Source organism: Roseomonas sp. HF4, assembly GCF_005222755.1.
Classification (GTDB): Bacteria; Pseudomonadota; Alphaproteobacteria; order Acetobacterales; family Acetobacteraceae; genus Neoroseomonas.
This window is the reverse complement of record NZ_STGD01000005.1, coordinates 56,095-167,762: the sequence shown is the minus strand read 5'-3', so window position 1 is coordinate 167,762 and position 111,668 is coordinate 56,095. Positions and strand designations below refer to the sequence as shown.

Annotated in this window: 100 protein-coding genes, 1 tRNA gene and 1 riboswitch (1 of these 102 running past the window's edge); of the genes, 49 read left to right on the top strand and 52 right to left on the bottom strand. The window is 72.2% G+C overall.

What is annotated here, in order from left to right:
* Nucleotides 1–682 carry the start of a VWA domain-containing protein gene (locus tag E8M80_RS10010; protein WP_170979316.1) on the bottom strand. 1,310 nt of this gene lie to the left of the window's left edge, so 682 of the gene's 1,992 nt are visible here — the first part of the coding sequence; it begins with the start codon at nt 680–682; its stop codon lies off the left edge, out of view.
* A gap of 97 nt (nt 683–779) precedes the next feature.
* Nucleotides 780–1,760 carry a tripartite tricarboxylate transporter substrate binding protein gene (locus E8M80_RS10005; RefSeq protein WP_137125542.1) on the bottom strand — a complete coding sequence of 327 codons (981 nt, stop codon included), beginning with the start codon at nt 1,758–1,760 and terminating at the stop codon, nt 780–782.
* Between the two features lie 194 nt (nt 1,761–1,954).
* Between E8M80_RS10005 and E8M80_RS10000 the strand changes: the two genes are divergently transcribed.
* Genes E8M80_RS10000 through E8M80_RS09990 form a run of 3 tightly spaced genes read left to right on the top strand, consistent with a single transcriptional unit; the run spans nt 1,955 to nt 4,866 of the window.
* The gene (locus tag E8M80_RS10000) at nt 1,955–2,518 is read left to right on the top strand and encodes a GbsR/MarR family transcriptional regulator (RefSeq protein ID WP_137125541.1); all 564 of its coding nucleotides are present in this window, start codon (nt 1,955–1,957) and stop codon (nt 2,516–2,518) included.
* A gap of 3 nt (nt 2,519–2,521) precedes the next feature.
* The gene (locus E8M80_RS09995; protein ID WP_137125540.1) at nt 2,522–3,856 is read left to right on the top strand and encodes a cytochrome ubiquinol oxidase subunit I; all 1,335 of its coding nucleotides are present in this window, start codon (nt 2,522–2,524) and stop codon (nt 3,854–3,856) included.
* Entirely contained in the window at nt 3,853–4,866 is a 1,014-nt protein-coding gene (locus E8M80_RS09990) for a cytochrome d ubiquinol oxidase subunit II (protein ID WP_137125539.1), read from the top strand. The genes E8M80_RS09995 and E8M80_RS09990 overlap by 4 nt, the downstream gene beginning before the upstream one ends.
* On the opposite strand, the gene E8M80_RS09985 is transcribed toward E8M80_RS09990, so the two are convergent.
* The 3 genes from E8M80_RS09985 to E8M80_RS09975 form a co-directional block, all read right to left on the bottom strand.
* Nucleotides 4,860–6,089, bottom strand: coding sequence for an MFS transporter (locus E8M80_RS09985; protein ID WP_137125538.1), 1,230 nt, complete (start codon nt 6,087–6,089; stop codon nt 4,860–4,862). The genes E8M80_RS09990 and E8M80_RS09985 overlap by 7 nt on opposite strands.
* 76 nt (nt 6,090–6,165) lie before the next feature.
* On the bottom strand, nt 6,166–6,573 hold the full coding sequence (locus E8M80_RS09980; RefSeq protein ID WP_170979315.1) for a cupin domain-containing protein: 408 nt from the start codon (nt 6,571–6,573) through the stop codon (nt 6,166–6,168).
* A gap of 170 nt (nt 6,574–6,743) precedes the next feature.
* The gene (locus E8M80_RS09975) at nt 6,744–7,664 is read right to left on the bottom strand and encodes a LysR substrate-binding domain-containing protein (RefSeq protein ID WP_137125536.1); all 921 of its coding nucleotides are present in this window, start codon (nt 7,662–7,664) and stop codon (nt 6,744–6,746) included.
* A 296-nt stretch (nt 7,665–7,960) separates the two neighbouring features.
* Here E8M80_RS09975 and katG point away from each other — a divergent pair, with 296 nt between their 5' ends.
* Entirely contained in the window at nt 7,961–10,171 is a 2,211-nt protein-coding gene (gene katG / locus E8M80_RS09970) for a catalase/peroxidase HPI (protein WP_137125535.1), read from the top strand.
* Between the two features lie 84 nt (nt 10,172–10,255).
* Here katG and rnhA read toward each other — a convergent pair whose 3' ends face one another.
* The 3 genes from rnhA to ispH all read right to left on the bottom strand — a co-directional run bounded on the left by rnhA (nt 10,256) and on the right by ispH (nt 12,775).
* Nucleotides 10,256–10,705, bottom strand: a complete 450-nt coding sequence (rnhA, locus tag E8M80_RS09965) for a ribonuclease HI (RefSeq protein ID WP_137125534.1) — start codon at nt 10,703–10,705, stop codon at nt 10,256–10,258.
* A gap of 142 nt (nt 10,706–10,847) precedes the next feature.
* Nucleotides 10,848–11,819 (bottom strand): homoserine kinase, encoded by a 972-nt coding sequence (locus tag E8M80_RS09960; protein ID WP_137125533.1) that lies wholly within the window; start codon nt 11,817–11,819, stop codon nt 10,848–10,850.
* Nucleotides 11,819–12,775, bottom strand: coding sequence for a 4-hydroxy-3-methylbut-2-enyl diphosphate reductase (ispH, locus tag E8M80_RS09955; RefSeq protein WP_137125532.1), 957 nt, complete (start codon nt 12,773–12,775; stop codon nt 11,819–11,821). Before ispH ends, E8M80_RS09960 begins: the two co-directional genes overlap by 1 nt.
* 105 nt (nt 12,776–12,880) lie before the next feature.
* Here ispH and E8M80_RS09950 point away from each other — a divergent pair, with 105 nt between their 5' ends.
* From E8M80_RS09950 to E8M80_RS09900, 11 genes are all read left to right on the top strand, one after another.
* Nucleotides 12,881–13,420 (top strand): hypothetical protein, encoded by a 540-nt coding sequence (locus E8M80_RS09950; protein ID WP_137125531.1) that lies wholly within the window; start codon nt 12,881–12,883, stop codon nt 13,418–13,420.
* Nucleotides 13,417–13,980, top strand: coding sequence for a histidine phosphatase family protein (locus E8M80_RS09945; protein WP_240789970.1), 564 nt, complete (start codon nt 13,417–13,419; stop codon nt 13,978–13,980). The genes E8M80_RS09950 and E8M80_RS09945 overlap by 4 nt, the downstream gene beginning before the upstream one ends.
* A 136-nt stretch (nt 13,981–14,116) precedes the next feature.
* Nucleotides 14,117–14,223, top strand: a riboswitch (glycine riboswitch).
* A gap of 41 nt (nt 14,224–14,264) precedes the next feature.
* On the top strand, nt 14,265–15,374 hold the full coding sequence (gcvT, locus tag E8M80_RS09940) for a glycine cleavage system aminomethyltransferase GcvT (protein WP_137125530.1): 1,110 nt from the start codon (nt 14,265–14,267) through the stop codon (nt 15,372–15,374).
* 12 nt (nt 15,375–15,386) lie between these two features.
* A complete protein-coding gene (gene gcvH, locus E8M80_RS09935) occupies nt 15,387–15,764 on the top strand; it encodes a glycine cleavage system protein GcvH (RefSeq protein ID WP_137125529.1) in 378 nt (125 codons plus the stop codon).
* The gene (gcvP, locus tag E8M80_RS09930) at nt 15,761–18,661 is read left to right on the top strand and encodes an aminomethyl-transferring glycine dehydrogenase (RefSeq protein WP_137125528.1); all 2,901 of its coding nucleotides are present in this window, start codon (nt 15,761–15,763) and stop codon (nt 18,659–18,661) included. The genes gcvH and gcvP overlap by 4 nt, the downstream gene beginning before the upstream one ends.
* On the top strand, nt 18,658–19,218 hold the full coding sequence (locus E8M80_RS09925) for an NUDIX hydrolase (RefSeq protein WP_137125527.1): 561 nt from the start codon (nt 18,658–18,660) through the stop codon (nt 19,216–19,218). The genes gcvP and E8M80_RS09925 overlap by 4 nt, the downstream gene beginning before the upstream one ends.
* A 102-nt stretch (nt 19,219–19,320) precedes the next feature.
* Nucleotides 19,321–19,647, top strand: a complete 327-nt coding sequence (locus tag E8M80_RS09920; protein ID WP_137125526.1) for a cupin domain-containing protein — start codon at nt 19,321–19,323, stop codon at nt 19,645–19,647.
* Nucleotides 19,647–20,543, top strand: a complete 897-nt coding sequence (locus E8M80_RS09915) for a dienelactone hydrolase (protein ID WP_137125525.1) — start codon at nt 19,647–19,649, stop codon at nt 20,541–20,543. Before E8M80_RS09920 ends, E8M80_RS09915 begins: the two co-directional genes overlap by 1 nt.
* Nucleotides 20,540–20,989 (top strand): GNAT family N-acetyltransferase, encoded by a 450-nt coding sequence (locus E8M80_RS09910; RefSeq protein WP_137125524.1) that lies wholly within the window; start codon nt 20,540–20,542, stop codon nt 20,987–20,989. The genes E8M80_RS09915 and E8M80_RS09910 overlap by 4 nt, the downstream gene beginning before the upstream one ends.
* On the top strand, nt 20,986–22,308 hold the full coding sequence (locus tag E8M80_RS09905; protein ID WP_137125523.1) for an MmgE/PrpD family protein: 1,323 nt from the start codon (nt 20,986–20,988) through the stop codon (nt 22,306–22,308). Before E8M80_RS09910 ends, E8M80_RS09905 begins: the two co-directional genes overlap by 4 nt.
* 28 nt (nt 22,309–22,336) lie before the next feature.
* On the top strand, nt 22,337–23,314 hold the full coding sequence (locus tag E8M80_RS09900; protein WP_170979314.1) for a tripartite tricarboxylate transporter substrate binding protein: 978 nt from the start codon (nt 22,337–22,339) through the stop codon (nt 23,312–23,314).
* Nucleotides 23,315–23,386: 72 nt separating this feature from the next.
* On the opposite strand, the gene lipB is transcribed toward E8M80_RS09900, so the two are convergent.
* Entirely contained in the window at nt 23,387–24,049 is a 663-nt protein-coding gene (gene lipB, locus E8M80_RS09895) for a lipoyl(octanoyl) transferase LipB (protein WP_137125521.1), read from the bottom strand.
* 30 nt (nt 24,050–24,079) lie between these two features.
* On the opposite strand from lipB, the gene E8M80_RS09890 reads away from it, so the two are divergent.
* A tRNA-Leu gene (locus E8M80_RS09890) sits at nt 24,080–24,165 on the top strand.
* Nucleotides 24,166–24,297: 132 nt separating this feature from the next.
* Here the strand turns inward: E8M80_RS09890 and E8M80_RS09885 are convergent.
* The 4 genes from E8M80_RS09885 to E8M80_RS25885 form a co-directional block, all read right to left on the bottom strand.
* Nucleotides 24,298–25,044, bottom strand: a complete 747-nt coding sequence (locus E8M80_RS09885; protein WP_137125520.1) for a hemerythrin domain-containing protein — start codon at nt 25,042–25,044, stop codon at nt 24,298–24,300.
* A 295-nt stretch (nt 25,045–25,339) separates the two neighbouring features.
* Complete coding sequence (locus E8M80_RS09880) at nt 25,340–26,002, bottom strand: hypothetical protein (protein WP_206035604.1); 663 nt, start codon at nt 26,000–26,002, stop codon at nt 25,340–25,342.
* A gap of 27 nt (nt 26,003–26,029) precedes the next feature.
* A complete protein-coding gene (locus tag E8M80_RS09875) occupies nt 26,030–26,545 on the bottom strand; it encodes a cytochrome c (protein WP_137125519.1) in 516 nt (171 codons plus the stop codon).
* A 146-nt stretch (nt 26,546–26,691) separates the two neighbouring features.
* A complete protein-coding gene (locus E8M80_RS25885) occupies nt 26,692–28,128 on the bottom strand; it encodes a hypothetical protein (RefSeq protein WP_170979313.1) in 1,437 nt (478 codons plus the stop codon).
* 169 nt (nt 28,129–28,297) lie between these two features.
* Between E8M80_RS25885 and E8M80_RS09865 the strand changes: the two genes are divergently transcribed.
* Nucleotides 28,298–30,571 carry a phosphate acyltransferase gene (locus E8M80_RS09865; RefSeq protein ID WP_137125517.1) on the top strand — a complete coding sequence of 758 codons (2,274 nt, stop codon included), beginning with the start codon at nt 28,298–28,300 and terminating at the stop codon, nt 30,569–30,571.
* Between the two features lie 125 nt (nt 30,572–30,696).
* Here E8M80_RS09865 and E8M80_RS09860 read toward each other — a convergent pair whose 3' ends face one another.
* The 8 genes from E8M80_RS09860 to carA form a co-directional block, all read right to left on the bottom strand.
* Nucleotides 30,697–31,935: a threonine ammonia-lyase gene (locus E8M80_RS09860; RefSeq protein ID WP_240789969.1), complete on the bottom strand. Its 1,239-nt coding sequence runs from the start codon at nt 31,933–31,935 to the stop codon at nt 30,697–30,699.
* A gap of 11 nt (nt 31,936–31,946) precedes the next feature.
* On the bottom strand, nt 31,947–32,420 hold the full coding sequence (gene greA, locus E8M80_RS09855; RefSeq protein WP_137125516.1) for a transcription elongation factor GreA: 474 nt from the start codon (nt 32,418–32,420) through the stop codon (nt 31,947–31,949).
* Nucleotides 32,421–32,533: 113 nt separating this feature from the next.
* Nucleotides 32,534–35,779 (bottom strand): carbamoyl-phosphate synthase large subunit, encoded by a 3,246-nt coding sequence (carB, locus tag E8M80_RS09850; protein WP_137125515.1) that lies wholly within the window; start codon nt 35,777–35,779, stop codon nt 32,534–32,536.
* A 3-nt stretch (nt 35,780–35,782) separates the two neighbouring features.
* A complete protein-coding gene (locus E8M80_RS09845) occupies nt 35,783–36,085 on the bottom strand; it encodes a hypothetical protein (RefSeq protein WP_137125514.1) in 303 nt (100 codons plus the stop codon).
* On the bottom strand, nt 36,082–36,345 hold the full coding sequence (locus tag E8M80_RS09840) for a hypothetical protein (RefSeq protein WP_137125513.1): 264 nt from the start codon (nt 36,343–36,345) through the stop codon (nt 36,082–36,084). The genes E8M80_RS09845 and E8M80_RS09840 overlap by 4 nt, the downstream gene beginning before the upstream one ends.
* On the bottom strand, nt 36,342–36,974 hold the full coding sequence (locus tag E8M80_RS09835; RefSeq protein ID WP_137125512.1) for a LysE family translocator: 633 nt from the start codon (nt 36,972–36,974) through the stop codon (nt 36,342–36,344). The genes E8M80_RS09840 and E8M80_RS09835 overlap by 4 nt, the downstream gene beginning before the upstream one ends.
* Nucleotides 36,974–37,732: an SDR family NAD(P)-dependent oxidoreductase gene (locus E8M80_RS09830; protein WP_137125511.1), complete on the bottom strand. Its 759-nt coding sequence runs from the start codon at nt 37,730–37,732 to the stop codon at nt 36,974–36,976. Before E8M80_RS09830 ends, E8M80_RS09835 begins: the two co-directional genes overlap by 1 nt.
* A 28-nt stretch (nt 37,733–37,760) precedes the next feature.
* Nucleotides 37,761–39,140: a glutamine-hydrolyzing carbamoyl-phosphate synthase small subunit gene (gene carA / locus E8M80_RS09825; protein WP_137125510.1), complete on the bottom strand. Its 1,380-nt coding sequence runs from the start codon at nt 39,138–39,140 to the stop codon at nt 37,761–37,763.
* A gap of 117 nt (nt 39,141–39,257) precedes the next feature.
* Between carA and E8M80_RS09820 the strand changes: the two genes are divergently transcribed.
* Nucleotides 39,258–39,710, top strand: coding sequence for a GatB/YqeY domain-containing protein (locus E8M80_RS09820; protein ID WP_137125509.1), 453 nt, complete (start codon nt 39,258–39,260; stop codon nt 39,708–39,710).
* 3 nt (nt 39,711–39,713) lie between these two features.
* Here E8M80_RS09820 and E8M80_RS09815 read toward each other — a convergent pair whose 3' ends face one another.
* Nucleotides 39,714–40,175, bottom strand: coding sequence for a MarR family winged helix-turn-helix transcriptional regulator (locus E8M80_RS09815; RefSeq protein ID WP_206035603.1), 462 nt, complete (start codon nt 40,173–40,175; stop codon nt 39,714–39,716).
* A 122-nt stretch (nt 40,176–40,297) separates the two neighbouring features.
* Between E8M80_RS09815 and E8M80_RS09810 the strand changes: the two genes are divergently transcribed.
* Genes E8M80_RS09810 through aliA form a run of 4 tightly spaced genes read left to right on the top strand, consistent with a single transcriptional unit; the run spans nt 40,298 to nt 44,658 of the window.
* Nucleotides 40,298–41,056 carry an SDR family oxidoreductase gene (locus E8M80_RS09810; protein WP_137125507.1) on the top strand — a complete coding sequence of 253 codons (759 nt, stop codon included), beginning with the start codon at nt 40,298–40,300 and terminating at the stop codon, nt 41,054–41,056.
* Nucleotides 41,057–41,067: 11 nt separating this feature from the next.
* Nucleotides 41,068–41,850, top strand: coding sequence for a 2-ketocyclohexanecarboxyl-CoA hydrolase (gene badI / locus E8M80_RS09805; protein WP_137125506.1), 783 nt, complete (start codon nt 41,068–41,070; stop codon nt 41,848–41,850).
* Nucleotides 41,847–43,013 carry a cyclohexanecarboxyl-CoA dehydrogenase gene (aliB, locus tag E8M80_RS09800; protein ID WP_137125505.1) on the top strand — a complete coding sequence of 389 codons (1,167 nt, stop codon included), beginning with the start codon at nt 41,847–41,849 and terminating at the stop codon, nt 43,011–43,013. Before badI ends, aliB begins: the two co-directional genes overlap by 4 nt.
* A 19-nt stretch (nt 43,014–43,032) precedes the next feature.
* Nucleotides 43,033–44,658: a cyclohexanecarboxylate-CoA ligase gene (gene aliA / locus E8M80_RS09795; protein WP_137125504.1), complete on the top strand. Its 1,626-nt coding sequence runs from the start codon at nt 43,033–43,035 to the stop codon at nt 44,656–44,658.
* A 15-nt stretch (nt 44,659–44,673) separates the two neighbouring features.
* Here aliA and E8M80_RS09790 read toward each other — a convergent pair whose 3' ends face one another.
* The gene (locus E8M80_RS09790; protein ID WP_137125503.1) at nt 44,674–44,892 is read right to left on the bottom strand and encodes a DUF3126 family protein; all 219 of its coding nucleotides are present in this window, start codon (nt 44,890–44,892) and stop codon (nt 44,674–44,676) included.
* A gap of 94 nt (nt 44,893–44,986) precedes the next feature.
* Between E8M80_RS09790 and dnaG the strand changes: the two genes are divergently transcribed.
* From dnaG to E8M80_RS09775, 3 genes are all read left to right on the top strand, one after another.
* The gene (gene dnaG / locus E8M80_RS09785; protein ID WP_137125502.1) at nt 44,987–46,855 is read left to right on the top strand and encodes a DNA primase; all 1,869 of its coding nucleotides are present in this window, start codon (nt 44,987–44,989) and stop codon (nt 46,853–46,855) included.
* A gap of 71 nt (nt 46,856–46,926) precedes the next feature.
* Nucleotides 46,927–48,849, top strand: coding sequence for an RNA polymerase sigma factor RpoD (gene rpoD, locus E8M80_RS09780; RefSeq protein WP_137125501.1), 1,923 nt, complete (start codon nt 46,927–46,929; stop codon nt 48,847–48,849).
* A gap of 58 nt (nt 48,850–48,907) precedes the next feature.
* Nucleotides 48,908–49,483 carry a GNAT family N-acetyltransferase gene (locus E8M80_RS09775; protein ID WP_137125500.1) on the top strand — a complete coding sequence of 192 codons (576 nt, stop codon included), beginning with the start codon at nt 48,908–48,910 and terminating at the stop codon, nt 49,481–49,483.
* A gap of 16 nt (nt 49,484–49,499) precedes the next feature.
* On the opposite strand, the gene E8M80_RS09770 is transcribed toward E8M80_RS09775, so the two are convergent.
* The 5 genes from E8M80_RS09770 to E8M80_RS09750 form a co-directional block, all read right to left on the bottom strand.
* Nucleotides 49,500–52,436 carry a CHAT domain-containing tetratricopeptide repeat protein gene (locus E8M80_RS09770; protein ID WP_137125499.1) on the bottom strand — a complete coding sequence of 979 codons (2,937 nt, stop codon included), beginning with the start codon at nt 52,434–52,436 and terminating at the stop codon, nt 49,500–49,502.
* Nucleotides 52,436–56,353 (bottom strand): filamentous hemagglutinin N-terminal domain-containing protein, encoded by a 3,918-nt coding sequence (locus E8M80_RS09765; RefSeq protein ID WP_137125498.1) that lies wholly within the window; start codon nt 56,351–56,353, stop codon nt 52,436–52,438. The genes E8M80_RS09770 and E8M80_RS09765 overlap by 1 nt, the downstream gene beginning before the upstream one ends.
* 12 nt (nt 56,354–56,365) lie before the next feature.
* The gene (locus tag E8M80_RS09760) at nt 56,366–58,096 is read right to left on the bottom strand and encodes a ShlB/FhaC/HecB family hemolysin secretion/activation protein (protein ID WP_170979312.1); all 1,731 of its coding nucleotides are present in this window, start codon (nt 58,094–58,096) and stop codon (nt 56,366–56,368) included.
* 130 nt (nt 58,097–58,226) lie between these two features.
* Entirely contained in the window at nt 58,227–59,144 is a 918-nt protein-coding gene (locus E8M80_RS09755; protein ID WP_137125496.1) for an SMP-30/gluconolactonase/LRE family protein, read from the bottom strand.
* Between the two features lie 4 nt (nt 59,145–59,148).
* Nucleotides 59,149–60,117 (bottom strand): tripartite tricarboxylate transporter substrate binding protein, encoded by a 969-nt coding sequence (locus E8M80_RS09750; RefSeq protein WP_240789968.1) that lies wholly within the window; start codon nt 60,115–60,117, stop codon nt 59,149–59,151.
* Between the two features lie 100 nt (nt 60,118–60,217).
* Here E8M80_RS09750 and E8M80_RS09745 point away from each other — a divergent pair, with 100 nt between their 5' ends.
* From E8M80_RS09745 to E8M80_RS09735, 3 genes are read left to right on the top strand one after another with little or no spacing between them, the layout of a single operon-like run.
* Nucleotides 60,218–61,837, top strand: a complete 1,620-nt coding sequence (locus tag E8M80_RS09745) for a thiamine pyrophosphate-binding protein (protein ID WP_170979311.1) — start codon at nt 60,218–60,220, stop codon at nt 61,835–61,837.
* Between the two features lie 7 nt (nt 61,838–61,844).
* Nucleotides 61,845–63,467, top strand: a complete 1,623-nt coding sequence (locus tag E8M80_RS09740; protein WP_137125493.1) for a hydantoinase B/oxoprolinase family protein — start codon at nt 61,845–61,847, stop codon at nt 63,465–63,467.
* Nucleotides 63,464–65,554, top strand: a complete 2,091-nt coding sequence (locus E8M80_RS09735) for a hydantoinase/oxoprolinase family protein (RefSeq protein WP_137125492.1) — start codon at nt 63,464–63,466, stop codon at nt 65,552–65,554. The genes E8M80_RS09740 and E8M80_RS09735 overlap by 4 nt, the downstream gene beginning before the upstream one ends.
* Before the next feature lie 86 nt (nt 65,555–65,640).
* On the opposite strand, the gene E8M80_RS09730 is transcribed toward E8M80_RS09735, so the two are convergent.
* Together E8M80_RS09730 and E8M80_RS09725 are read right to left on the bottom strand one after the other, a co-directional pair.
* Complete coding sequence (locus E8M80_RS09730) at nt 65,641–66,345, bottom strand: hypothetical protein (RefSeq protein WP_137125491.1); 705 nt, start codon at nt 66,343–66,345, stop codon at nt 65,641–65,643.
* A complete protein-coding gene (locus E8M80_RS09725; protein WP_137125490.1) occupies nt 66,342–67,733 on the bottom strand; it encodes an amidase in 1,392 nt (463 codons plus the stop codon). Before E8M80_RS09725 ends, E8M80_RS09730 begins: the two co-directional genes overlap by 4 nt.
* A gap of 168 nt (nt 67,734–67,901) precedes the next feature.
* Here E8M80_RS09725 and E8M80_RS09720 point away from each other — a divergent pair, with 168 nt between their 5' ends.
* From E8M80_RS09720 to E8M80_RS09700, 5 genes are all read left to right on the top strand, one after another.
* The gene (locus E8M80_RS09720) at nt 67,902–69,698 is read left to right on the top strand and encodes a peptide ABC transporter substrate-binding protein (protein ID WP_137125489.1); all 1,797 of its coding nucleotides are present in this window, start codon (nt 67,902–67,904) and stop codon (nt 69,696–69,698) included.
* 7 nt (nt 69,699–69,705) lie between these two features.
* Nucleotides 69,706–70,665, top strand: coding sequence for an ABC transporter permease (locus E8M80_RS09715; RefSeq protein WP_137125488.1), 960 nt, complete (start codon nt 69,706–69,708; stop codon nt 70,663–70,665).
* A complete protein-coding gene (locus tag E8M80_RS09710; protein ID WP_137125487.1) occupies nt 70,631–71,563 on the top strand; it encodes an ABC transporter permease in 933 nt (310 codons plus the stop codon). Before E8M80_RS09715 ends, E8M80_RS09710 begins: the two co-directional genes overlap by 35 nt.
* Nucleotides 71,564–71,631: 68 nt before the next feature.
* On the top strand, nt 71,632–72,543 hold the full coding sequence (locus E8M80_RS09705; protein ID WP_137125687.1) for an ABC transporter ATP-binding protein: 912 nt from the start codon (nt 71,632–71,634) through the stop codon (nt 72,541–72,543).
* 20 nt (nt 72,544–72,563) lie between these two features.
* Nucleotides 72,564–73,538, top strand: a complete 975-nt coding sequence (locus E8M80_RS09700) for an ABC transporter ATP-binding protein (RefSeq protein ID WP_137125686.1) — start codon at nt 72,564–72,566, stop codon at nt 73,536–73,538.
* Between the two features lie 138 nt (nt 73,539–73,676).
* Here E8M80_RS09700 and E8M80_RS09695 read toward each other — a convergent pair whose 3' ends face one another.
* Nucleotides 73,677–74,294: a YeeE/YedE thiosulfate transporter family protein gene (locus tag E8M80_RS09695; protein ID WP_170979310.1), complete on the bottom strand. Its 618-nt coding sequence runs from the start codon at nt 74,292–74,294 to the stop codon at nt 73,677–73,679.
* 16 nt (nt 74,295–74,310) lie between these two features.
* Nucleotides 74,311–74,829: a YeeE/YedE thiosulfate transporter family protein gene (locus tag E8M80_RS09690; protein ID WP_137125486.1), complete on the bottom strand. Its 519-nt coding sequence runs from the start codon at nt 74,827–74,829 to the stop codon at nt 74,311–74,313.
* Between the two features lie 123 nt (nt 74,830–74,952).
* Between E8M80_RS09690 and E8M80_RS09685 the strand changes: the two genes are divergently transcribed.
* Genes E8M80_RS09685 through ppk2 form a run of 3 tightly spaced genes read left to right on the top strand, consistent with a single transcriptional unit; the run spans nt 74,953 to nt 78,162 of the window.
* A complete protein-coding gene (locus E8M80_RS09685) occupies nt 74,953–76,383 on the top strand; it encodes a deoxyribodipyrimidine photo-lyase (RefSeq protein ID WP_137125485.1) in 1,431 nt (476 codons plus the stop codon).
* On the top strand, nt 76,380–77,159 hold the full coding sequence (locus E8M80_RS09680) for a metallophosphoesterase (protein ID WP_240789967.1): 780 nt from the start codon (nt 76,380–76,382) through the stop codon (nt 77,157–77,159). Before E8M80_RS09685 ends, E8M80_RS09680 begins: the two co-directional genes overlap by 4 nt.
* A 37-nt stretch (nt 77,160–77,196) precedes the next feature.
* Entirely contained in the window at nt 77,197–78,162 is a 966-nt protein-coding gene (gene ppk2, locus E8M80_RS09675) for a polyphosphate kinase 2 (RefSeq protein WP_137125484.1), read from the top strand.
* 27 nt (nt 78,163–78,189) lie between these two features.
* Here the strand turns inward: ppk2 and E8M80_RS09670 are convergent, their stop codons facing one another.
* Both E8M80_RS09670 and E8M80_RS09665 read right to left on the bottom strand, forming a co-directional pair.
* The gene (locus tag E8M80_RS09670; RefSeq protein ID WP_137125483.1) at nt 78,190–78,657 is read right to left on the bottom strand and encodes a DUF3237 domain-containing protein; all 468 of its coding nucleotides are present in this window, start codon (nt 78,655–78,657) and stop codon (nt 78,190–78,192) included.
* Nucleotides 78,658–78,701: 44 nt separating this feature from the next.
* Nucleotides 78,702–79,118, bottom strand: a complete 417-nt coding sequence (locus tag E8M80_RS09665; protein ID WP_240789966.1) for a rhodanese-like domain-containing protein — start codon at nt 79,116–79,118, stop codon at nt 78,702–78,704.
* Between the two features lie 131 nt (nt 79,119–79,249).
* Here E8M80_RS09665 and E8M80_RS09660 point away from each other — a divergent pair, with 131 nt between their 5' ends.
* The 5 genes from E8M80_RS09660 (at nt 79,250) to E8M80_RS09640 (ending at nt 87,015) form a co-directional block, all read left to right on the top strand.
* Nucleotides 79,250–79,882, top strand: coding sequence for a TetR/AcrR family transcriptional regulator (locus E8M80_RS09660; RefSeq protein WP_137125481.1), 633 nt, complete (start codon nt 79,250–79,252; stop codon nt 79,880–79,882).
* A 65-nt stretch (nt 79,883–79,947) separates the two neighbouring features.
* Nucleotides 79,948–81,030, top strand: a complete 1,083-nt coding sequence (locus E8M80_RS09655) for an efflux RND transporter periplasmic adaptor subunit (RefSeq protein ID WP_137125480.1) — start codon at nt 79,948–79,950, stop codon at nt 81,028–81,030.
* Between the two features lie 12 nt (nt 81,031–81,042).
* Nucleotides 81,043–84,114, top strand: coding sequence for an efflux RND transporter permease subunit (locus E8M80_RS09650; RefSeq protein ID WP_137125479.1), 3,072 nt, complete (start codon nt 81,043–81,045; stop codon nt 84,112–84,114).
* A gap of 6 nt (nt 84,115–84,120) precedes the next feature.
* A complete protein-coding gene (locus E8M80_RS09645; RefSeq protein WP_137125478.1) occupies nt 84,121–85,308 on the top strand; it encodes an MFS transporter in 1,188 nt (395 codons plus the stop codon).
* A 90-nt stretch (nt 85,309–85,398) separates the two neighbouring features.
* Nucleotides 85,399–87,015 carry a long-chain-fatty-acid--CoA ligase gene (locus tag E8M80_RS09640; RefSeq protein WP_240789965.1) on the top strand — a complete coding sequence of 539 codons (1,617 nt, stop codon included), beginning with the start codon at nt 85,399–85,401 and terminating at the stop codon, nt 87,013–87,015.
* A 63-nt stretch (nt 87,016–87,078) separates the two neighbouring features.
* Here E8M80_RS09640 and E8M80_RS09635 read toward each other — a convergent pair whose 3' ends face one another.
* Nucleotides 87,079–87,909: a sulfite exporter TauE/SafE family protein gene (locus E8M80_RS09635; protein ID WP_137125476.1), complete on the bottom strand. Its 831-nt coding sequence runs from the start codon at nt 87,907–87,909 to the stop codon at nt 87,079–87,081.
* A gap of 74 nt (nt 87,910–87,983) precedes the next feature.
* Between E8M80_RS09635 and E8M80_RS09630 the strand changes: the two genes are divergently transcribed.
* Complete coding sequence (locus E8M80_RS09630) at nt 87,984–88,745, top strand: sulfite exporter TauE/SafE family protein (RefSeq protein ID WP_137125475.1); 762 nt, start codon at nt 87,984–87,986, stop codon at nt 88,743–88,745.
* Nucleotides 88,742–89,449 (top strand): aspartate/glutamate racemase family protein, encoded by a 708-nt coding sequence (locus E8M80_RS09625; protein WP_137125474.1) that lies wholly within the window; start codon nt 88,742–88,744, stop codon nt 89,447–89,449. Before E8M80_RS09630 ends, E8M80_RS09625 begins: the two co-directional genes overlap by 4 nt.
* A gap of 129 nt (nt 89,450–89,578) precedes the next feature.
* Here the strand turns inward: E8M80_RS09625 and E8M80_RS09620 are convergent, their stop codons facing one another.
* The 6 genes from E8M80_RS09620 to E8M80_RS09595 form a co-directional block, all read right to left on the bottom strand.
* Nucleotides 89,579–90,271 carry an Mbeg1-like protein gene (locus E8M80_RS09620; RefSeq protein ID WP_137125473.1) on the bottom strand — a complete coding sequence of 231 codons (693 nt, stop codon included), beginning with the start codon at nt 90,269–90,271 and terminating at the stop codon, nt 89,579–89,581.
* Nucleotides 90,272–90,397: 126 nt separating this feature from the next.
* On the bottom strand, nt 90,398–90,637 hold the full coding sequence (locus E8M80_RS09615) for a hypothetical protein (protein WP_137125472.1): 240 nt from the start codon (nt 90,635–90,637) through the stop codon (nt 90,398–90,400).
* Between the two features lie 92 nt (nt 90,638–90,729).
* Complete coding sequence (locus tag E8M80_RS09610; RefSeq protein WP_137125471.1) at nt 90,730–91,803, bottom strand: tartrate dehydrogenase; 1,074 nt, start codon at nt 91,801–91,803, stop codon at nt 90,730–90,732.
* A gap of 242 nt (nt 91,804–92,045) precedes the next feature.
* Nucleotides 92,046–92,693, bottom strand: coding sequence for a hypothetical protein (locus tag E8M80_RS09605; protein WP_137125470.1), 648 nt, complete (start codon nt 92,691–92,693; stop codon nt 92,046–92,048).
* Nucleotides 92,690–93,883 carry a glycolate oxidase subunit GlcE gene (gene glcE, locus E8M80_RS09600; protein WP_137125469.1) on the bottom strand — a complete coding sequence of 398 codons (1,194 nt, stop codon included), beginning with the start codon at nt 93,881–93,883 and terminating at the stop codon, nt 92,690–92,692. The genes E8M80_RS09605 and glcE overlap by 4 nt, the downstream gene beginning before the upstream one ends.
* Nucleotides 93,880–95,325, bottom strand: coding sequence for an FAD-linked oxidase C-terminal domain-containing protein (locus E8M80_RS09595; protein WP_137125468.1), 1,446 nt, complete (start codon nt 95,323–95,325; stop codon nt 93,880–93,882). The genes glcE and E8M80_RS09595 overlap by 4 nt, the downstream gene beginning before the upstream one ends.
* 116 nt (nt 95,326–95,441) lie before the next feature.
* Here E8M80_RS09595 and E8M80_RS09590 point away from each other — a divergent pair, with 116 nt between their 5' ends.
* Entirely contained in the window at nt 95,442–95,828 is a 387-nt protein-coding gene (locus E8M80_RS09590; RefSeq protein ID WP_137125467.1) for a hypothetical protein, read from the top strand.
* Nucleotides 95,829–95,892: 64 nt separating this feature from the next.
* On the opposite strand, the gene ykgO is transcribed toward E8M80_RS09590, so the two are convergent.
* From ykgO to E8M80_RS09555, 7 genes are all read right to left on the bottom strand, one after another.
* The gene (gene ykgO, locus E8M80_RS09585; RefSeq protein WP_137125466.1) at nt 95,893–96,018 is read right to left on the bottom strand and encodes a type B 50S ribosomal protein L36; all 126 of its coding nucleotides are present in this window, start codon (nt 96,016–96,018) and stop codon (nt 95,893–95,895) included.
* 46 nt (nt 96,019–96,064) lie between these two features.
* Nucleotides 96,065–97,162 (bottom strand): glycosyltransferase family A protein, encoded by a 1,098-nt coding sequence (locus E8M80_RS09580; RefSeq protein ID WP_170979309.1) that lies wholly within the window; start codon nt 97,160–97,162, stop codon nt 96,065–96,067.
* A complete protein-coding gene (locus E8M80_RS09575) occupies nt 97,159–97,734 on the bottom strand; it encodes a dTDP-4-dehydrorhamnose 3,5-epimerase family protein (protein ID WP_137125464.1) in 576 nt (191 codons plus the stop codon). The genes E8M80_RS09580 and E8M80_RS09575 overlap by 4 nt, the downstream gene beginning before the upstream one ends.
* A gap of 14 nt (nt 97,735–97,748) precedes the next feature.
* A complete protein-coding gene (acdA, locus tag E8M80_RS09570; RefSeq protein WP_137125463.1) occupies nt 97,749–98,975 on the bottom strand; it encodes a 3-sulfinopropanoyl-CoA desulfinase in 1,227 nt (408 codons plus the stop codon).
* A 4-nt stretch (nt 98,976–98,979) separates the two neighbouring features.
* The gene (locus tag E8M80_RS09565) at nt 98,980–99,672 is read right to left on the bottom strand and encodes a DUF533 domain-containing protein (RefSeq protein WP_137125462.1); all 693 of its coding nucleotides are present in this window, start codon (nt 99,670–99,672) and stop codon (nt 98,980–98,982) included.
* Nucleotides 99,673–99,773: 101 nt separating this feature from the next.
* Nucleotides 99,774–100,673, bottom strand: a complete 900-nt coding sequence (locus E8M80_RS09560; protein ID WP_137125461.1) for a hydrogen peroxide-inducible genes activator — start codon at nt 100,671–100,673, stop codon at nt 99,774–99,776.
* A 109-nt stretch (nt 100,674–100,782) separates the two neighbouring features.
* The gene (locus tag E8M80_RS09555; RefSeq protein WP_170979308.1) at nt 100,783–101,535 is read right to left on the bottom strand and encodes a Crp/Fnr family transcriptional regulator; all 753 of its coding nucleotides are present in this window, start codon (nt 101,533–101,535) and stop codon (nt 100,783–100,785) included.
* Nucleotides 101,536–101,766: 231 nt separating this feature from the next.
* Here E8M80_RS09555 and E8M80_RS09550 point away from each other — a divergent pair, with 231 nt between their 5' ends.
* Together E8M80_RS09550 and E8M80_RS09545 are read left to right on the top strand one after the other, a co-directional pair.
* Nucleotides 101,767–102,528 (top strand): SDR family NAD(P)-dependent oxidoreductase, encoded by a 762-nt coding sequence (locus E8M80_RS09550; RefSeq protein WP_137125459.1) that lies wholly within the window; start codon nt 101,767–101,769, stop codon nt 102,526–102,528.
* Nucleotides 102,529–102,533: 5 nt separating this feature from the next.
* On the top strand, nt 102,534–104,135 hold the full coding sequence (locus tag E8M80_RS09545; RefSeq protein ID WP_137125458.1) for an MBL fold metallo-hydrolase RNA specificity domain-containing protein: 1,602 nt from the start codon (nt 102,534–102,536) through the stop codon (nt 104,133–104,135).
* 38 nt (nt 104,136–104,173) lie between these two features.
* On the opposite strand, the gene gltA is transcribed toward E8M80_RS09545, so the two are convergent.
* The 4 genes from gltA to E8M80_RS09525 form a co-directional block, all read right to left on the bottom strand.
* On the bottom strand, nt 104,174–105,481 hold the full coding sequence (gene gltA, locus E8M80_RS09540) for a citrate synthase (protein ID WP_137125457.1): 1,308 nt from the start codon (nt 105,479–105,481) through the stop codon (nt 104,174–104,176).
* Between the two features lie 124 nt (nt 105,482–105,605).
* A complete protein-coding gene (locus E8M80_RS09535; protein WP_137125456.1) occupies nt 105,606–106,163 on the bottom strand; it encodes a thermonuclease family protein in 558 nt (185 codons plus the stop codon).
* Nucleotides 106,164–106,265: 102 nt separating this feature from the next.
* On the bottom strand, nt 106,266–107,840 hold the full coding sequence (locus tag E8M80_RS09530) for a CHAD domain-containing protein (protein ID WP_137125455.1): 1,575 nt from the start codon (nt 107,838–107,840) through the stop codon (nt 106,266–106,268).
* The gene (locus E8M80_RS09525) at nt 107,837–108,370 is read right to left on the bottom strand and encodes a histidine phosphatase family protein (protein WP_137125454.1); all 534 of its coding nucleotides are present in this window, start codon (nt 108,368–108,370) and stop codon (nt 107,837–107,839) included. Before E8M80_RS09525 ends, E8M80_RS09530 begins: the two co-directional genes overlap by 4 nt.
* Before the next feature lie 215 nt (nt 108,371–108,585).
* Between E8M80_RS09525 and E8M80_RS09520 the strand changes: the two genes are divergently transcribed.
* Genes E8M80_RS09520 through E8M80_RS09510 form a run of 3 tightly spaced genes read left to right on the top strand, consistent with a single transcriptional unit; the run spans nt 108,586 to nt 111,641 of the window.
* Nucleotides 108,586–109,299 carry a DUF6134 family protein gene (locus E8M80_RS09520; RefSeq protein ID WP_137125453.1) on the top strand — a complete coding sequence of 238 codons (714 nt, stop codon included), beginning with the start codon at nt 108,586–108,588 and terminating at the stop codon, nt 109,297–109,299.
* Nucleotides 109,296–110,828: a cryptochrome/photolyase family protein gene (locus tag E8M80_RS09515; protein ID WP_137125452.1), complete on the top strand. Its 1,533-nt coding sequence runs from the start codon at nt 109,296–109,298 to the stop codon at nt 110,826–110,828. Before E8M80_RS09520 ends, E8M80_RS09515 begins: the two co-directional genes overlap by 4 nt.
* Nucleotides 110,829–110,879: 51 nt before the next feature.
* A complete protein-coding gene (locus E8M80_RS09510) occupies nt 110,880–111,641 on the top strand; it encodes a creatininase family protein (RefSeq protein WP_137125451.1) in 762 nt (253 codons plus the stop codon).
* Nucleotides 111,642–111,668 lie beyond the last annotated feature (27 nt).

Below are 111,668 nucleotides of genomic sequence, written 5' to 3'. Positions count from 1 at the left end.
CCTGCGTCGCGCGCAGGCCAGTGGTGCGGGGCGGCGTGGCCGGCGGCGGGGCGGGGCGCGCCTGCGCCGTGCGGCTCAGCGCATCGGCCAGTTCCGCCGCATTGCCGGCGGCGACGAACATCCCGCCCGTGCGTTCCGCGATGCAGGCGACGCGCGCGCGTTCCTGCGGGCTGCGCAGGTCGAAGCCCACGACATGGGCGGTGAAGCCGGCATTGGCGGCTTCCAGCTCCGCGGCGAGCGCGCAGGGGTCGCCGCCGCAGGTCTCGATGCCGTCGGTCACCAGGATGATGGTGCCGCCGCGTTCCTGCACACGGAGCGCGCGCGCCGCCTCCCGCACGCTTTCGGTCAGCGGCGTGCGGCCGCGCGCGGTCATGCGCCCGAGCGTCTCGCCGATTGCGGCCTCGTCGACCGGGCCGGGCGGGCGCAGCAACTCGATGTCGCGGCAATCGCCCGCGCGGCGGTGGCCATAGGCCATCAGGCCGACGCGGCTGCCGGCCGGGAAGCGGGAGAACATGCCGCGCACGGCGCCGCGCGCGATGTCGAGCTTCGTCTCGTCCCCGATCCGCCCCCACATCGATCCCGACATGTCGAGGATGACGATGGTCTCGGGCGGCGTCTGCGCCCGGGCGGGCGGGGCGCCGAGGGCGGCGAGCAGTATCGCGGGCAGCAGCAGGCAGCGCATGGGCCGGGGTGTCTCCGATGACGAAGGGCCGCCCATCCGGGCGGCCCTGCGGAGACTAACAGCGATCGGTCCGGCGCCGGAACCGCGCCGGATCACATCACTGCGGCTCGACCCCCGAACTGCGGACGAGTTCGCGCCAGGTCTGGCGCTGGCTCTGCATCATCGCGGCGAATTCCGCGGGCGTGGAGGCGAAGGGCACGTTGCCGTTGGCCTCCAGCCGCCGGAGCATCGTGGCGTCGCGCAGCCCCGCATTGATGGCCGCGTTCATGCGCGCCACGATCGGCTCCGGCATGCCCTTCGGCCCCATGACGGCCGAGAAGGAGGGCAGGTCGTAGTTCGGGACCCCCTGTTCCTGCACCGTCGGCATGTCGGGCGCGAGCGGCCACCGCGTCGCGTTGGTCACGCCGAGTGCACGGATCTGCCCCGCGCGGATCGAGCCGATCACGCCGGAATAGCTGTCGAACACCACCTGGATGTTGCCCGCGATGAGGTCGGCCAGCGCCGGCGCCGCGCCGCGATAGGGCACATGCGCCATGTCGGTGCCCGTGCGCATCATGAACAGCACGCCCAGCATGTGGTTGGCCCCGCCCGCGCCGGCCGAGCCGAAGTTGAGCTTGCCCGGATTGGCCTTCAGGTGCGCCACCAGTTCCTGGATGTTGCGCGCGGGGACCGAGGGGTGGACGCAGACCACCGCGGTGCCGGTCGCGAAGGTCGCGACGGCGGTGAAGTCGTCGACGCCGTCATAGCCGGCGTTGCGGAACAGCAGCGGCGCGCCGAGATGCGACGACGGCGAGGCCATCATGACCGTGTAGCCATCCGGCGCCGCCTGCGCGACATGCAGCGTGCCGACCGTCCCGCCCGCGCCCGAGCGGTTGTCGACCACGCAGGGCACACCGAGCGCGGCGCCCAGGATTTCCGCCTGCAGCCGCCCGGCGATGTCGGACGCGCCGCCCGGCGGGTAGGGGACGACGAGGCGGATGGCGCGGCTCGGCCAGGCCGCCTGCGCGACGGCAGGGCGGGCGAGGCCGGCGGCGCCGAGGCCGGCGGCGAGGGTGGGCAGGGCGCGGCGGCGGATCATGCGGGTCTCCCGGAGGCGGATGCCGCGCGGCGGCGGCCGGCGGCGGGCGCAGCATGGCGCGGCGCCACGATATTCGGAAGCACGTTCCATGCCGGACGGGCGTGGTCCGTGCCACGTGGATCGCCGGCCGGAGGGCTTGATCCAGATCAAGTCGCGCCATAGATTTCAGAAAATTCTGAAACGACGGTCTATCCATGAACCTCCCGCCGCTCGTCCAGTCCTTCGTGCTCCATTTCGGCGAAATGGGGTCGCGCTGGGGCATCAACCGCACCGTGGGGCAGATCTACGCGCTGCTCTATGTCTCGCCGCGGCCGCTCTGCGCGGACGACATCGTCGATGCGCTCGGCGTGTCGCGCTCCAACGTCTCGATGGGGCTGCGCGAATTGCAGGCGTGGAACCTCGTGCTGCTGCGCCACATCCCGGACGACCGGCGCGACCATTTCACGACGCCCGAGGATGTCTGGCAGATCCTGCGCGTGCTGGCCGAGGAGCGGAAGAAGCGCGAGGTCGACCCGACGCTCTCGGTGCTGCGCGAACTGCTCATGCAGAAGCCCGGCAGCGAGGTCGAGCAGCACGCCCAGGCCCGCATGGCCGAGATGCACGGCCTGATCGAGCGCCTGACCACCTGGTACGAGGACGTGAAGCGGCTCGAGACGGACCGCCTGACCGCGCTGCTGGCGCTCGGCGCGCGCGTCACCAAGTTGCTCGATGCGAAGGACAAGGTCGTGGGCCTGGTCCGCCGCAAGAAGGAAGCCTGACCCATGGACGCGCTCATTCTTGCCCGCATCCAGTTCGCGGCGAACATCTCCTTCCACATCCTGTTCCCGACCATCACCATCGCGCTCGGCTGGGTGCTGCTGTTCTTCAAGCTCCGCTTCAACGCGACGGGCGACGAGAAGTGGATGGAGGCCTACCGCTTCTGGGTGAAGGTCTTCGCGCTGTCCTTCGCGCTCGGTGTCGTGTCGGGCATCACCATGTCCTTCCAGTTCGGGACGAACTGGCCGGGCTTCATGGAGCGCGTGGGCAACATCGCGGGCCCGTTGCTGGCCTATGAGGTGCTGACCGCGTTCTTCCTGGAAGCGACCTTCCTCGGCATCATGCTGTTCGGCTGGAAGCGGGTGCCGGGCTGGGTGCATACCGGCGCGACCTTCCTGGTCGCCTTCGGCACCACCATGAGCGCCTTCTGGATCCTGGTGCTGAATTCCTGGATGCACACGCCCCAGGGCTTCGAGATGCGCGACGGCGTGGCGCATGCAACCGACTGGTTCGCGATCGTCTTCAACCCGTCCATGCCCTATCGGCTGGCGCACATGCTGATGGCCTCCGCGCTGACGGTCGCCTTCCTGCTGGCGGGCATGTCCGCCTGGCGCTGGCTGCGCGGGGACCGCGCGCCATCGGTCATGGCGGTGCTGCGCACGGGTGTCGTGATGGCGGCGGTGGGTGCGCCGACGCAGCTGCTGCTCGGCGACATGCACGGGCTCAACACGCTCGAGCACCAGCCGGCCAAGGTCGCGGCCATGGAGGGCAACTGGGAGACGCGCGGGCACGTGCCCCTGCTGCTGTTCGCCATCCCGGACGAGGCGGCGCGCGGGAACCGCTTCGAGATCGGCATCCCCTCCGGCGCCAGCCTGATCCTGCGCCACAGCGCAGCGGGCGAGGTGCCCGGGCTCAACGACTTCCGCGGCGAGCACCCGCCGGTGGCGCCGGTCTTCTATGCCTTCCGCGTCATGGTCGGCACCGGGATGCTGATGATCGCCTTCGGCCTCGGCGGCGCCGTCCTGCTCTGGCGGCGCGGGAGCCTGCCGCGGTTCGTGATGTGGGGGCTGGTCGCCATGACCTTCTCCGGCTGGGTCGCGACGCTTGCCGGCTGGTACGTCACCGAGATCGGCCGCCAGCCATGGCTCGTCACCGGCGTGCTGACCACGGCGCAGGCGGCCGGGCCGGTGCCTGCCGCCAGCATCGGCGCGACACTCGCGATGTACCTCGTGCTCTATGCGCTGCTGCTCGTGGCCTATGTCGGGACGCTCTATCGCCTGGCGGCGAAGGGACGGATGGCGCCGGATGCGGCGCCCGGGCTGAAGGGCGTGCCGGCATGACTCCCTTCCTGCCGCCCGAATGGCTGCCCGTGGTCTTCGCGGGGCTGATGGCGCTGTCCATCCTCCTGTATGTGGTGCTGGACGGGTTCGACCTCGGCGTCGGCATCCTGCTGCCGCGAATGCAGGCGGAAGCCGACCGCGACCGCATGATCGCGGCGATCGGCCCCTTCTGGGATGCGAACGAGACCTGGCTCGTGCTCGGCGTGGGCCTGCTGCTCGTAGCCTTCCCGGCGGCGCATGGCCTGATCCTGACCGAGCTCTACCTGGCCGTCGCGGTCATGCTGGTCGGCCTGACGCTGCGCGGCGTCGCCTTCGAGTTCCGCGCCAAGGCGCAGGACCTCAGGCAGAAGCGCCGCTGGGATCATGCCTTCGTCGCGGGCTCCCTGGTCTCGGCGCTGTCGCAGGGCTGGATGCTCGGGCGCTACGTGCTGGGCTTCGCGGAAGGCTGGGCGGCGACGGGCTTCGCCGCCATGGCCGCGGTCGGGCTCGCCATCGCCTATGCCTTCATCGGCGCCGCCTGGCTGATCTGGCGGACAGAGGGGGAATTGCAACGTGCGGCCATTGGCTGGGCGCGGGCGGCGATCTGGCCGATGGGGATCGGCATCCTGTTGGTCTCGGCCGTCACGCCGCTCGTCAGCCCGCGCATCTTCGAGCGCTGGTTCGCCTTCCCCGAGGTGTTCCTGCTGGCGCCGTTGCCGATCGTGACCGCGGCGCTGCTGCTCGGCATCGCCAGCCTGCTGCGCCACATGCCGCTGCCGAACGACGCGCTCCGCCGGGTGCCCTTCTGGGGCGCCGTCGCGCTGTTCGCGCTGTTCTTCGCGGGGCTGGCCTGGTCGTTCTTCCCCTATGTGGTGCCCGAGCGCCTGACCATCTGGCAGTCGGCCAGCGCGCCGGAGAGCCTCTCGCTCATCCTGGCCGGTGCGATCTTCGTGCTGCCCGTCATCCTTGCCTACACCGTGCTGGCCTGGCGCATCTTCGGCGGCAAGGCGCGCGACCTGACCTACTACTGAACCGCGGCCTCGGCCCGCTCGCGCCCGACAAGGGCGCCGAGCAGGCCGAGCTGCACGATGTTGACCGCAATCCCCACCCACCACGCGGCGGCATAGAAGCCGACCGCGTCGTAGATCGCGCCGGCCAGCCAGGCGCCCGAGGCCATGCCCGACAGGCCGACGAGGAACAGCGCCGGCACGCGCCACGCTGCCTCCGCGGCCGGGAAATGCGTGCGGATCGCCATGACATAGGCCGGGATGATGCCGCTGAAGCCGAGCCCGTAGGCGGCGGCCGCGAAGAACAGCCCGGCCTCGTCCTGCGTCACCAGGAAGCCCGCCATGCCCACGACCTGCGCCGCCGAGCCCGCCAGCGCGGTGCTGAGCCCGCCGATCCGGTCCGACAGCCAGCCCCAGAACTGCCGCGCGACGAAGGCCGAGAGCAGCAGGACCGAGAGCATCATCGCCCCGCGCGACGCCGCGATGCCGAGGTCGGCGCAGAAGGCCACGAGATGCGCCGCCGGCATCGCCATCGGGATGCAGCAGAGGAAGTTGCAGGCCGCGATGGCGCCGAGCGCGACGTTGGGCCGCATGCCGAGCACACGCCCGCCGGCCCCGGTGCGGATCGCCGCCGGGCCGCGCAGCGGCGCGGGCGCCGGGCGCAGCACCAGCGCGGCCAGCGTCACGATGATGGCCGCGGCGACGGCGCCATAGGCCAGCATCGTCGCCTGCCAGCCGAAGCCGCGGATCGCGCGCTCGAACAGGAAGGGCCAGAGGAAGCCCGCGATGTACTGCCCGGAGGAGACGAGGGCGAGCGCCGTGCCGCGCCGCCTGTCGAACCAGAGCGAGACATAGGCGACCATCGGCGCAAACAGCGCCCCGTTGCCGAACAGCCCGACGCCGAGCCCGATCCCCGCGAGCAGCGACCAGGCCTGCCCGAGCGAGGCGAGCGCGAGCCCAGAGAAGATCGCCGCGCCGCCGAGGATGGCGACCGCGCGCTGCCCGACGCGCGCCGCCAGCAGCCCGCAGATCACGCCCCCGATGCCCGAGCCGAGGTAGGCCAGCGACGTCGCGAGGGAGGGCAGCGACCGCCCGCCGCCCAGGCTCTCGGCGATCGGCGCGAGGCCGATGACGACGGTCAGCGGCGCGCCGGCGGCCAGCGCAAGCATCGTCACGGCGGTGACGGCGACCACCCAGGAGGTGCGCGTCTCGATGCTCTCCGCACCCTGGCCCTGTCCGTCCGTCACGCGCGTCCCCGCCGCATCGCGCCGAGGTTACGCCGGATCGCGCGCATGGGAAGGCCGGGGCAGCCCGGCCGCCCGGTCAGTGCAGCGGGTCGAGGAACGGCGTGCCCGGTTCCGCCACGTAGAAGATGACGACGCGCATCGGCTCGGTGGCGCTGCGGTTGTAGCCAGTCATCCGCAGGTTGGGCGGCTCGAGCATCGATTCACCGGCCCGCACCGTGACGGGTGCCCGGCCGTCCATCTCGAGCGTGAAGGCGCCCTCGAGGATGTAGACGGCGACAGGGAAGCGATGCGTGTGGAACACGGTGGCTTGGCCAGGCGCGATCGTCGCGGTCAGGATCGAGACCTGCTGGCGTTCGCCGCGGGGCATCCCTTCCACGGTCTCCTGCAGCAGGAGGTTCGGACGCGCCGGCGGCCCCTGTGCCAGCACGGGCGCGTTGACCATGAGCGCCGCCACCGCGACGCCGAGGATGTGGACGATGCGCATTGGTCTGCCTTCCGATCGAGAAGGCGCCAAGCCTATGCACCCCGCGCGGCGCACTGCCATGCAATTCGGCCCGGGCGCTGCGAATTCACGGCTGCCCGCGAAGGCTGCGCGCGAACCGCGCCCGATGCGGAACGAGTCTGCGCCGCCGAGCCATCCGATCGGACGCCGCCCTAGGATGCGCGCGCGCCACTGCGCGGACGCAGCGCCTCGGCCGAGCGGCGGACCACCTCCGAGACCTGCAGCAACTGTGTGCCGAGCGGACTGGTGCGGCGCCAGACCATGCCGATCCGGCGCGAGGGCCGCGGCGCCGGGAAGCGGGAGACCGAGACGGCGGCCGAGCGCGTCTCGACCGCGACCGCCATGTCCGGGATCAGCGTGACGCCGATGCCGGCGCCCACCATCTGCACCAGCGTGGACAACGAGCTGGCGTCGAGCAGCTCGCGCGTCGAGGACGCCTCCATCCGGCAGAAGGACAGCGCCTGGTCGCGGAAGCAGTGCCCTTCCTCAAGCAGGAGAAGCCGCATCTCGCGCAGCCGCTCGACGCTCGGCACGGGCTTGCCGGCTTCCGTGCCTGGCCGGACGAGGACGAACTCCTCCTCGAACAGCGCCACTTCCTCGAGCGAGGGCTCGGAGACCGGCAGGGCTAGGATGGCGGTGTCGAGCCGGCCGTCCGCGAGGTCGCGGATCAGCCGCGGCGTCAGCGTCTCCCGCACATGGATGTCGAGCCCGGGGTGGCGCTGCGCCAGGTCGCCGATGATGGTCGGCAGCAGGTAGGGGGCCACGGTCGGTATGACGCCGATCCTGAGCCGCCCGGTCAGATGGCCGCGCGCGGCGCGCGCCAGTTCGTCCAGCTCGTCCACGGATCTGAGGATGTCGCGGGCGCGGAGCGTGAATTCCTCGCCGAAGCCGGTCAGCGCGACCCCCCGCGGCCCGCGTTCGAAGAGCGCGGCGCCGAGTTGCTCCTCGAGGTCCTTGACCTGCATCGACAGCGCGGGCTGCGAGATGGCGCAGGCTTCCGCCGCCCGCCCGAAATGGCCGTGGCGGGCCAGGGCGGCGACATAGCGGAGCTGCCTGAGCGTCAGGTTTATCATAAGCTCACCTGATCGTAGCAATCAGGAGATCGATCTTAAACTAATGGTCCGGATTTGGTAGGGTGCCGTGAAGCAAGACCCGCCGAGTCACCGGGTGCGGCCGGCGATCACGCCCCGTGGCGTGCGCGCGGCCAGCGGGTGGCATGGCTCCGCCTCGGCGATTTTGCTACAGGACGGCGGTCTTGAACGCGCACGGCAGCATTGGCGCCCTTCTCGGCGCCGGGCTGTCCGACAAACCGGATCCGGCGGCGAGTCGCCGGCCACGTCAGTGAACTTAGCCAGGAACGGAGAGCAAGATGGACGGAAACACTGGTGCCGGCGCCGGGAAGTGCCCGGTGATGCACGGCACGCCCACGGCGGCCCGCTTCTCCACCCGGTCGAACAAGGACTGGTGGCCGAATGCGCTCAACCTGCGCATCCTCGCCCAGCATTCCGCCAGGTCGAACCCGATGGGCCCGGCCTTCAACTATGCCGAGGAGTTCAAGAAGCTCGACCTCGCGGCGCTGAAGAAGGACGTCATCGCGCTGATGACGGTGAGCCAGGACTGGTGGCCGGCCGACTACGGGCATTACGGCCCGTTCTTCATCCGCATGGCCTGGCACGCCGCCGGCACCTACCGCACGGCGGATGGCCGCGGCGGCGCGGGCAACGGCGCCCATCGCTTCGCGCCCGAGAATTCCTGGCCGGACAACGCGAATCTCGACAAGGCGCGGCGCCTGCTGTGGCCGATCAAGCAGAAGTACGGCAACAAGATCTCCTGGGCCGACCTGTTCGTCTTCACCGGCAACTGCGCGATCGAATCCATGGGGCTGAAGCCCTTCGGCTTCGGCGGCGGCCGCGTCGACATCTGGGAGCCGGAGGAGGACATCTACTGGGGCACCGAGGACACCTGGCTCGGCGACGCGCGCTACACGGGCGACCGTCATCTCGAGAACCCGCTCGCCGCCGTGCAGATGGGCCTCATCTACGTCAATCCCGAGGGACCGAACGGCAACCCCGACCCGCTCGCCTCGGCCCGCGACATCCGTGAGACCTTCGCGCGCATGGCGATGAACGACGAGGAGACCGTCGCGCTGACCGCCGGCGGCCACACCTTCGGCAAGTGCCACGGCGCGGGTGACGCGACGCTGGTCGGCCGGGAGCCGGAAGGCGCGTCGATGGAGCAGATGGGCCTCGGCTGGCTCAGCAGCTTCCGCAGCGGCAAGGGCGTCGATGCCATCACCTCCGGCATCGAGGGTGCCTGGACGCCGACGCCGACCAAGTGGGACAACGCCTACTTCGACATGCTGCTCGGCTTCGACTGGAAGCTGACGAAGTCGCCGGCCGGCGCGCAGCAGTGGATCCCGACCGACCCGGCCGCGGCGACGCTGGTGCCCGACGCGCATGATCCGACGAAGCGCCACGCGCCGATCATGACGACGGCCGACATGGCCATGAAGATGGACCCCGAGTACCGCAAGATCTCGGAGCGCTTCCACAAGAACCCGAAGCAGTTCGCCGACGCCTTCGCGCGCGCATGGTTCAAGCTGACCCACCGCGACATGGGGCCGAAGGTCCGCTACCTCGGCTCGATGGTCCCGAAGGAGGACCTGATCTGGCAGGACCCCGTCCCGCCGGTGACGCACAAGCTGATCGGCAAGGCCGAGGCGAAGGCGCTGAAGGCGCAGATCCTCGCCTCGGGCCTGACCGTCGCGCAGCTCGTGCAGACGGCCTGGGCCTCGGCCTCGACCTTCCGGGGCTCGGACAAGCGGGGCGGTGCCAATGGCGCGCGCATCCGCCTCGCGCCCATGAAGGACTGGGAGGTGAACCAGCCCGCGCAGCTCTCGAAGGTGCTGGCGAAGCTCGAGAAGGTGCGCAAGGAGTTCAACGCGTCGGCCACCGGCGGCAAGCAGATCTCGCTGGCCGACATCATCGTGCTGGGCGGCTGCGCGGCGGTCGAGGCCGCGGCGAAGGCGGCCGGGCACAAGATCGAGGTGCCCTTCGCGCCGGGCCGCACCGACGCGACCGCCAAGCAGACGGATGCCGCGTCCTTCGCCCCGCTCGAGCCCGAGGCGGACGGGTTCCGCAACTACCGCCGCGCCCGCTTCACGGTCTCGGCCGAGGAGCAGCTGGTGGACCGCGCGCAGCTGCTGACGTTGACGGCGCCGGAGATGACGGTGCTGGTCGGCGGGCTGCGGGTGCTCGGCGCCAACCATGCGGGCTCGCCGCACGGCGTCTTCACGAAGCAGCCGGGCAGGCTGACGAACGACTTCTTCGTGAACCTGCTCGACATGGGCACGGCCTGGTCGCCGGCCGACGAGACGGCCGAGGAGTTCAACGGCCGCGACCGCGCCACCGGCGCCGTGAAGTGGACGGGAACGCGCGTCGACCTGGTGTTCGGGTCGAACTCCGTGCTGCGTTCGCTGTCGGAGGTCTACGCCCAGGCCGACAGCCAGGCGAAGTTCGTGGCCGACTTCGTGGCCGCCTGGACCAAGGTGATGAACCTGGACCGCTTCGACCTCGCCTGAGCGAGGCAACTGTGCCCGGGCGCGGCGTGATTGACGCCGCGCCCGGGTGCGAGCTTTCCGTGCCGCGCCGGTCGCCGGGCCGGCTCAGCCCGCCGCCGCGTCCCGCGCCGCCGTCGCCAGCGCATCGGCCCGTTCGTTCATCGGGTCCCCCGCATGGCCGCGCACCCAGCGCCATTCCACCTCATGCGGCTTCGCGGCCGCCAGCAGCCTTTGCCAAAGGTCGAGGTTCTTCACCGGCTCCTTCGCCGCGTTGCGCCAGTTGCTGCGCACCCAGCCATGGATCCAGCGGCTGATGCCGTTGCGCACGTATTCGCTGTCGGTGTGCAGCGCGACGCGGCAGGGTTTCTTCAGCGCCTCCAGCGCCATGATCGCCGCGGTCAGCTCCATGCGGTTGTTGGTGGTCTCGGGCTCGCCGCCCGTCAGTTCGCGCTCGTGCTCGCCGAAGCGCAGGATCGCGGCCCAGCCGCCCGGGCCCGGATTCGGCTTGCAGCCGCCGTCGGTCCAGATCTCCACCAGGGGGCGCGGGTCGGTCATGAGGGCGGGGGGAAGGGAGCTTCCCCCCGAACCGCCCAACCTTCTTTGTCATTTGGCGTAGGCCCCGCGAGGCCGCGCGCCAGGTGCCAAAGAAGGGATGGGGGTCGGGGGAGGTTCTCCTCCCCCGCGCGATTTCCTCGCCTCACAGCCCCAGCCCCTCGCCCTGCGCGAAGAACCGCAGCTTCCGCAGGTATTCCAGCGGATCCTTGCGCGTGACCAGCGCCCCTGCCGGCGTGTGCGTCCAGTCGAACAGTCGCGTCAGCAGGAAGCGCAGCGCCGCGCCGCGGCAGAGCACCGGCAGCGCCGCGTGCTCGGCCGCGCCCATGGGCCGCACCGCGTCGTAGCCGGCGACCAGCGCCCGTGCCTTGGTCGCGTTGAAGGAGAAGTCCGGCTCGAAGCACCACGCGTTCAGGCAGATCGCGACGTCGTAGGCCAGCAGCTCCGTGCAGGCGAAGTAGAAGTCGATCAGCCCCGAGACGCGCGGCTTGCCGTCCGCGCCCGGCAGGAAGAAGACGTTGTCGGGAAAAAGGTCGGCGTGGATGTGCCCGCGCGGCAGCGCGCCCGGCGCCGGCCAGGCGGCCAGGATGCCGACCAGCGCCGCATCGAGTTCCGCGACCAGGCCCGGCTGCACCTCGTCCCCCCGCGCGCGGCAGCCATCGAGCAGCGGCGCCCAGCCTGCGGGGCCGAGCGCGTTCGACCGTTCGGGCGCGAAGCCTTCCCCCGCCCGGTGCATCTCGGCCAGCGCGCGGCCGAGCGGCGCGCAATGCTCGGGCCGCACCCGGCGCGGCCAGACGCCGGGCAGGAAGGTCACGATCGCCGCCGGTCGCCCGGCGAGGCTGCGCAACGCCTGCCCGTCCCGCGCATGGACGGGCGTCGGGCAGGCCAAGCCGCGCGCGGCCATGTGGTCCATGAGGCCGAGGAAATACGGCAGCTCCGCCGGATCGACGCGCTTCTCATACAGCGTGAGGATGAAATCCCCGGCCTCGGTCTTCAGCGCATAGTTGGAATTCTCGACCCCCTCGGCGATGCCGCGGAAGGCGAGCAGCTCGCCGAGCGCGTAGTCCGACAGGAAGGCGCGCAGCGCCTCGTCCGAAACTTCGGTGTAGACCGCCATCAGGCGACGGCGCGCATGCGCGGCGCGCGGAAGACGATGTCCTCGACCGCGACCACCACTTCCTCCGTCGTGATGTCGAAGCGGTCCCGCAGCCGGTCCAGCACTTCCTGCACCAGCACCTCGGGCGCCGATGCGCCGGCCGTGATGCCGAGCGTCGCGCAGCCTTCCGCGAGGGCGGGGTCGAGTTCGGCGCCGCGCTGCACCATCACGGCGCGCGGCGCGCCCGCGCGCTCGGCCACTTCGCGCAGCCGCACGGAATTGGAGGAATTGGGCGCGCCCACCACGACGACGATGTCGCTCCGTGCCGCCACGGCCTTCACCGCCGCCTGGCGGTTGGTGGTCGCGTAGCAGATGTCCTCCTTCGCGGGGCCCTCGATGCCGGGGAAGCGCTCGCGCAGGATGGCGACGATCCCTGCCGTGTCGTCGACGGACAGCGTCGTCTGCGTCGTGTAGGCGAGCGGCACGCCCGGCGGCGGCGCGACGCGGCGGGCGGCCGCGGCATCCTCGACCAGCGTCATGGCGCCGTCCGGCACCTGGCCCATGGTGCCGACGACCTCCGGGTGGCCCTCGTGGCCGATCAGCAGCAGGTGGCGTCCGCGCGCATGGTGGCGCTCGGACTCGCGGTGCACCTTGCTGACGAGCGGGCAGGTGGCGTCGAGGAAGTACATCTCCCGCCGCTGCGCCGCCGCGGGCACCGATTTCGGCACGCCATGGGCGGAGAACACGACCGGCTGGCCGTCGTCCGGAATCTCGTCCAGCTCCTCGACGAAGACGGCGCCCTGGCGTTCCAGCCCCTCGACGACGAAGCGGTTGTGCACGATCTCGTGGCGGACGTAGACCGGCGGGCCGTGGCGCTTCAGCGCCTCCTCCACGATCCTGATGGCGCGGTCGACGCCGGCGCAGAAGCCGCGCGGGCCGGCGAGAAGGACATGGAGGCGGGGCTTCTGGACGGTCATGGTCTTGCGGTCCGGGGTCTGGGGGCAGGTTGCGGCCTGTCCCGGGCGGGCCGCACACTATAGACGGGGCGCCTGGGGTCAAAGGGGGACGGAACCGTGGGTTTCATGTGGCGCAGGACGATCGTGGGGCTGGCCGGCGCGGCGGTGCTGGCGGGCTGTGGCGGCAGCGGCATCTCCGCCCGCAATGCACCGGCGCCCTGCCCGCGCGTGACGGTGCTGGCCGACGGCGCCGACCTCACGCTGTTCCGCCCGGGCGGCGGGCAGGACCTGATCGACGTGACCTTCGATGCCCGGCTGATCGGCTTCAACGCCCGGTGCGACTACACGCGCCGGCGCGAAGGCGTGGCGGTGGCGATCTCGGCGGTCTTCGAGGTCGAGCGCGGGCCGGCCGGCGCCGGCCGCCAGGTCGTGCTGCCCTGGTTCGTGGCCGTGACGGATGCGACCGACAGCCAGATCATCGACCGCCAGGAATTCAGGACACCCATCGACTTCGCGTCCAACGTCAATCGCACCCGGGTCGAGAGCCGCCCGCTGACGCTGACCTTCGGCGCCGACGAGCGACTCGTCGAGAACCACAATGTCCGCGTGTCCTTCCAGCTGACGCCGGAGCAACTGGCGCTGAACCGGCGCCGCGGGCCGCGGTGAGCCGCCAGGGCCTGTTCGTCGCGCATCCCGAGGTCGTCATCGATCCTGTCGTGCCGGTGCCGCGCTGGCACCTCGCGGAGGAAGGGATCGCGCGCATGCGGCGGCTTGCCGCGAGCATCGGGCCGCCCGCCGCGGTCTGGGCGAGCGACGAGACCAAGGCGATCGAGGCCGCCGGCATCCTGGCCGCGCGCTTCGGCCTGCCGGTCCACGTCCATCCGGGCCTGGCGGAAATGGACCGCAGCAGCACCGGCTATCGGCCGAAGGCCGAATTCGAGCGGCTCGCCGACGCCTTCTTCGCGCGCCCGGCCGAGAGCATCGCGGGCTGGGAGCGCGCCATCGACGCTCAGGCGCGCGTCCTTGCGGCGGCAAGCGACATCCTGGCCGGCCACGGGCCGGGGGACCTCGTCCTCGTCGGGCATGGCGGGACCGGCACGCTACTGATGTGCGCGCTCGCCGGCCTTCCGATCGACCGCGCGCATGACGTGCCGGCGGCCGGCTGCGCCTGGCGCATGGCGCTCGACCCGCCGCGCGTGGTGGAGGCCTGGCGGCGCATCGATTGATGGACGTTGCGCCGGCGCGTCCGATCCGTCATGAAGGCGCACCCCGTAGATCCCGCGCGGGAGAGAGGGGCGGCAACGCCCCCGCCGAAGGCGCAACCGGCCCCCGGAAACGCTCAGGCAGACAGGGCCGCGCGGGGAAGGGGCCTCTGGAAAGCCCGTGGCACGCTTGCCACGGCACCGACGGAGTAAGGCGAGGAGATACCGCCCGCCGAATCTCTCAGGTCATCGGACAGAGGGGGGCCACGGAACTGAACCCCAATCGCCGCATCGCGGCGGGAGGCACCGTGGCCGATTCGACCGAACAGCTCCTCGACACGCCGCTGGCGTCGCTCCACCGCGAGCTGGGCGGCCGCATGGTGCCCTTCGCGGGCTACGCCATGCCGGTGCAGTACCCCGCCGGCATCATGCAGGAGCACCTGCACTGCCGGGCCGCTGCCGCGCTGTTCGATGTCTCGCACATGGGCCAGGCGGAACTGGTCGGCGAAGGCGCCGCCGCCGCGCTGGAGCGCGTGACGCCGGCCGATGTGCAGATCCTCAAGCCCGGCCGCCAGAAATACGGCCTGCTGACCATGGCCGAGGGCGGCATCCTCGACGACTTCATGGTCGCCAACATGGGCGACCGGCTGTTCCTGGTGGTCAACGCCAGCCGCAAGCATGTGGATCTGCCCTATATCGAATCGGTTCTGCCCGCGGGCGTTTCGCTGCGCCCGCTGCCGGACCGCGCGCTGATCGCGCTACAGGGCCCGCAGGCGGTGGCCGCCATCGCGACGCTGGCACCGGGCATCGCCGCCCTGTCCTTCATGGGGGTCGGCGCCTTCACCATCGCGGGCGTGCCGGCCCTGGTCTCGCGGTCCGGCTACACGGGCGAGGACGGCGTGGAGGTCTCGGTCCCGGCGGACCAGGCCGAGGCATTCGCCCGCGCGTTGCTGGCGCTGCCCGGCGTCGCGCCGGCGGGCCTCGGCGCGCGCGATTCGCTCCGCCTCGAAGCGGGCCTCTGCCTCTACGGCAACGACATCGACGAGACGACGAGCCCGGTCGAGGCCACGCTCACCTGGACCATCGGCAAGCGCCGCCGCATGGAATGGAACTTCCCCGGCGCCGAACGCGTGCGCGAGGAACTCGCGAGCGGCACGACGCGCCTGCGCGTCGGGATCCGCCCCGAAGGCCGCCAGCCCGCGCGCGGCCACACCCCGGTCCACGCCCCCGGCGGTGCCGCGATCGGGGAGGTCACGTCCGGCGGCTTCGGCCCCTCGATCAACGGCCCGGTCGCCATGGGCTACGTCGCGCGCGACCATGCCGCGGACGGCACCGCCCTCGACCTGATGGTGCGCGGCAAGGCGGTCCCCGCCCGCGTCGCCCCCATGCCCTTCGTCCCCCACCGCTACGCCCGCTGAGGACCAGATCCCATGAGTGAGACGAAATTCACCAAGGACCATGAATGGGTGCGGCTCGACGGCGGCGTCGCCACCGTCGGCATCACCGACCATGCGCAGACCGCGCTGGGCGACGTGGTCTTCGTGGACCTGCCGGAGGTCGGCCGCGAGGTCGCCGCCGGCGAGGCGGTCGCGGTGGTCGAAAGCGTGAAGGCGGCGTCCGACGTCTATGCCCCGATCGCCGGGCGCATCGTCGAGGTGAATGGCGCGCTGGCCGACAATCCCGGCGCGATCAACGCCGCCCCCACCAGCGATGGCTGGTTCTTCCGCATCGAGGCCGCCGATGCGGAGGAGGTCGCGGCGCTGATGGACGAGGCCGCCTACGCGGCCTACGTGGACAGCCTGGCATGAGCGCGCTCGAGGAGATCCGCGCGCTGGAGGCGGGCGACGCCTTCGCGCCGCGCCACATCGCGCCGAGCGAGGCCGAGATCGCCGCGATGCTGAAGGCCGTGGGCGCGCCGAGCCTTGAGGCACTGAGCGAGAAGACCGTGCCGGCCGCGATCCTCGGCATGGACCTCTCGGCGCTGCCGCCGGCCGCGACCGAGCAGGAGGTGCTGGCGGAGCTGCGCGACCTCGCCGCCAGGAACCGCGCCGACGTCAAGTCGCTGATCGGCCTGGGCTACCACGGCACGCACACGCCGCCGGTCGTCCTGCGCAACGTGCTCGAGAACCCGGGCTGGTACACGGCCTATACGCCCTACCAGGCCGAGATCGCGCAGGGGCGCCTCGAGGCGCTCGTGAACTTCCAGACCATGGTCTGCGACTTGGCGGGGCTGCCGGTCGCGAATGCCTCCCTGCTCGACGAGGGGACGGCGGTCGCCGAGGCGATGCACCTGGCGCACGCCGCGACGCGCGAGAAGTCGCACCTGCTGGTCGCGGCCGACGACCTGCACCCGCAGTCCAAGGCGGTGCTCGCCTCCCGCGCCGCGCCGCTCGGCATCGAGGTGCGCTTCGTGGCGCCGGCAGCGATCGTCGCCGAGGTCACGGCCGCCAAGCCCTTCGCCCTCGTGCTGCAATATCCCGGCACGACCGGCGAAGTGCGCGACCTGACCGCCGAGATCGCCGCGGTGCAGGCGGGCGGCGGCCTCGCCATCGTGGCCGCCGACCCGCTCAGCCTCTGCCTGCTGAAGCCGCCCGGGGAGATGGGCGCCGACGTGGTCGTGGGCTCCACGCAGCGCTTCGGCGTGCCGATGGGCTATGGCGGGCCGCATGCCGCCTACATGGCGGTGAAGGACGCGCACAAGCGGCTGATGCCGGGGCGCCTGGTGGGCGTGTCGGTGGATGCGGCGGGTGCGCCGGCCATGCGGCTCGCGCTGCAGACGCGCGAGCAGCACATCCGGCGCGAGAAGGCGACGTCGAACATCTGCACTGCGCAGGTGCTGCTGGCCGTGATGGCCGGCATGTACGCGGTGTGGCACGGGCCGGAGGGGCTGAAGCGGATCGCCCGGCGCGTGAACCTGATGGCGCGCGTCGTGGCCGACGCCGCGCGCTCGGCGGGCTTCGCGGTGCGGCACGATGCCTTCTTCGACACCGTCGCCGTCGAGGCCGGGCCCAGGGCCGATGCGCTGGTGGCCGCGGCGCTCCGGCGCGGCTTCAACCTCGCGCGGCATGATTCGGGCGTGGTCGGCATCGCGCTGGACGAGACCGTGACGCGCGCCGACCTGGCCCTGCTGGCGCAGGCGCTGGCCGAGGTCGGCGGCGCGCCGGCCGGCCTCGACGCGGCGCAGGGCGGCATCCCCGCCGCGCTGGCACGGACCAGCGCCTTCTGCACCGCCGCGGTCTTCCAGGCGCATCATTCCGAGCACGGGATGCTGCGCTATCTGAAGTCGCTGGAGGACAAGGACGTCGCGCTGAACCGCAGCATGATCCCGCTCGGGTCCTGCACCATGAAGCTGAACGCGACGGCCGAGATGATCCCGGTGACCCTGCCCGGCTTCGGCGGCATCCACCCCTTCGCGCCCGCCGATCAGGCCGCGGGCTACCGGGTGATGATCGACCGGCTGGCGGAATGGCTCTGCCGCATCACGGGCTTCGCGGCCGTCTCGCTGCAGCCCAATGCCGGCAGCCAGGGGGAGTATGCGGGGCTGCTCGCGATCCGCGGCTGGCACCTGAGCCGTGGCGACGCGCATCGCGACATCTGCCTGATCCCGTCCTCCGCGCATGGCACCAACCCCGCCTCGGCGGTGATGGCGGGGATGAAGGTGGTCGTCGTCGGCTGCGACCGCGACGGCAACGTGGACGTCGCGGACCTCAGGGCGAAGGTCGAGCAGCACGGGGCGAACCTCGCCGCGCTGATGGTCACCTACCCCTCGACGCACGGCGTGTTCGAGGCCGCGATCCGCGAGATCTGCGCCCTGATCCACGAGAAGGGCGGCAAGGTCTACATGGACGGCGCCAACATGAACGCGCAGGTCGGGCTGACCAGCCCGGCTTCGATCGGTGCCGATGTCTGCCACCTGAACCTGCACAAGACCTTCTGCATCCCGCATGGCGGCGGCGGGCCGGGCGTGGGGCCGATCGGCGTGACGGCGGACCTCGCGCCGTTCCTGCCGGGCCATCCGCTGGTCGATTGCGGCGGGACGAAGGACATCGTGGTGAGCGCGGCGCCCTGGGGCTCGGCCTCCATCCTGCCGATCTCCTACGCCTACATCCGCATGATGGGCGCCGAGGGGCTGACGCGCGCGACGCAGGTCGCGATCCTGTCGGCCAACTACCTCGCGAAGCGGCTGGAGGCGCATTTCCCGGTGCTCTATCGCGGCATGAACGGGATGGTCGCGCATGAGTGCATCCTCGACTGCCGCGGCTTCCAGCAGGGCGGCGGCGTGATGGTCGAGGACATCGCCAAGCGCCTGCAGGACTACGGCTTCCACGCGCCGACCATGTCCTGGCCGGTCGCCGGCACGCTGATGGTGGAACCCACCGAGAGCGAGCCCAAGGCGGAACTCGACCGCTTCGTCGACGCCATGGTCGCGATCCGCGCCGAGATCCGCGCCGTCGAGCAGGGCCGCATGGACAAGGCCGACAACCCGCTGAAGAACGCGCCGCACACCGCGGCCGAGATCGCGGCGGAGACCTGGACGCACCCCTACACGCGCGAGGAGGCGGCCTTCCCGCTGCCCTTCGTCAAGGCGCGGAAGTACTGGCCGCCCGTGAAGCGCGTGGACAACGTGTATGGCGACCGCAACCTGGTGTGTTCCTGCGCGCCGCTCGAGGCCTATGCGCAGGCGCACCAGATCGCGGCCGAATGACCGCGCTCAAGCCGTGGACCGTGACCGCCAGCCGCATCGTGCTGGCGGATCGCTGGATCAGGGTTCGCGCCGATTCCTGCGTCGCCGCCACGGGCGACGTGGTGGACCCGTTCTACGTGCTGGAATACCGCGACTGGGTGCATGTCGTGGCGCTGACCGACGACGACCGGCTGGTGATGAACCGCCAGTACCGCCATGCGGCCGGGGAGGTGCATCTCGAACTCCCCGGCGGCGTGATGGAAGCCGATGATGCCGACCCCGTCACCGCCGGGCGCCGCGAATTCCTCGAGGAGACGGGTCATGGCGGGCGGGAGTTCCGCCATGTCGCCAGCCTGCGCCCCAACCCCGCGACCCACACGAACCGGGTGCACACCGTCCTTGCCCTGGGTGCCGCGTCGGTCGGCCTGCAATCCTTCGACAACGGAGAGGAGATCGCGGTCGAGCTCATTCCCGTGGCCGAGGTGCTGCGCCTGGTCCGCGAGGGCGAGGTGCAGCAATCCACCCACGTCGCCTCCCTGCTGCTGGCGCTCGCCGCTGCCGGCCGCGTGACCTTCTGAAGTTTCGGGTTCCAAGGGCCTTTCGGCCCTTGGCGGGGGAGTTCGAGGGGCGGCGCCCCCTCGCTGTTGCCCGAGGCGCCCCGCGCGCGCAGCATCGCCGCCATGCCCCGCTTCGTCTTCCCCGCCGCAGAGGCCGCCGCAGCGCCGAACGAGCCCGGCCGCGCCTCTGCCCGCATCTTCGGCCATGGCAGCTTCGAGGCCCGCTGGTACGCCCCGCGCGGCACCGACCCCCAGGCGCCGCACACGCGCGACGAGGCCTATGTCGTCGTGCGCGGACAGGGCACCTTCTTCTGCGCCGGGGAACGCGCGCCCTTCGTCCCCGGCGACATGATCTGGGTGCCGGCCGGGGCCGAGCACCGCTTCGAGGATTTCTCCGACGACCTCGCCGTCTGGGTCGTCTTCTACGGCCCCGAGGGCGGGGAGGGGTGATGCTGCGCGCGTTCCTGCTGGCGGCGGCGCTGATCGCCACGCCGGCCGCCGCGCAGACACCCGTCACGGTTGCCGGCACACCGGCGCTGGAGGGGCGGCTTTGGCTGCCGCCGAGCGACGGCCGCGTGCCCTTCGTGCTGCTGCTGCACGGCGCGGGCGGCGGCTGGGCCGACCACGCGCCGCTTGCTGCGGCGCTGGCCGGCGCCGGCATCGCCGCCGCCGCCTTCACGCAGGTGGCCGACCGCGCCGCGCCGAACGCCTTCGCCCGCATGGCGGTCCGCGCGCGCGACGCCGGGCGCGTGCTTGACCACCTGGTCGCCGCCGAGCCCCGGATCGACGCGGCGCGGATCGGTGTCTTCGGCTATTCGGCCGGCGCGACCGCGGCGCTGCTGCTGGCGGGCGGGCGGGCCGACCCGGCGCGCTGGCCGGCGCTGTGTGCGGCGGCGCCGGAGGAGCGGCTCTGCGCCTCCCCCTTCGGCCAGGCGGCGCTGGCGGCGGCGCGGGACGGGGCCGGGCCCTTCGGCGCCGCCGATGCGCGCATCCGCGCCGCGATCCTGGCGGCGCCGGCGCTGGGCTTCCTGTTCGCGCCGGACGGGCTCGCCCCCGTGCCGCCCGCCACCGCCATCCGCATCTGGCGCGCGGGCGCCGACACCGTGCTGGCCGAGCCGCACCACGCCGAGGCCATCGCGCCCCTGCTGCCCGGCCGGCCGGTGCCGCAGGTCGTGGAGGGCGCCGGGCACTGGGTCTTCCTGCCGCCCTGCGACGCCGAGCGCCACGCGGCGCTGCCCTTCCTCTGCGCCGATCCGCCGGGGCAGGACCGCGCGGCCTTCCTCGCGGCCTTCCACGCCGACGCGATCGCCTTCTTCTCCGCCGCCCTCGCCGGGACCCCGCCATGACCGACACGATTCGCATCCTGCCCACGGCACCGCACCACCGCGCCGCCTGGGACCGCCTCTATGCCGGCTACGCCGAGTTCTACCGCGTCACGCAGACGCCCGAGATGCGGGACCGCGTGTGGTCCTGGCTGCACGACCCCGGGCACGAGGTGAAAGGCCTGGTCGCGGAACTCGACGGCACGCCGGTCGGCATTGCGCATTACCGGCCCTTCGCACGGCCGCTCTCGGCCAGCACCGGCTGTTTCCTCGACGACATCTTCGTCGACCCCGCCGCGCGCGGGCGGCGCGTGGCGGACGCGCTGATCCTGCACCTCGGCGCCATGGCAAAGGACCGCGGCTGGTCGGTGGTCCGCTGGATCACGGCCGACGACAACTACCGCGGCCGCGGCGTCTACGACCGGCTGGCGAAGCGGACCACGTGGATCACCTACGACCACACGCCATGATGCAGTTCGAGGAGGCGATCGCCGCCGCCTGGGATGGCCCGCCGCCGGGCAGCGCGGCCGCCGCGCAGGCACGGCTGCTGCTGGCGGACAGCCTCGGCTGCATGCTCGCCGGGCTCGGGCATGCGCGCCCGCGCGGCTTCGGCGCTGCCCTCGGTGCGACGATGCCGGGCGGCATCCGCTTGCCCGGCGTCGCGCAGCCCCTGTCGCAGGCCGGCGCCGCCGCGCTGCTCGCCGCCGCCATGTGCTGGGACGAGGCGAATGAGGGCCTGGCCCGCGCGCATGGCCGGCCGGGGCTCGCGGTCGCGCCGCTCTGCATCGCGGCGCTGGCGGAAGGGCGCGCGACGGTGGGGGAGGCGCTGGCGGCCTTCGTCCTCGGCTACGAGGTGGCGGCGCGGGCGGGCATCGCCTGGCGCATCCGGCCGGGGATGCATGTGGACGGGTCCTGGCACGCGCTCGGCGCCGCCGCCGCCGCCGTGCGGCTGGCCGGGGGCGACGCGGCGGCGGCGGCGCGGGCGGTGCGGCTCGTTGGCTGCCAGGTGCCCTTCGCGATGTATGCGCCGATCGCGGCCGGCATGGACGGGCGCAACACCTACCCGGCCCATGCCGCGCTGCTCGGCACGCTGGCGGCGGCCGGCGCGCTGGCCGGCATGGACGCGCCGGCCGAGGGCTTCGCGGAGGCGCGGCGCAGCGCCCTCGGCCTGGACGCGCCGCCGCCGCCCGTCGCCCCGGACGCCTGGCTGGTCGAGGGGGCCTACATCAAGCCCTTCGCCGGCGTACGGCACGCCCACTACGCGGCCGCGGCGGCGCTGGCCCTGCTTCCGGCGGTGGCCGGGCGGCTCGGCGAGGTCGAGGCCGTCACGGTCACGACCTATGCCGAGGCTTTGCGCTACGCCGCGAACCGCGCCCCCGCATCGGCCATCTCCGCGCAGTTCAGCCTGTCCTGGGCGGTGGCGGCGGCCCTGGGGCAGGGCGACCTCGGCCCCGCGGCCTATTCGGATGCAGCGCTGGCCGATCCGGCGTTGCGGGCGCTCGAGGCCCGGATCCGGCTCGAGGAGGACGCTGCCCTGACCGCCGCCGGCCGCCGCGGCGCGGCGCTCGCGGTGACGCTCTCGGATGGCGCGCGGCTCGAGGCCCGTGCCGACGCCGTGCCCGGCGATCCCGGCCTGCCGATGACCGAGGCGGCGGTGCGCGCGAAGTTCCTGCGCTTCGCCGCCCAGGTGCTGGGGGAGGCGGCCGCGGCACGGGCGATGGCCGCGCTGCTCGATGCCGAGCAGGGCCACCGGCCAGCAGGGGGTGTCCTCGCCGCCGATGCGGCCTAGGCTCCTTTTTTGCCGGAGGAGACCTGCCATGACGACGATCAGCCGCCGCGCCACGCTCGCGGCCCTCGGTGCCGCAACCCTCGCCACGCCGCTGCGCGCCCAGGGGGCCTTTCCGTCGCGGCCCATCAAGGTGATCGTGCCCTTCGCCGCGGGCGGCACGACCGACATCCTGGCCCGGGCGGTGGGCGAGCGGCTCGCCGCGGCACTCGGCCAGCCCGTGGTGGTCGAGAACCGTGGCGGCGCCGGCGGCACCGTGGCGGGCGAGGCCTTCGCGCGCTCCGAGCCGGACGGGCACACGCTGCTGGTCGCGACCGCCTCGCTCATCTGCATCAACAAGGCGCTGTACCAGACGCTGCCCTTCGACCCGGACCGCGACTTCCTGCCGGTCGCCATGCTGGCGCAGCAGCCGAACGTGCTGGTCGTCAATCCGCGCCAGTTGCCGATGGCGACGCTGGCGGAGCTGATCGCGCATATCCGCGCCAATCCGGGGAAGGTGAACTACGCCTCCTCCGGCACCGGGTCGCAGCTGCACCTGACGGGCGCCATGTTCCAGGCGGCGGTAGGCGTCGAGATGACGCATGTGCCCTACCGCGGCAGCGCGCCGGCCATGACGGACCTGGTCGCGGGGACGGTGCCGATGATGTTCGACGGCCTCGGAACCGCGTTGCCGCAGGTCCGCGGTGGTGCCGTGCGCGCGCTCGGCGTCGCATCCGAGACGCCGAACGCGGCGCTGCCGGGCGTGCCGCCGATCTCCTCCGTGCTGCCGGGCTTCCGCTCGGTCAACTGGACGGGGCTGTTCGCGCTGCGCGGCACGCCCGAGCCCGTGCTGGCGCGCATCGACGCCGAGACGCGCAAGGCGCTGGCAAGCCCCGAGATCGCGGCCCTGTTCCAGAGCCGCGCCTTCGACCCGCTGCCGACGCCGCGCGCCGAACTCGGGGCCTTCGTGGCCGAGGAGAGCCGCCGCTGGCGGGAGGTCGTGCGCGCCTCGGGCGCCACGGCGAGCTGAGGCTCGGCTCCGGAATCAGAGTTTTCCAGAGCAGGACATCCGATCGGGCGATCCCGCCTGGTCGGATATGTTCTAGCCGAAGACCTCGCCCCAGGCCGATGCCAGCGCCGCGTCGGCCTCCTCCATGGTGGCGAGGATGCCTTGCGCGTGCAGGCTGGTCACGCCATGCGCGCTGATGCCGCAGGGCACGATGCCGCCGAAATGCGACAGGTCGGGATCGACGTTCAGCGCGACGCCGTGCCAGGTCACCCAGCGCGTCACGCGCACGCCGATGGCGGCGATCTTGTCCTCGCCGCCGGTCGCGCGGTTGGCGACCCAGAGGCCGACCCGCCCCTCCCGCCGCTCGGCTGTGACGTTGAAGCGGTCCAGCGCGCGTATCAGCCAGTCCTCGAGCCCGTGGACATAGGCGCGGACGTCGCGCGGCGGGACGCCGCCATGCGGGCGGTTGAGGTCGAGCATCACGTAGCCCGTCCGCTGCCCCGGCCCGTGATAGGTCCATTGCCCGCCGCGCCCGGCGGCGAAGACCGGGAAGCGGGCGTCGTGCAGGTCCTCGGGCCTGGCGGAGGTGCCGGCGGTGTAGGTGGGGTCGTGCTCGACGAGCCAGACGCGCTCGGCCGCCGTGCCGGCGCGGATGGCAGCGACGTGGTCCTCCATGGCCGAAAGCGCCTCGGCGTAGGGGGTTCGGCCCTCGGCGACGATCCATTCCAGGGGGTGTGTTGATGGCGGCGCGGTCATGGGGTATACGCCGCGCCCTCTACCCGGTTTGCGGTCGTGGCGGAATGGTAGACGCGCCAGCTTGAGGTGCTGGTAGGGGAAACCCTGTGGAAGTTCGAATCTTCTCGACCGCACCATTTTCCTGACGCTGAAGCGCTTCGCGACGGAAGCGCGCGTTCGGCGCGACACGGCCGCCTCCGCGAGCCTTGGTTGCGCGCCGTGCGCTCCCGGCCCGGGGTGATCCCGCGGGCCGCGAGGCGGCGGCGCCGTCAGGCAGCCAGCGCAAGGCGCTTCTGCAAGTCGCGCCAGTCGGCCGCGTCCAGGCTGTTCATGGCGGAACCCTCGATCATCGCCACCGCTGTGTCGTCCGGCGCCTTGGCCCGCGCGCCGATGAGGAAGGCGGCGCGTTCGGGCCGGCTCATCGCCGGCAGCATCAGCCGCAGGAAGGCCTGGGCGCGGGCCGGCGGGATGGCTGCCAGGATGCCGGCCTCGATCGCCTGCATCTCCTCATCCGTCAGCAGCGCCTGGAGCATCGGCTGCACCGCCTGCTCTTCCTCCGCCATGTGCTCGAAATCCTCCGCGACGAAGGTGCTGAAGCGCAGGTAGAGCCGGCGCCCGAGGGCCGGGCGCGCGTTGCCCGGTGTGGCGGCGATGGTCTCGATCATCAGCGCCAGGTCGGCGAAGGCAGCGTCATGCGCCTCGTGCTGGTGGCGCGGGCGGATCGCGCCCTCCGGCTGGCGGGCATCGAGCAGCCGGTGGATGTGCTCCTCCTCGTGCCGCAGGTGCGCCGCCGAGATCTCGAGTTGCGCGCGCATCGCATCGAGCAGCGCCGCGGTGCCCTCGGCATCCGTCCAGTCCTGCGCGCCGAGCCGCACCAGCAGCCCGGTCAGCGCCAGGCGCAGCCCCTTGTGGACCGGCCCGTACAGGTCGAAGGAAGCCGGGCGCCGCGGGGCGGGCGCCGGGCCGAATAGGTTGTCGCGGGTCGGCTTGAGCCGGTTGTCGTTGATCATCGGCATGTTTGTGTCTCCTTGGCATCCGTGCGGGTGCCCTCCGCCGTCCCCGCACCGCACGTCGCCGGGGGGCGGTCGTCTCCTGCCGTCGGCCTTGCGCAGGTGCTAGGCTTCGGGCTTCGCGCCCGCGCCGCTGAGTGCGGGACCCATCGGCGCATCCTGTGACGGCCCGCCGGCCGCCGGCCCGTCGGCATTGCCGCCGCGGTCGCGGAAGCGGATCGTCACAACCCACGGCGGCCGCATCCGCCCGCTGGCCGACAGGACCACGGGCACGCGGTGCGGCCGCAGGGTCGTTCGTCCCTCACCGCCCCGGGGCGGCCGTATGGGCATGCGCCACCAGCGGCGGCGGCTGCTCCATCTCGGCATAGGGATGACCGGCGCATCCCACGCCGGGGTTGGTGGCGTTGAACATTCCGGCCGGATTTTCCTTCCACAGCCAGACATGCAGGTCGTAGTGGTGCAGGGAGGCCGGCATCAGCGGCTCGTGCCCCGCCATCGGCCCGTCGAAGGGTCGCCCGAACAACGTCGGACGTTCGGCGACGCCGGTTGCCAGCGGGACGAACCACTCGGCCGCGACCAGCCGCAGGCTGCCGCGCGGATCCGGCTCGTACACCAGGATCTGCGGGCGCATCGGATCCACCGTGGGGCCCACCAGCGCGGGGTTGATGAAATGCACCCCCATGCCGCCGACCGGGTACTCCACGCAGCCGAGCGTCGAGAGATAGCCGTCGCGAATCGCCACGCGCGGGTCCTGGTACTTCGCGAGCGCATCGCGCACCGCGGCGAGCTCGGGCGGCAGGTCCGGCGCGCGGACCGGCGCCGAGGTGCGGTGCCGCGTGGCGTGCCCGCCATGCCCCAGCGCGGACGTGACCACGCTCCCGGCGAGCCCTGTCGCGAGAAGCGCCCCGAGCACGAGCATCCCCTTGCGGATGCCGCCACGCGCGGCGTTGTCTTTGTTGCTCATCATCCTCCTCCTTGGGTTGGGGCGCCTTCAGCGCCCGGGAACGACGACCGTCAGGTAAGGCATGGTCGGCGTCTCGCTCGCGCCGACGATGTGCGGGGTGGCGTTGCGCACCGGCGGCAGGTTGCGCAGGTAGCGCGCCAGCGCCCGCGCATCGGCGTCGTTCAGCGCGGCGTAGGAATGCCAGGGCATCACCGGCGCGAGCACACGCCCGTCGGGGCGCACGCCGGTGCGCACGGCGCGAACGATGTCCGCCTCGCTCCAGGCGCCGAGTCCGGTCTCGGGGTCCGGCGTCAGGTTGGGCGGGTAGACGACGCCGACCTCGGGGATGCCGAAGCCGATCTGCGATCCCGCGAGGTGCAGCCGCGGATCGGGCTGGCCGGCCAGCGCGCCGCCGGTGTGGCAGCCGCCGCAATCCATGATGCGCGCGAGGTATTCGCCGCGCGCGTCCCGGTCGGCGGGCGCCTGCTGCGCCAGGGCCGGCGCGGCGGCGAGGGAGGCGATCATGGCCGCGGCACGCAGGCCGCGTGAGGCGAGATGGGTCATGGTTGCGGTCCTCGATGCCCGGGCGACCTCGCCGCGGGATGACCGCACCCTGATCGACCGGCCTTTCCGGAGCCATCGCCGGAGCTTTCCGGAACTTTCCGGAATCCGTCCCGCCGGTGACCCGCGTCACATCGCCGCGCGGCGGATCACTCCGGGACGCCGGCCTTGACCAAGCCTTCGATGAACACGTCCGCATGCGCGAAGCCCGCGAGATTGCGGCGCAGGACGCCCACGCGGATCGGCGGGCCCATGCGGTTGCGCGCGACGATGCAGTCCTGCGCCTCCTCGATCAGGCCGAGATGGCCGCAGCAGGAGATCAGCGTGTTGTAGGGACCGAAGTATTCCGCGAAGCCGGCCACCGAGGCGCGCAGGTGCGGCAGCGCGTCCTCGAAGCGCCGGGCGCCGAGCAGGGCGAGCCCGTGGATCGCCGTGTAGATCCCCGCGAAGCTGTCCGTCGGGCTGAGGCGCAGCGCGAGGCCGGTCTGCGCGATGGCATCGTCGATCCGCGCGGCGCGCAGCAGCCCCCAGCCATACATCGTCCGGCCGAGCGCGAAGTTCGGGTTGAGGTCGAGCGCGGCGCGCAATTCGACCAGCCCCGCCTCGTGCTGCCGCACGGTGGACAGGCAGATGCCGTGCGTCATGCGCGCCCATGGTTCGGTCGGGTCCAGCGCGACCGCCTCCGCTGCCTGGCGCGCGGCGATGCGGTAGCCCTCGTCGTTGTCCGGCCACCAGTAGCAGAGCGCCGCCCACCAGGCCGACCAGGCGAGCAGCGCATGGGCGCGGGCATAGCCGGGCTCGAGCACGATCGCCGCGTCCAGCAACCGCCGCGCCTCCTCGTTGTGCCGGCGCCCGACCTTGGTGATCAGCCCCATGGCGCGCACTGCCAGGCCCCAGGCGGAGAGGTTCTCGGTCGGTCGCGCCGCGGCGCGAAAGCCTTCCTCGGCATACAGATGCGGCTCGATGGCGGCGACCACGTTGCGGGTGATCTCATCCTGAACGGCGAAGATGCCGGCCATCTCCCGGTCGTAACGCTCGGCCCAGATGTGGCGGCCGGAGCCTGCGTCGACCAGCTGGCCGGTCACGCGGATGTGCCCGCCGGCGAGGCGCACGCTGCCTTCCAGCACGTAGCGCACGCCCAGGTCCCGCGCGACCTCGCGCACGTCCACCGCGCGCCCCTTGTAGGTGAACGTCGAGTTGCGCGCGATCACGAACAGCCAGCGCAGCCGCGCGAGGTCGGTGATGATGTCCTCGGTTATGCCGTCCGCCAGCCAGTCCTGCCCGGCGGCCTCGCCCATGAAGGTGAAGGGCAGCACGGCGATGGAGGGCGCGGCATCCTCGGCCTCGGTCGCGGCGATGGTGCCGGGCGGCGCGTCCGGCAGCGCGGGGGACGCGGCCTGGTCGTGCAGCACCAGACCGGTGGTGGCCTCCACCACCGCCAGCGTGCGGTCGGAGAACAGGCCGACCAGCAGCTTGTCCACGGTCGATCGGCCGAGCCGCGCGCGATGTGCGAATTCATCCCGCGAGATGCGCTCGCGGGCCAGGTAGGTGCGAACGATGTCCGCGATCCGTCGCCTGTCGTCCATGTCCGGACGTTGCTGCTCCTGCCGTCCGCCCCGCGCCGCGCGAGGCCCTTGGCTTCCCGCTGCACGATAGGCCGGGGCAGGCGGACGGGGAACCAGTCCCGAACCGGCAAGGGTGGCCCTGCCGCCGCGAAGCGAAAGCCTCTAGGCTGGCAACTCGGAGGTGCCGTTCATGGATGATGATTTCCGCCGCGCCGCGCTCGACTATCACCGCCTTCCCCGCCCCGGGAAACTGGCGGTCGAGCCCACCAAGCGCATGGCGACGCAGCGTGACCTCGGCCTCGCCTATTCGCCGGGCGTCGCCGCCGCCTGCGAGGCGATCGCCGCCGACCCGGCCGCAGCCTACGACTACACCACGCGCGGCAACATGGTCGCCGTCATCACCAACGGCACCGCCGTGCTCGGCCTCGGCGCCATCGGCGCGCTCGCCTCCAAGCCCGTGATGGAGGGCAAGGCGGTGCTGTTCAAGAAGTTTGCCGGCATCGATTCCATCGACATCGAGGTGGACGAACGCGACCCCGCGAAGTTCATCGAAGTGGTCGCCGCGCTCGAGCCGTCCTTCGGCGCCATCAACCTCGAGGACATCAAGGCCCCGGAGTGCTTCGTCATCGAGCGCACGCTGCGGCAGCGGATGAAGATCCCGGTCTTCCACGACGACCAGCACGGCACCGCCATCATCGTCGCCGCCGCGGTGCGCAACGGGCTGCTGCTGCAGGGCAAGCGGATCGAGGATGTGCGCCTGGTCAACACGGGCGGCGGCGCCGCCGCGCTCGCCTGCCTCGACCTGCTGGTCTCGATGGGCCTGAAGCGCGAGAACGTGACCATCTGCGACATCGGCGGCGTGATCCACAGCGGGCGCGACGACCTCGACCCCTACAAGGCCGCCTGGGCGCGCGAGACCGAGGCGCGGACGCTGGAGGACGCGCTGCCCGGCGCCGATGTCTTCCTCGGCCTGTCGGCACCGCGGGTGCTCAAGCCCGAATGGCTGAAGCACCTGGCGCCGAAGCCGCTGGTCCTGGCGCTCGCGAACCCCGAGCCCGAGATCCTGCCCGAGGCTGTGCGCGCCGCGCGGCCGGACGCGATCGTCGCGACGGGCCGTACAGACTACCCGAACCAGGTCAACAACGTCCTCTGCTTCCCCTTCATCTTCCGCGGCGCGCTCGACGTCGGCGCCACCACGATCAACGAGGCGATGAAGATCGCCGCGGCGGATGCCATTGCGGCGCTGGCGCGCGTGGAGGCGAGCGAGGTCGTCGCCGCGGCCTATGGCGGCCAGGCGCCGGTCTTCGGTGCCGACTACATCATCCCCAAGCCCTTCGACCCGCGCCTGATCCTCGAGATCGCGCCGGCGGTCGCGCGCGCGGCGATGGACAGCGGCGTCGCCACGCGCCCGATCGCCGATTTCGCCGCCTATCGCCGCGAGCTCGAGCGCAACGTCTTCCGCTCCGGCAACCTGATGCGCCCTGTCTTTGAGGCGGCGCGCGCCCGCCCGCGCCGCGTCGCCTATGCGGAGGGCGAGGACGAGCGGACGCTGCGCGCCGTCCAGTCGGTCGTGGACGAGGGCATCGCCGAGCCGATCCTGGTCGGGCGGCGCGAGGTGATCGCGGCCAAGGTCGCCGCGCTTGGCCTGCGCATGGCGCTCGGCGAGAGCGTGCGCATCCTGGACCCGGCGGTCGATGCGGATGTCTTCGGCCCGCTGGCCGACCTTTATCGCCGCAAGGTCGGCCGGCGCGGCACGCCGCCCGACGCGGCGGCCAAGCGTGTGCAGACGCGCCCTGCCGTCGCCGCCGCCCTGCTGCTCGAGGCCGGCCACGCGGACGCCGCCATCTGCGGCGGCCTCGGCGACTGGATGGGTCAATGGACCCATGTGCTCGACATCATCGGCAAGCGTGATGATGCCGGGCGTGTCTATGCGCTGTCAGGCGTCGTCACGCGCGCGGGGGAGCACCTCTTCGTCGTCGACACGCATCTCTGCGTCGAGCCGACGCCCGCGCAGATCGCCGAGATGACGCTGCTGGCGGCCGAGCAGGTGCGCGCCTTCGGCCTGACGCCCAAGGTGGCGCTGCTGTCGCATTCATCTTTCGGCGCCAGCCACGCGCCCTCCGCGCGGCGGATGCGCCAGGCGCTCGCCCTGGTCCGGCAGGCCGACCCGGCCTTGGAAGTGGATGGGGAGATGCACGCAGACGCCGCGCTCATTCCCGCGATCCGTGCCCGCGCCGTGCCCGACAGCACGCTCGACGGGGCGGCGAACCTGCTGGTCATGCCGGGCATCGACGCCGCCAACATCGCCTTCAACCTGGTGAAGGCGGCGACCGACGGGCTGCAGCTCGGCCCGCTGCTGCTCGGCATGAACAAGCCGATCCACGTGCTGGTGCCGAGCGTGACCGCGCGCGGCATCCTCAACGTGACGGCGCTGGCGGTGGCGCAGGCGAACGCCGCGGCATGATGCGAACGGCACGAGGCGTCGACCCGTGCCGAGGCCGCGAATGCGGCCCGCCGGAAGCCCGGCGCCCGAGGGCAAGAGAAAATGCGAATACCACCGGTCGATGAACTCGACCGGGGGCATGAACCTCAGCCTCGCCGGACGACGTAGTCCCCGGCCTCGAGCGCGGCGATGATCGCGTCGCCCTGGGCGCCGTCGCGCACCTCCACCATCAGGTGCAGCTCCGTCGATTGCACGGTCGGCGCGCCGAACAGCTGCTGGTGCTTCACCTCGATCACGTTGCCGCCCATGTCCGAGATGCGCTTCGCGATGTCGGCGAGCACGCCCGGCCGGTCGGGGATATCGAAATGCAGCCTGAGGATGCGCCCGTCGCGCAGCAGCTGGCGCAGCAGCACGTTGGACAGGGCGCGGGCGTCGATGTTGCCGCCGCAGACCGTGGTGCCGACGACGCGGCCGCGGAACCGCTCCGGATAGGTCAGGATGGCGGCGAGCCCGGCCGCGCCGGCGCCCTCGGCCACCACCTTGGCGCCTTCGGCCAGCAGGGCGACCGCCTGTTCCACCGCACGTTCCGGCACCAACAGCACCTCGATGCCGAGGCGGCGGAGGATCGCGAGCGGCAATTCCCCCACGTCGCGCACGGCGATGCCTTCCGCGATGGTGGGGCCGCCGACCGAGACCGGCTGGCCCGCGAGCCGCTGCGCCATGGCCGGATAGCCCTCGACCTCGACGCCGAAGACCGGCAGGGCGGGGCGGAGCTCGGCCACCGCGCTGGCGATGCCGGCGCAAAGCCCGCCGCCGCCGACCGGGATCACGAGCGCTTCGATCTCCGGCGCGTCCTCCAGCATCTCGAGCACCATGGTGCCCTGGCCGGCTATGACGGCCGGATCGTCGTAGGGATGGATGAAGACCAGCCCTTCCCTCAGCGCCAGGTCGTGTGCATGGGCGGCGGCCTCGGCCAGCGTCTCCCCGTGCAGCACGACGCGGGCACCCCAGGATTCGGTCCGCACCACCTTCGTCGCCGGGGTGAATTTCGGCATGACGATGGTGGCCGCGACGCCGGCCAGCTGCGCGTGGCGCGCGACCGCCTGGGCGTGGTTGCCGGCCGACATGGCGACGACGTCGGCCGCCTTCTCGCGCGCCGTCAGCAGCGCGAGCCGGTTGGCCGCGCCGCGTTCCTTGAAGGCGCCGGTCGCCTGCAGGTTGTCGAGCTTGAGGAAGACCCGTGTGCCCGAGGCCCGGCTGACCGCGGGGCTGTCGATCGTCGGCGTGCGGAGCACCGCGCCGCCGATGCGACCCGCCGCGGCCCGGATGTCGGCGAGCGTGACGCTCGGCGCGGGCGTCCCCGCCTCCATGGCGCGCGGCGGCATGGTGGCGCCCCTCAGGCGAAGCGGACTGCGGTGATCTCGACCGAGCGGGCGCCGCCCGGGGCCGGAACCTCGACGCTGTCGCCGACCGTCTTGCCCATCAGCGCCTTGGCCAGCGGCGAGGTGACGGAGATCGACCCGTTCTTCATGTCAGCCTCGTACTGGCCGACGATGCGGTAGGTCTTCTCGTCCTCGCTCTCCTCATCGAGGATCGTGACATGGGCGCCGAACAGCACCTTGTCGCCGGCGAAGCGGGCGACGTCGATGACGTCGACTGCGGGGATGATGCTTTCCAGTTCCGCGATGCGGCCCTCGATGAAGGATTGCCGTTCCCGCGCGGCGTGGTATTCCGCGTTCTCGGAGAGGTCGCCATGCGCGCGCGCCTCGGCGATCGCCCGGATGATGGCCGGACGCTCCTCGCCCTTCAGCACCTTCAGCTCCTCTTCCAGACGCGCGAGACCCTCGGCGGTCATCGGGAACTTCTGCACGGCGAACCCTTCCCAGTAATGGCTTCGCCCCCCCGGCCCTCGGTCCGGTTCAGCCAGGCCTGGCGGTCGGTGGGGGGAAGACGCCACGGGGGCCGCAAGCGGCCCCCATGTGGTCAGAACGACGAAGTAAAATACGCCTGGAGGGGGGCCACATCAAGGGTTCCGGCCTTCAGCGCCGCGACGGCGTGCACCGCCGCCCGGGCCCCGGCGGCCGTCGTGTAGTGCGGGATGCCGTGCGTCAGCGCACTGCGGCGGATGTCGAAGCTGTCCGCCACCGACTGCCCGCCCCCGGTCGTATTGATGACCAGCTGGATGTCGCCGGACTTGATGGCGTCCACACAATGCGGCCGGCCTTCCAGCACCTTGTTGATGACCTGGACCTCGAGCCCAGCCTCCCGGATACGGGCCGCCGTGCCGCGGGTCGCGGCCAGCGCGAAGCCCATGTCGGTCAGGCGCCGCGCCAGCGTCACGGCGGCCGCCTTGTCGCTGTCCTTGACCGAGATGAAAGCCGTGCCGCCCTCCGGCAGCTTCACGCCCGCGCCGAGCTGGGACTTGAGGAAGGCCCTCTCGAAGGAAAGGTCGAGGCCCATCACCTCCCCGGTCGACTTCATCTCGGGCCCGAGGATGACGTCCACGTTCGGGAAGCGGTTGAAGGGGAAGACCGCCTCCTTCACCGCGACATGGCGGGAGACCGCGTCGTCGTCGAGGTTGAAGTCCGCGAGCCGGGCGCCGGCCATGACGCGCGCGCCGATCTTGGCGACCGCGACGCCCGTCGCCTTGGCCACGAAGGGCACGGTGCGCGACGCGCGCGGGTTCACCTCGAGCACGAAGATCTCCCCGTCCTTCACCGCATACTGCACGTTCATCAGGCCCTGGACCTTGAGCGCGCGGGCCATCGCTTCGGTCTCGGCCTTGAGCTCCGTCACGATCGCGGGGGGAAGCGAATAGGGCGGGAGGGAGCAGGCGCTGTCGCCCGAATGGATGCCGGCTTCCTCGATGTGCTCCATGACGCCGGCCACGTAGACGCGACCCTCCGCGTCGCAGATGCAGTCCACGTCCACCTCGATCGCGTCGGCCAGGTACTGGTCGATCAGGATCGGGTTCTCGCCCGAGACCTTCACCGCCTCGGCGCCGAAGCGGCGGAGCTGCTCGTCGTTGTGGGCGATCTCCATCGCCCGGCCGCCGAGCACGTAGGACGGGCGCACCACGACCGGGTAGCCGATGCGGTTGGCCTCCCGCACCGCCTCGTCCAGGGAGCGCGCGGTGCCGTTCTGCGGCTGCCTGAGGCCGAGCCCGCGCAGCAGGTGCTGGAAGCGCTCGCGGTCCTCGGCGATGTCGATCGCTTCCGCGCTGGTGCCGAGGATCGGGATGCCCGCCTTGTGCAGCGCCTGGCTGAGCTTGAGCGGCGTCTGCCCGCCATACTGCACGATGCAGCCGAGCACCTCGCCGCTTTCCTGTTCCTTGCGGATCAGCGCGATCACGTCCTCGGCGGTCAGCGGCTCGAAGTACAGGCGGTCGGAGGTGTCGTAGTCTGTCGATACCGTCTCGGGGTTGCAGTTGACCATGATGGTCTCGAAGCCGGCGTCGCGCAGCGCGTAGCAGGCGTGGACGCAGCAATAGTCGAACTCGATGCCCTGGCCGATGCGGTTCGGGCCACCGCCCAGGATGACCACCTTCTGCCGCGCGGTCGGCCGGGATTCGCACTCGGGCACGCCGAAGCCGCCTTCGTAGGTCGAGTACATGTAGGGCGTCTCGGATGCGAACTCGGCCGCGCAGGTGTCGATCCGCTTGTAGACCGGCTGCACGCCGAGGCGGCCGCGCAGCGCCGCGACCTCCGCCTCCTTCACCCCGGCGATGGCCGCGAGGCGCGTGTCGGAGAAGCCCAGCGCCTTCAGCCCGCGCATCGCATGCGCCGTCCGAGGCAGGCCCTTGGCGCGCAACTCGGCCTCGGCGGCGACGATCTTCTCGACCTCGCGCAGGAACCAGGGGTCGAACTTCGAAGCCTCGTGGATCTCCTCGAGCGACACGCCGGCGCGCATCGCCTGCGCCGCCATCAGCACGCGGTCGGGCCGCGGGGTTGCGAGCGCGGCGTGGAAGGCCTGCGCGGAACCATCGCCCGGCACCGGCACCTCATCCAGGCCGGACAGTCCGGTCTCCAGCCCGCGCAGCCCCTTCTGCAGGGCCTCGGCGAAGGACCGGCCGATCGCCATGGTCTCGCCCACCGACTTCATCGAGGTGGTGAGCGTGGACGGCGTGCCCGGGAACTTCTCGAAGGTGAAGCGCGGGATCTTGACCACCACGTAGTCGATGGTCGGCTCGAACGACGCCGGCGTGACCATGGTGATGTCGTTCTGCAATTCGTCGAGCGTGTAGCCGACGGCGAGCTTCGCCGCGACCTTCGCGATCGGGAAGCCCGTGGCCTTCGAGGCCAGCGCGGAGGACCGCGACACGCGCGGGTTCATCTCGATGATGACCATGCGGCCATCAGCCGGGTTGATGCCGAACTGCACGTTCGACCCGCCGGTATCGACGCCGATCTCGCGCAGGCACGCGATCGAGGCGTCGCGCATGCGCTGGTATTCCTTGTCGGTCAGCGTCAGCGCCGGCGCGATGGTCACGCTGTCGCCGGTGTGCACGCCCATCGCGTCGAGGTTCTCGATCGAGCAGATGATGATGCAGTTGTCCGCGCGGTCGCGGACCACCTCCATCTCGAATTCCTTCCAGCCGAGCACGCTTTCCTCGATCAGCACCTCAGTCGTCATTGAGGCGGCGAGGCCGGAGGCGACGATCTGGTCGAATTCCTCCCGGTTGTAGGCGATGCCGCCGCCGGTGCCGCCCAGCGTGAAGGACGGGCGGATGACGCAGGGCAGGCCGACCACCTTCAGCGCCTCCCAGGCCTCGGGCATGGTGTGGGCGATCTCGCTGCGCGGGCTCTCGATGCCGATCTTGGTCATGGCATTGCGGAACTTCTGGCGGTCCTCCGCCTTGTCGATCACCTCGGCCTTGGCGCCGATCAGCTCGCAGCCGTATTTCTCGAGGACGCCGGCCTCGGCCAGCTTCAGCGAGGTGTTGAGCGCGGTCTGCCCGCCCATGGTCGGCAGCAGCGCGTCGGGGCGCTCCTTGGCGATGATCTTCTCGACGATCTCGACGGTGATCGGCTCGATGTAGGTCGCGTCCGCGAGCCCCGGGTCGGTCATGATGGTGGCCGGGTTCGAGTTCACCAGGATGACGCGGTAGCCCTCGGCGCGCAGCGCCTTGCAGGCCTGGGCGCCGGAATAGTCGAACTCGCAGGCCTGGCCGATGACGATCGGGCCGGCGCCGATGATGAGGATGGACTTGATGTCGGTGCGCTTCGGCATGGGTCAGGCTTTCCGCGGAAGAAGAATGAGGATGAGGAAGGCGACCAGGGCCGCCGCCCCGCCCAGGATCAGCGCGCCGGCCATCGCCTCGTCGGCATAGCCCTGGCGCTCGAAGCCGAGCGCCCAGGTGCCGGCGGCCGCGACGGCCACGCCGAAGGCCGCGCAGCAGGCGACGAAGGGGCGCAGCGCGCGTGCCCCGGCAGCGAGCGGCGCCGTGGCGCGCCAGAACAGGACCACGGCCGGCAGCAGCGCGACCAGCGCCGCGAGCCCGCCATGCGCCATGGCATCGAGGCCGTAGAGCATCATCGCGCCCCGTCCGACTGGCGCCGCGCGCTGACCAGCAGCAGCGGCAGGATCAGCAGATGCGGGACGCCCCAGAAGGCGAGGGCGGGCAGCGCATGCTCGCCCGCCATGAGCGTCGTCGCGCCATGCACGGCGGCCGAGAGCGCGAAGGCCGCGAGCGCGGCCCGCACCGGTGGCAGCACCTTGCGCAGGCTGCCCGCGAGGACGAACAGCACCAGCCCGGAATAGGCCAGCGCAAAGAGGCCCATCGCGCCTTCGGTCACGACCGGCTCTCCGTCGCGAGCTTGACGGCGATGAGCGCCAGCGCCGCGCCGAGGATCCAGCGCTGCGCGGCCATCCAGGCCGGCCGCGTGCCGAGGAAGCGCGCGACGCCGGCCGCGCCCCACACCAGCGCGCCGTCGAACAGGATGGCGACGCCGATCTGCACCGCGCCCAGGATCGCGCCTTGCACGAAGATGCTGCCGAGGCCCGGGTCGATGAAGGGCGGCAGCACGGCCACGTAGAACAGCGCGACCTTGGGGTTCAGCGCCGCCGTCGCGAAGCCCACCGAGAACAGCCGCGCGGCCGGCTCCCGCGGCAGCGGGCGGGGGGAGAAGATCGGCTGGCCGCCTGGCCGCACGCATTGCCAGGCGAGGACCGCGAGGTAGGCGGCGCCGCCGAGGCGCAGCACGTCCCAGGCCAGCGGCACGGCGAACAACGCGGCGGTCAGCCCCGCCGCCGCGCAGATCATGATGACCAGCGAGCCCGCCTGGCAGCCGACCAGCGACACCATGCCCGCCCCCGTCCCCTGCGCCAGCGCGCGCGAGACGAGGTAGAGCATGTTCGGCCCCGGCGTCGCCGCCAGGCCGACGGACAGCGCGGCGAAGACCAGCAGCGTCTCGACGCTGGGCATCACCCGTGGACCGAGAACCCGCCATCCACCGGGATCGCCACCCCGGTGATGAACGCTGCCGCGTCGGAGGCGAGGAAGGCCGCGACGCCCTCGAAGTCGCGCGGGTCGCCCCAGCGCTTGATCGGGCTGCGCCGCAGCACGTCCTCGTGCAGGGTCGTCATGTCCTGCCGCGCCTTCTTCGTCAGGTCCGTGTCGATCCAGCCCGGCAGCACGACGTTCACGGTGATGCCGTCCTGCGCCCAGGCCACCGCCATCGACTTCGTCATCTGCACGACGCCGCCCTTCGACGCGCCATAGGCGGCATGGAAGGGCAGGCCGAAGATCGACAGCATCGAGCCGTTGTTGATGACCCGCCCGACGCCGCCCGCCTTCAGGTGCGGATGCGCCGCCTGGCTCGCGATCATGCCGGAGGTCAGGTTGGTGGCCAGCACCGTGTGCCAGTCCTCCATGCGCACCAGTTCCGGGCGGTTTCGGATGTTGGTGCCGGCGTTGTTCACCAGGATGTCGAGCCCGCCCATCCGTTCGGCCGCGGTCGTGACCATGGCGCGGATGGACGCCTCGTCGGTGACGTCCACCTCGATGCTGTAGGCGCGGGCGCCGAGCGCCGTCAGCTCGGCGACGGCGGCGGCGTTCTTGGCCGTGTTGCGCCCGGCCACCGTCACCGCCGCGCCAGCTTTCGCGAGGCCCCGCGCGAAGCCGAGGCCGATGCCGCCATTGCCGCCCGTGACGAGCGCCGCGCGCCCGGTGAGATCGAACATGCGCTTCCCCTTCCCTGGCGCCGTCCGCTCAGGCGCGGCCGGCTTTGTGCGCCTCGATCATTGCGACGAAGCGGCCGAACAGATAGTGGCTGTCGGAGGGGCCGGGGCTTGCCTCCGGGTGATACTGCACGCTGAAGGCCGGCCGGTCGGTCGCCGCGATCCCCTCGTTCGTGCCGTCGAACAACGAGACATGCGTCACCTTCGCATGCGCCGGCAGGGTCTTCGGATCGACCGCGAAGCCGTGGTTCTGGGACGTGATCTCCACCTTCCCGGTCTCGAGGTCCTTCACCGGCTGGTTGGCGCCGCGATGCCCGCGCGCGAGCTTGTAGGTCCTGGCCCCCAGCGCCAGCGAGAGCAGCTGGTGGCCCAGGCAGATGCCGAAAACCGGCAGCCGCGCCGCCAGCACGCCCTGGATCGCGGGGATGGCGTAGGCGCCGGTCGCGGCAGGGTCACCCGGGCCGTTCGACAGGAACACGCCGTCCGGCTTGTGCGCCAGGATCTCCTCGGCGGTCGTCGTCGCCGGCACGACCACCACGTCGCAGCCTGCCGAGGCCAGGCAGCGCAGGATGTTGCGTTTCGCGCCGTAGTCCACGGCGACGACCTTGTGCTTCGGCGCCGTCTGCCGGCCGAAGCCTTCGGGCCAGGCCCATTCCGTCTCGTCCCAGCTGTAGGTCTGGCGGCAGGAGACCTCCTTCGCCAGGTCCATGCCTTCGAGGCCCGGCCAGTCGGCCGCCTGCGCCTTCAGGGCGGGGATGTCGAAGCGCCCGTCCGCGCGGTGGCAGATCACGCCGTTCGGCGCGCCGCCATCGCGGATCCGGGCCGTCAGCGCCCGCGTGTCGACGCCCGCGAGGCCCGGGATGCCGTGCGAGACGAGCCAGGCATCGAGGTGCTTCGTCGACCGCCAGTTGGCCGGCTCGGTCACGTCCTGCTTGACGATCAGCCCGCGCGCGGCCGGCGTCAGGCTCTCGAGGTCCTCGGGGTTGGTGCCGACATTGCCGATATGGGGGAAGGTGAAGGTGATGACCTGCCCGGCGTAGGACGGGTCGGTCAGGGTTTCCTGGTAGCCCGTCATGCCGGTGTTGAAGCAGATCTCGCCCACCATGGCGGCCTCGGCGCCGAAGCCTCGGCCCCAGAAGACCGTCCCGTCGGCCAGCACCAGGCACCCGGTGGCGCCCTCCGGGGGGGTATCGGCAGAGGCCATGGGGGGCTCCGTCTTTGGGGTTTCGGGCGGCGCGCCTGGCAGGTCCGAGAGCGCGAGGCCGGTCGCGGCCAGGACTGCGGGCCAGTGCTTCGCCGGCACGGCGCGGGCCTGACGCCATTTGCGGATCGCCTCGGTGCCGACGCCGCAGCGCGTCGCCGCGGCCTCGGGGCCGCCGAGCAGGTCGATGATCTCTTCCACGGTGCGCATGGACGTCCTGATACCGGGAAGTGATTTCCCACCGCAAGACCAATCGCGGCGGCTGGGAAGTTTCCTCCCAGGCGTGGGGCGCGCTATATCGGCTACATCAGACCGAGGACCCCTGCCATGTCGCTCCGCGACCGACTGACGGATGACCTGAAGGCCGCGATGCGCGCCGGCGATGCCGCGCGCGTCTCCACGCTGCGCATGATCCAGGCGAAGCTGAAGGACACCGACATCGCCGCGCGGCCGGGCCCGCCGGTGGATGACGCCGCGATCATCGGCATGCTCCGCGGCATGGCGAAGTCGCGGGCCGAGAGCGTCGTGATGTACCGCCAGGGCGGGCGCGAGGAACTCGCGGCGAAGGAGGAAGCCGAGATCGCTGTGATCGAGGGCTTCCTGCCGCAGCAGATGGACGAGGCCGCGATGGAAGCCGCGGTCGCCGCCGCGGTGGCCGAGACCGGCGCCGCCTCGATCAAGGACATGGGCAAGGTGATGGCGGCGCTCCGCGCGAAGCACGCCGCGACGCTCGACATGGCCAAGGCCGGGCCGATGGTGAAGGCGCGCCTCGGCGGCTGAGGGTCAGGCGGGGGCGTCCGGCTCGGCCCCCTGCAGCGCGCCGAGCCCGTCGCGCAGGCGGTCGAGCAGCCGAAACAGCGTGACGCATTCCTCGGTCGAGAATCCGGCCAGCGCCGCATCGTAGTACTGGCGGATGCTGCCCAGCATCTCGGCCCAGGTGGCGGCGCCGTGCCGGGTCAGCCGCACATGCCGGAGCCGCCCGTCCGCGCCGGCGCTGCGCGCGCGCTCGACCAGCCCGGCCTTCTCGAGCCGGTCCAGCACGGCGGTCAGGTTCTGCCGGCTGACCATCAGGAAGCCGATCAACTCCTTGACCGTCATGCCGCGCTCGCGGGCCGCTGGCCGCGACAGCGCGCCCAGCACCGCCCATTGCTGCGTGGTCGCGCCGAAGCCGCTGACCGCGCGCGTGCCGGTCTTATGCATGAGGTTGGACGCCTGGTAGAGCCGCAGGAACAGGCGGTTCGCCATGTCGAACCTCGCCTTTTCGTCCTGTGCCCCGGCGGTCGTGGATTGATCCATCAATGCCTTGCCATTTTAATGTTGAATATAGCATACCATTGTCATATCAACGCCGCCAGTAAGGAGGCGACATGCGCGGTCTCAGGGACAGGGTGGTCATCGTCACGGGCGGCGCCGGCGGCATCGGCAGCGCAACCTGTCGTCGCTTCGCGGGGGAAGGCGCCCGCGTCGCGGTATTTGACATCGACGCCGCCGCCGCGGGGCGGCTCGCGGCGGAGATCGGCGACGCCGCCCGCGCCTTTGCCTGCGACATCACCGACCACGCCGCCACCGCCGCGGCCGTCGCGGCGGCAGAGGCCGCGCTCGGCCCGGTCCATGCGCTGGTGAACAATGCCGGCTGGGACATCTTCCGCCTGTTCAAGGACAGCACGCCCGAGGAATGGCGGAAGCTCATCGACATCAACCTGGTCGGCGCGCTCAACATGCACCACGCGGTGCTGCCGGGGATGTTGGCGCGGCGCGCCGGGCGGATCGTCAACATCGCTTCCGACGCCGCGCGCGTGGGCTCGTCCGGGGAAGCGGTCTACGCCGCCTGCAAGGCCGGGCTGCTCGGCTTTTCCAAGACCCTCGCGCGCGAACACGCACGGCACGGCATCACCGTGAACGTGGTCTGCCCCGGGCCGACCGACACCGCCCTGTTCGCCGGCTACAAGCAGGGCGCCGGCAATCCCGAGAAGCTGGACGAGGCCTTCCGCCGCGCCGTGCCCATGGGCCGCATCGGCACGCCCGACGACCTGCCCGGCGCGATCCTGTTCTTCGCCTCCGACGACGCCGCCTACATCACCGGCCAGGTGCTGAGCGTCTCCGGCGGCCTGACCATGGCCGGTTGAAGGAGCGACCCATGACCTACGAGGACATCCTGTTCACCGTCGAGGGCGGGGTCGCGACCATCGCGATCAACCGCCCCAAGGTGATGAATGCCTTTCGTGGCAAGACCTGCGAGGAGCTGATCCACGCCTTCAACAAGGCAGGCTGGGACAAGGCGGTGGGCGTGATCGTGCTGACCGGAACCGGCGACCGTGCCTTCTGCACCGGCGGCGACCAGTCGGCCCATGACGGCAACTACGACGGCCGCGGCATCATCGGCCTGCCGGTCGAGGAACTGCAGTCCATCATCCGCGAAGTGCCCAAGCCCGTGATCGCCCGCGTGCAGGGCTATGCGATCGGCGGCGGCAACGTGCTCGCCACCATCTGCGACCTCACCATCGCGTCCGAGAAGGCGCAGTTCGGCCAGGTGGGACCCAAGGTCGGCTCGGTCGATCCCGGCTTCGGCACCGCACTCCTCGCGCGCATCGTCGGCGAGAAGAAGGCGCGCGAGATCTGGTACCTCTGCCGCCGCTACACCGCGGCCGAGGCCATGGCCATGGGCCTCGTGAACTGCGTGGTCCCGCACGACCAGCTGGATGCGGAAGTGGCGAAATGGTGCGCCGAGATCCTGGAAAAGAGCCCGACCGCCATCGCCATCGCCAAGCGGTCCTTCAACGCCGACAGCGACAGCATCCGCGGCATCGGCGGCATGGGGATGCAGGCGCTGGCGATGTACTATGCCACCGAGGAAAGCCGCGAGGGCGTCCGCGCCTTCAACGAGAAGCGCAAGCCGGACTTCCGGAAGCACCAGAAGTGACGGGCACCCTCACGCCCGAGCAGCGCGAGATCCAGGAGGCGGCGCGCCGCTTCGCGCGCGATCGCATCGCGCCCGGCTACATGGCGCGGGAGAAGGCGGCGCGCGTTGACCGCGACCTGGTGCGGGAGATGGGCGCGCTCGGCCTGATCGGCGCCGACCTGCCGGAGGAGCATGGCGGGCTCGGCGCGCCTTCGGTCACGGCCGGCCTCGCGATCGAGGCGCTGGCCCATGCCGACATCAACGTCAGCTACATCCCGCTGCTCGCCTCGCTGAACGGGCAGATCATCGCGCGGCACGCCGCTCCGGCCCTCGCGGGCGAATGGATTCCGCGCATCGTCTCGGGGGAGGCGCTCACCTGCATCGCCCTGACCGAGCCGCGCGGCGGGTCGGATGCGGCCAACCTGCAGCTCTCGGCGCGGCGCGACGGCGGCGACTACGTGCTGAACGGGGAGAAGACCTCGATCAGCATGGCCGACCAGGCGGATGCCGCGGTGATCTTCGCGCGCACCGGCGCGGCGGACGCGGGGGCGCGCGGCGTCTCGGCCTTCCTCGTGCCCATGGACACCAAGGGCGTGGCCACCACGCGCTTCCGCGACCTCGGCAGCCATGCGATCGGGCGCGGCTCCATTTTCTTCGACGATGTCCGCATCCCGGCGGCGAACCGGCTCGCCGAGGAAGGCATGGGCTTCGTGCAGGTGATGCAGGGCTTCGACTATTCGCGCGCCCTGATCGGGCTGCAATGCTGCGCGGCGGCGCAGGCCTCGCTCGACGAATCCTGGGCCTATGTGCAGGGCCGCGAGGCCTTCGGCGCGCCGATCGCGCAGTACCAGGGCGTCACCTTCCCGCTGGCCGAGGGGGAAGGGCTGATCGCCGCCATACGTCAGCTCTGCTACCACGCGCTCCGCCTGCGCGACGAGGGCGCGCCGCACACCGCCGAGGCCGCCATGTGCAAGTGGCTCGGCCCCAAGACCGCGGTCGACGTCATCCACCAGTGCCTGCTGACGCACGGCCACTACGGCTGGTCGCTCGACATGCCGCACCAGCAGCGGCTGCGCGACGTCATGGGCCTCGAGATCGGCGACGGCACCGCGCAGATCATGAAGCTGATCGTCGCACGCGAACGGGCCGGCAAGGCCGCCGTGCAATACGCGACCCGCCGCTGAGCGGGCGAAGGGAGGACGCATGGACACGGATCGGGACCGGCTGGCCGCCCGGCGCGCGGCGATGCGCGCGGCCGGGCATTGGCGCGACGAGACGCTGCTCGACCACCTGGCGCGCGCGGTGGCGGGGCGCCCGGACCACACGGCCATCGTGGCCCGCCGGTCCGAGGGCGGGGCGGCGCGGCGGATCACCTATGGCGGGCTCGACCGGCTCTCGACGCTGGTCGCCATGTCGCTGCGTGAACGCGGCGTGGGGCGCGGCGACGTCGTCTCCTTCCAGCTGCCGAACTGGTGGGAATTCTCCGTCCTGCATCTCGCCTGCCTGAAGCTCGGCGCGGTCAGCAACCCGCTGATGGTGATCTTCCGCGAACGCGAGCTCGGCTTCATGCTGGCGCTGGCGGAAGCGAAGGTTCTGGTGGTGCCGGCCCGTTTCCGCGGCTTCGACTACCCGGCCATGGTCGCGAACGTCCGGGACCGCCTGCCGGCATTGCGTCATGTGGTCGTCGTCGGCGGGGAGGGCGCCGAGGGCTTCGACGCGCTGCTCGCGCCCGCGGGCGACTCGGCCGGCTTCGTGCCCGTGCCGCCCGGCCCGGACGACGTGATCCAGCTGCTCTACACCAGTGGGACCACGGGCGAGCCCAAGGGCGTGACGCACAGCTCGAACACCATGCTGTCTAACCTCGCCCCCTTCGCGGAGCGGCTGGGGCTTGGGGCGGGCGACGTGATCCACATGCCCTCGCCGCTCGCGCACCAGCTGGGCTTCATGTACGGCATCGTGCTGCCGGTCATGCTGGGCGGCACCGCGGTGCTGCAGGACATCTTCGCGGCGCCCGAGATGGCCCGGCAGATCCGCGACGAGGGCGCCACCTTCACCATGGGCGCGACCCCTTTCCTGAACGACCTGACCGAGCATGTCGCGCAGTCGGGCGAAGCCACGCCGAGCCTCAGGGTCTTCGTCTCGGCCGGCGCGCCCATCCCGCGCGCGCTGGTGGCCAAGGCGCGCCCGACGCTCGGCGCCGCCATCGTCTCCGCCTGGGGCATGTCGGAGAACGGCGCCGTCACGACCACGCGGCTCGACGACGCGGAGGAGAAGGCGACCACCACCGACGGCTGCCCCCTGCCGGGGATCGAGCTGCGCGTGGTCGACGCCGAGGGGCGCAATGTCCCGCCCGGTGAGCAGGGCAGCCTGCAGGTGCGCGGCTGCTCCAACTTCCTGGGCTACCTGAAGCGCCCGGAACTCGACCCGTCGGACCCCGACGGGTGGTTCGACACCGGAGACCTCGCGCGCATGGACGCCGAGGGCTACATCCGCATCGCCGGGCGATCGAAGGACATCATCATCCGCGGCGGGGAGAACATCCCCGTGGTCGAGGTCGAGGGCCTGCTGTTCCGGCATCCCGCGATCGCCGAGGTCGCCGTGGTGGGCTTCCCCGACGCGCGGCTCGGCGAACGAGCCTGCGCCTATGTGCGCCTGCGCGAAGGCGCCGCCCTGACGCTGGAGGAGATGGTCGCCTACCTCCAGGAGCAGCGGATGGCGCGGCAATACATGCCCGAGCGGCTCGAGATCGTGACGGAACTGCCGCGCACGCCGAGCGGCAAGATCCAGAAGTTCCGGCTGCGGGAGATGGCGCGGACGTCACCGGCCTAGCCCCCGCGGCCGGCGTCAGTTCGGAATCTCGAGGTCTTCGGACAACACCACGATCTGCACGGCGTAGGACACCTCGCCGTCCTCCGCGTCGCGGTGGATGGTGCCGATGAACTCGTCGCCCACCTTGAGCTCGGTGGAGCCGCCCTTGCGCTCGGGCGCCGTCACGGCGATGCGGTTGTTGCCGAAGAGGCGACGGAGATGCGCCTGCACGGCGGCGCGTTCGGCCGGGGTCATGGGGTTGTCCTCGTGTCTGGAATGGGGCGCTGGATAGCGGCGCGGCGCCGGGGGTGCAAATCCGGCGCGCCACGGGCAATCTGTGCAGCCCGCCATGGCCCTGCCCCCCGCCTTCCTGGACGAGCTCCGCGCCCGCACCCCGCTGCCCGGCCTCGTCGGGCGGAAGACGCGGCTGCTCAAATCGGGCCGGAACTGGAAGGGATGCTGCCCCTTCCACGGGGAGAAGACCCCCTCCTTCTACGTCTATGACGACCATTTCCACTGCTTCGGCTGCGGCGCGCACGGGGATGCCATCTCCTTCGTGATGCGCGCCGAGGGCGCGTCCTTCCCCGAGGCGATCGAGCGCCTCGCCGCCGAGGCGGGGATGGACGTGCCCAAGCCCTCCGCCCAGGAGGCGGCGCGGGAGCGCCGGGCGCGCGACCTCCATGCCGTCATGGCCGCGGCGGCCGAGGCCTATCACCGCCGCCTGTTCCTGCCCGAGGGGCGCCAGGCGCTCGACTACCTGCGGAACCGGGGCCTGACGGAGCGGACGATTCGCGATTTCGCGCTGGGCTGGGCCCCGGCCGGGCGGGGCGCCATCTCCGCCGACCTGAGGGGGGAGGACGTCACGGAGGACCAATTGGTCGAGGCCGGGCTGCTCCGCCCCGGGGAGGCCGGCGAACCGGCGCGGGATTTCTTCTACGCCCGTGTGATGTTCCCGATCCGCGACCGGCGCGGGCGCGTCATTGCCTTCGGCGGGCGCATCCTGGGCGACGGCCAGCCGAAATACGTCAACAGCCCCGAGACGCCGCTGTTCCGCAAGCGGATGGGCCTCTATGGCCTGGACCTGGCGCGGGAGGGCGCCTTCCGCGGCGCCCCGGTGCTGGCGGTCGAGGGCTACATGGACGTCATCGCGCTGCACCAGGCGGGCTTCGCGGGCGCGGTCGCGCCGCTCGGCACCGCGCTCACGCCCGAGCAGTTGCAGGAATTGTGGCGGCTCTCGCCCCGCCCGGTGCTCTGCTTCGACGGCGATGCCGCGGGCACGCGCGCCCTGCTGCGCGCCGCCGAGACCGCCCTGCCGCTGATGGAGGCCGAGCAGGGGATGGCCGCGATCCGCCTGCCCCAGGGCCAGGACCCGGACAGCCTGATCCGCGCCGGCGGCCGCATGGCCTTCGAGCACCTGCTGGCCGCGGCGCCCGACATCTTCGAGGTGATCTTCGACGTCTCCCGCGAGGGGCTCGACCTGCGCAGCCGCGAGGCGCAGGAGGGTTGGCAGCGGAAGCACGAGGCTTGGCTCGCCGCGATCGCCGACCGGCCGAAGCGCGCCTCGGTCGCCCGCCGCTTTGGCCAGCGCCGGCGCGACGTGCTGCGGGAGATCGAGGCGGCCGAGCGTCGCAAGGGCTTCCGGCGCGGCCCCCAGGCGGGGCGCGGCAGCATCGCGGCGGCGACGCCGCATTTGGTCAGCACGCGCCTGCCGGCGCCGCGCCCGGCCATCGCGCCGGCCCCGGTTCGGGCTGAACGCGCCCGCATGCTGCTGGCGATCCTGCTCCGCCACCCCTGGATCCTGCCGCAGGTGGAGGAGGCGATCGGGCTGCTCGACCTCCCCGATGGCCCCGCCGCGCAGCTTCGGGCCGCAATTCTCGCATGGCCCGATGGGCCTGAACGGGTTGACTCCAGGGGGTTGATCGCCCACCTCGCATCAAGCGGAGCAAAGGATGCTGTCGACTGGGCGCTCGCGCCTGCCGGCCTGCCCCTCGCGGCGCGGGCCGAGGCCCTGCCCGGGGAGGTCGAGGAAGGCTTCTGGCATTTCTTCCTGCGCCTGCGCGGCGAGGCGGAGTTGATCGAGGACCAGCAGGAGGCGCGGCGGATGCTCGCGGAAACCAACGATCCCGCGGCCCAGCGCCGCCTGATCCTGGTTTCGGAGGCACTGGACGCACTCCGCCGGGGGGAAGGCGCAGCCGGGGCAGCCGGCGACGCCGCATAGGGTAGAGGCAGTTTTTTCGGGCATCCGGCCACAATCGGATGCCCGAAACCGTTGGACGGAGCGGAGAGCGCATGGCGAGCAAGGCGGCGGCAGGGGCTGAGACGACCGAGACCCGGGACGAGCAGGTCGAGGGACTGCTGCTCGACACGCAGTCGGCGGCCGTCAAGAAGCTCATCGCCCGCGGCAAGGAGCGCGGCTACGTCACGGTCGACGAGCTGAACGCGGCCCTGCCGTCCGAGCAGGTCTCCTCCGAAATGATCGAGGACACCATGGCGATGCTGAGCGAGGCCGGCATCAACGTGGTCGAGAACGAGGAGACGGAGGACGGCGACGCCGTCGCCAAGCCCGCCGAAAAGAAGGATGGCGAGGAGGAGGAGGAGTCCGGCGGCAACGTCGACGAGGAAAGCCTCGGCCGCACCGACGACCCGGTCCGGATGTACCTGCGCGAGATGGGCAGCGTCGAGCTGCTCTCGCGTGAGGGCGAGATCGCCATCGCCAAGCGCATCGAGGCCGGGCGCGACATGATGATCGGCGGGCTCTGCGAGAGCCCGCTCACCTTCCAGGCCATCCTGCGCTGGCACGAGGCAGTGAAGTCGAGCCCGCCGCGGATGCTGCTGCGCGACGTGATCGACCTCGAAGCCACCCAGACCGCCGGCAACCCCGACGGCGCGCCCGCCGCCGCGGCCGAGGAGGAGTTCGAGGAAGGCGAGGAGGGCGAGGGCGTCGGCCTCTCCCTCTCGGCGCTCGAGGAAAAGCTGAAGCCCGACGTGCTCGCGACCTTCGAGCAGATCGAGGGTCTCTACGGCAAGCTCTCGAAGCTCTCGAACAAGCGGATGGAGGCCTATACCTCGGGCGAGGAACTGGCCGGCCGCGGCGAGAAGACCTACGAGAAGTCGCGCCGCGAGCTGATCGCGCTGGTCGAGCAGGTCCACCTGCACAACAACCGCATCGAGGAACTGGTCGACCAGCTCAAGGGCCTCAACCGCAAGCTGACGGTGCTCGAAGGCCAGGTGCTGCGACTGGCGGAGGCGCAGAAGGTCAAGCGCGAGGAATTCCTGCAGCATTGGCGCGGCAGCGAGCTCGACCCCGCCTGGCTCGATCGCGTCGGCGCCCTGCCCGGCAAGGGCTGGAAGGCCTTCGTCGCGAAGTCGAGCGAGGACGTCGAGGCGATCCGCTCCCGCATAAGCGAGGTTGCGAACGCGACCGGCCTGCCGGTCGCCGAGTTCAAGCGCGTCTATGCCACGGTCAGCCGCGGCGAGCGCGACATGACCCAGGCGAAGAAGGAGATGATCGAGGCCAACCTCCGCCTCGTGATCTCCATCGCCAAGAAATACACCAACCGCGGCCTGCAGTTCCTGGACCTGATCCAGGAGGGCAACATCGGCCTGATGAAGGCGGTCGACAAGTTCGAATACCGCCGCGGCTACAAGTTCTCCACCTACGCGACCTGGTGGATCCGCCAGGCCATCACGCGCTCCATCGCCGACCAGGCGCGGACCATCCGCATCCCGGTCCACATGATCGAGACGATCAACAAGCTGGTGCGCACCAGCCGGCAGATGCTGCACGAGATCGGCCGCGAGCCGCAGCCCGAGGAACTGGCCGAGAAGCTCGGCATGCCGCTCGAGAAGGTGCGCAAGGTCCTCAAGATCGCCAAGGAGCCGATCAGCCTCGAGACGCCGATCGGCGACGAGGAGGACAGCCACCTCGGCGACTTCATCGAGGACAAGAACGCGGTCATCCCGCTCGACGCCGCGATCCAGTCCAACCTGCGCGAGGCCACGACCCGCGTGCTGGCCTCGCTCACGCCGCGCGAGGAGCGCGTGCTGCGGATGCGCTTCGGCATCGGCATGAACACCGACCACACGCTGGAAGAAGTGGGCCAGCAGTTCAACGTCACACGCGAACGCATCCGCCAGATCGAGGCCAAGGCGCTGCGCAAGCTGAAGCACCCGTCGCGGTCGCGGAAGCTGCGGTCCTTCCTGGACAACTGACGATTGACCCGCCCCGCCCCGTCCCGCGAGACTGCGGATGGGTGGGAAGGGCAGGGCCATGGGCATCACGAGCGCCGATCCCGTGCAGCAGGTGACGGTCGACGTCACCTTCCTTCGCATGGACCGCCGCCCCGGCCACCCAGCGCCCCCGCTGCCCGGCGGCGTCCGCGTGGACCACGCGCTGCGGTGCTCGGTTCCCTTCTACCGCTACCTCTACGACACGGTGGGCGAGCCCTGGCTCTGGTGGATGCGGCGCACGGCCTCGGATGCCGAGCTCGCCGCGCTGCTCGCGATGCCGGCGGTCTCGATCCATGTGCTGGTCAAGGATGGCGAGCCCGCCGGCTTCTACGAACTCGACCGTCGCCACCCGCAGGTCGTGAACCTCGCCTATTTCGGGCTCATGCCCTGGGCCATCGGGACGGGCCTCGGCCGCGCCTTCCTGCGTCACGCCATCGATGCGGCCTGGGCGGCGGGGCGGCCGGCGGTCACCGTGAACACCTGCACCGCCGACCATCCGCGCGCCCTGCCCGCCTACGTCGCGGCGGGCTTCCAGCGGCTGCGGACGGTGCGCGAGGTCTGGCCTGTGCCGACGCGGCTCGGGCTCAAGATCCCGGCGCACCTGGCGCAGGGCTGAGGCCGGGCGCGGCGGTTCAGCCCGGCCCGCGCACGGCCCCCGGCCCCGGCCCGACCAGCCCGAAGGCCCCCCAGAGCGCGGGGTGCGAGGCGCCCGGCACGTTCCGCGCAAGGTCAAGCTGCGCCGCGCGTAGCGCCTCGGCCATGCCCTGCCCCTGCTGCCGGTTGCGCAGCGTATAGGCCACGATCCGCGTCGCCGCCGCGTCGTTGACATACCAGTGCGTGACCATCAGCGACCGCGCGCCCGCGTAGAAGAAGGCCCGCGCCAGCCCCGAGAGGCTCTCCCCCGACCCTTCGCCCACGCCCGAATTGCAGGCCGAGAGCACCACCGCATCGGCATCGAGCTCAAGGTCGAGCACGGTGCCCGCCGTCAGCAACGCACCGCGCGCGTCGCGGGCGCCGGGGGGCGCCGAGGCCACGATCGCCGCGTCCTGCAGGCAGGACAGCTCGCCCGGCAGCAGCCCGTGCGTCGCGAAATGCAGCACGCGCACGTCGCGGAGCGCGGTGCGCTGCACCGAGGCCGCGGTGAAGGCGGCCCCGAGCCGCTTGTCCTGCTGCGACGCCCCCATCAGCTGCGCCGAGGCCTGCAACTCGATCCCGGCGGTCGCCAGCGGCGGCAGCGCGGCCAGCAGCCGACCGCATTCCGCCGAGGCGAAGGTCCGCGCCGCCTGCGCTGCCGGCACCGGCACCGGCGCGCCGAAGCCGAACCAGGGCTGTGTCGCCCGCGATTCCCCCGCCCGCCGCAGCGCGACCAAACTGGACGGTGCGGGCACATGCGCCACCGGCAGGCGGGCCAGCAGGAAGGACAACCCCTCATGGCCCGTGGGCGCCGGGGGCGGGGCCTCGACCAGCACGCCGAAGGGCAGGGACAGCAACTGCCCGGTCGGCACGACGACAAGCCGTTGCGCGGCCGCCAGGGGCGCCGCGACATCCCCGAACAGGGCCTGGTGCAGCCGGTAGGCGGCGTCGGCGTCGAAGGGCTTCTGGCCGTTACCGTCCTCGAGGCTGGCGCGCAGCCGGCGCGAAAGCGCTTCCACCTCCGTCCCGCGCGCACCGATCCGGCCGGCGGCGATGGCGCCGTCCCGCAGCACGAAGGTCCAGCCGGGGGCGGCCGGAGGCAGGAAGATCGAGGCCAGCGCCTCCCCCGGGGCCAGGGCCGCCAGCACCTCGCCGGCGGGGGCGACGGATTGCAGCAGCTGCGCGAAGCCCGGTGCCGCCGCCTGCGCCGCCTGGTCGGCGTCGAGTTGCGCTTCCTGCGCTTCCGCGATCTCGGCGTCGAGCGCGGCGACATCGGGTCCGGCGCCGCGGCCGGCGGCCGCACTCGCCTCGTCCCGCGCGCGATAGAGCCCGGCCAGCCGCTGCCCGGCCGTCTCCCGCGCGCGGATCGCCTCGGCCGCCGCCGGGTTGCTGCGCGATTCCGTCAGCCGCGCCGCGGCACGCGCGATCTGCACCGCGGTAACGTCCCCCTGCGCGAGCTGCGCTGCCTCGAAGGCTTCGGCCAGCAGCGCCTGGGAACCGCCGGCGCTGCCGGCGAAAGCATCGACGCAGGGCGCGATGGCCCGCGCCGAGGTGCCTTCCCGCAATTCCCGCAGCACCGCGACCGCCTGCCGGCATATCCCGAGGATCGCGGCACGCCCTGTGCCGGCCTCGGCGCTTGCCTCGGCCTGGAGCAGCAGCGTGTCGGCAAAGGGGCGCGATCGCGGGACGCCGCGGGCGAAGCGGTCCGCCGAGCGGGCGAAATCCCCGGCGGCGCGGCGCGGGGCCCCGGCGCTCTCCGCCGCCGCCCCGCTCGTGCGTGCGAGCCGCGCCGCGATCAGGTCGGCGCCGAGCGCGCCCGGCGCCGCCGCGGCCAGCGCCTCGGCCTCGCGGGCGGCAGCCTCGGCTTCCTGGGTGCGGCCGGCGCTGCGCAGCAGGGCGGCGCGGTTCCGGCGGACCTCGACCGTGCCGACGATGGCGCGCGCGGCCAGCGGGTCGAAGGCCGCACCGCCCGCCTCGGCCGCGCGTCCGCCCGGCACGCCGAGGCCGGGCGGCAGGTCCCGGCCATAGAGCGCCTCCGCCCTTGCGAAGGCGGCGAGGCCGCGGTCGGCGCGCCCGCGATTGGCCTCGTGCAGGCCGCGATAATGTTCGAGCTGCGCGCGCGCCAGCGGGTCGGTCGCGCGCGCGGCGAGCGGCGCGGCGCGATCCAGGAGCTGCTCGGCCTCGGGGAAGCGCCCCTGGTTCGACAATTGCAGCGCGAGCCGCATCATCGGCGCGAAGGTGTCGGGCGCGCCGCCGCCGAGCAGGCGTTCCTGCGCCGTCAGCGCGCCGCGATAGGCGGTCTCGGCGGCGACGAAGCGTTCCGCCTGGTTGGCGTCGCGGCCGATCGTCATCAGCTGTTCGAAGCGGGCGATGTCGCCCGCGCCGAAGCTGTCGCGCGCCAGCCGTGCGGCCATCATGTCGAGGGCGGCGGAGGGCGGCAGCGCGCCCTCCGGCTGCGCGAGCCCTGCCAGGATGCCGATGGCGCGCTCGGCCGCGGGCAGGGCCGGCAGCACCCCTTCGGCCTGGAAGCCACGGCCGCCGGCGGCGGCCACCAGGGCGAAGGCCGGCCAGCCGCCCACGCGCCGGCGGCATTCCAGCAGCGCGGCCGGCTGCCCGCCCAGCACCGCGGTTGCGCGCGGCGCCTCGCAGGCGAGGCGGCTGTCGAGCGCGGTTGCGGCCTGGGCTGCGAGCGTCGGCACCGGCGCCGCCGGCACCTCGCGGATCCGGGCGCTGGGCGATTCCCAGGCGCCGCAATAGACCTCGGCGCCGCTGCCGCTGCGCAGCATCCGACAGTCCTCGCCGCGCGCGTTCTGGCCGATGGCGAAGGCGGCCGCGGCGGTTGCGGCCGAGCCGCCGGGGACATAGGCCTCGGGCGGCGGCGTCTCGCAGGCGGCGAGCGCCAGCAGCAGCAGCGCGGGGCGAAGGGGCGCGCGCATCAGTAGTCTCCCCCGCGGATGTCGGGCGGGGCGAGCTCGTTCTCCTCCGAGCGGTCGCGGCCGGGGCGAAGGCTGAGTTCCGGATCCGGCTGGCGCAGCCGCTCGACCGCGGCCAGCAGGTTCAGCGGGTCGAGCACGCCGGTCACCGCCTCCGGGTTGTTCGGCAGCGGCAGGGGGGTGGGTGGCACGGCGCAGGCCGCGACGCCGATCGGGCAGTCGTTGAAGGTGAAGTCGTCCGCCTGCGGCGGCGGGTCGGGCAGCAGTTCGCCCTGCACGGTCGCGCGCCGGCCGCGCGCGGCGGCGGGGCGGCCGGGCACGCCGGCCAGGGTGCCGAACAGCGTGGCGCCGCGGCCGCCCAAGACGGTGAGGCCGCGCGCGTCCAGCGTGCCACCGGCCGTCCCGTCCGGGCCGAGCGCGAGTTCCACGGCGGCGCCGCGCGCGTTGAGCCCGCCGAAGGCGATGCTGGGCGCCGAGACGTAGAGGACGTTCGAGGTGCGCGCCTCGCCAGCGAGGCTCGCCGCGGTCCGTGCCAGGACGATGATGTCGCCGGCTGCCGCGACGAGGCCGTTCACGGTGACGGTGGCGCCCGAGAGCAGCAGGTCCCCCGACGTCGCGATGGCCGAGAAGCCGTTCACGGCCACCCCGCCATCGGCGAGCAGCGTCGTCGCCGCCGCCGTCGCGGTGCCGTCCACCTGCAGCCCGCCGCCCAGCACCTGCACGAACAGCGTGCCGCCGGCCGAGACTGTCGTACCGCCGGGCACGCCCAGCAGCGGCGTCGTGGCGACCAGGCGGAAATCCCCGCTCGCCGTGAAGCCCGCCAGCGTCGCGAGGGCATTGCCGGGATTTGCCAGTGTGACCGACCCGCCGGCCGCGCCGGTCAGCGTACCGACGGCAAGGTCCGCGCCCGGGTCCTGCGCGATGCCGGCCAGGCTGCGCAGGTCGAGCGTGCCCGGCACGGCGAGCGGCGCGACGACGGTGATGCCGTTCGCCGTGGTGGCGAGCGTGCCGTCGAGCGTCGTGGCGCCGATGCGCAGCGTTTGCGACGTGATGGCGGCAAGGTCGGCGCTGGTGATCTCGAAGCCGGCGCCGAGCGGTTGCAGCACCGGCAGCGTGACGGCGGCCGGCGAGAAGGGGGCGATCTCGACCAGCGGCGCCGCGATGGCGCCGTTCGCGAGGTTCAGGCTGCCCACGCGGAAGGAGATGCGGTCGGTCGCGTCGAGGGTGGCGCTGTCATCCATCGTGAGCGCGCCCGCGGTGCGGATGCCGATGGCGCCCGCGCGCCCCTCGGATTCACTGCTCGGGCCGGTTCGCACCAGCAGGTCCGTGATCCCGTTGTCGAGCAGGAAGGTGCCGGCGACATCGAGGTCGACGAGCAGGTCGACGGCATTGGCCGCGCTGCCGAGCAGCGCATCCCCGCCCGAGATCACCTGTAGCCCGCCCGTCGTGATGCCGCCGCCCGACTGCACGATGCCGCCCTGGCCCGCCTGCAGCCCGACGAAGCCGTCGACGGCCGTGACATTGCCCGCCAGCGAGATCGCGCCCGGCAGCGCCGGGTCGAGGTTGGCGGAGCCGCCGCTGAACGCCGCGGCGGCGAGCAGCCCGATGATGCCCCCGCTCGGCCCATCGGCCGTGACGCTGCCCGCGGCCGTGACGGCCAGGTTGCCCGACGCGGCGAGCGAGACGAGCCCCAGCCCCTCGTTCGTCGTGGCGAGCACCGGCGCGGCGATGGTCAGGTCGCCGCCCTCCACCTGGATGCTGATCGTGGCGTTGCTGCCACCCGCCGAGGCGGTGACCGGCCCGGTCACGACGAGGCTGGCGAGGTTGCGGAGCGCGATGCCGTCCCCGGCGCCGATGCCGGCCACCGCCTGGATGGCGTTGTCGCCGAGAAGTTCAACCGTGCCCGGCGTCTCGACCACGAGTTCCGCTGCGGCGATGCGCGAGGGCGCCTGCTGCGTCACGCCGGGGGTCGGCGCCAGCGTCAGCCGGCCTCCGACCGTGACCTCCCCGGTCACCTGCAGCCGCTGGTCGGCCGCCTGGAAGTCGAAGATGTCGGTCCTGAGGAAAAGGCCGCCGCCAACATTCGATGCGCCGAGCGCGCCAATCTGGTTCGGGGTCGGCTCCAGCCCGGTGCCGGCGAAGTCGAAATTCGCTGTGCCCGGCGTGCGGACCTGCAGCAGTGCCGCGCGGATGAACTCGGTCTGGGAGATGCCGCCAGCGCCCGCCTGCAGGTCGAGCAGCCCGCCCGTCGAGGTGCCGGTGCCGCCGAGCGCGATGGCGTTGCCGGCGGAGATCGTGATGCCCGTGGCATCGGATAGCCCGCCATTGCCCTGCACCACCACATCGCCCGTCCGCGCGATCAGCGTCAGCCCCTGGAAGCCCGAGATGCTGTCGTTCACCTCGAGATTGCGGCCGGCATCGAGCGTCAGCGCCCCGCCGACCGTGTCGCCGGCGACCGGGGCGTTGACAAAGATGTCCCGCGACGCCTCCAGCCGTACGTCCCCGGTCAGGAACTCGATGGTCGAGGATCGCAGGAAGGCCTGGTCCGGCGGGTCGTCGGCGCCGAGCACGTTGCCCACGATGTTCGCCTCGGTCGTGCCGGGCGGCGGCGGCTCGGTCGGGCCGATGATGGTCAGGTCGATCGGGTCGATCAGGATCGTGCCCTGCGCGCCCGCCGGCGCGCCCGTGTCGATGCTGCCGAGCACGAGCAGCCCGCCCTGGCCCGAGACCTCGACGAAGCCGCCATCGCCCCCCTGCGGCCCGCCGCGCGCCGAGATGCGGCCACCATGCGCGGTATAGTCCTGCGAATTCACGATGACGGTGCCGCCGGTGCCGCGTTCCGTCGCATCGGCGCGGATCTCGGCGCCGGCTGCGATGCCGGTGCGCCGCGCAAGGCGCGGGGTGGCCGAACCGCGCAGCGTCGTGCCGATCGCGACCTCGCCGCCGCCCGCGGCACCCGAGGCGTCGATGCGTGCGCCGGCATCGACCAACACGCGGTCGGCCACCGCCTCGATCGTGCCGCCGCGCGTGCCGGCGGCGCGGCCCGCGGCGGTCACCTCGCCCTCGATCCGGATGGCGCCGCCCGTGCCCTGGATGGAAATGCGCCCCGTCCGGCCCGTCGCCGCGTCCGTGTCGGCCGAGATGCGCCCGCCCGCGCGAACGAGATCCTGCACGATGCCGTCCGCCGCCGCGGCGGTGATCTGGACCGTGCCGCCCTCGGCCGAGATCGTGCCGCTGTTCGTGACCAGCGCGACGCCGCCGCCCGGCGCCTGGCGCACCGCGCCCGTCACCTCGATGGAGAGCAGCCCGTCGCCGTGCAGGTCCACGACATGGGTCTCGCCGCCCGCCAGCGCCACCCGGCCGAGCCGCGCGGTGATGGTGCCGCGGTTCGCCACCTGCGGCGCCACCAGCGCGGCGAGCCCGGCATCGCGGATCGTGATGGTGCCGGCGTTCTCGATGCGCGCATCCGCGCGCCCGGCACGGTCGAAGATCATGCGCCCGGCGAGGAAGTTCTCGTTGCTGATGTCGGCCGAGGAGACGATCAGCCCCGCAGCCTCGACCTGCGCGCCCTGGCTGAACACCACGCCCGACTGGTTGACGATGGCAATCCGCCCGTTCGCCGTGATGCGGCCGGCGATGGTCGAGGGGTCGGGCGTCGTGACGCGGTTCAGCGTGATGGCGGAGGCGGAGGGCTGCTGGAACTGGACGTGGTGCCCGGAACCGACGTTGAAGCTGCGCCAGTCCACGATGCCGCGGCTCTGTGACTGCTGCACCTGGGTCGTCGCCGGGTCCTGCCGGATGGTGATGCCGCCGGCGACGACGCGGTCGAGCACCGGGGCCTGCGCCGCAAGCGGGCCGGGCAGCACGAGCGCCGTCCCGCAAAGCAGCGCGGCGCGGAAACGGAGGAGCATGGGGCTCATGGTGGCCTCCGGTCAGAGACGGAACAGCATGCGCCAGTAGAAGGCGTCTTCCTTCAACTCGTCGGCGAAGGCGCCGCCGGGCCGGCGCTCGAAGCGTCGCACGCCTTCGACCTGGAATTCTGCGTTCTGGGTCACGCCGAAGCGCGCGCCGAGCCCGGCCGAAGCGATGGTTCGGTCGGGGTCCTGCGACCGGTTCTCCCAGGTCTGACCCCAGTCGTAGAAGGTGTAGACGACCGGGTCGATGCGCACGGCGCGCCCGAAGACCGGCGTTTCCAGCGAAACCGACAACTGCAGCTCGACCGAGGCGGCGAGCGCGCTGTCCCCCGTCACCTCCCCCGCGTAGTAGCCGCGGCCGAGCCGTGCGCCGCCGAGGTAGTACTTTTCCGCCTGCGGCAGCACGTCGGACGACCACTGGCCCGCGAGCGTGCCCTGCAGCGCGAGCAGCGCGCCGTCCCAGGGCGCGAACAGCGACTGGGTGCGGCTCGCCTCGAAGGTGATCTTGGTGAAGTCGGTCTGCGCGCCCGCGCGGCTGAGGAAGGCGCTGCCGCTCTCGCTCGCGCCGAGGCCCGAGATGCCCTGGCTCAGCCGCAGCGAGAGAAGGTTCACAGCCGAGCGGTTGTCGCCGAGCAGCTGGTCGAACACCGCCCATTCGCCGCCCAGGCGGAACACGCGCAATTCATCGCGGCTCAGCACCTGGTCGCCGAGCGCGCCGCCCTCGAGCTTGATCTCGGTCTCGATCAGGTCGAAGGCCGCGGCGACCGTCAGCGTCTGCTGCCGCCGCCGGATCACGGGATAGGAGACCGCGATCCCGCCGACCGAGGTGGTGCCCTGGTAGCCGATGTCGCGCAGCGGTGAGGCCGGCCGGGAATCCCCCGTGCCGGCATAGATGCGCACGCGCGTGCCCGATCCGCCGACGAAGAATTCGGTCGAGGCCTGGCCGAAGAGCTGCGTGCGGCCATTGGCGTAGAACAGCGACAGCTCGGTCCGCTCGCCGAAGGACGTGAAGGAGTTGAACTGCACCGCGGCGAGCCCCTGCTCGGTGCCGGTCAGGCGGAAGCCGCGGTTGTCGGCGGTGACGTAGCCGCCGATCGCCTGGCGCGAGACCTGCGCGACCAGGCTGAGTGCGCCCGGCGCCGTGCCGGCCGGGCGGAGGATGGCGCGCATGGAGACGCCCGGGATGTCCTCGGCCAGCAGCAGCCAGCGTTCGAGTGTCGCCACATCCACCGGCCGGAGCCCGCGCAGGTGTTCGAGGAAGCGCAGCACCTGCGTCCCCGCAGGGCCGATGTCGCCGTCGAGGCGCACCTCGACGATCTCGGCCTCCCCCACCACCAGGCGGAGCAGCCCGTCGCGCTCGACCACCGCATCGACGGTGGTGAAGACGTAGCCGGCGTCGCGATAGAGCCCGAGGATGGCGACCCGTGCCTCCTCGATGCGCGACAGCGGCACGGCGGGGCCGGTCAGCGGGCCGGCGGCGGCTTCGAGACGGTCGCGCGGGAAGGCGGTGGCGCCCTCGATCGCGAGGCTGCGGATCGCGACGGGGCGCGCCAGGGCCGGGTCCTGCGAAGGCGCGGGCGCGGCGCCGCGCGGCGTGCCGGGGCCGACGCGGGGCGGCGCCTGCGGTGCGAGGTCGGGGACCGGCGTGCCCTGGCGCGGTACGACGGCGCCGGCCGGGCCCTGTGCGGTGCCCGGGGCGCTTCCGGCGGCCAGAAGCGCCACGATTGTGAAGCCAAGCCTGAGCCGCACCGGTGCTGCCCCCCCTGAAGCCCGGCGCGCCAAGCGGTGCCGGACACCCTCACCCTGAGGCGCACCATGGCACGTGCGGGCGGGGACGTCGACAAATGTCGAATGGCGCCAGCGATCTGCGGGCCGCGCCTCAGACGTGGGCGAAGAGCGGCGCGCCCGGCCTCTCCCAGCGCGTGCGGAGCACGGTGCCGGTCTCGCTCTCCGTGATGAAAAGGTCGCTGTTGTCTGGTCCGCCGAAGCAGACATTGGTGGTGCCGAGGCCGCGCGGGGACCGGATGCGCAGCAGCGGCTCCCCGAGCCGCGAGAAGATCCAGACCGTGCCCATCCCGGCATGCGCGACCGCGATGTTGCCGTCCACGTCCATCGCCATGCCGTCCGGCCCCGCGAGCCCGCCCGACATGGCGATGAAGCGGCCGACACGGATGACCCCGCCATCCTCCGTGATCGGCACGCGCCAGATCGCGTTGTCGCGCGTGGCCGCGACATACAGGGTATGGGCGTCGCCGGTCAGCACCAGGCCGTTCGGGCTTGGCACGTTGGACACCAGCGCATCGGCCTGCGCCGCGCCGGCGCGCAGCCGGTAGACCCGTCCCGCAGGGTCGTGCAGCCCGGTCTGGCCCTGGTCGGTGAAGAACAGGTCGCCGTTCATCGCGAAGGTGCAGTCGTTGACGCCGCGGAAGCCCTCCCGCCGCGCGCGCGGCACCAGCGGCGTCACCGCCCCGGTCTCGGGGTCGAGGCGCAGCAGCCCGCGCTTCGCATCCGTGATGGCGGCCCAGCCGTCGCGATGGAAGGCAAGGCCGTTCGGCTCGCCGTCATAGTCGGCGACGACGCGCCATTCGCCGGCCTGGCTCACGCGGAAGATGCGGCCGAAGACGATGTCCGTGAGCCAGAGGTCGCCGGCGCGGTCGAAGGACGGGCCCTCGAGGAAGGAATGCGGCGTCGCGCCGCCACGGCCATAGAGCCATTCGCTGCCCCGGCCGCGGATGCGGAGCGCCTCGGGCAGTTCCGCGTGGACCTCGGCGGTGACGGAGGGCGGTGCTGCGTACATGGCCCTATCCCAGCGTGATGTTGGCGTCGCGGATCAGCCGCGCGGCGCGTTCGCGCTGCGCGACGACGAAGGCGGCAAACTCCGCCGTGCTGCTGGCCACCGGCACGATGCCGATCTGCGCCATGCGCGCGCGGACATCCGGCTGCGCCAGGGCGAAGACCGCAGCCGCGTGCAGGCGCGCGACCGCCGCGGGCGGCGATCCCGCCACGGTCCAGAGCCCGTTCCATTCGTCGAAGTCGAAGCCCGCGTAGCCCTGTTCGGCGATGGTCGGCATGTCGGCCAGGGCGCCGATCCGTCGTGGCCCCGCGGCGCCGAGCCCGCGCAGCCGCCCGCCCTGCACGTGTGCCGTGGCGGCCGCGGCCGAGGCGAAGGCCATCGCGACATTGCCCGCAACCAGGTCCGTCATGGCGGGGCCGCCGCCGCGATAGGGGATGTGGATCACCTCGATCCCCGCGAGCCGCGCGAACTCCACCATCGCGAGATGCGCCCCGGTGCCGTTGCCGGAGGACGCGTAGGACAGCGTCCCCGGCCTCGCCCGGGCCGCGGCGACAAGGTCTGCCAGCGTGCGGTGGGGCGATGCGGCGGGCACCACCAGCATCTGCGGCTGCAGGGTGAGCTGCGTGATCGGCGCGAAGGCGGTCGTGTAGTCGAAGGGCAGGCCCTGCATCAGCGTCGGGTTCACCACATGACCCATGCTGTCGAGCAGCAGGGTGTGGCCGTCCTTCGGCGCGCGCGCCACCTCGGCCGCGCCGATCGATCCGCCCGCGCCGCCGCGGTTCTCGATCAGCACGTTCTGGCCGAGCTGCGCGATCAGGTGCGGTTGCAGCAGGCGTGCCACCGTGTCGGTGCCGCCGCCCGGCGGATAGGGCGGAATGAGGCGGATCGGCTGCGTCGGGAAGGCCTGCGCGCGGGCCGCGCGCGGCAGCATCGGCAAAAGCGCGGCGCCCAGCAGGGCGCGCCGTGGGGTCGCCATGGTCGTTCCTCCGTCGTTGCGCGAAAGGCTAGACCGGCAGGCGCGGCGCGTCACCCGGGGGCGGCTTCACGCGTGCGGCGGGCGGTGCGAAGATCGCGCCATGAACGATGCAGCGGCCGGCACGGCGTCGGCGACCTCCGACCTTGTGCTGCGCGCGCTGTCGCGCCGCGGCACGCGCCGGATCTGGGGCGTCCCCGGCGGCGGCTCCTCGCTCGACCTCATCCGCGGCTGCGATGCGGAGGGGATCCGCTTCGTGCTTTGCCGGCACGAAGGGTCGGCGGCGATGATGGCGGTGGCGGATGCCGAACTGACCGGCGCGCCGGGCGTGGTGTTGACGACCAAGGGGCCGGGCCTGTTCAACGCCGCGAACGGCGTCGCCTGCGCGACGCTCGAGCGCGCGCCGGTGGTTCTGGTGACGGATGGCTTCACCGAGGCACAGACGCGCTGGATCACGCACCAGGTCTTCGACCAGCAGCGCGCGACCGCCGCCTTCGTGAAGGGACATGCGCGCTGCGAGGATGGCGACGCGGCCGCGGCGTTCGAGGCGCTGCTCGACACGGCGCAGGCGCATCCGCGCGGCGCCGTGCATCTCGACCTCACCTCCGCCGCGGCGAAGCGCGTGGCGCAGGGCGCGCCGCGCGCGAAGGCGGCAGTGGCGCCGATGCCTGACCTAGGCGCGCTGCGCGCCGCTCTTGCAGGCGCGCGCCGCCCGGTCCTGGTGCTGGGGCTCGAGGCGACCGAAGCCGCGCCCGACCTCCGCATGCTGGCCGAGGCGTTGGGCTGCCCCGTGCTCGTTACCTACAAGGCCAAGGGCGTGCTGCCGGATGCGCATCCGCAGGTCGTCGGCATCTTCACCGGCGGCACTCTGGAGGCCGCCTGCGTGAACGAGGCCGACCTGATCCTGCTGGCCGGCGTCGATCCGGTGGAGTTCATCCTGCAGCCCTGGCGCTACCGCGCGCCCGTCGCCGAGATCGCCGCGCGGCCCTTCCCGGTGCACTACACGGCGCCGGCGGCTCGTGCCTATGGGCCGCTCGCGCGCATCGCCGCGGCGCTGGCCGATGGCGCCCCGCGCAGCGCCTGGACACCGGGCGAGATCGACGCGCATCGCGCGGCGATGCTGGGCGCGCTCGCCTGGCCGGCGGGCGGGCAGGGGGTGGCGCCGCCGCGCATCGTGCAACTGGCGGCCGAGGCCGCCGCGCGCGCCGGGCGCGACCCGCGCGCGAGCGTCGATGCCGGCGCGCACATGTTCTCGGCCACCGCCTTCTGGCCCTGTTCGCGGCCGCGCGACCTGCTGATCTCCAACGGCCTCGCCTCCATGGGCTTCGCCCTGCCGGCCGGGATCGCCGCCGCGCTGCACGACCCCGCGCGCGGCGCCGTGGCCTTCACGGGCGATGGCGGCCTCATGATGTGCCTGGCGGAACTCGCGACCGCGGCCGAGGTGGGCGCGCGTGTGGTGACCATCGTGTTGAACGACGGTGCGCTGTCGCTCATCGACATCAAGCAGCAGCAGCGGCAATTGCCGCCCGAGGGCGTGCGCTGGGCGCGGCCGGATTTCGCTGCCGTCGCGGAAGGGCTCGGCGCACGCGGTTTCCGCGCCCCTGACGAGGATGCTCTGCGCGCCGCGCTCGACGCCGCGTTTGCGACCGACGGGCCATCCCTGGTCGACGTCACGGTCGATCCGGCGGGCTACATGAAGCAACTCGAGGCAATGCGGGGCTGAGCGGGACATGGCGGATTTCACAGCGCTCCGGCTCGGCTCCGCCTGGCGGCGCATCGCGGGGCTGATGGACGAGGCGGCGCAGAACTTCGTCCGCACCTCCTTCTCCTCGGTCGTGCGCGACAACTGGGACATGGCGATCGGGCTGATGGACAGCGCGGGGCGGCAATTCGCGCAGTCCTCGCGCTCCGTCCCCTCCTTCGTCGGCACCATGCCGGTCACGCTCGGCCACATGCTGGCGCGCATCCCGCGCGAGAGCCTCAGGCCCGGCGACGTGCTGATCAGCAACGACGGCTACCTCGGCACCGGGCACCTCAACGACATCACGACCATCCGGCCGATCTTCCGCGACGGGCGCATCGCCGCCTGGATCGGCGGCACCTTCCATTCCACCGACATCGGCGGCGCCCCTTCGGTCGAGGCCCGCGATTCCTGGGAGGAAGGGCTGACCATCCCGGTCGCGCGCATCCTCAAGGCCGGAGTCGAGAACGAGGACGTCATCGCCTTCCTGGAGACCAATCTGCGCCAACCGGACGAGACACTGGGCGACATCCGCGCGCTGTTCGCCGTGTACGAGCAGGCTGAGGCCCGCCTCGCGCGCATCGTGGCGGAGGAAGGCATCGCCGACATAGACGACCTTGCCGCCGAGATCTTCGCGCGGTCCGAGCGCAGCATGCGCCAGGCGATCGCCGCCGTGCCGGATGGCGAGGTGACGGATGCCGTGACCTCCGACGGCTTCGAGCACCCGGTCACGATCCGCCTGCGGCTCGTGGTGAAAGGCGATGCGCTGACGCTCGACTTCACCGGCACCGACCCGCAGATCGCGCGGCCGGTGAACTCGCCGCTGAACTTCTCCCGTGCCTATTCGCACTACGCGGTGAAATGCGCCTTCGACCCCGAGACGCCGAACAACGACGGCTGCTTCCGCCCGATCTCGGTGATCGCGCCGGAAGGCTCGATCGTGAACCCCCGCCGGCCCGCGCCGGTCTGGGGGCGGCACCTGACGGGGCACTACCTGCCGATCCTTGTGCTCGCCGCGCTCGGCCGGCTGATCCCCGCCCGCGTGATCGCCGAGAGCGGCAGCCCGCTCTGGAACTGTTACTTCACCGGCGAACACGCGGACGGCCGCCGCTACGTCCGGATGTTCTTCATGAACGGTGGTCACGGCGCGCTGCCGATGCGCGACGGGCCGGCCTGCCTGTCCTTCCCGTCCAACGTCGCGACCCAGCCGGTCGAGCAGTTCGAGAACGCCGTGCCCATGCTGCTGACCGAAAAGCGCCTGATCCCGGATTCCGGCGGCGCGGGGCGGATGCGCGGCGGCCTTTCCCAGCGCCTGACCTTCGAGGCGACGGGGCCGAAGCCCGTCACCGTGACCTATCGGCACGAGCGCGTGCAGAACCCGCCGCGCGGCATCCTCGGCGGTCTGGCCGGGACCGGCGGGCGCGACCTGGTGAACGGCAAGCCGGTGCCCGCAAAGGCGCGCATCGTGCTCGCGCCCGGCGATCGCATCACCTTCGAGACGCCGGGCGGCGGCGGCATGGGACCACCCGCGGAGCGCGACCCCGCGGCGCTCGCGCGCGACATCGAGCAGGGTTACGTCACCGAGGCCGGCGCCAAGGCGTATCGCGCATGACCGCCGCACCCTTCCGCATCGGCGTCGACATCGGCGGCACCTTCACCGACTTCGTGCTGCTCGACAGCCGCGACGGGTCGCTGCGCAACGGCAAGCTGCTGACCACGCCGCATGCGCCGGAGGACGCGGTGCTGGCCGGCATCCGCGAACTGCTCGACGCGCACGGCATCGCGCCGGACCACGTTGCGCACGTCATCCACGGCACCACGCTGGTCGCCAATGCGCTCATCGAGCGCCGCGGCGTGCCGACGGCCCTGTTCACCACCGACGGCTTCCGCGACGTCGTCGAGATCGGCACGGAGCTCCGCCACGACACCTACGACCTCTTCATGCGCGTGCCCGAGCCGCTGGTGCCGCGCAGCCGCCGCATCGAGGTGCCGGAACGCATCCTGCCGGACGGCGCCATCCGCACGCCGCTGGACGAGGACGCGGCGCGGGAGGCGGCGCGCGCGCTGGCGGCCTCCGGCGTGCAGGCCGTCGCGGTCTGCTTCCTGCACGCCTTCCGCAACCCCGCCCATGAACGCCGCATGGGAGAGATCATCGCCGAGGAGGCGCCGGGCCTCACGCTCTGCCTCTCCTCCGACGTGGTGCCCGAGATCGGCGAGTACGAGCGCGCCTCGACCACCATCTGCAACGCCTATGTGCTGCCGGTGGCGCAGCGCTACCTGACGCGGCTGGCCGAGGGGCTGCGCGGCATCGGGTTGCGGGGGCCGCTCTACCTGATGCTGTCGGATGGCGGCACCGTCACCGCGAGCACCGCGGCCGCGCACCCGATCCGCCTGGTGCAGTCCGGCCCCGCTGGCGGGGTGCGCGCGACAGCGCTGCTCGGCGCGGCCTCGGGCGCCGGCGACGTGCTCTGCTTCGACATGGGCGGCACCACGGCCAAGGCCTGCCTGATCGAGGGCGGCGAACCGCTGCGCAGCCTCGACTTCGAGGTCGCGCGCGTCGACCGCTTCCGCAAGGGCAGCGGCCTGCCGCTCAAGGTGCCGGTGATCGAGATGATCGAGATCGGCGCCGGCGGCGGCTCGATCGCGCAGGTGGACCGGCTCGGGCTGATCCAGGTAGGGCCGGAAAGCGCCAGTTCCGACCCGGGCCCCGCCTGCTACGGCCTCGGTGGCACGCGGCCGACGGTGACGGATGCTGACCTCGTCCTTGGCTATCTCGGCGCCGGGTCTTTCCTCGGCGGCGACATGGCGCTCGATGTCGCGGCGGCCGAACGCGCGATCCGCGAGCACCTCGCCGAGCCGCTCGGCCTGTCCGTCATCGAGGCCGCCTGGGCCCTGCACGACACGGTCAACGGCAACATGGCGCAGGCCGCCGCGATCCATGCGCTGGAAAAGGCACGCCGCATCGAGGATTTCGCCATGGTGCCGATCGGCGGCGCCGGGCCGGTCCATGCGGCGCAGGTCTGCCGCAAGCTCGGCATCGGGCGGATGGTCGCGCCCGCCGGCGCGGGCGTCGCCTCCGCCTTTGGGTTCCTGGCCTCCCCGATCTCCTTCGCCTTCGTGCGCGGCTGGGTGGCGGCGCTCGCGACGATCGACTTCGATGCGCTGCGCGCGCTGCTTGGCGGCATGGAAGCGGAAGGCCGGCGCCTGGTGGCCGAGGCCGGTGTCGCGGCGGCGGAGGCGACCACCACGGTGATCGGCGCGCTGCGCTACGCCGGCCAGGGCTTCCAGGTCGAGGCGACGATTCCTGCCGCGGCGCTCGCCGCCAGCGACCGCGACGGCGTGCGCCGCGCCTTCGAGGCGGCCTATCTGCGGCAATACGGGCGCACGGAGCCGACGCTGCCGGTCGAATGCGTGTCCTGGCAGGTGATCGTGGCGGGACCCGTGCCGCGGCTCGACCTCGCGCGCGCCGCCGGTGGCGGCGCGGAGGGCGCGGCCAAGGGCACGCGGCCCGCGTATTTCGGTGGCTTCGTGGACACGCCGGTCGTGGACCGGGCACGGCTGCGCCCCGGGGACACGGTGTCCGGCCCGGCGCTGGTCGAGGAACGGGAATCAACGCTGGTGCTGCCACCGGGGACGGTGGCGGTGTGCGACGCGGCGCTGAACCTGGTGGTCACGTTGGAGCAGGGTCGGGGGGAGTGAGCTCCCCCCGGATCCCCCCTCCTTCTTTTCAGACCGGCGCCAGGTGACGAAAAAGCGAGGGGTGCGGGGGAGATTCTCCTCCCCCGCTACTTCAGAACCATCGCCCCCTGGTCCGGCGTCTCCGCCCAGGCGCGGAACGCCGCGGATGGCGTCACCCGTCCGTCCCGCATCAGCCGCAGCCAGGTCTCGGTCGCACGCACGAAGGGGTTCACGCCGCGCGGCCAGATGGCGAGGCTCATCGCCTCCGCGATCTCCACCTCCGGCACGCCTGCGGCATAGGCGCCCTCGATCTCGGCGGCCAGCGCCCAGCCCTGGTCGAGCGCCGTCTGCGCGCCCACGAGCGCGAGCCGCGCCGTGCCCTCCTGCAGCGGCCCGCGCAGCGCCATCGCGCCGTCCCGGTATTCCTGCGCGAAGCCGAGCCCCGGCAGGTGCTCCGCCCAGGCGCCGTCCAGCGTCGCGTAGCGCGCGGCGCCGGCCGCCCAGGCCGCCAAGCGGAATACGGCGGCGGCCTCGGCCTCGGTCCCGCCGGTCGTCATGAAGCGATGGAGGTGGTGCGTGCCGACGGGTTCCTCGCAGGCCGCGAGGATGCAGAGCCATACGACCTCCTTCGCATGCGGCGACAGGTGGTGGTCGTCCAGCGTCAGCGCTCGGTACATCGCCTCGTAGGCGGCGTGGAGGTCGGGCAGGGCGGCCGCCATGGCGCCGTGGTGCGGCAGCACGTAGCCGCCGCGCGCGGCGCGGATCGCCTCGAGGCGCGCGCGCAGCTCGGCCGCGGTCGGCGGGGCGGTCATGCGACGACGGGGTCGATGGTCTCGAGCATCCAGCGCGCGATCGCCGTGGCATGGGCGTCCATCTGCACCTGCGCCATCACCTGGATGCCCATCGGCAGGCCGCCGACGGCGCAGAGCGGGATCGTCACCGCCGGCGCCCCGATGCCGGAGGACGGCGTGTTGAACACCGCATCCCCGGTCGGACGCGGCTTCGGTGGCTGTCCCGGCACGTCGCCCGACCAGGCCGGCGCCGGGCCGGGGGAGGCGGGCGCGATCAGCGCATCGACGACGGGGGCGAGGGCGGCGTGCCGTGCGCGGACCTCCTCGCGGCGGAGCAGGTGCAGGCGGTAGTCCTCGGGCGTCATGCGCTCGGCCATGGCGAGCACGGCCTTGCTCCGGGCGCTGATGGCGTCCGGGTTCTGCGCGACCAGGTTGCGGAACAGCCAGTGGTTCTCCCAGCCCGTGATGGCGCTCGTCATGGCCTGCACGCCCATGAGCGACGCCTCGAAGGCCTCCAGCATCGGGTGCTCGGCGCGGCGCAGTACCGTGACGCCCTGGGCGCGCAGGCGCTCGACCACCTGCTCGAAGGCGGACCGGCTGGCGTCGTCGAGCGCGGCCCAGCCTTCCGTCTCCATGACGCCGAGCACCATGGGGCGGCGGGCCGACGGCGGCACCGGCGGGCCGGACAAGGGAGGGCGGCCGGGGTCGCCGCCAGCCCGCTTCCCGATCTCGATCGCGACCAGCCACATGTCCTCGATGCTGCCGGCATGGATGCCGGTGGTGCTCATGGAGGTCGCCTGGCGTTCGCCGCGGTTGATGCCGCCCTGGGTCGGCTTCAGCGCGACATTGCCGCAGTAGGATGACGGCCGGATCACCGAGCCGCCGACCTGCGTGCCGAGCGCGGCCGGCACCATGCGCGCCGCGACCGCGGCCGCCGAGCCGGAGGACGAGCCGCCCGGCGTACGCGTCTGGTCGAAGGGGTTGGTGGTCGGCCCGGGATGCGCGCCGCCGAGTTCGGTCGTGACGGTCTTGCCGAGGATGACCGCCCCTGCTTCGCGCAGCGCCCAGACCGCGGCGTTGTCGCGCTTCGGGAAATTCCCGCGATAGGCCGGGCAGCCCATCTGCGTCGGCATGTCACGCGTCTCGAGGAGGTCCTTGATGCCGACCGGCATGCCGTCGATCGGCGAGAGCGGTCGCCCGGCCGCCCAGCGTGCCGTGCTGGCATCGGCCGCGTCGCGCGCCGCGGCCTCGTTCAGCACGACCCAGGCGCGCACCACTGGTTCCCGTTCCGCAAGCGTCGCGAGGCAGCGCTCGAGGAAGGCGCGCGGCGTGTCGGTGCCCCCGGCGAAGGCGGTGGTCGCGAGCTGGAACCGGAGAGGATGGAAATCCCGAGGGGAGTATGCGGTCATCGTCTGCCCTGCCTGCTTCGGCGGCATTCAGCGGCGATCGCCGCGGCATGTCCAGGGCGCGGGGGATGCCCTGCCGACAAGAAGCCTCTGGCGCGGGGCCGGGCTTCCGGGCAGGCTGGCAGAGGTCAACGATCGAACGCCGAAAGGCGAAGACTGGGAGACATGGCAATGACCGAGGATGATCTGCGCGGCCTTCTGGCCCGCGTGAAGACCGGCCGGCTGTCGCGGCGCGGCTTCGTCAAGCGCATGGCGGCGGTGGGCTTCACCGCGCCCATGGCCACGCAGCTCCTGGCCATCGCAGGCGCCGCGCCGGCCGCGGCGCAATCCGTGCCGGCCTATGCGCCGACGCGGCGCGGCGGCGGCGGGCCGCTGAAGATCCTGTACTGGCAGGCCGCGACGCTGCTGAACCCGCATTTCGCCGTCGGCACCACCAACCAGGAAGCCAGCCGCGTCTTCTACGAGCCGCTGGCCGGCTGGGCCCAGGACGGCACGCTGCATCCGGTCCTGGCCGCCGAGATCCCCTCGATCGAGAATGGCGGCCTGCGCGCGGACGGCCGCTCCGTCACCTGGAAGCTCAAGCGCGGCGTGAAGTGGCACGACGGGCAGGACTTCACAGCCGACGACGTCATCTTCAACTGGGAATACAGCAAGAACCCCGCGACGGCCGCCGTCAGCATCGGCAGCTACCGCGACATCAACGTCGTCAAGGTGGACGACCATACGGTTCGGATCGAGTTCGAACAGCCGACGCCGTTCTGGGCCGACGCCTTCGTCGCCTCGCGCGGGATGATCATCCCGAAGCACCTGTTCAAGGACTATGTCGGCGCCAATGCGCGCGACGCGCCGGCCAATCTCCGGCCCGTCGGCACAGGCCCGTACCGGTTCGTCAGCTTCGCGCCGGGCGACTTGCTGCGCGGCGAGCTGAACCCGACCTACCACCTGGACAACCGGCCGCATTTCGACACGATCGAGATCAAGGGCGGCGGCGACGCTGTTTCGGCGGCGCGCGCGGTGCTGCAGACGGGCGACTTCGACTACGCCTGGAACATGCAGGTCGAGGACGCGATCCTGCAGCGCCTGGAAGCGGCCGGCCGCGGCAAGATCAACATCGTCGAGGGCGGCAGCGTCGAGTTCGTGCAACTCAACGCCACCGACCCGAACCGGGAAGTGGAGGGCGAACGCGCCCATATCAGCACGCAGCATCCAGCCTTCCGCGACCCCGCGGTGCGCGAGGCGATGGCGCTGCTGATCGACCGCAACGCGCTGCAGCAATTCATCTACGGCCGCGGCGGCCCGGCGACGGCGAACTTCCTCAACAATCCGCCGCGCTTCCGTTCGCCCAACACCAGCCACGAGTTCAACATCGCCAAGGCGAACGAGATCCTGGATCGCGCCGGCTGGCGGCGCGGGGGCGACGGCATCCGCGCCAAGGACGGCGTGCGGCTGAGCTTCGTCTACCAGACCTCCGTCAATGCGCCACGCCAGCGCACGCAGGCCATCTACAAGCAGTCGGCGCAGCGCGCGGGCATCAACCTTGACCTGAAGTCGGTGACGGCGTCGGTGTTCTTCTCGGCCGATGTCGCCAACCCGGACACCTACACCAAGTTCTTCGCCGACATGCAGATGTACACCACGACGATGCCGCAGGCGGACCCGCAGCTGTTCATGAACCAGTACGTGTCGTGGGAGATCTCAAAGAAGGAGAACAACTGGCAGGGCCGCAACATCGTCCGCTGGCAGAACGCGGAATACGACCGCATCTACCGCGAGGCGGAAAGCGAGCTCGACCCCGTGAAGCGTGCCGCGCTGTTCATCCGCATGAACGACCTGATCGTCGGCAGCAACCACGTCATCCCGCTCGTGCAGCGCCCGACGGTCAGCGCCAGCCTCAACACGCTCAAGCCTGTGCTGAGCGCCTGGGACAACACGCACTGGCTGCTCTCGGACTGGCACCGCCCGTCCTGACCGGCGCGTGACCCAGTACCTCGTCCGTCGCCTGCTCATCGCGATCCCGAGCCTGCTCGGGATCAGCGTGATCCTCTTCACGGTGCTCGCCCTCGCCCCGGGCGACCCGTTCGAGGAGCTGGCGACCAACCCGGCCATCCCGCCCGACGTGCGCGCGAGCCTTCGCGCCTCGCTCGGGATGGATGACCCGGTCTACATCCGCTATTGGTCGTGGCTCACCTCGATGCTGCGCGGCGAATGGGGGTATTCCTTCGTCAGCCGAATCCCCGTCGACCAGCTCATCCTGCAGCGGCTGCCGACCACGATTGCCGTGATCGGGGCGGCGCAGGTCGTGGCGCTGGTCATCGCCATCCCGGTCGGCGTCTTCGCGGCGACGCGGCCCTATTCGCTGTTCGACAAGGTCGCGAACACGCTCGCCTTCGTCGGCTTCTCGTTGCCCACCTTCTTCACGGGGCTGCTGCTGATCCTGCTGTTCTCGATCACCCTCGACTGGCTTCCCTTCGTCTACCGCACCGATCTCGAGGCCACGGGCTGGCGCTGGTGGTGGGAACAGTTCCGCCAGTCGGTGATGCCCGTGATGGTGCTCGGCATGTTCCAGGGGGCGGCGCTGGTGCGCTTCGTACGCTCGGCGGTGCTCGACGTCGTCCGGCTCGACCACGTGACGACGGCGCGCGCCAAGGGGCTGTCGGAATCGCACGTCACGATGAAGCATGTCGTGCGCAACGCCATGATCCCGGTGGTCACGCTGGTCGCTCTGCAGATGCCGATCGTCTTCGGCGGCGCGATCGTCACCGAGCAGATCTTCCGCGTGCCCGGCATCGGCAGCCTGCTGATCAGCGCCATCCTGGCCAACGACACGCCGGTCATCATGGCCGTGACCTTCGTCTTCGCCTGCCTCGTCATCCTCTTCAACCTGATCGCGGACCTTCTCTATGGCTGGCTCGACCCCCGCATCAGCTACCGCTAGCGCGGGGGCCGCGCCGCGGGTCGGGCCGTGGCAGGAAGCCTGGCGGCGCTTCCGCAAGCACCGGCTTGCGGTGGCGAGCCTGTTCATCCTGGGCTTCATCGTGCTGGCCGTGCTGGTCGGACCGTTCATCTGGCGCGTGCCGATCGACGAGATCGACTTCTCGGTCCAGCTGCAGGGGCCGTCTTGGGCGCATCCCATGGGGACCGACGACCTCGGCCAGGACGTGCTGGCCCGCGTGCTCTATGGCGGGCGCATCTCGCTCGCGGTCGGCTTCGCGGCGATGATGGTCGCGATCGTGGTGGGCGTGCTGGTCGGCGCGCTGGCCGGCATGGCGGGCGGGCGGCTCGACGCGGCGCTGATGTGGCTGACAGACCTGTTCCTGTCGTTGCCGGAACTGCCGCTGCTGCTGCTCATCATCTACCTGTTCCGCGACGCGCTGACGCAGGTGGTGGGGCCGGAGCTCGGCGTCTTCATCCTCATCGTGATCATCATCGGCGGCTTCCGCTGGATGCCGGTGGCGCGGCTCGTGCGCGCGCAGTTCTTCTCCCTGCGGGAGAAGGAATTCGTCGAGGCCGCGCGGGCGCTCGGCGCGTCCAAGCCGCGGCTCGTGACGCGCCACATCCTGCCGAACGCCATGGGCCCGGTGATCGTCGCCGGCACCATCGACGTCGCCGCCGCGATCATCGCGGAATCGACGCTGTCCTTCCTCGGCCTCGGCTTCCCGCCGGACACGCCGACCTGGGGGCGGCTGCTGTTCGACGCGAAGGACAACCTCGACTTCGCGCCGCACTGGGCGATCTTCCCGGGCGCCATGATCTTCCTGACCGTGCTGTCCATCAACTTCATCGGCGATGGCCTGCGCGACGCCTTCGATCCGCGGCGGGTGATCGGCTCGTGAGCGGCGCGGCGACCGACCCGCTGCTCGCGATCCGGGGCCTCAAGGTCCACTTCGCGACCGACGACGGCATGGTCCGCGCCGTGGACGGCGTCGACATCGAGGTCGGGCGTGGCGAGACGGTCTGCGTCGTGGGTGAAAGCGGCTGCGGCAAGACCGTGACCGCGATGACCGTGCTGAAGCTCATCGCGATGCCGCCCGGCCGCATCGTGGAGGGCCAGATCCTCTGGCAGGGCCGCGACCTCGTGCCGCTCCCCTCGGACGCGATGCGCCGCATCCGTGCCAAGGAAATCGCGATCGTCTTCCAGGAGCCGATGACCTCGCTCAATCCCGTCTATCCGGTGGGGGAGCAGATCGCCGAGGTGCTGCGCCAGCAGGAAGGGCTCGGCCGGCGTGCGGCGATGGACCGCGCCAAGGAGATGCTGAACCTCGTGCACATCCCGAACGCCGCCCGGCGCGCGGGGGATTATCCTCACCAGTTCTCGGGCGGCATGCGCCAGCGCGTCATGATCGCCATGGCGCTGTCCTGCAACCCGAAGCTGCTGATCGCAGACGAGCCGACCACCGCGCTCGACGTCACCATCCAGGCGCAGATCCTCGACCTGCTGGCCGAGATGAAGGACCGCCTCGGCATGTCGGTCATGCTCATCACCCACGCGATGGGGGTGGTGGCGGAAGTGGCCCAGCGCGTCGTCGTCATGTATGCGGGCAAGGTGGTGGAGGAAGCGCCGGTGCGCGATCTCTTCGCCAATCCGCGCCATCCCTACACCCAGGGGCTGATCCGCTCGATCCCTCGCCTCGACCTGGCGGCGACGCACAAGCAGCGGCTGGAAGCCATTCCCGGCACGGTGCCGAGTTTGCTGAACCCGCCCGCCGGGTGCCGCTTCGCCGCGCGCTGCCGCTTCGCGACCGACGCCTGCACCGCTGCCGAGCCGCCACTGCGCGAGGTGGCGCCGGGGCACAAGGTGGCGTGCATCCTGTGAGCGCCGCGAAGGACCCCGCCATGGCGCAGCCGCTGCTGTCCGTCCGCAACCTGGTGAAGCGCTTCCCCGTGCGGGGCGGCATCCTGCGCCGCGTCACGGACCAGGTGCATGCCGTCGATGGCGTCGGCTTCGACCTGGCATCGGGGGAGACGCTCGGGCTCGTCGGCGAATCCGGTTGCGGGAAGTCCACCACGGGCCGCTGCATCCTCCGCCTGATCGAGCCGACCTCGGGCGAGATCCGCTTCGAGGGACGCGACGTGCGCGCGCTGGGCGGTCGTGACCTCGCCGCCATCCGGCGCGACATGCAGATCATCTTCCAGGACCCCTTCGCGTCGCTCAATCCACGCATGACGATCGGCGCGATCATCGGGGAGGCGCTCGAGATCCACGCGCTGGCCAAGACGCGCCGGGAGCGGGAGGAGAAGGTCGCGGACCTGCTGGAGACCGTGGGCCTGCGCCCCGACCACATGTCGCGCTTCCCGCACGAATTCTCGGGCGGGCAGCGCCAGCGCATCGGCATCGCGCGCGCGCTCGCGGTCTCGCCCAAGCTCATCATCTGCGACGAGCCGGTCTCGGCGCTCGACGTCTCGATCCAGGCGCAGGTGATCAACCTGCTCGAGGACCTGCAGGAGAAGTTCGGCCTCTCCTACCTGTTCATCGCGCACGACCTGTCGGTGGTGGAACACATCAGCGACCGCGTCGCGGTGATGTATCTCGGTCGGATCGTGGAGATCGCGCCGGCGCGCGACCTCTACGCCGACCCGCTGCATCCCTATACCGAGGCGCTGCTCTCGGCGGTGCCGATCCCGGACCCGACGGTCAAGCGCGACCGCATCCGCCTGCAGGGCGACATCCCGAGCCCGATGAACCCGCCATCCGGCTGTCGCTTCCACACGCGCTGCCCGATCGCGGAGAAGGGACTTTGCGATACGACGTCGCCGGAGTTCCGCGAGGCGAAGCCCGGGCATTGGGTGGCCTGCCACAAGCGTGGCTGACGCGGGGGGAGAAGAGAACTTCTCCCCCCACACCCCCCTCAACCTTCCTTGTCCCTTGGTGCCGCACCTCTCAGGACCGGCGCCAAGTGCCAAAGAAGGGAGGGGGTTCGGGGGAGGTTCACCCTCCCCCGACCGGCCTTACTCGGCCGCTACCGCACGCGTCGGCGGCGTCGCCTCCCGCGGCGGCATGAGCCCGTCGTGATCCTGGCCGATCTCCTCCCGCCACGGCCGCCAGCGTTCCATCGCCACCAGCGCCACGACCAGCACCGCCGCGAAGCCGAGGCCGAGCATCCAGAACGGCACGCCGGTCACGACATCGAGGGTGAGCCTGCCCTGGCCCGCCATCTGCAGCGCCGGGCGGAGCGTGGGTTCCGCGTAGGTGAAGGCGGTGGCCCCCAGGATGCCGCCGGCCAGGGTGAACCAGGCGTCCTTGTAGCCGCTGCCGATCTGCGCGAGCACGGTGCCCGGGCAGGCGCCGGCCAGCGCGATGCCGACGCCGAGCGCCAGGCCGCCGGCGATGTCGGCCATCGGCAGCAGCGCCTTGGGCGCCAGCTTCGCCCAGCCGAAGCCGGTCATGACGGCGAGCACGACGAGCCCCGCCGCGACGCCGGCCAGGAACACGCGCAGCATCAGGAACGATCGCAGCTGGAACTGGCCGAGGATGACCGCGGGCTCGAAGACCCGCGCCTTCTCGAGCAGGAAGCCGAAGGCCGCGCCCATGGCGAGGCCGAGGAGGATGGCGGTGATGACGGACATGATCGCGGTCTCCGATTCAGCGCACGGGGCGGAAGAGCAGGGTCGCGGTGAGGATGCCGCCCGCGAACATGGCGGCGACGGCGGCGAAGGAGCCGAGCGAGAGCTGCGCCATGCCGGACAGCCCGTGGCCCGAGGTGCAGCCATCGGCGATGCGCGCGCCCATCAGCATCAGGAAGCCCGCGAAGAAGGCCATGACGAAGCGCCCGCCCGAGGACAGGCCCGTGGCGCGCTTCCAGACCGGCGCGACGCCGCGGCGCACCGCGCCCGAAAGGCGGGACGAGGCGAATGCGCCCGCCGCGATGCCGATGACCAGCGCCACCTGCCACCAGTTCTTGGCGCCGTCGAGGTGCCCGGCGGCATAGCGGATGGCGCGGATGCCGGGGTCGAAGAACTCCGCCACCGTCGCGCCGACGGTGACGAAGGAGGAGGAGGCACCGAGCGCGGTGCCGAGGAAGAGGAAGGCCGGGATCTGCAGCAGGCCGATCAGGGCGCCCGCGACATAGGGCGACCAGGCCTTGTCCGTGAGTCGAGGCATGGGGCGGATCCTTCTCAAGGGGACCGCAGCCTGCGGTCATGAGTAAGAATATGCGCAAATACCAAAGTTTCAACCAGCGCCTCCGAGGGTGACGCGCACGCCCGTCCGCCCCACATAAATCCCATGGCCAAGCCCGCGATTCTCTGGTTCCGGCAGGACCTCCGCCTCGCGGACAATCCTGCCCTTGCCGCCCTCGAAGGGCGGCCGCTGCTGCCCGTCTACTTCCTGGAGGAAGGGCCGGAGGCGCCCGGCGGCGCGGCCCGCTGGTGGCTCCACCACAGCCTGGCGGCACTGGGCCGGGCACTCGCCGCCCGCGGCGCGCCGCTGCTGCTGCTGCGCGGCGACGCGCGGCAGGTCCTGCCCGCCCTTGCGGCCGAGATCGGCGCCGAGGAGGTCCATGCCGGCCGCCGCACCGAGCCTCTCGCCCGGCGCCGCGACGCCGAGACCCATGCGGCGCTCCAGGACGCCGGCGTGCGCCTCGTCCTGCACCGCACGGCGCTGCTGCATGAGCCGCACCTGGTCCGCACCGGCGGCGGCAAGCCCTATTCCGTCTACACGCCCTTCGCGCGGGCGGTGTTCGGGCTGCTCGAGGAGCTGCCGCCGCCGCTGCCGGCACCGGACCGGCTGGTGCCAGCGTCCGGCGCGCGGCAGGGGCTCGGCCTCGATTCGCTCCACCTGCTGCCGCGGCCGCCAGAACCCAACTGGGCCGCGGATTTCCCGGCACACTGGACGCCGGGGGAAGAGGGTGCCGCCGCGCGGCTCGACGCCTTCCTGGAGCAGGGCCTCGCGGGCTATGCTGACCGGCGCAACGACCCGGCGGCCGAAAGGGGCACCTCGGGCCTCTCGCCGCACCTGCATCTCGGCGAGGTCTCGCCGCGCCAGGTCTGGCACGCGGCGAAGGCGAAGGGCGGCAGGGGGCTCGAGACCTTCCTCAAGGAGCTGCTCTGGCGGGAATTCTCCCACCACCTGCTCTGGCACCGGCCGGAGATGCCGGAGGCGCCGCTCCGGCCCGAATTCGCGGCCTTCCCCTGGCGGCCCGATGCCGCGCTGCTGCGTGCCTGGCAGCGCGGGCGCACCGGCTACCCGATCGTCGATGCCGGGATGCGCCAGCTCTGGCGGATCGGCTGGATGCACAACCGCGTGCGGATGATCGCGGCCTCCTTCCTCGTGAAGCACCTGCTGCAGCCCTGGCAGGACGGGGAAGCGTGGTTCCGCGACACGCTGGTCGATGCCGACATCGCGGCGAACAGTGCCTCCTGGCAGTGGGTCGCGGGCTGCGGGGCCGATGCCGCGCCTTATTTCCGCATCTTCAATCCGGTGCTGCAGGGGGAGAAGTTCGATGCCGCGGGCGCCTATGTGCGGCGCTGGTGCCCCGAGCTCGCGCGCCTGCCCGACCGCTGGATCCATCGCCCCCACGAAGCGCCCGAGATGGTGCTGCGCGGCGCGGGCGTCACGCTCGGGCGCAATTATCCGGCGCCGGTGATGGGGCTGTCGGAAGGGCGCGCCGCGGCGCTCGCGGCCTTCGCCGCGGTCAAGGGCACGGAGGCGGCGTGACGTCGCTGCTGGACGGGCTGCGTGCCGCCGGCTTCCGCGGCCTCCGTGTGGTGGGCGACGTGCATGGCGATGCGCGTGGCCTCGAAGCCGCCATCGCGGGGGCGGAGGCGGCGGGCCTGTTCCTGGTGCAGCTTGGCGACCTCACGGACCATGGGCCAGACAGCCCCGCCGCGCTGCGCCTGATGTTCGCGGCGATGGACGCCGGGCGCGGGCTCTTCCTGCTCGGCAACCACGACCACAAGCTGCGCCGTGCCCTGCTGGGGGACAGCGTCCGGATCGAGAAGGCGGGTCTCGGCCGTACCCTGGAGCAGGTCGCCGCCGCGCGCGACGCCGAGGCACTGGCGCAGCGCGCCATCCTCGAGATCGGGCGCGCACCGGCCTGGCTCGGGTTGGGGCGGCTGTTCTGCGTCCACGCCGCTTTTCATGATTCGATGCTGCTCCGCCCGCCGCCGCCGGATGCCGGGCAGCGCAAGCCGGACGGCCTGGTCGGCCGCGCCATCTTCGGCCAAGTGACTGGGGCGCGCGGCCCGGACGGCTTCCCGATCCGCCTGACCGGATGGGTGGACCGGATCCCGGCCGGCCTGACGGTACTCGTTGGCCACGACAACCGGTCGCGCGACGGGCGGCCGCCGGTCTTCACCGGCGCGCAGGGCGGCCGGGCGGTCTTCCTCGACACCGGGGCGGGGAAGGGGGGTGCGCTCGCCTGGCAGGATTTCCCGTTCGACCGTGGAACCCTTGAGGTAGCGCAAGGACATGACGTCGAGATGACAGGTTGATGACATCGCCCATCCCGGGCTGCGCCGCGGAGGTCGCATGGACCAGGACAATATTGCCCCGAACGCCGAGGAAGGTGCGCGGTCCATCACGGCGGCCGTGACCGACCTCGCCGAGCCTGGCCGCCGCCAGCGCCGCCCCGCGCGCGACCCGGAGGCGATCCGCCGCGCCTTCGAGACCGGCGCCTATCCCTATGCGACGCGCCTGACCGAGAAGGAATACGTTGCGCGCATCTCCCCCCTGCAGGTCGAGCTGCTGAAGGCGCAGTCCTGGATCAAGGCGGCCGACGAGCGCGCCACAGTGCTGTTCGAAGGCCGCGACGCCGCCGGCAAGGGCGGCACGATCAAGCGTTTCATGGAACACCTGAACCCGCGCGGCGCGCGCATCGTGGCTCTCGAGAAGCCGACCGACCAGGAACGGTCGCAATGGTACTTCCAGCGCTACGTGAAGCACCTGCCGAGCGGCGGCGAGATCGTGTTCTTCGACCGCTCCTGGTACAACCGGGCGGGTGTCGAGCGCGTGATGGGGTTCTGCTCCGCCGGCGACTACCTCGAATTCATGCGCCAGGCGCCGGAGCTCGAGCGCATGCTCGTCCGGTCGGGGCTGCGCCTCCACAAGTACTGGTTCAGCGTGACGCGGGAGGAACAGGCGCGACGCTTCCAGGCGCGCGAGACCGATCCGCTGAAGCAGTGGAAGCTCTCCCCGATCGACAAGGCGAGCCTCGACAAGTGGGACGACTACACCGAGGCGAAGGAGGCGATGTTCTTCTACACCGACACCGCCGACGCGCCCTGGACCATCGTGAAGTCCGACGACAAGCGCCGCGCGCGCATCGAGGCGATGCGCCACTTCCTGTTCACCCTGCCCTATGACGGCAAGGACGAGAGCGTGGTCTACGAGCCCGACCCGCTGATCGTGGGCTCGACCGCGCATGTCATCGGCGCCAGCCAGCATATCCTCGGCAAGACGCTGCACCCGGGGCAGCGGCGCGGCGCGCATCGCTGACGCGCGGCGCGGGCGCCCGCCGCGGCGTCACGCCACTTCGTAGACGTCGTAGGTCGGCCCGGAGGGCGGCCGCTGGCCCACGCCGATCGCAAGGATCCGGTTCATCCAGGCGAGGTCCGGCGCGCCGGTCTCGAAGCGCATCGCGGTGCGGAAGTAGTAGTCGGCCGGGTCGACCATCTCGCCGGCCGCGAGCCTGGCCAGGACCTCGGGCGTGCCGGTGCGGATGCCGCTGTAGTGCGCGTAGACCACCCCGCCCGAGGCCGCCCGGATCGTCAGGCGCACATCCATGTGCGCTGTGCCGTCCGGGTCCACCCGCAGCCAGTCGGCCGCCGTGCCGGGCAGCACCTCGCCGGTCAGGCGCGGGCCTTCGACGGTGCCGCCGGTGACGGGCACGATGCGCAATTCGCCGTTGCGCGTCGGACCCACCATCTGCGGCGTGCCCACGCCGAGCACCATGCGGAACATGAAACCGGTCTTCAGCGGCAGCGGCGCCATGGCGGTCTCCTCCATCGGTTGGCGGGCCGGAGGATGCCCGGCGATCAGCGTTGGCGCCAGGGGAGGCCGTCGGCCTTCCAGCCCGCGACCGTGCCGCGATGGCCGTGGCCGTCCACCGGGCCCTCGAAGCCGTCGGCGACGTTGAAGGCGTGCGGGAAGCCCGCCGCCTGCGCCGCCTGCCCCGCCGCCAGCGACCGCGCGCCCGAGCGGCAGATGAAGTGGATGCGATGCAGCGGCGTCAGCCCCGCCTTGCGCAGCTGGTCGGCGAAATGGTCGTTCACCTGCATGGTCGGGTAGATCTGCCACGGGATCAGCACGGTCTGCTTGGCGATCCCGGCCAGGTCCGGCAGGCCGACGAAATTCCACTCCGCATCCGTGCGCACGTCCACGAGCGCCGCCTGCGGGTCGTTCCTCAGGGCGTCCCACGTATCCTTCGGGCTGACATCCGGCACGCCTGTCACGGCTGATCCTCCTGCGGGCGAAGCGCCCGCCGCGTAAATGATGCAGCGCGGAAGGGCCGGCAACCAGGGAGATGGCGAAATGGCGCCCCGCGGTCTATGGATGCGTGACGACTGACGGATTCCATCAGACCATGAACGCGCCCGCATCGACCGCCCAGGACGATCGCGCCGCCGCCTCCCGCGCGCGCATCCTCGAGGTCGCCGAGGGATTGTTCCGCACGCTCGGCTACCAGAAGACCACGGTGGCCGACATCGCGCGCGACCTCGGCATGTCGCCGGCCAATGTGTACCGCTTCTTTCCCTCGAAATCCGCGATCAACGAGGCGATCGCGGCACGGCTGCTGGAAGGCGTCGCAGCCGACCTCGAGGCGATCGCCGCCGGGCCAGGCAAGGCCGCGGACCGTCTGAGGGCCATGCTGCGCATGCTGCATGCCCGCCACCTGGCGCTGTTCTTCGCGCAGAAGCGCATGCACGACATGGTCTCCGCCGCGATGAGCGAGCACTGGGGCGTCATCGCCGCCTTCATCGCGCGGATCGAGGCAGCGATGGCGCGCGTCGTGGCCGATGGCGCGGCGCGCGGCGAATTCGCGCCGCACGACCCTGTCTCGACGGCGCGCAGGCTGAAGCAGGCGACGCTGTGCTGGACCCACCCGGTGCTGATCGCCGATGCGCTCGACAAGCGGGTGATGGACGAGGCGCAGATGGCCGTCGAACTCGACGAGATGCTCGACCTCCTGCTTCAGGGCCTGACCACTGAACGATGATCACTGACGAATATTGACTTTCGTCAGTCAAAAGGAATATCCAGGGCCAGCCCAGGAGATTCCCCATGCGCGCTGCCCTGCCTGCCCTTGCGCTGCTCGTGCTTCTGCCCGCCTGCCGCGACGCCGCGCCGCAGGCCGCGGCGCCCGAGCCGCCCAAGCCCGTCCAGGTGGCCGAGGTCCGCTTCGCCCCCGCCGAGCAGCCCCGCGCCTTCGCCGGCGTGGTGAAGGCGCGGCGGGAGGCGGACATCGCCTTCCGCGCCGGCGGGCGCATCGCGGTCCGGCTGGTCGATGTCGGCGCAACCGTCACGGCCGGGCAGGAACTCGCGCGCCTCGACCCCGCCGACCTCGCGCTCGCCGTCCGCGCCGCCGAGGCAGACCTCGCGGCCGCGGAATCGGAAGCCCGCCGCGCCGTCGCCGATGCCGGGCGGTCGCGCACGCTGCGTGCCGCCGGCCATGTCTCCGCCGCCTATGACGAGCAGCGCCAGGCCGCCGCCAGCGGCGCCGAGGAACGCGCAGCCGCCACCCGCGCCGCGCTCGAGCTTGCCCGGAACAGGCTCGAGCACTGCATCCTGCGTGCGCCGGCCGACGGTGTCGTGACCGCCCTGATCGCCGAGGCCGGCCAGGTGGTGGCCGAGGGCCAGCCCGTGCTCCGCATGGCCGACCCGGCCGAACGGGAACTGATGGTCCAGGTGCCCGAGGGCGCCTTGCCAGGCCTGGCCGCCGCGCGCGCCGAGGCGGTGCTCTGGGCGCGGCCCGGCGAGCCCGTCGCCGCGATGCTGCGCGAAGTGGCGCCGCAGGCCGACCCGATGCTGCGCACCTACGCCGCCCGCTTCGCCCTGCCGGCGGCTCCCGCCTGGGCCGCGCTCGGCATGACCGGCACGATCCGCCTGACGGCCGAGAGCGCGCCGGTCGCGACCCTGCCCGTCTCCGCCCTGCACGACCGCGGGCAGGGGCCGATGGTCTGGAAGGTGGAGGGCAACCGTGTCGTCGCCGTGCCGGTCGAGGTCGCGCATCTCGGCGAGACGCGGGTCGCGCTACGCGGCCCGATCGCCGAGGGCGACCGCATCGTGGCGCTCGGCCCGCAGCTGCTCGACCCCGCTTCGACCGTGCGCGTGGTGCAGTCCCGCGCCCTCGCCACGCTCCGCTGAGGCGCCGCCGCCATGGGCTTCAACCTGTCCGACTGGGGCGTGCGCAATGGCGCGCTGACGCTCTTCCTCATCGTCATGCTCGGCGCGGCCGGGGCCATGGCCTATCTCCGCCTCGGCCGCGCGGAGGATCCGGGCTTCACCCTCAAGGTGATGGTCGTGACCGCGCAATGGCCCGGCGCGACGGCCGAGGAGATGCAGCGCCACGTCGCCGACCCGATCGAGGGCCGGCTGCAGGACCTGCCGCATCTCGACCGAGTCGAAACCTTCACGCGGCCAGGCCAGGCGGTGATGACCGTGGTGCTGCGCGACACCACGCCGCCGCGCGAGGTGCAGGGCCTCTGGTACCAGGTGCGCAAGAAGGTGGGCGACATCCGCCACACCCTGCCGGCCGGCGTGCAGGGGCCCCTCTTCGACGACGAGTATTCCGACGTCTGGTCCGCGATCTACGCCGTGACCGGCGCCGACAACGCCGAGATGGTCCGCCAGGCGGAGCGCCTGCGCGCCCGGCTGCTGCGCGTGCCGGGCGTCGACAAGGTGAAGATTTTCGGCGAACAGCCGCAGCGCATCCATGTCGAGGTGGCGCATGCGCGCCTCGCCTCGCTCGGCCTGCAGCCGCAGGCGATCCTGGACGCGCTGGCGCGCCACAACCCGGTGGCGCCCGCCGGCGTGGTGGAGGGCGCCTCGACGCGGCTGCACCTGCGCGTCGACGGTGGCTTCGACGGGCTGGCCGCCATCAGGGACGTGCCGGTCGCGGCCGGCGGGCGCTCGCTCCGCCTGGGCGACATCGCCGAGGTGACGCGCGGCTTCGCCGACCCGCCGGCCACCGGCATCCGCCAGGGCGGCCGGCCGGCCGTGCTGCTCGCGGTGGGCAAGCAGCCGGGGGTCAATGTCGTGACGCTCGGCCGCGACCTCGCCGCCGCGATGGAGGCGGCCCGGCGCGTCACGCCGCTCGGCGTCGAGGTGACGCAGATCGTCGACCAGGCGCAGGTGGTCGAGGAGAGCGTCTCGGAGTTCCTGCTGAAATTCGCCGCGGCGCTGGGCGTCGTGATGGTGGTGTCGTTCCTTTCGCTCGGCTTCCGTGCGGGCGTCATCGTGGCGCTGTCGGTGCCGCTCACGCTCGCCATCGTCTTCCTGGTGATGCTGGGGGCGGGGATGGAGCTCGAGCGCGTGACGCTCGGCGCGCTGATCCTCTCGCTCGGCCTGCTGGTCGACGATGCGATCATCGCCATCGAGGCGATGGTGGTGAAGCTGGAGGAAGGCTGGAGCCGTGCTAAGGCCGCGACCTTCGCCTGGACCTCCACCGCGGGGCCGATGCTCTCGGGCACGCTGGTCACGGTGGCGGGCTTCCTGCCCGTGGGCTTCGCGCGGTCGACCGCGGGCGAATACGCGGGCGGCATCTTCTGGGTGGTGGGCATCGCGCTCATCGCATCCTGGCTGGTGGCGGTGCTGTTCACGCCCTGGCTCGGGGTGAAGCTGCTGCCGGCGCCGCGCGGCCGCGCGCACCATGCCGCCTACGATGGGCGCGGCTATCGCGCGCTCCGGCGCGTGGTCGGCTGGGCGGTGGACCATCGGCTCGTGGTGATCGGCACGACGCTGCTGATGCTGGTGGCTGGCTTCGTTGCCATGGGCGCGACGCGCAAGCAGTTCTTCCCGACCTCCGCGCGGCTCGAGTTGCTGGTCGACGTGACACTGCGCCAGGGCGCGGGCCACGCCGCGACGCTCGACGCCGCGCGGCGGATCGAGGCGGCGCTGGAGGGCGACCCGGATGCGCGGCTGGTCACGACCTATCTCGGGCAGGGGAGCCCGCGCTTCTTCCTCGCGCTCAATCCCGACCTGCCGAACGAGGCCTTCGCCAAGCTGGTGGTCCAGGCGCCGGACGTGCCGGCGCGCGAACGCCTGCGCGCGCGCATCATCGCGCTGGCGGAGGAGGGGTTGGTGCCGGAGGCGCGCGTGCGCGTCTCGCGCCTCGATTTCGGCCCACCGGTCGGCTACCCGGTGCAGTTCCGCATCCATGGCGACGACCCCGCCGAGCTGCGCGCCGTGGCCGAGCAGGTGCTGGCCGTGATGCGCGCCACGCCGGGCACGCGGGATCCCTCGGTCTCCTGGGGCGAGCGGGCGCCGAACCTTCGGCTCGAACTCGACCGCGCACGCGTCGCGGAACTGGGCCTCTCGCCGGCGCAGGTCGCGTCGTCGCTGCAATTGCTGCTGACCGGCGTGACCGCGACGCAGCATCGGGAAGGCAACCGCATGGTCGATGTCGTGCTGCGCGCGCCCGCCAACGAGCGCCTGACGACCGAGACGCTGGCCGACCTTTCGCTCGGCACGCCGGCCGGGCCCGTGCCGCTGTCGCAGGTCGCGCGGCTGGTGCCGGAGGCGGAGGAACCCATCCTATTCCGCCGCAACCGCGAGGCTTACATCACCGTGCGCGCCGATGTGCTGGCCGGGCTGCAGGCGCCGGACGTCTCGGCGGCCGTCGCCGCGCGGCTCGGACCCGTGGCCGCGGCGCTGCCGGTCGGCCTGCGCATCGAGCCTGGCGGCGCGGCCGAGGAATCCGGCAAGGCCAATGCCGCGCTCTTCGCGATGTTCCCGCTGATGGTGGCCGCGATGCTGGTGCTGCTGATGGCGCAGCTGCGGCATTTCGGGCGCACGGCGCTGGTCTTCGCCACCGCGCCGCTCGGCATCCCGGGCGCGGCCTTCGCGCTGCTGGCGATGGGCGCGCCCTTCGGCTTCGTCGCGCTGCTCGGCGTGATCGCGCTGGCGGGGATGGTGATGCGCAACACGCAGATCCTGGTCGACCAGGTGCGCCAGGACCTGGAAGCGGGGCTCAAGCTGCGCGCCGCCATCATCGAGAGCACCGTACGCCGCACCAGGCCCGTGCTGCTGACGGCGCTCGCGGCCGTGCTCGCCTTCGTGCCGCTGACGCTCTCGGTCTTCTGGGGGCCGATGGCGATCGCGATGATCGGTGGGCTCACGCTCGCGACCCTCGCCACCCTGTTCGTCGTGCCGGCGATGTACGCGCTCGCGCTGCCCTGGCGGCGGCGGGCCGAGGCGCGGGGCGGCCTCGCCCTGGCGCCGGCGGAATAGCGCGCCATGCCGCTTGTCATGTCCGCCCCCGGCGTCGCCGCGTCGCGCATTCCCATCCTGGCCGCGGCATCCTTCGCGACGGCCACGCAGTCCTTCGTCTTCGCCGGCCTGCTGGCGGAGATGGCGGCGGACCTCGCGGTGCCGTTGGCGAGCGCAGGGCAGCTCGCGACCGCCTTCGCGCTCGCCTTCGGGCTGTCGGCGCCCGTCGTCGCCGCGCTGCTCGCGGGGCGGGAGCGGCGGGCGGTCATGGTCGGGGCGTTGCTGGTGCTGGCGGCGCTCAACCTGGCGATCGTGGCGGTGGCGTCCTTCCCGGCGCTCCTCGCGCTCAGGATCGCGGCCGGGGTGGCTGCGGCCGGCGTGCTGCCGGCCGCGACCGCAACCGCCGTCGCGCTCGCACCGCCCGAGCAGCGCGGGCGGGCGGTCGCGCTGGTGGTGGGCGGCACGACGCTCGCGTTCCTGCTCGGCATTCCCTTCGGCTCGGTCGTGGGGGACGTGTTCGGCTGGCGCGGCTGCTTCGCCTTCGCGGCCGGGATCGCACTGCTGGCGGCGGCGGCGATCCGCGCCATGGTGCCGCGCGTGCCCGGCGATGCCGGCGGTGCCGCCGGCGGCGTCGCGGCGCTGCGCATTCCGGGCGTCGCGGGCACGCTGGCGCTCAATTTCGCGGCCTTCGCGGCCGTCTTCTCGGTCGCGGCCTATATCGGGCCGATCACCACCGCGGTCTCCGGGCTGACCGGCAGCGGCGTGGCGGCGATGCAGGCGCTGGTCGGCGTCGCCTCGCTGGCCGCGCTGCCGCTCGGCGCGCGCCTGGCCGACCGTGGCCACCGGGCCGCGCGCCTGCTGCCGGCCGGAGCGTTCGGCGCCAACCTGCTGCAGGTCGGGCTTCTGGCCGGGATCGCGGCGGGCAGCCTGCTGGCGCCGGCGCTGCAGGCGGTGGCGGTGCTGGTCTCGGCAGGGTCGCTCTTTGCCCTCGGCCCGGTGCTGGGCGCGCGGCTCGCCATGCTGGCGCCGGCGGCGCGCGGCTTCGTCATGGCGTGCAATTCCTCGGCGATCTTCCTGGGCCAGGCGGCCGGCGCGGCGCTGGGGGGACTCGGCATCGCGCTGGGCGGGCTGGGCGGCGCGGGCCTCGCGGGTGCCGCGGCCGCGCTGGCGGCGATGTGGCTGGCGCGCGGCCTTGGGCGGTCACCGGCTTCCTGATCCCGGCGGAATCCGGTGTAGGCTCTCGTCGTGGGAGGCCTGCGGTGGAAGGCGGGCCCGGTGGGAGAGGGGACCGCGATGCTTGGCCTGATGCAGGACTGGCCGCTGCTGATGCACACCGTGCTGGACCATGCCGCGATCCAGCATCCGAGGCGCGACGTCGTATCGCGCTCGGTCGAGGGCCCCTTCCACCGCACCGACTACGCGACCATCCGCGCGCGGGCGCTGCGCGTGGCCCAACGCCTGGGCCGCGACGGCATCCGGCAGGGCGACCGCGTCGCGACACTGGCCTGGAACACCTGGCGGCACCTGGAAGCCTGGTACGGCATCGCCGGCGCGGGCGCGGTCTGCCACACGGTCAATCCGCGGCTTTTCCCGGAGCAGATCGCCTGGATCATGAATCACGCGGGCAGCCGGATCCTGATGCTCGACCTGACCTTCGTGCCGCTGGTCGAGGCGCTGGCCGCGAAGCTGCCGCATGTCGAGCGCTACGTGATCCTGACCGACGCCGCGCACATGCCCGCGACCGCTCTGCCCGGCGCCGTCGCCTACGAGGACTGGATCGCCGAGGTGGATGGCGACTTCGCCTGGGCCCGGGTGGACGAGCAGTCGGCGGCCGGCCTCTGCTACACCTCCGGCACCACGGGCGACCCGAAGGGCGTGGTCTATTCGCATCGGTCGAACGTGATCCACGCCATGGTGTGCAACCAGGTGGACGCCTTCGGCCTGGGCGCCGCGGACCGCGTCATGCCCGTCGTGCCGATGTTCCATGCCAATGGCTGGGCGCTGTCGCTCTGCGCGCCGATGGTCGGCGCGGCGCTGGTGATGCCCGGCGCCAAGCTCGACGGCGCCTCGGTCCATGAGGTGATCGAGCGGGAGCGGGTCAACTTCTCCGCCGCCGTGCCCACGGTCTGGATGATGCTGCTGCAGCACCTGGAGGCGACGGGATCGCGCGTCGACACGATGGACCGCGTCGCGATCGGCGGGTCCGCCTGCCCGCCGGCGGTGACCAGGGCCTACCAGGAGAAGTACGGCGTGCGCGTCATCCACGCCTGGGGAATGACCGAGATGTCGCCCGTCGGCACGCTGTTCGCGGTGAAGCCCGAGGTCGCGCACCTGGCCGGGGAGGAGATGCTCCGCCTGCAGGCCAAGCAGGGCACGCCGCCCTACACGGTCGAGATGAAGATCACCGACGACGAGGGCCGCGAACTGCCCTGGGACGGCAGCACCTACGGCCGGCTGAAGGTGAAGGGCCCCGCCGTCTCCCGCCGCTACTTCCGGCGGGAGGAGGAGGAGATCCTGGACGCGCAGGGCTTCTTCGACACCGGCGACGTCGTGACCATCGACGAGAACGGCTACATGGAGATCACCGATCGCTCGAAGGACGTGATCAAGTCCGGCGGCGAGTGGATCTCCTCGATCGCGCTCGAGAACGCGGCGGTGGGCTATCCCGGCGTGGCGGAGGCCGCCGTCGTCGCGATGGCCGACCCGAAATGGGACGAGCGGCCGCTGCTGATCCTGGTGATGAAGCCAGGCGTGCTCTCGCCCTCGCTCGACCAGATGCGGGAGTTCCTGGCGGACAAGGTCGCGAAGTGGTGGCTGCCCGACGACCTCGTGGTGCTGGACGAGATCCCGCACACCGCGACCGGCAAGATCCTGAAGACCAGGCTGCGGGAGATGTTCAAGGACCATCGGCGCATTTCATGACGCCTGTCCGGCCCGAGGCGCGCCCTCGGGCCGGGAACGCAAGGCGCGACGGCGCCTGACGCCCTATGGAAACAGGCTCCAGAACATCCTGAGGCTCGTGATCGCAAGGAACACCGCGAAGGCCCGCTTCAGCCAAAGCGGCGGGATTGTGTGCGCGAGCTTCACCCCCCAGGGCGTCGCCAGGATCGAGGCCGGCGCGATCAGCGCGAAGCCGATCAGGTTGACGTAGCCGAGGGAGAAGGGCGGCGTCAGCGGGTCCGACCAGCCGCCCCAGACGAAGCCGATCGTGGCCGGGATCGAGATGATGAGCCCGAAGGCCGACGAGGTGGCGACCGCCGCGCGGATCTGGTGCCCGAACATGGACAGGATGGGCACGCCAAGCGTCCCGCCGCCGATCCCCATCATGGCGCTGACCGACCCGATGCCGATGCCGAGCGCCTGGCGCGGCGGGCCGGCCGGCACGCTGTCGGTGATTTTGAAGTCGACGCCGGTGAAGCCCATGTTCAGCGCCACCAGCAACGCCACCATGGCGAACACCGCCGTCAGCCCCTCGCCCCGCACATAGACCGCGAGGAAGGTGCCGAGCGCGACGCCCGCCAGCATCGAGGGCCAGATCGAGCGCAGCAGCGCCACGTCCATCATGCCCGTTGCGCGGTGCTTGCGCGCCGACTGGATGGAGGTCGGGATGATGGTCGCGAGCGAAGTCGCGACGGCGACCTTCATCTGCACCGCCTCGGGCACGCCGAACAGCGGGAAGACGTTGAACAGCAGTGGCACGATGACGATGCCGCCGCCCACGCCGAGCAGCCCCGCCAGCAGGCCCGAGACCAGCCCCGTGGCAGCCATGGCGGCGGCGAGCCCCGCGATCCAGAGCGGGTCGTTCAGATGTTCCATGGGCGGCCTTGTCCGGGATGGGCGGCAGGGGAGGGGCGTGGCATACACAAGGCCCACCGCACCGTCACCCCGCCTTGTCCTTCGTCACCGACCCCTGGTTCTACGCCCTCGCGATCCCGGCCGTGCTGGTCACGGGCATCAGCAAGGGCGGCTTCGCCTCGGGCGCGGGCAACCTGCTCGTGCCCATGATGGCGCTGTCCGTCCCCGCCCCGGTCGCGGCGGGAATCGCGCTGCCGCTGCTCTGCGCCATGGATGTCTCGGGGCTGCGCGCCTGGTGGGGCAAGTGGGACAAGCGGGAGATGCGCGTGCTGGTGCCCGGCGCGCTGCTCGGGATCCTGGCGGGCAGCCTGGTCTTCGGCTTCATGTCGGACCGCGCCATCCGCGCCATGGTCGGCATCACGACGCTGCTGTTCCTGGCGCGCACGCTCTGGCTCGCGCGGCACCGCACGACGCCCGCGCCGGCGCCGCATAACCCGCTGAAGGGCGCGATCTGCGCGGCCGGGTCGGGCTTCACCTCGACCATCGCGCATGCGGGGTCGCCGCCGCTCGCGATCTACCTCTATCCGCGCCGGCTCGACCGGCAGGTGATGGCGGCGACGACGGTCGTCTTCTTCGGCATCGTCAACTACGTGAAACTGGTGCCCTATTTCTTCCTGGGGAACCTGTCGGTGGGCAACCTCTCGACGAGCCTCGTGCTGCTGCCGCTGGCGCCGGTCGGCGTCTATCTCGGCATCTGGATGCAGAAGCACGTCTCGGATGCCTTGTTCTACCGGCTGCTCTACGTTCTGCTTCTTGTGACCGGCGTGAAGCTGACCTGGGACGGGGTGATGGGATGAGCGGGCCGCGGATGCTCGGCGTGCTGGGCGGCATGGGGCCGCTGGCGGGCGCCACCTTCATGCAGCGCCTGACGCTGCTGACGCCCGCCGCGCGGGATCAGGAGCACATCCCAGCGATCCTCTGGTCCGACCCCCGCGTGCCGGACCGCACGGCCGCGCGCCTGGCGGGCGGGGAGGACCCGCTGCCCTGGCTGATGCGTGGCATCCGGGGGCTGGAGGCCGCGGGCTGCGGGGCCGTCGCCATCCCGTGCAATACCGCCCATGGCTGGTTCGACGCCATGCAGGGCGCGACGCGCCTGCCGATCCTGCACATCGTCGAGGCGGCGGCGGACGACCTGCTGCGGCTTGGCGTCGGCGCCGGGCGGATCGGCCTTCTGGCGACCAAGGGCACGCTGGCGATGCGTCTCTATCAGGAAAGGCTCGAAGGCCGCGGCTACGACTGCCTCGTGCCGGAGGAGGCGGAGATGGACCGCATCGTGATGCCGGCCATCGACCGCGTGAAGGCGAACCGCGTGGCGGAGGCCTACGCACCGCTCGCGGAGAGCGCGGCGCGGCTGATGGCGCGCGGCGCCCGCGCCGTCGTGCTCGGCTGCACCGAGATCCCGCTCGGCATCGCGGCCGGCCCCGCGCTGCCCTTTCCCGTGGCGGACACGATCGATGCGCTGGCGCGGGCCGCCGTCGCCTGGGCCAAGCCGGCGGGCTGAGGGCGTTCGAGGGCAATATGCGATCAGATGATTCCATCTGACCGGATATTGCTCTCGTGCAGCCGGCCTCGCCTTGCCATCGCCGGCGATGCGCCTGCGCGGCTTACGACAGGTCCGCGCACGCCGCTGTCAGCCCATGTTCTGGCGCGTGATCCAGGCCATGGCGACATTGTCGCGGAACGCCGCCCGGTCGACCGCCTTCATGAACGAGTCGCTCATGTGCGCGTTCAGGATGTTCATGCCGACATGCGGCAGCGTGATGAGCGGGCCGATATGCCGCCCGGGGGCGCGGCTCACGGGGTCCCAGTTGACCCGCAGGTTGACCCCCTTCTTGAAGCGGTGGGCCGCAGGAGTGTTCGCCAGGGCGCGCCCCGCCGGCGGCGCATTGTAGGTGATGAACGGCATGTCGCAGACCACGCCTACAACCTGCGCGAGGAACCCACCCAGGGAATGCCCGGTCACCATGATGAAGGCCCTGGGGTAGGCCGCCTTCATGCTCCTGGCGTACTCGATGCAGTCATGCGCGCGGTCGACCTCGGTGTTCATCCCGATCTGGACGTCGTCGACCTTCCAGTCCTTGGCGCCCTTGGATCCGCGGAAGCTCAGGATGTACTGGTCCGCGCCGTTGCTGAAGCGGTAGAAGCCGGCCGAGCCGCCCCCGCCATCCTTTATGTCGCCCGTCTTCTTGTCGGTCTTCCACCCGAGGCGGTCGTCGTTCTTCGGGTCGAAGAAGCCGCCAAGTTGAACGCCGCCCGGGAAATCATTGTTCTTGTAGATTGCCTTGGCGGCTTCCGCGGTGTGCTTGACCGTGATGTGCGACATATCGCCCTCGACCTTGTTCGAATTGTAGGAAACGAGAGCGGAACAATAGGGTGCGATCCTGCATCTGGATAGGCGAGCCGGCCACGAGGCATGAAGCGCTTCACGTCATGGCGCGGCCACGCCTGCTCAGTCGCAGCGGCACCCGTCGGTCGGGCCGGTTTCGCCACGCACGATGTGATGGTCCAGCCATTCCGCCACCAGGCGCCGCGCCTCGCTGGCGGAGGCCTCCGGATGATGGATCCGGTAGAGCGCCGTGCAGGCGCCGAAGGCGCTGAAATCCCCGGTGCCCTGTTCCCGCAATTCGCGATAGGCGGTCACAACGGCGCGTTCGCAGCGGCGCGCGATGTGGCTGAAATCCCGGCCCATGGCCGCACCCTCCGAGGCCTCAATTGCGAATCACTCGCAAATCATGGGTAGGGTAACGACACCTGAACCCGCGTTCAAGTGTCGTGGCCCGGTCACGCCTTCGCCACGGCCTCGGCGATCGCCTTTCCCACATCGACCGTCCCCGCCTGCCCGCCCATGTCGCGCGTGCGCGGGCCGCCTTCCGCCAGCAGACGCTCGATGGTGGCGACGATGCAGTCCGCCGCCGCTTTTTCCCCCAGGTGCTCGAGCATCATCGCGCCCGACCAGATCTGCCCGATGGGATTCGCGATCCACTTGCCTGCGATGTCGGGCGCCGAACCGTGCACCGGTTCGAACATGCTGGGCGCGGTCTTCTCGGGGTTGATGTTGGCGCTCGCCGCGATGCCGATCGATCCCGCCACCGCCGGCCCCAGGTCCGACAGGATATCGCCGAACAGGTTCGAGCCCACCACCACGTCGAACCAGTCCGGGTGCTGCACGAAATGCGCGCAGAGGATGTCGATGTGGAACTGGTCCGTCGTGACCTCGGGGTAGTGCTTTGCCATCTCCGCGAAGCGCTCGTCCCAATAGGGCATGGTGAAGGTTATGCCGTTGGACTTGGTGGCGGAGGTCACCTTCCGCCGCTTGCGCGTCATGGCCAGTTCGAAGGCGTATTTCATGATCCGGTCGCAGCCGATGCGCGTGAGCACGGTCTGCTGGGAGACGAATTCCCGGTCGGTGCCGGGGAACATCTTGCCGCCGATGGAGGAATACTCGCCCTCGGTATTCTCGCGCACCACGTAGAAGTCGATGTCCTCCGGCCCGCGGCCGGCGAGCGGCGACTTCGACCCGGGCAGCAGCTTGCACGGGCGCAGGCTGACATACTGGTCGAACTGCCGCCGGATCGGGATCAGCAGGCCCCACAGCGAGACATGGTCCGGCACCCCCGGCCAGCCCACGGCACCGAGGAAGATGCTGTCGCTGTCGCGCAGCCGGTCCATGCCGTCGTCGGGCATCATCTTGCCGGTCTGGGCGTAGGTCTCGCAGGACCAATCGTAATGCGTCAGTTCGAGATCGAACCCGAAGCGCCGCGCGGCGGCATCGAGCACGCGCAACCCCTCGGGCGTGGTTTCCTTGCCGATGCCATCGCCGGGGATGACGGCGATGCGGTGCTTGCGGCCTGCCATGATGCGCCTCCTGGAACGGCGCGCACCCTAAGGGGGCGCGGGCGGAGCGCAAGATGGCGCCGTCAGGGCCGGGCATTGCCGTGCCACTCGGTGCCCCGGAGGGTCCCCGGCGTCCGGGCCACGCGTTCCATCGGCAGGGCAGGGTCGACTTCGCGCAGATCCGTGCGGAGCACGTCCCGATGACCCATGCCCAGGACAGCCGTTCCTGGGAGGCCGCGCCCTGCCGCGCATTGGCCGGCCGGTCAGGGTGCGAGGTAGGTCCAGACCGCGACGGCACCGAACCAGGCCCCGTCCCGCCCGGGACGGCAGGGCGCCACGGCATGGCCCCAGACGCTGTAGTCGGTGACCACCTCGCCCACGAAGTCGAAGCGGTGCAGCAGCGGCTGCTGCACGACGCGGCCGCTGGCCGGGTCGCGCGCCTCCGCCAGCCGGTGCAGCCACAGCCAGGCGATGGCGATGCGGGACGGCGCATCTGCCGGCGTGCCGTCCGGGCGCGCCACCTCCACCCGCACGAAGGGCGCGGCGGGGCGGTGCAGCGGCGCCCCGCGCGCATCATGCGCGGCGACATAGACCGTGATGAGCTGCGCGGTGGACTGCAGTTCGCCCTTGGCATCGAGGCGCAGCACCTGGTCGTAGAAGGTGCGCAGCCCCTCCGAGAGGTCGAGCGGCGGCGAGACCGCGAGCGAGAGCGCGCGCGACTGGCCCGCCACCTGCGCGGTGCGCGCGGCGCATTGCTCGGCGCTGGCGCCCTCGACCGCGACGGTGGTGATGTCGATGAGGTCCGCGGCCCCGCGCGCGCCGGCCGGGACCGCACCCGCCGACAGCCCGAGAAGCGCCAGCAGGACGGTCGCCGCCCTGCACGCGCGGCCGTTGGCGTGCCCGCGCGTCACAGGCCTGCCCGCATCCGCCCGGGATTGAGGATGCCCGCCGGGTCCAGCGTTGCCTTCACGCGCCGGCCGATGGCCGCGAGCGGCGCCGCTTCCTCCGGCAGCACCGCCACCGAAAGGCGCAGCGCCTCGGGCGCGCGGAACAGCGTGCAGGTGCCGCCCGCGGCGGCTGCCGCCGCGGCGATCGCGCCATGCGCTTCCGCGCTCGCCGGTCCGGCCACCCAGGCGAGCCCGCCGCCCCAGTCGAGGAAGGCGCGGCCCCCGATCGCCTGCGCCGCCCCGACCATCCGGGGCCCGGCCGAGGGCCGAACGGAGACGCGCCAGACCGCTTCCTCCGGCGCCGCGCCGAGCGGCAGCGCATCGCGGACCGCGGCCCAGAATGCTCGGGATTCCGCGGCATCGGTCATCCGCACCTCGCCATGCGCCGCCAGGTCCTGCGCCAGGCGCGCGGTGCGGTAGGCGACGGAGGGCGCGAAATCCTCGATGCGCAGGAAGGCCACGGTGTGCGCCGGGCCGCCCGGGCTCGCGCCGGCCGGGACCAGCGCCGCGCCCGAAACGCCGTAGGGGCTGCCGAGCCCCGCGCTCAGCGCCTTCAGCCCCGCCGCGAGGTCCGCCACGCGCACGCCGATCGTCGCCTGGCTCTCGGGTGCCGGCAGCACCTTGAGCGTGACCTCGGTCAGGACGCCGAGCGTGCCGTAGGAGCCCGCGAGCAGCTTGCAGAGATCGAGCCCGGTGACGTTCTTCAGCACCCGCCCGCCCGACCGCAGCACCTCCCCTTGGCCGTTCACGAAGCGAACGCCGAGCACGTGGTCGCGCATCGCCCCCCAGGCGATGCGGCGCGGGCCCGACAGGTTGGCCGCGACGATGCCGCCGATCGTGGCCGCGCGGTCCGTGCCGAAGATCGCCCGCGTGTCGGGCGGCTCGGCGATCAGGTGCTGGCCCTTCTCGGCCAGCGCCGCCTCGATCTCGGGCAGCGGCGTGCCGGCGCGGGCGGAGATGACGAGCTCCGACGGCCGATACAGCGTGATGCCCGACAGGTTGCGCGTGGACAGCGTGCGCGCCGCCTGCACGGGCCGCAGCAGGCCGCGCTTCGATCCGTTGCCCTCCACCGCGAGCGGTTCGCGCGCCGCATGGGCGGCCGCGACGGCGCCGGCGAGGCCGGCCTCGTCGGCGGGCGCCAGGACCTCGCTCATTCGGCGGCGAGCGGCACCGGCGCGCCCTCCAGCGGGAAGACCTTGGACGGGTTCAGCAGCCATTGCGGGTCGAAGGCGGTCTTGATCGCGCGCTGCTGGTCGAGCTCGCGCGCGGTGAACTGCACGGTCATCAGGTCGCGCTTCTCGACGCCCACGCCGTGTTCCCCGGTCAGACAGCCGCCGACCTCGACGCAGAGCTTCAGGATGTCCCCGCCGAAGGCCTCGGCGCGGCGGAAGCTGTCGGGGTCGTTGGCGTCGAACATGATCAGCGGATGCAGGTTGCCGTCGCCGGCATGGAATACGTTCGCGACCTTGAGGTCGTATTGCGTGCTCATCTCCCCGATGCGCTTCAGCACGAAGGGCAGCTCGCTGGTCGGGATGGTGCCGTCCATGCAGAGGTAGTCGGGGCTGATGCGCCCCACGGCACCGAAGGCGCCCTTGCGGCCCTTCCAGATCGCGAGGGACTGCTCCGGGCTCTCGGCCACCTTCAGGCTGATCGGGTCGAAGCGTTCGCAGATCGCCTTGATGCGGTTCAGCAGGTCGTCCTGTTCGGCGACGCTGCCCTCGACCTCGATGATGAGCATCGCCTCCGCATCCAGCGGGTAGCCGGCATGGGCGAAGGCCTCGCAGGCATGGATGCAGGGCTTGTCCATGAATTCGAGCGCCACGGGGATGATGCCGGATCCGATGATGGCGTCGACCGCCGCCCCCGCGATCTCGGTGCCCTTGAAGGCGGCGAGCATGGCGCGCGCGCCTTCCGGTCCGCGCAGGATGCGCACCGTCACTTCGGTGACCAGGCCGAGCTGCCCCTCGCTGCCGGTGATGAGCCCGAGCCAGTCGTAGCCCGCGGCATCGAGATGGGTGCCGCCGATGTCGATGACCTCGCCCTCGATCGTGACGAACTTCACGCCGAGCAGGTTGTTCGCGGTGACGCCGTATTTCAGGCAATGCGCGCCGCCGGAATTCATCATCACGTTGCCGCCGATCATGCAGGCGAGCTGCGACGAGGGATCGGGCGCGTAGAAGAAGCCGTCGCCCGCGACGGCGTTGGTGATGCCGATGTTGGTGACGCCGGCCTCGACCACGGCGAAGCGGTCGTCGAGGTCGATCTCCAGGATGCGATTCATGCGCATCAGCCCGATCACGACGGCATCGGCCAGCGGCAGCGCGCCGCCCGACAGCGACGTGCCGGCGCCGCGCGGGACGACCCGCACGCCGTTCTCATGGCAATAGCGCAGGATCGCGGCGACCTCGTCCGTCGTGCGGGGCAGGACGACGGCAAGCGGGACCTGGCGGTAGGCGGCGAGGCCGTCGGTCTCGTAGGGCTTGAGGCGCGTCGCGTCGCCGATGACGCCGTCCCCCGGCACGATGGTCCGGAGGGCCGCGACGATATCGTCCCGGCGGGCGAGGATCTCGGGCTTGGGGGCGGGCAGCGCGATCACGGCGGCGTTCCTCTCGATGCCCGGAAGATGCGCATCGCCCGCGGCCGGGGCAAGCATTGCCTCCGTGGCCCGGGCAGGCGCAGTCTTCCGACGCTACCATCGACGGAGCGAGACCCATGCGATGCCTGCTTCCGGCTGCGGCCCTGCTGGCCGCGCTTGCTGCCCCGGCCCTGGGGCAGCAGGCCGGCACCTACGGGGTCCAGGGCGAGGCCCCGGGGGGACAGCGCTACCAGGGCATGGCGGTGCTGCAGCCCACCGGAACCAACACATGGCGCGTCACATGGCGGGTCGGCAACGACACCGCCGAGGGGGTGGGGTTCCTGATCCCGGAGGGCCCGCTGCTGGTCGTAGGCTATGTGATCGGCCGCGAGATCGGTGCCGTCGCCTATGCCGTTCAGGCCGACGGCAGTTTGCAGGGCACCTGGACGCAGGGCCAGGGCGGCGGCATCGGCACCGAGGTGCTGACGCCCGCAGGCACCGGCGGCGGCCAGGTCCGCAAGTGACGCCGCCCGGACATGGGAAGGGGGGCCGAGCCCCCCTCTCGCAGCCCGGGAACGGCGGCGCGGTTCAGCCCTGGCGGGCCTTCAGGCGCGGGTTCTTCTTGTTGATCACGTAGACGCGGCCGCGGCGGCGAACCAGCACGCAGTTCTTGTCGCGGGTCTTCGCGGTCTTCAGGGAATTGCGGATCTTCATGACTTACCTCGTGAGGGCGCGCTTCTAGGGGGGCGACGCTGGCAAGTCAACCGCGGCCGAACAGGCGCGCGGCCGCGCGCAGCGGCGCGGTGATGCGCCATGACGTGCTGGCATGCAACGCCGCCAGCGCGGCCACGGCGCCATCCCGTGCCGCAACGGCCGCGTTGCGATCGGCGGCAAGGCGGGCGAGGGCGCTGCCGTGCTCCGCGGCAAGGCGGGTGAGGGCAGCGTCGTGCTCGGCGGCCAGGCGCTCCAGGGCCGCGAGGGTCGGCTCGTCGCCCGGGCCCGGCGGATGCACGCTCGCCCAGCCGATCCGTGCGAGCACCGCATCCAGCGCGTCGCGCAGCGCTTCGACCCAGGCGGCGCCGCCGGTCTCGAGGGCGGACCAGAGCCTCGCCTGCTCCGGCTCCCCATCCGGCGGATGGCGCAGGATCGCGGGCCACCAGGCCGCCGAATCGGCGATGGCGACGAGCCGCCGGACATCCTCCGAGCCCGCGTGCCGCGACCGCTTCCAGCCGGCGCTGAAATGCAGCGTGGTCGGGACGGGCAGATGGGCCGCGCGCCCGCCCGAGGCCTCGAGCATCCGCCGCCACAGCACCCAGTCGGCGGCGGACGGCACGTCCTCCGGCCAGAAGCCGGCGGCCTCCAGCGCCCGCCGCGTATGCACGATGCAGGCGGCGGGGATGGTGTTGCGGCGCTCGCGGAAGGCCTGCATCTCGTCCGGGAAGCCCAGATTGACGCCGAAGGGGACGATCACGCCATCGGTCGAGACCCAGGCGGGCCGGCTGTAGCCCCAGGCCGCGCGAGTGCCGTCCAGCAGCGCCCCCATCCGCGCGAGGTGGTCCGGCAGCAGCAGGTCGTCATGCGCCGCGAAGGCGACCAGCCGGCCGCGCGCCTCGCGCAGCGCCACGTTCCGATTGGCGTATCCGAAGTGCGGCGCCTTCGGGAGGTCGAAGACGCGCAGGCGCGGGTCGGGGAAGCCGGCCAGCACCTCCGCGGTCCGGTCGGTGCAGCCATCGGCCACCACCAGCAACTCGAAATCGGGCTCCGTCTGCGCCAGGACGGACTGTACGGCGAAGCCCAGCACGTCGGCGCGGTCATGCGTCGGCAGCAGCACCGTGAAACGCGGTGCCGCGCCGCTCACCCGCCCTGCGTCCCCGGCGGGAAGCGGTAGGGGATCAGGGGCGTATCGAGCGGCAGCCGCCACTTGTCGGGCGCCGCGTGGTCGTACTGGATGGTCGGATGGTTCACCACGAGAACGTCGCGCGTCCCGAAATTGTGGTCGGCGTGCCAGACATTCTCGGGCACGTTGACGAGGCAGCGGTCGTATTCGGACAGCACGATGCGGCAGATCTCGCCGCAGGTCGGGCTTTCGGGGCGCGGGTCGAACAGGATCAGCGCCATCTCCCCCTGCAGGATGGCGTAGCGGTCCTGGTGCCGCCGGTGCAGGTTCCAGCCCTTGGCGACGCCCGGCCGGATCGTGAAGGCATAGGTGAAGACCATCGGCTCGGGGTGGAAGCCCCACCGCGGATCGTAGAGTTCCGTGACGCTGCCGCGCGCATCGACATGCGTCGTCAGGCGCCGGATGGAAACACCATGCGTCAGGCGCTGCAGCGGCGCCCCCCGGGGCGTGACGGTGGCGACGTCGCGCACCGCGGCGGCGAGGGTCTCGTCCAGCAGGTCCGGGCGCGCGCCGCCGGTCGTCGCTTCCGGCATCGAGCGCGCCCCGTTCAATCCGCCGCGCGGCGTGCGGCGCGTTCCTCGGCGGCTGCCTGCGCGACGCCGTCGCGCGTCTGCGGCAGCTTCCGCCCCAGGATCTGCTCCGCCACCTGGGTCCGCAGCACCTGCGCCGTGCCGCCGGCGATGGCGAACATCCGGGCGTCGCGCACGTAGCGTTCCATCGGGTTGTCGCGGGAATAGCCGGCCGCGCCCCAGACCTGCAGCGCCTGGTTCGTCACGCGGATCGCCATGTCGGCCGCCATGACCTTGGCCTGCGCGGCCGCCAGCCGGTCGGGGAAGCCGTTCGGCCCGGCCGAGCGCGCGGCGCGCCAGACCAGGGCGCGGGACGCCTCGATCTCGATGGACATGTCGGCCAGCATCCAGGCCAGGCCCTGGAATTCCGCGATCGGGCGGCCGAACTGCCGGCGCACCTGGGCGCGGTCCAGCGCATGGTCGAAGGCGCCCGCCGCCAGGCCGAGCGCGACGGTCGCCGCGCCCACGCGCTGGCCGTTGTAGGCGTCCATCAGGCGGCCGAAGCCGCGCGCCCAGCCGCCGGGCGGGCGCAGCACCATCGCATCCGGCACGACCACGCCGCGCAACGTGACATCGGCCTCGGGCATGCCACGCAGGCCCATCGACGGGATGCGCGTGGCCGTCATGCCGTCCGGCATGGCGTCGCCGTCGCGCACCACGAGGAAGCCGCCGATGCCCTTCTCCTCCCCGTCCTCGACCGCGCGGGCGAAGATCAGGTGCAGGCGCGAGATGCCGCCGCCCGTGATCCAGGTCTTGTCGCCCTCGATGACCCAGTCATTGCCATGGCGCACCGCGCGGGTGCGCATGTCGGTGGCGGCCGAGCCGGCCTCGGGCTCGGTGATCAGGATGGCGGGCTTGTCGCCGGCCAGCACGCACGCCGCGGCGATCTTCTTCTGGTCGGGCGTGCCATAGGCCATGATGGCGCCAATCGCGCCCATGTTGGCCTCGACCGCGATGCGGCCGCAGACGGCGCAGGCCTTCGAGAATTCCTCGATGACCAGCACGGCGTCGAAATAGGACAGGCCGGGCCCGCCCCATTCCTTCGGCACGGTCAGGCCCATGAAGCCCGCTTCCCGCATTTGGCGGACCATGGGCCAGGGGTATTGCTCGGATCGGTCCGTGGCGGCGGCCTGGGCGGCGGCCTCCTGCGCCAGTTCGCGCGCCGCGTCGCGCAGCCGGGCCTCGGCGTCCGTCAGGCCGTGCATCGTCTCATCCTCCCCTGATGCGGCGCTCGATCGCCTCCGCCGCCGCGCGGTCGAGCCGGAGCGCGCGGGCGAAGGCATCGAGCCAGACGCGTTCCGCGCCCTCGATCGTAACGGCGCCGGCCAGTGCGGCGGCATAGAGTTGGGCTGCCAGCATCGGGTCCGCGGCGGCTTCGCGGGCGAGCGCCTCGGGCGGCGTGGCCGCGTCGAATTCGGCGAGCACGGCATCGCGCGCGGCCGGCCCGAGACCCGCGGCATCCAGTTGCCCGGCGATCTGCCCGCGCTCGGCGGCATCCACCTGGCCGTCGGCACGCGCCGCGGCGACCATGGCACGCAGCATGAGCAGGCCTTCGCGATCCTGCGGGGCGATCGGCGGCGGGGCCGGTTCGGCCGTGCGGCGGGCCGGCGCCGGCTTGCCGCTCGGCGGCACGCTGGCCCGGCCTCGCGCGGGCTTGGGCGGGGGCGGCAGCGGTGCGGGCTTGGCCGTGGGCGGACCACCCCAGGGGTCCGCGCCGGGCGCCCGGCCGGGTGGCGCGGGCTGCTGCGCCTTGGTCATCGCCTCGATCGCGACGCCCGCCAGCATCGCGAGCGCCCGGCCGAGATCCTGCTGCCCGCGCGCCGTGCTGCGCCGACGGCCGCGCACGGGCCTGCTGCCGCCGAGCACCGCGCCGAGCACACCGCCGAGGTCGAAGCCCGCCATCCGTCGCTCCCTGGCCTGCGGCGCCCGTTCCGGCGCCGCAGGCGGGGCCGCCGGCGCACCATTCCCGATGCGGCCGCATGCGTCCCGCGTGATTTTTTGATCTAGCGGTCGCCGAGCGCCGCCGCAATGGATGGCACGAGGGCGCGGAACTCATCCCCGCGCGGGCTGCGCGCGCGCCAGGCCAGGCCGATCCGCCGCGCGAAGGCGCCGACGAGCGGCCGGAGCGCGACCTCCGCGCCCGCCGTCACGCCGCCCTCGACGGCCAGGCGCGGCAGCAGCGTGACGCCGAGCCCGCCTGCGACCATCTGAACGATCGTGTGCAGGGACGTGCCCGCCACGTCCTGCGCCGCGCCGGCCAGGCCGCCGGCCGACAGCGCGTGCTCGCGCAGGCAGTGCCCGTCCTCCAGCAGCATGACCCGCTCCCCCGCCAGCGCGCCGGGCGGGATCTCGGCGCGCGCGGCGAGCGGGTGGCCGGGCGGGCAGGCGAGGAGAAAGGGATCCTCCGCGATCGCCAGCGTCGCGGCGCCGCCGCAGTCGCAGGGCAGCGCGACCAGCAGCAGGTCGAGCCGCCCGGCCTCCAGCGCCTCGACCAGGCGTTCGGTCGGGTCCTCGCGCAGGAACAGCCGGAGCCCGGGAAAGGACGCGCGCAGCCGCGGCATCAGGCGCGGGAGCAGGTAGGGGCCGATGGTCGGGACGATGCCGAGCCAGAGCGGCCCGGTCAGCGGCTCGCGCGCTGCCTCCACCGACTCGGCGAAGGCGTTCAGCGCCTCGAGCGCGGTGCGCGCGCGGCCCACGAGGTCGCGCCCGAGCGGCGTGAAGACCGGCCGCTTGGCACCGGTGCGTTCCAGCACCGCGGCGTCGAGCTGGCGCTCCAGCGCAAGTATGCCGGCCGAAAGGGTCGATTGCGTCACGGCGCAGGCCGCCGCGGCGCGACCGAAATGACCATATTCGGAAAGCGCGACGAGGTAGCGGAGCTGCTGGGGGGAGGGCAGGCCGTTCATCACGGCACGAGAATAGGCCGAAGCGCCGCGCCGGCACCCGCCCATGTTCACGCCCATCGCCGCGCCCGGGACATGCCCGGCATGCGAGGAGGCGTCGCGGGGCCTCGTGTCAGGCGGCGTCCGCGCCCTCGCCGCTGCCGAGGCCGACCAGCCCCTCGCGGTTCATCAGCTCGATGCCGGAATGGCCGTGCAGGCGGATCCAGCCGCGCTTGCGGAAGGCGGAGATCGCGCGGCTGACGGTCTCGAGCGTGAGGCCGAGGAATTCCCCCATGTCCGCGCGGGTCGCCGGCAGGTCGAAGACCGGACCGACATGGCCGCGCCGTTCCTGCGCCTCGGCCAGCGAGACGAGGAAGGCCGCGACGCGCTCCTCGGCGCTGAAGCGTCCGAGCGCCAGGATGTGGTCCTGGCTCTGCGCCAGTTCGCGCACGCAAAGGTCGAGGAAGCGGCGTTCCATCGCCGGGTAGCGGCGGAACAACTGTTCGAGGCGGCGCCGGTCGAGCCTGCAGACCGTGCCACGGGTCAGCATCTCGGCGCCGAAGGCGTGTTCCTGGGCTGGGCTGAAGCCGAGGATGTCGCCGGCAAAGCGGAAGCCGATCACGGCCTGACGGCCGTCCGGCAGCACGCGCGTGAGCCGCGCCATGCCCTCGGTCAAGGTGAAGACGTGCCGCGCCGGGTCCCCCTGGTGGAACACGGCCTCGCGCGGTTCGAGCGCGAGGCGCTCGCTCTCCCCCGCCATGTCGTCGAGCGCCGCAGCGTCGAGCGGCGCGCAGAGCCCAACCGAGCGAGATCCGCACTTCGTGCACACGCTTGCATCGGCCCCGAGGCCGTCCATCAAGGCGCGCGTGGCGTCCAGAGGATGCATTTTGCGGCTTCCACCCACCGTTAAGGCCGTTTCGGGGAACGATGCGGCCGCGGTCTCTCTTGCTCCGGGGCAAGCAACGGTCAGTCTCGGCAAACGCTTGCGATAGATCAAGAACAAACGCATGCATGCTGACAGGCGCTGGGTGCATGGCGCGACGCGGCGCTTGCGTCCGCCCGCGCGAGGGCGAGACTGGCGCGAAGGGTCGGCCACCACGCCCCCGGAGGAGACTGCATGACACCTGCCGCGCCAGATTTCCGACTCGACGGCCGCCGCATCCTCGTGACAGGCGCCTCGCTCGGCATCGGCCGCGCGGTGGCGTTGGCCGCCGCGGCCGTCGGCGCCGAGGTGGTGCTTGCCGCCCGCCGCCGGCCGGAGCTCGAGGAGGTGGCTGCGGCGATCGCGGGCGCCGGCGGGCGGGCGGAGGTGCTGCCCTTCGACGCCGCCGACCCGGACGCGATCCGCCGCGCGATCGGGATGGCGGGCCGCCTCGACGGCCTCGTGAACAATGCCGGCAGCGTCACGCGCGAGCCCTTCCTCGAGGCGAGCGAGGCCGAGATGGATCGCGTGCTCGGCCTCAACGTGAAGGGCGCCACCATCGTGGCGCAGGAGGTCGCGCGCGGCATGGCGAAGGCGGCGACGAAGGGTGCCATCGTCAACATCGCCTCGATCGCGGGCCTGGTCGGCGCGCGCAACCGCAGCCTCTACGCCGCGACCAAGCACGCCGTGATGGGGCTGACGCGCGCGATGGCGCTCGAACTCGGCCCCATGGGCATCCGCGTGAACGCTGTCTGCCCGGGGCTCGTGAACACGCCGCTGGCCGCCGACCTGATGGCGGACGCCGCCTTCGTCGCCGCGACCAGCGCGCGTATCCCGCTCGGACGCATCATGGAACCCGAGGACATCGCGGGGCCGGTCGTCTTCCTGCTGTCGGCAGCCGCGTCCGGCATCACGGGCATCGCGCTGCCCGTCGATGGCGGCGTGACGGCGGAGTAGGCCCGATGCCCGTCACCCTCCGCGCCTGCGGCGCCGCGCGCACCGTCACGGGCCTGTCGCTGCTGTTCGAGACCTCGCGCGCGAAGTTCCTGGTCGATTGCGGCCTGTTCCAGGGGCCGAAGACGCTGAAGGCGCTGAACTGGGAACCCTTCCCCTATGCGCCGCGCGACATCGACGCGGTGCTGCTGACGCATGCCCATATCGACCATTCCGGTCTGCTGCCGAAGCTGGTGAAGGAGGGCTTCCGCGGCCCGATCCACGCGACGGGGCCGACGCAGGACCTCTGCGCCGTCATGCTGCCGGACAGCGGACACGTGCAGGAGATGGAGGTCGCCTTCCTCAACCGCCGCAACCGGCGTCGCGGCCGGCCGGAGGTCGAGCCGATCTACACCTCGGCCGATGCCGCCGCCGCGATCCGCGCCTTCCGTGCCGTGCCGCTGGACCGCTGGACGGAGCCGCTGCCGGGCGTGCGCGCGCGCTGGTGGAATGCCGGGCACATGCTGGGCTCGGCCTCGATCGAGCTGGAGGTGACGGAGGAGGGGGAGGCGCCGGTGCGCATCCTGGTCTCGGGCGACCTCGGCCCCGACTGCGCCGTGTTCCATGCGGATCCCGAGGGGCCGCGCGGGCTCGACCACGTGTTCCTGGAAAGCACCTACGGCGACGAGGACAAGCCCTGCGTCGACCACGCGGCGCGGCGCGAGCGCCTGGCCGGCATCGTGCAGGAGGCCGCGCAGGCGGGCGGCGCGCTGCTGATCCCGGCCTTCGCGGTGGAGCGCACGCAGGAGATCTGCTGGGACCTCGTGACGATGATGCAGGCCGGGCGCATCCCGCAGGCGCCGATCATGGTGGACAGCCCGCTGGCGATCCGCGCGACCGAAGTCTTCCTCGAACACGCCGCGACGCTCGAGAACGGGCGGTCGGTGAAGCGCGCGCTCCGCTCGCCGCTGCTGAACTTCACCGAAAGCGGCGAGCAGTCCCGCCGCATCGCCGATGTGGAGGGCTTCCACATCGTCATCGCGGGGTCGGGCATGTGCGATGCCGGGCGGATCCGGCACCATCTCAAGCGCTGGCTCTGGGCGCCGGAGGCGACGGTGCTGCTGACCGGCTACCAGGCCGAGGGCACGCTCGGCCGCCTGCTGCAGGAGGGCAAGCCGGAGGTCCGCATCCAGGGCGAGACGATCCGCGTGGGCGCCAACATCCGGGAGATCCGCGACTATTCCGGCCATGCCGATGCACCGGAGCTCGTTGCCTGGTTGAAGGCGCGCGGCCCGGTCGCGGGCGGGGTCTTCCTGGTGCATGGGGAGCCGCCCGCGATGCAGGCGTTGGCCACGCGCCTCGCGGCCGAGGGCGTCGCCCGCGCGGCGCAGGTCCTGCAGCCCATCCTCGACGACGCCTTTTCCCTGGCGGCCGGGCAGCCGCCGGCGAAGCGGGAGGTGCGCCGGCGCCGCTCAGAACCGGCCGAGGCCGGCCGGCCGGACTGGCACAATGCACGGGCCGCCTTGCTGCTGTCGATCGAGGACGCGATCGAGCGCGCGCCGGACGCCGCCGCGCGCACGGCACTGATGGCGGCGCTGCGCCGGGCGCTCGACATGCAAAGGGGGGCGTGAGCGCCCCCCCTTCCGGATGCCGCGGCCGATCGGCCGTGTCAGCCGCGCCTGGCCATCGGGACGAAGTCGCGCGGCCCGGCGCCGGTGTAGATTTGCCGCGGGCGGCCGATGCGCTGCGACGGGTCCTCGATCAGTTCCTTCCACTGGCTCACCCAGCCGACGGTGCGCGCCACCGCGAACAGCACGGTGAACATGTGCGTGGGAATGCCCATCGCCTTCAGGATGATGCCCGAATAGAAATCGACGTTCGGGTACAGCTTGCGGCTGACGAAATAGTCGTCCGACAGCGCGATCCGCTCCATCTCCATCGCCATGTCGAGCAGCGGCTCGTTCTTGATGCCAAGCTCGGCCAGGACCTCGTGGCAGGTCTCCTTCATGATCTTCGCGCGCGGGTCGAAGTTCTTGTAGACCCGGTGGCCGAAGCCCATGAGCTTGGTGTGGGAGTTCTTGTCCTTCACCTCGCTGATGAAGGCCGGGATGTTCTCCGGGCTGCCGATCTCGGCCAGCATCTTCAGCACCGCCTCGTTGGCGCCGCCATGCGCGGGGCCCCAAAGGGCGGCGATGCCGGCCGCGATGCAGGCGAAGGGGTTGGCGCCCGTCGAGCCCGCGAGCCGCACGGTGGAGGTCGAGGCGTTCTGCTCGTGGTCCGCATGCAGGATCAGGATCCGGTCCATCGCGCGCGATAGGATCGGGTTGTTCTTGTATTCCTCGGCCGGCACTGCGTTCAGCATGTACAGGAAGTTCTCGGCATAGCCGAGGTCGTTGCGTGGATACATGAAGGGCTGGCCGATCGAGTACTTGTAGGCCCAGGCCGCGATCGTCGGCACCTTGGCGATCAGCCGGTAGGCCGCGATCTCGCGCGCCTTCGGGTCGTTGATGTCGAGGTTGTCGTGGTAGAAGGCCGCGAGCGCGCCGACCACGCCGCACATGATCGCCATCGGGTGGGCATCCCGACGGAAGCCGTCGAAGAAGCGGCGCAGCTGCTCGTGCAGCATGGTGTGGTAGGTGACGCCCTTGTGGAACTCGGCGTGCTGCTTCGCATTCGGCAGATCGCCGAACAGCAGCAGGTGCGCGACCTCGAGGAAGTTCGAGTTCTCCGCCAGCTGCTCGATCGGGTAGCCGCGATAGAGCAGCACGCCCTCGTCGCCGTCGATGTAGGTGATGGTGCTCTCGCACGACGCCGTCGCGCCGTAGCCGGGGTCGTAGGTGAAGATGCCGAGGTCGCCATAGAGCTTGCGGATGTCGGCGACCTGCGGGCCGAGCGTGCCGCCGAGCAGCGGGAGGGTGGTGCTCTTGTTCGTGCCCTCCAACGTGACGGTGATGGAGCCGTTGGACTTGCTGCTCATGCGGGAACTTCCTCAGGTTCTTCGGGCGGGCGCCGGAATGCTGCCCCCGCCGTTTTGGTGCAGTGCAAGATAACGGCCGCGGGAGCCGCTTGGCAAACGCGCCCCGTGGCGCAGGGGCCCGGTTTCAGTCCCGCACGCGCCAGCCCGGCGGCGCACCGACGCCATGCGCCCAGAGGCCGCGTGAGGCCTGGCGCGCGGCGGCTTCCTCGCCGCGCAGCGCGTCGTTCGTCGCGAGCGCGAAGCCCTGGCCGACCAACGCCTTGTTGAGCGCCGCGCCGGCCGCGTCGCAGTCGCCGAGGCCGCGGCCGAAGCCGTCCTGGCCCACGATGCGGCAGGTGACGTCGCGCCCGCCGACAAGACGGGTCAGTGCCGCGGTCGCGGCGGTGCCGCAGTCGAAGCCCTGGCCGCTGCCACTGCGGCAGGCATCGCCCCGTGCAGGGGCCGACAGCCCCGCGAGCCGCACGATGCGGTCGCCGAGGCCCATGGTCTCGCCGTCCACGATCCGCACGGTCGCGCCGGGCGCGTGCCACTGGCGATCGGATGGCGCCGAGCCGAGAAGGTTGGAGGGCAGCACGACCGCCACGACGAATGGCGCCGCCACCGCCGCCATCAGCACGAGGGCGGCGCGGGACAGACGTTGGCGGGACCTGCGGCCCTTGAAGATGCGCCGTCGTTCAAGCACGTGGGATGGCTAGACCGAGCCGCCGCGCGAGGCAACCGGGGAGGCGTGCGAAAACGCAAGATTCGCGGGCGCAGCCGCATGAAGCCATCGCAGGAATTCGCCCTAGGCACCTGTCCAGAAACGATCCTTGCCGCCGAGCCGCCTCCAGGCCTCGAATGCGTCGCCGCGATGCGTGGCAACGCGCGCCTCGCACCAGCCCTCCACCACGCCGACCGCCCAGACGCGCCCGGCCTGGCCCGGGGCGGCCAGGCTCCGCGCCAGCCCGCGCGCCACCGCCGCGTCGTTCGCGATGCCGAGCCCGTCCTGGAGCGCCGCGACGCGCCGGAGGAAGCGCTTGCCCGCCTTGGCCCCGAAGACCGGGGCGAACACCTCGGCGGCGTAGCGCAGGCGCTTGCCGTCGAGGCGGAGCTCGTGCAGCGCCTCCGCGTCCAGTTGCTCGAAATCCTCCCCCGCGCGGCGCAGACGATGCCAGCGGCGCTCGAGGATGGCGCGACCGAACTCCGGGGCCGGGGCATCCAGCGCCCGGCGCACCTCCTCCGGTGCGTCGTCCCGCCAGGGGCGGGCGAGTTGCATGCCGAGCGCGTCCAGCAGCAGCAGGCGCCAGGCCGGCGCGTCCAGCATCGCGAGCACCGCCCGGTAGGCCGCGTCCCGGCGCGCCGCGGCGGCGCGGAGCAGGGCGGCGACGCGCTTCTCCGCCGGGAAGGCGTCCGCGACCTGCCGGCCGATGCCGCCCAGGAATACGTCCCAGTCCCGTGCGGGGCCGAGCACGGCCAGAACCTCCCGGAAGCGGGCGTCGAGGCCGCGCAGCGCCGCGCAATCGGTGGCGCTGCGGAACACCCGGAACAGCGAGCGCAGCCGGCGCAGCGCGACGCGCGACTGGTGCACGGCCTCGGGCCCGCCATCGGGCCGGATGCGGGCCGTCTGCTGGCGCAGCACCTCGAGCAGGTGGCCGGTGGCGCGCAGGAAGGCATCCTCGGCCGTGCCGGCGCGCGAGGTGTCGGGCGGGCCGAGCCGGTGCGGCCGCGGATCGCCGCCGCTCGCGAGCGCGCGCCCTTCCTCGGCGAGTGCGCAGAGCGGCGGGAGAAGCGGCAGCGCGGCGGCGAGGCCCGCGGCAACCCGGAGCAGCGCCGCCGGCGGGCCGGTGAGCGAAAGCCGCGCCGCGGGGCGCTCGGCCGCGACCGCGCGCAGCCGTCCGGACAGCAGGACGGCCTCGACCGTGCCGTCCTCGTCCGTCAGCCGGAAGGCGTGCCGACGGCCCGTGAAGGCGGCGACGGCCACGAGCGGGCCATCCCCCGCCTCCGCCGGAAGGTCGGTGGCGCCCAGGAGGCGCAGCGTCTCGGGCGGCTGGCCGGGGTGCCAGGGCGCCCAGGGTGCCGGCACCACCCGCAGCAGGCGCCTCGGGCCGCGGCGGGGCGCCTCGACTGCCAGGCCCGCCGCGGCGACGGCGCCGTCCGCGGTGTCGTGCCAGACGATCTCGGCCGCTGCGCTGCGCGCCTTGCCGGCGCGATGGGCCTGCACGAAGGGCAGTCGGCCGAGCCGGGACGCAGCTTCTGGCGGCAGGGTGAAGTCGAGCGTCGTGGCATCGACCACGGCCGGCGTCGCGGGCGGCGCCGCGGCTTCGGGCGGCGCGTCGGCCTCGGGGCCGCGCGGGCGTGTCGCGCGGCCGGCGGAGGTCACAGCGCCATTTCCGGCAGGTCGGCGGGCACCAGGAACCGCACCAGGCGGCCGCCGCCCTCTCCCAGCGCCTGCCACGGGGTCGCCACGACGAATTCCGCCAGCGCGCAGGTCGGGAACCCCTCGGCCATCCGCCGGGCGGAAGCCGAGCCGATCGCCATGCCGGCGGCACCGACGAGCGCGAGCGCGAGGTCGTGCAGTCCCGGGTTGTGGCCGATCACCATGACGCTGCGCGCCGTCTCCGGCGCCCGGCGCAGCGCGTCGAGCAGCCGCGGCCAGGGGGCCAAATAGAGGTCGTCCATCGGCTCGACCAGCGGGCTTTCGGCAAAGGGGGAGATCGCCTCGAGCGTCTGGAGCGTCCGCCGGGCGGAGGAGACCAGGACCACGTCCGGCTCCAGGCCGAGGTCGCGCATCGCCGCAGCCATCGCGACGGCTGCGCGCCGGCCGCGCGCGTTCAGCGGCCGCGCGTGGTCGGGCAGGGAGGGATCGTCCCAGGAGGATTTCGCGTGCCGGAGGAGGAGAAGCTGGCGCATCGCGGCGGCATCCTGCCACGCCCCGCGGCGCCTGTCGCGGGCGGGGCGGTGCCATCGTGAGGCGGCCGGAACGGCTGCGCTGTTCCTCGGCATGGTTGCGGCGCAGGCCGGCATCCCCAACCATAGGCAGGCGGCGCCGTCGGGGCCGCGTGGCGATCGCGCGGCAGTCCCGCGCGGCCGCCGCGCCGGCCGTGTCGTTGACCGGGAAGGAATGGATGGCCGAGGCGATCGCAACGCATGACCCCGCGCCGCGCCGACGGGTGCCGGAAGCCCCGTGCGCGCCAGGCCCGCGGCCGGTGCGCCCGGGCGGAAGGCTGCCGCTCCTGCGCCGGCGGCACGCTCTGCTGCTGCCGGTTGCACTGCTGCCCGCGGGCGCCGCCGCGGCGGAGGGCGACATCGCCTTCCGCGTGCGGCGGCGGGGCGATGTCGTCGGCACCCACCGGGTCCGCTTCGCGTCACGGGGGGCGGAACGGGTCGCGACATCGGAACTGCTGATCCGGCCCGCCTTCATGGGTATCGTCGTCTACCGATACGAGCATGTGTACGAAGAGGTGACCGTGGGCGGGCGGTTCCGCCGCGTGACCTCGCGCCTGAACCGCAACGGCCGCATCGTCGAGGTGCGCGGGGAGGCGGTTGCGGGCGCGGTGCTGCTGGACGGAACCGAGGGCCCGCAGCGCCTGCCGGCCGATGCGGCGCCGCTGTCGTGGTGGGAGATGGGGCGGCTCGGCGGGCGCCTGCCGCTGTTCGGGACGACGACCGGGCGCGCGCTGGCCCTTGCCTGGCGGACGCGGCGCGGGCCGGCCGGCGGCCCTGAATTCGCGTGCAGCGGCGACGTGACGGCGACCGTCGGCTTCGACGGGGCCGGGCGCTGGGTCGGCTTTTCGGCACGCGGCGAGGACGGCACCGACATCGAATACGAGCCGGCATGAGCGACGGCGTCCTGCGGGTCGTGCTGGGCGACCAGCTCTCGCGCAATCTGGCGGCGCTGGAGGGGCTCGATCCCGCCCGCGACGTGGTGCTGCTGATGGAGGTGCAGGGGGAATGCACCTACGTTCCGCATCATCCACAGAAGATCGTGCTGGTGCTCTCGGCCATGCGGCATTTCGCGCGGGCGCTCGCGGCGCGCGGCGTCAAGGTCGACCACGTGCGCCTCGACGACCCGGACAACACACAGTCCTTCCGCGGCGAGGTGCTGCGCGCGGTCGCGCGGCACCGCCCGGCGCGCATCGTCGCGACCCATCCCGGCGAATGGCGCGTGCTGCAGGACATGCAGGGCTGGGAAGCCGCCGCTGGCCTGCCGGTCGAGATCCGCGAGGATGGCCGCTTCCTCTGTTCGCTGCCGCGCTTCCGCGCCTGGGCGCAGGGCCGGAAGCAATACCGCATGGAGTTCTTCTACCGCGAGATGCGGCGCGAGACCGGGCTGCTGATGGCGGGCGACGAGCCCGCCGGCGGCAAGTGGAACTACGATTCCGAGAACCGCGCAGCGCTGCCCAAGGGTCTCGTGCCGCCGCCCCCGGTCCGCTTCGCGCCCGACGCCATGACGCGCGAGGTGATGGCGCTGGTGGCGGAGCGTTTCGGCGCGCATTTCGGCGATGTCGAGGGCTTCGCCTGGCCTGTCACGGCGCAGGATGCACGTGCCGCGCTCGACGCCTTCCTTCGCGACAGGCTGGCGCTGTTCGGCGACTACCAGGATGCCATGGCCGCCGGCCAGCCAACCATGTTCCACGCCCTGGTCTCGACCAGCCTCAACATCGGGCTGCTCGACCCGATGGAGGCCTGTCGCGCCGCCGAGGAGGCCTGGCGCGCGGGGCGCGCGCCGCTCAACGCGGTCGAGGGCTTCATCCGCCAGATCCTCGGCTGGCGGGAATACGTGCGCGGCATCTACTGGCATCTGATGCCGGGCTATGCGGAGGGCAATGCGCTCGACGCCACGCGGCCGCTGCCGGGCTTCTACTGGGGCGGGCCGACCACGATGCGCTGCATCGAACAGGCGGTGGCGCAGACGCGCGACCTCGCCTACGCGCACCACATCCAGCGGCTGATGGTGACGGGCAATTTCGCGCTGCTGGCCGGCATCGCCCCGGCCGAGATCAATGCCTGGTACCTGGCGGTCTATGCCGATGCCTTCGAATGGGTGGAACTGCCCAACACCCATGGCATGGCGATCCATGCCGATGGCGGGGTGATGGCGTCCAAGCCCTATGCGGCGTCGGGCGCCTACATCAACCGCATGTCGGACTATTGCGGCGGCTGCGCGCACGACCCGAAGCAGGCGGTGGGCCCGCGTGCCTGCCCGTTCAACTTCCTCTACTGGGACTTCATCGCGCGGCATGCGGCGCGCTTCGCGGGCAACCCGCGCATGGCGATGCCGCTGCGCACCCTGGCGAAGATGGATGCGCGCAAGGTCGCGGCGATGCGGCAGGAGGCGGCGCGCTTCCTGGACAGTCTCGACGGCTGACGGCGCGCGCCCCATCCTGCGGGCGCTGCGGCCCCGGGGAGGAAGGATGCGATGACCGAGATCGAATGGATGAAGCTGACCTTCGCCGAATTGAACGCGCGCGCGGCGGCGGACGCGCTGGTGATCGTGCCGGTCGCCTCGCTCGAGCAGCACGGGCCGCACCTCGCGACCGGCGTCGACATCGTCTGCGCGACCGGCGTGGCGCAGCGCGTGGCGCGGCGCATGGCCGAGGCCGGGCGGCCGGTGGTGGTGACGCCCTGTGTCTGGACCGGCCTCGCCGAGCACCACGTGGCCTTCGGTGGCACGGTGACACTGGATTTCGCGGCCTTCTCGGCCGTGCTGAAGGGCGTCGTGCGGTCTGCCGCGCGGGCGGGGTTCAAGCGGGCGATGCTGCTGAACGGCCATGGCGGGAATGCCGAGGCGGTCGCCGTGGTCGGCGGCGAATGCCAGGTCGAATTCGGCATCAAGGTCGCGGCCGGCACCTACTGGCATCTGGCAGGCGATGCCTTCGCGCCCATCCTCGAGCGGCAGTCGAACGTGCTGCACGCCTGCGAGGCCGAGACGTCCATGATGATGGCGCTGATGCCCGAGGCCGTGCGCGCCGAGCGGCTCGAGGAGGCGCACGGGCCCCATTCGACCCGGCCCGAAGGACAGCCGGCGGCGATGATCCGCCGGCGGTCCTTCAAGGAGATGACGCCGTCCGGCGTGATCGGCGATGCGCGCGCGGCATCGGCGGCGAAAGGGGAGGCGCTGCTGGCGGCGGCGGCGGAGCGGATCGCGGCCGAGTTGGGGGATGCGCGGCTCTGGACGTGAAGGAAGTCCGGGGGAAGGGAACTTCCC

Excerpts from the sequence above, each read along its gene's own strand:
- E8M80_RS10005 (WP_137125542.1), bottom strand. The coding sequence starts at position 1,760 with ATGATCCGCCGCCGCGCCCTGCCCACCCTCGCCGCCGGCCTCGGCGCC.
- E8M80_RS10000 (WP_137125541.1), top strand. The coding sequence starts at position 1,955 with ATGAACCTCCCGCCGCTCGTCCAGTCCTTCGTGCTCCATTTCGGCGAA.
- E8M80_RS09995 (WP_137125540.1), top strand. The coding sequence starts at position 2,522 with ATGGACGCGCTCATTCTTGCCCGCATCCAGTTCGCGGCGAACATCTCC.
- E8M80_RS09990 (WP_137125539.1), top strand. The coding sequence starts at position 3,853 with ATGACTCCCTTCCTGCCGCCCGAATGGCTGCCCGTGGTCTTCGCGGGG.
- E8M80_RS09980 (WP_170979315.1), bottom strand. The coding sequence starts at position 6,573 with ATGCGCATCGTCCACATCCTCGGCGTCGCGGTGGCGGCGCTCATGGTC.
- E8M80_RS09975 (WP_137125536.1), bottom strand. The coding sequence starts at position 7,664 with ATGATAAACCTGACGCTCAGGCAGCTCCGCTATGTCGCCGCCCTGGCC.
- katG (WP_137125535.1), top strand. The coding sequence starts at position 7,961 with ATGGACGGAAACACTGGTGCCGGCGCCGGGAAGTGCCCGGTGATGCAC.
- rnhA (WP_137125534.1), bottom strand. The coding sequence starts at position 10,705 with ATGACCGACCCGCGCCCCCTGGTGGAGATCTGGACCGACGGCGGCTGC.
- E8M80_RS09960 (WP_137125533.1), bottom strand. The coding sequence starts at position 11,819 with ATGGCGGTCTACACCGAAGTTTCGGACGAGGCGCTGCGCGCCTTCCTG.
- ispH (WP_137125532.1), bottom strand. The coding sequence starts at position 12,775 with ATGACCGTCCAGAAGCCCCGCCTCCATGTCCTTCTCGCCGGCCCGCGC.
- E8M80_RS09950 (WP_137125531.1), top strand. The coding sequence starts at position 12,881 with ATGTGGCGCAGGACGATCGTGGGGCTGGCCGGCGCGGCGGTGCTGGCG.
- gcvH (WP_137125529.1), top strand. The coding sequence starts at position 15,387 with ATGAGTGAGACGAAATTCACCAAGGACCATGAATGGGTGCGGCTCGAC.
- gcvP (WP_137125528.1), top strand. The coding sequence starts at position 15,761 with ATGAGCGCGCTCGAGGAGATCCGCGCGCTGGAGGCGGGCGACGCCTTC.
- E8M80_RS09925 (WP_137125527.1), top strand. The coding sequence starts at position 18,658 with ATGACCGCGCTCAAGCCGTGGACCGTGACCGCCAGCCGCATCGTGCTG.
- E8M80_RS09920 (WP_137125526.1), top strand. The coding sequence starts at position 19,321 with ATGCCCCGCTTCGTCTTCCCCGCCGCAGAGGCCGCCGCAGCGCCGAAC.
- E8M80_RS09915 (WP_137125525.1), top strand. The coding sequence starts at position 19,647 with ATGCTGCGCGCGTTCCTGCTGGCGGCGGCGCTGATCGCCACGCCGGCC.
- E8M80_RS09910 (WP_137125524.1), top strand. The coding sequence starts at position 20,540 with ATGACCGACACGATTCGCATCCTGCCCACGGCACCGCACCACCGCGCC.
- E8M80_RS09905 (WP_137125523.1), top strand. The coding sequence starts at position 20,986 with ATGATGCAGTTCGAGGAGGCGATCGCCGCCGCCTGGGATGGCCCGCCG.
- E8M80_RS09900 (WP_170979314.1), top strand. The coding sequence starts at position 22,337 with ATGACGACGATCAGCCGCCGCGCCACGCTCGCGGCCCTCGGTGCCGCA.
- lipB (WP_137125521.1), bottom strand. The coding sequence starts at position 24,049 with ATGACCGCGCCGCCATCAACACACCCCCTGGAATGGATCGTCGCCGAG.
- E8M80_RS09885 (WP_137125520.1), bottom strand. The coding sequence starts at position 25,044 with ATGCCGATGATCAACGACAACCGGCTCAAGCCGACCCGCGACAACCTA.
- E8M80_RS09880 (WP_206035604.1), bottom strand. The coding sequence starts at position 26,002 with ATGAGCAACAAAGACAACGCCGCGCGTGGCGGCATCCGCAAGGGGATG.
- E8M80_RS09875 (WP_137125519.1), bottom strand. The coding sequence starts at position 26,545 with ATGACCCATCTCGCCTCACGCGGCCTGCGTGCCGCGGCCATGATCGCC.
- E8M80_RS25885 (WP_170979313.1), bottom strand. The coding sequence starts at position 28,128 with ATGGACGACAGGCGACGGATCGCGGACATCGTTCGCACCTACCTGGCC.
- E8M80_RS09865 (WP_137125517.1), top strand. The coding sequence starts at position 28,298 with ATGGATGATGATTTCCGCCGCGCCGCGCTCGACTATCACCGCCTTCCC.
- E8M80_RS09860 (WP_240789969.1), bottom strand. The coding sequence starts at position 31,935 with ATGCCGCCGCGCGCCATGGAGGCGGGGACGCCCGCGCCGAGCGTCACG.
- carB (WP_137125515.1), bottom strand. The coding sequence starts at position 35,779 with ATGCCGAAGCGCACCGACATCAAGTCCATCCTCATCATCGGCGCCGGC.
- E8M80_RS09845 (WP_137125514.1), bottom strand. The coding sequence starts at position 36,085 with ATGATGCTCTACGGCCTCGATGCCATGGCGCATGGCGGGCTCGCGGCG.
- E8M80_RS09835 (WP_137125512.1), bottom strand. The coding sequence starts at position 36,974 with ATGCCCAGCGTCGAGACGCTGCTGGTCTTCGCCGCGCTGTCCGTCGGC.
- E8M80_RS09830 (WP_137125511.1), bottom strand. The coding sequence starts at position 37,732 with ATGTTCGATCTCACCGGGCGCGCGGCGCTCGTCACGGGCGGCAATGGC.
- carA (WP_137125510.1), bottom strand. The coding sequence starts at position 39,140 with ATGCGCACCGTGGAAGAGATCATCGACCTGCTCGGCGGCCCCGAGGCC.
- E8M80_RS09820 (WP_137125509.1), top strand. The coding sequence starts at position 39,258 with ATGTCGCTCCGCGACCGACTGACGGATGACCTGAAGGCCGCGATGCGC.
- E8M80_RS09815 (WP_206035603.1), bottom strand. The coding sequence starts at position 40,175 with ATGGCGAACCGCCTGTTCCTGCGGCTCTACCAGGCGTCCAACCTCATG.
- E8M80_RS09810 (WP_137125507.1), top strand. The coding sequence starts at position 40,298 with ATGCGCGGTCTCAGGGACAGGGTGGTCATCGTCACGGGCGGCGCCGGC.
- badI (WP_137125506.1), top strand. The coding sequence starts at position 41,068 with ATGACCTACGAGGACATCCTGTTCACCGTCGAGGGCGGGGTCGCGACC.
- aliA (WP_137125504.1), top strand. The coding sequence starts at position 43,033 with ATGGACACGGATCGGGACCGGCTGGCCGCCCGGCGCGCGGCGATGCGC.
- E8M80_RS09790 (WP_137125503.1), bottom strand. The coding sequence starts at position 44,892 with ATGACCCCGGCCGAACGCGCCGCCGTGCAGGCGCATCTCCGTCGCCTC.
- dnaG (WP_137125502.1), top strand. The coding sequence starts at position 44,987 with ATGGCCCTGCCCCCCGCCTTCCTGGACGAGCTCCGCGCCCGCACCCCG.
- rpoD (WP_137125501.1), top strand. The coding sequence starts at position 46,927 with ATGGCGAGCAAGGCGGCGGCAGGGGCTGAGACGACCGAGACCCGGGAC.
- E8M80_RS09775 (WP_137125500.1), top strand. The coding sequence starts at position 48,908 with ATGGGCATCACGAGCGCCGATCCCGTGCAGCAGGTGACGGTCGACGTC.
- E8M80_RS09770 (WP_137125499.1), bottom strand. The coding sequence starts at position 52,436 with ATGCGCGCGCCCCTTCGCCCCGCGCTGCTGCTGCTGGCGCTCGCCGCC.
- E8M80_RS09765 (WP_137125498.1), bottom strand. The coding sequence starts at position 56,353 with ATGAGCCCCATGCTCCTCCGTTTCCGCGCCGCGCTGCTTTGCGGGACG.
- E8M80_RS09755 (WP_137125496.1), bottom strand. The coding sequence starts at position 59,144 with ATGTACGCAGCACCGCCCTCCGTCACCGCCGAGGTCCACGCGGAACTG.
- E8M80_RS09750 (WP_240789968.1), bottom strand. The coding sequence starts at position 60,117 with ATGGCGACCCCACGGCGCGCCCTGCTGGGCGCCGCGCTTTTGCCGATG.
- E8M80_RS09745 (WP_170979311.1), top strand. The coding sequence starts at position 60,218 with ATGAACGATGCAGCGGCCGGCACGGCGTCGGCGACCTCCGACCTTGTG.
- E8M80_RS09740 (WP_137125493.1), top strand. The coding sequence starts at position 61,845 with ATGGCGGATTTCACAGCGCTCCGGCTCGGCTCCGCCTGGCGGCGCATC.
- E8M80_RS09735 (WP_137125492.1), top strand. The coding sequence starts at position 63,464 with ATGACCGCCGCACCCTTCCGCATCGGCGTCGACATCGGCGGCACCTTC.
- E8M80_RS09730 (WP_137125491.1), bottom strand. The coding sequence starts at position 66,345 with ATGACCGCCCCGCCGACCGCGGCCGAGCTGCGCGCGCGCCTCGAGGCG.
- E8M80_RS09725 (WP_137125490.1), bottom strand. The coding sequence starts at position 67,733 with ATGACCGCATACTCCCCTCGGGATTTCCATCCTCTCCGGTTCCAGCTC.
- E8M80_RS09720 (WP_137125489.1), top strand. The coding sequence starts at position 67,902 with ATGACCGAGGATGATCTGCGCGGCCTTCTGGCCCGCGTGAAGACCGGC.
- E8M80_RS09710 (WP_137125487.1), top strand. The coding sequence starts at position 70,631 with ATGGCTGGCTCGACCCCCGCATCAGCTACCGCTAGCGCGGGGGCCGCG.
- E8M80_RS09705 (WP_137125687.1), top strand. The coding sequence starts at position 71,632 with ATGGTCCGCGCCGTGGACGGCGTCGACATCGAGGTCGGGCGTGGCGAG.
- E8M80_RS09700 (WP_137125686.1), top strand. The coding sequence starts at position 72,564 with ATGGCGCAGCCGCTGCTGTCCGTCCGCAACCTGGTGAAGCGCTTCCCC.
- E8M80_RS09695 (WP_170979310.1), bottom strand. The coding sequence starts at position 74,294 with ATGTCCGTCATCACCGCCATCCTCCTCGGCCTCGCCATGGGCGCGGCC.
- E8M80_RS09690 (WP_137125486.1), bottom strand. The coding sequence starts at position 74,829 with ATGCCTCGACTCACGGACAAGGCCTGGTCGCCCTATGTCGCGGGCGCC.
- E8M80_RS09685 (WP_137125485.1), top strand. The coding sequence starts at position 74,953 with ATGGCCAAGCCCGCGATTCTCTGGTTCCGGCAGGACCTCCGCCTCGCG.
- ppk2 (WP_137125484.1), top strand. The coding sequence starts at position 77,197 with ATGGACCAGGACAATATTGCCCCGAACGCCGAGGAAGGTGCGCGGTCC.
- E8M80_RS09670 (WP_137125483.1), bottom strand. The coding sequence starts at position 78,657 with ATGGCGCCGCTGCCGCTGAAGACCGGTTTCATGTTCCGCATGGTGCTC.
- E8M80_RS09660 (WP_137125481.1), top strand. The coding sequence starts at position 79,250 with ATGAACGCGCCCGCATCGACCGCCCAGGACGATCGCGCCGCCGCCTCC.
- E8M80_RS09655 (WP_137125480.1), top strand. The coding sequence starts at position 79,948 with ATGCGCGCTGCCCTGCCTGCCCTTGCGCTGCTCGTGCTTCTGCCCGCC.
- E8M80_RS09650 (WP_137125479.1), top strand. The coding sequence starts at position 81,043 with ATGGGCTTCAACCTGTCCGACTGGGGCGTGCGCAATGGCGCGCTGACG.
- E8M80_RS09645 (WP_137125478.1), top strand. The coding sequence starts at position 84,121 with ATGCCGCTTGTCATGTCCGCCCCCGGCGTCGCCGCGTCGCGCATTCCC.
- E8M80_RS09640 (WP_240789965.1), top strand. The coding sequence starts at position 85,399 with ATGCAGGACTGGCCGCTGCTGATGCACACCGTGCTGGACCATGCCGCG.
- E8M80_RS09635 (WP_137125476.1), bottom strand. The coding sequence starts at position 87,909 with ATGGAACATCTGAACGACCCGCTCTGGATCGCGGGGCTCGCCGCCGCC.
- E8M80_RS09625 (WP_137125474.1), top strand. The coding sequence starts at position 88,742 with ATGAGCGGGCCGCGGATGCTCGGCGTGCTGGGCGGCATGGGGCCGCTG.
- E8M80_RS09620 (WP_137125473.1), bottom strand. The coding sequence starts at position 90,271 with ATGTCGCACATCACGGTCAAGCACACCGCGGAAGCCGCCAAGGCAATC.
- E8M80_RS09615 (WP_137125472.1), bottom strand. The coding sequence starts at position 90,637 with ATGGGCCGGGATTTCAGCCACATCGCGCGCCGCTGCGAACGCGCCGTT.
- E8M80_RS09610 (WP_137125471.1), bottom strand. The coding sequence starts at position 91,803 with ATGGCAGGCCGCAAGCACCGCATCGCCGTCATCCCCGGCGATGGCATC.
- glcE (WP_137125469.1), bottom strand. The coding sequence starts at position 93,883 with ATGAGCGAGGTCCTGGCGCCCGCCGACGAGGCCGGCCTCGCCGGCGCC.
- E8M80_RS09590 (WP_137125467.1), top strand. The coding sequence starts at position 95,442 with ATGCGATGCCTGCTTCCGGCTGCGGCCCTGCTGGCCGCGCTTGCTGCC.
- ykgO (WP_137125466.1), bottom strand. The coding sequence starts at position 96,018 with ATGAAGATCCGCAATTCCCTGAAGACCGCGAAGACCCGCGACAAGAAC.
- E8M80_RS09575 (WP_137125464.1), bottom strand. The coding sequence starts at position 97,734 with ATGCCGGAAGCGACGACCGGCGGCGCGCGCCCGGACCTGCTGGACGAG.
- acdA (WP_137125463.1), bottom strand. The coding sequence starts at position 98,975 with ATGCACGGCCTGACGGACGCCGAGGCCCGGCTGCGCGACGCGGCGCGC.
- E8M80_RS09565 (WP_137125462.1), bottom strand. The coding sequence starts at position 99,672 with ATGGCGGGCTTCGACCTCGGCGGTGTGCTCGGCGCGGTGCTCGGCGGC.
- E8M80_RS09560 (WP_137125461.1), bottom strand. The coding sequence starts at position 100,673 with ATGAACGGCCTGCCCTCCCCCCAGCAGCTCCGCTACCTCGTCGCGCTT.
- E8M80_RS09555 (WP_170979308.1), bottom strand. The coding sequence starts at position 101,535 with ATGCATCCTCTGGACGCCACGCGCGCCTTGATGGACGGCCTCGGGGCC.
- E8M80_RS09550 (WP_137125459.1), top strand. The coding sequence starts at position 101,767 with ATGACACCTGCCGCGCCAGATTTCCGACTCGACGGCCGCCGCATCCTC.
- E8M80_RS09545 (WP_137125458.1), top strand. The coding sequence starts at position 102,534 with ATGCCCGTCACCCTCCGCGCCTGCGGCGCCGCGCGCACCGTCACGGGC.
- gltA (WP_137125457.1), bottom strand. The coding sequence starts at position 105,481 with ATGAGCAGCAAGTCCAACGGCTCCATCACCGTCACGTTGGAGGGCACG.
- E8M80_RS09525 (WP_137125454.1), bottom strand. The coding sequence starts at position 108,370 with ATGCGCCAGCTTCTCCTCCTCCGGCACGCGAAATCCTCCTGGGACGAT.
- E8M80_RS09520 (WP_137125453.1), top strand. The coding sequence starts at position 108,586 with ATGGCCGAGGCGATCGCAACGCATGACCCCGCGCCGCGCCGACGGGTG.
- E8M80_RS09515 (WP_137125452.1), top strand. The coding sequence starts at position 109,296 with ATGAGCGACGGCGTCCTGCGGGTCGTGCTGGGCGACCAGCTCTCGCGC.
- E8M80_RS09510 (WP_137125451.1), top strand. The coding sequence starts at position 110,880 with ATGACCGAGATCGAATGGATGAAGCTGACCTTCGCCGAATTGAACGCG.